The organism is Anaerococcus hydrogenalis DSM 7454, assembly GCF_000173355.1.
Classification (GTDB): domain Bacteria; phylum Bacillota; class Clostridia; order Tissierellales; family Peptoniphilaceae; genus Anaerococcus; species Anaerococcus hydrogenalis.
In genome coordinates this window covers 1-111,385 of record NZ_ABXA01000036.1, presented here as the reverse complement: position 1 = coordinate 111,385, position 111,385 = coordinate 1, and the positions used below count along the sequence as shown (strand labels likewise).

Genomic DNA, 111,385 nt, shown 5'->3' with positions numbered 1-111,385 from the left:
ATATATATATATATATATATATATATATATATATATATATATATATATNNNNTTTTTTTACTTTATTTTTATTATTTTTTTAATTAAAGAATCAGGAACTTGAGATAAAATTATAGCAATAAACATAAGAATTCCACCAAAAATTTCCCTATCAACTGGAACTTCTTTTAAAAATAAAAATCCAAAAAATGCAGCGAAAACTGCCTCAAGTGACAAGATTAAACTTGAAATTGTAGGATCTGTATCTTTTTGAGCAATAATTTGTAAAGTATAACCGAGTCCCGAAGAAAAAATTCCCAAATATAAGATTGCAAGGATTCCCTTTAAAATCAAATTTATATCTGGCTTTTCAAATAAAATCATTAAACAAAAGGATATAAAGCTTGCTATAAAAAATTGCAACATGGACATTTTTACACTATCGGACTTTGGTGAATAATAGTCTATAAATAAGATATGGAAGGCAAAAAATAAAGACCCTACAAAAATTAAAATATCTCCCTTATTTACAGAAAATCCATCTTCAACCTTAACTGTAAGCAAATAAAGTCCAATAAGGGCCAAAATTATAGAAATCCCTGTTTTTTTTGAAACTTTTTTCCCCATAAAAATTGCAAAAATTGGAACTATAACAACATAAAGGGAGGTTATAAATCCTGCCTTACCACTTGTTGTGTAATAAACTCCAATTTGTTGAAAACTAACTGCAATAGCCATTACTATACCTGTTGCTATAGCTCCCCTAATAGTTTCTGTTTTTGTATAGGCATCTATTTTTTTATTGCTTTTCTTTCTTCTAAAAATTAAATAAAAAAATAAAAAAATACCTGCAACTAGGTTTCTTAAAAAATTAAAGGTAAAGGGTGGTATGTAATCACTTCCTAATTTTTGAGCAATAAAAGCAAAGCCCCAAATAAAGGAAGTTAAAAATAAAAGCAATTCTCCTCTATGTTTGTTTTTCATATTTACTCCTATATTTATAAAATCTTTGCTTTATTATATCAAAAATTTGAATGTTTGTAATATTTTTTTAATAAAAATAATAAAAATTCCAACAAAATCGCTTGACTTTGATAATTAATTGCTTTTATTCGTTATATATATGCATTTTTTGTTTTTATAAAAGTAAAATAAAAAAACTCTAATAAAGATTTAATCCCTATTAGAGTTTTAATTTACAAATCAAACAAAGACATTTGATTTTCTTCTTGCAAATTATTTATTATGTCTAAATTCTTTAAAGAATTTAGGGCATTTTTATTTAATGAAGTTCTTTTTTTCAAATCTTCAATAGAAATAAATTTTGTTTTTTCCCTTTCTTCTACTATATCTTTTGCCATTGCTTCTGACACATCATCAACTGCAGAAAGGGGTGGTAAAATTTCCCCGTCTTCATCCAAAATAAATTTAACAGCCTCTGACTTATATAAGTCTGCTTTTTTTATTTTAATATCTCTTGCAGCCATCTCTTCAGCAACTTCCAACAAGGACCTAAGGTTTTTTTCCCTTTGAGTTGGTTTTTCTAATTGATTTATTTCATTTAAAGCATATTGGATTGACTTTAATCCTTTTACAATAACTGAATATTGAAAATCATTTAGTTTTGTTGAAAAATATGTTGCATAAAATGCTTTTGGATAATAAACCTTGTAATAGGCAATCCTATAGCTCATCAAACAATAAGCAACGGCATGGGCCTTTGGGAAAAGATATTTTATTTTAAGACATGAATCGATATACCAATCTGGAACCTTATTTTCTCTCATATAAGATAAAGTTTCTTCAGAAAGTTCTTTTCCCTTCCTAACTTTTTCCATTATTTGGAAAGATTTTTTCTTATCAAGTCCAAGATTAATAAGTGAATTCATAATATCATCACGGGTTGAAATTATTTGGTCAAAACCTGCAGTTTTTGACTTTACCAAATCTTGAGCATTATTTAACCACACATCAGTTCCGTGAGAAAGACCAGAAATTCTTGTCATTTCTGAAAATTTAGTTGGAAAAGTATCCTTTAGCATTCCCCTTACAAAAGATGTACCAAATTCAGGAATTCCCAAAGTTCCTATTTCATTATTTGAAAAATCATATTTTATATTTAAGGGTTTGGTTGAAGAGAAAATATTCATTACATTTTCATCATCCATTTGAAGTTTCAAAGGATCTGTATTTGTTAAATCTTGAAGACTTCTAATAATTGTAGGAACATCATGGCCCAATAAATCTAATTTTAAAATTACACCATGCATCATATTGTAGGTAAAATGAGTTGTTTTTATATCATCTTTTCCATCATCTGCTGGATATTGAACAGGGGAAAAATCATAAATTTCCTTATCATTTGGAACTATCATTAGTCCTCCAGGGTGTTGGCCAGTAGTTCTTTTTACATCAAAAAGTCCCCTTTGATATTTTCGAATTTGTGCATTACTTAATGTTAGCTCATTATCTTCCATATATTTTTTAATATAACCAAAAGCCGTATTGTCTTTTATAGTTCCAATAGTTCCTGCCCTAAAAACTTTTCCTTCACCAAACAATTCTTCAGTATATTTGTGAATTGTTGGTTGATATTCTCCAGCGAAATTTAAATCTATATCAGGTTCCTTATCTCCTTCAAAACCCAAGAAAACTTCGAAAGGAATATCATGACCATCCTTGTTCATCTCTGTCCCACATTTTGGACAAGTTTTATCTGGCAAATCTATTCCAGCTCCAATAGATCCATCAGTTATAAATTCTGAATGTTTACAATTAGGGCAAATATAATGAGGGGCTAGCGGATTTACTTCTGTAATATTTGCCATAGTTGCTGCAAAAGATGAACCCACAGAACCTCTTGATCCAACCAAGTATCCATCCCTATTTGATTTTTCTACAAGCTCTTTTGCAATTATATATAAGACAGCGTAACCATTTGAAATTATAGAATCAAGTTCCTTATCAAGTCTGGTTTTTACAAGCTCAGGAAGAGGATCTCCATAAATTGATATTGCCTTTTCATAAGTTGTATCTTTTAATCTTTTATCAGAGCCTTCAATTTTTGGTGGAAAAGTCTCATGAGGAATAGGCATAACACTTTCAATTTGATCAGAAATTTTTATGGTATTATCAATTACAACTTCCATTTTTGTTTTATCATCTAGATAATAAAATTCATCAAGCATTTCATTAGTTGTTTTTAAATAATAAAGGGGATTATTTTCCCTGTAATGGAAAAATTGTCCCTTGTGAAGAATATTTCTAAGAACATAATCCTTCTTTTCCATATATCTTACAGAACCTGTTGCCACAACCAATTTATCATGTTTTTTTCCAAGCTCAATGATTTTTTTATTTATTTCAATAATTTGCTCTTTATTTCTTATAGACCCATTTTCTAAATCATCTGCAAATACACCTAGTGCTTCTATTTGGAAAAAATCAAAAAATTCACAGATTTTATCTATTTTTTCTTCGGAATAGTCATCTCTTATGGCTTTAAATAAGAGCCCATCTTTGCCCCCTGATCCAATTATAAGGCCCTCTTTATTTTTTCTTACCAAGTCGAATGGTGTTTTGGCTTCCAAATTAAAATATTTCATTCTAGAATCTGAAATTATTTTATATAGATTTTTAAGGCCCTGATAATTTTTAGCAAAAATTATTGATGAGAAATTTTCGTGACGAGAAATAGGCCATTTTGTTTTTATAGAATTAATTTTTGCAAGACTTAAATCTTTATTTTTATCCTTAATTTTTTCAAATAATTTTATAAAGACTTTTGCAGTTGTCATAGCATCATCACTTGCCCTGTGATGGTTAAATGGTCCTACTGCCAATTTTTTTGCAAGTTTATCTAGAGAAAATCTTCCCATAGATGGAAAAACTGCCCTTGCCATTGGCAAGGTATCTAAATAAACAGGTTCAAATTGGTAGGATAAATTGTCACAAGCTTCTTTTATAAAACCAATATCAAAATCTGTATTTTGTCCTACAAAATAGGCATCTTTTGAAAACTCCAAAAATTTTGGCAAAATCTCATCAATTTTTGGCTTATCCATAACCATTTCATTTGTAATTCCAGTAAGCTCAACTACCTTTTCAGGAATCATTTTTTCAGGATTTACAAGTTCATTAAAAACTTCTGTAATTTCCCCATTTTCAACTTTAACAGCACCAATTTCTGTTATTTTATCAGAATATTTATAAAGTCCTGTTGTTTCCAAATCAAAAACAATAAATCTTTGATCTTTTAAATCACTTATGTCATTTATTTTTTATTGTAATTATTGGTTAAAATTCTTAAATTTTTATCAACTAACAAAAGCTCAGCACCTGCTAGCATTTTTATATCATTTTTTCCAAGTTTATCATACATATCAGGAAGGGCTTGAAGAGTTTCTGTATCTGTAATTCCACAAGCTGTATGACCCCAAGATTTTAATCTTTTTGAAAGCTCATCCATATCAACAAAGCCATCAAGGTTGGTCATTTTTGTATGAATTTCAAGCTCTACTCTTTTTTTTGGATATGTGTCAAGTCTCTCTTTTTTCTCACATTCTTCCATAGAATTTACTGTAAATACATCTTCGTGAGAGTAACCATCATAATTTAAAACACCTTGGACTTTTACAGCCATATTTTCTTTTAAATTATCAAGCTTTTCCTTATTTCTTGGTTGAACAAACATCTTACAAGCTATGGCATCTGTCCCATCTTCAAGGTCAAAGGAATAGATAAAATTCCCTCTTTTTGATTCAAAAATATCTATTCCAAAAATTTCACCCTTTAGGGATAAATTCATTCCCTTTTTATCATAAATCTCTTCAATTTTAAATTCATCAGCTTTTATATTTCTTCCATATTTTAAAATTTCTGATGGATCCTTCTCTTTTTTTTCTGATTCTTTTTTGTTATTTCTAGCATTTTGAATCATATTTTCAAGTTCTAGTTTTTTTAAATCTCTAAGACTTGATGGCTTGTCATCTTTTGTATTCTCGTCTTTTTTATTTTCAATATTTGGCAGATCAAAAATATCTTTGTTTTCTTTATTTTCTTTAGCTTTATCTTTTTTTTCATCTACAATTTCTTCTACTTGGTCTTCATATCCTGTTTCATAAAAATCTGGAAGAGGTTGATTTTCATAAAATTCTTCAATTGGATTTGCCTTTTCTTCTTTTTCTATTATATCTTCGTATTTTAAAGCTAAATTTACATAGGAAAAATATTTTTCTAATTTTTCTTCAATTCCTTTATCTTTTTTTCCTGCAATTATTAATTTTAATTTATTTAATTTTTTTGAATATATAGCATTTTTTATATAGTAATCTTTGTCTGTATCTATGAGTGATTTTAGACTAATTTTCATTTTTCTCATCTTTCAAAATTTCTTCAATTAGACTGTCTACTATTTCTTCTTGTTTTACCTTTTTAATAGTAATGCCTTTTTTAAATAAAAATCCGTACCCTTTGGCACAAGCAATTCCATAATCTGCTTCTTTTGCTTCACCTGGTCCATTGACAGGACAACCCATTATAGCTACTTTTAAATTTAAATTTAATTCATCAAGTCTATCACTTGCTTCATTTACAATTTCATCTAAATTTACGCTTGTTCTTGAACAAGTTGGACATGAAACCAAATCAATTCCATCACGTCTAAGTCCCAAAGATTTTAAAATAGTTTTTCCAGCTTTTACTTCTTGTACTGGATCTCCTGTTATTGAAACCCTTATTGTATCTCCAATTCCATCTTTTAAAAGTGATCCCATTCCTATTGATGATTTTACCAAGGCTTGATAAAGAGGTCCTGCTTCTGTAACTCCCAAATGGAGTGGATAATCGCAAAGAGATGAAATTTTTCTATTTACATCAATCATTGTATTTACATCTGATGATTTAATTGAAATAACAATGTCGTAAAAGTCTAAATCTTCTAAAACTTTTACTTCTTCAAGGGCAGAATAAACTAGGCTATCTACATTTACTCCATGATATTTTTCAATCATATCCTTATGAACAGATCCTGAGTTTACTCCAATTCTTATAGGAATATTTTTCTCCTTACATTTTTCAACTAAAATCTTAACCTTATCAGCCCCACCAATATTTCCTGGATTTATTCTTAAACAATCACAGCCATTTTCAACTGCAGCTATGGCAAGCTTATAATCAAATTGTATGTCTGCTACAAAAGGAAGATTCGTTCTTTTTTTATTTCAGAAATTGCTCTTGCATCTTCAAGAGAGTTTATGGCAGATCTTGAAATATCACAGCCTGCCTTTTCAAAATCGTTGATTTGTTTTACAACTTCTTCAATGTTTTTTGTTTCTTTTGTTGTCATTGATTGGATAGAAATAGGAGATCCTCCTCCTATGGCTACATCTCCTACATATACTTTTCTAGTTTTTTTCAATTTTTACTCCTTAAAATAAATTAATTAAATCTTTAATTGTAACTAAAAGGATTAATCCCAATAAGAGAATAAATCCTCCAATTGTAAATTTCTCTTCAATTTTTTTATTCACTCTTTTTTTAGTAATCATTTCAAATAATGATGTGAAAATCTTTGAACCATCAAGGGCAGGTATTGGAAGTAGGTTGAAAAATCCTAAATTTACACTAATATAGCCCAAAAAGAAAATCAGGTTCATAATTCCAAGATTTGCTTGCCTTCCCATTTCTTTTACAACGCCAACAGGTCCTGAAAGGGCTGAAAAACCTAACTGACCTGTAAATAAACTTTTTAAAACAAGGACCATCATAGAAATCATAGAGCCTACTTGTTTTATTCCAATCACAATTGCTTCAAAAAATCCTACTTTTTGATTTTTTGGAATAAAACCAAGTATAGGCCTTTTTCCTTCAAATTTTACCCTCACATTTTTTTCAACTTCCTTATTATTTCTTTTAACCGTAAGGGAAATTTCATCGTTTTTATTGTGATTTTTATAAAAATCTTCCAAATTTTTTGAAATATCTGAAAATTCTTTTATCTCCTTATTATTAATTTTTAAAATTTCATCATTAACCTTAAATCCTTGACTCTTAATTGGTGAATTTTCAGTAAATTCTCCAACTATCTTTGATGGTTTTCCTGTATTAAATGAAACCAAAGAAAATAAGAGACCTGCAAAAATTAAATTTGTCAAAGGTCCTGCAAGAATTGTTAAAAATCTTTTGTAAGCAGGTGCCTTGTCAAATGATCTTTCATCATCACTTTCATTATCCTCGCCTTCCATAGCACAATATCCACCAATAGGAAATAAATTTATAGAGTACAAGGTTTCACCCTTTTGTTTTGAAAAAATTTTAGGACCCATACCTATGGCAAATTCATTTACCTTTATTCCACTTTTTTTTGCAACAATAAAATGTCCAAATTCATGAATTAAAATCAAAAATAAGAACATTACTATCGATATAATAACTGACTTCATCTTTCTCCTTTATATAATTGTAAATAAAAACATACAAGGACTAATAAATAATATTGAATCAAACCTATCCAAAATTCCTCCGTGTCCAGGAATTAAGTCCCCATAGTCTTTAATACCACATTTTCTTTTAATAAATGATGCAACCAAATCTCCAGTTTCTGATAAAATAGCAGAAACTACAGTGAAAATTATTACCATAATAATATTTTTATCAAGACCTGAAAAGTTTACATAAATTAAATTCAATAAAACTGCACCACAAACTCCCCCAACAAATCCTTCTATGGTTTTATTAGGAGAAATTTCTTCCAAAGATTTTATCTTGTGTTTGCCAATGCTAACTCCTGTAAGATAGGCAAAAGTATCTGATCCCCATGCTATAATATAAAGCATATATAAATATCTCTTATCAACAATCATTACAGCATTTGACATAAAAATTGAAATATAAGTTATGACAAATAACAAGGCAAAAAAGTCTTGCATTTGAAATTTCTTATTAAAGATCATAAATACAAAAATTGAAATCATTATAGTAACAATTCCAATAATAAATATTTTATCCTCACCAAAATATGCATTAAACATCAAAAAGGCATTTACAACAAGGGCAAATCTTTTTGGAACATTGTAGGAAATATTTCTTAAGGCCCTAATTAGCTCAATACAAGCAATACTTGAAAAGATTGTAAAACCAATAGCAAAACTTGGTCTTCCAAAATAAGTAATTAATATTAGGACAATTAAAATAAGACTTCCACCAAATAATCTTTTAGCTAGGTTCATTTAATCCACCATACCTTCTATCTCTTCCATAAAAAGAGTCAACAGCCTTATCCAAATCTTTTTTGGAAAAATCAGGCCATAAAACATCAGTAAAATAATATTCCGTATAAGCCATTTGATAAATCAAAAAATTAGAAATTCTAAGATCTCCTCCTGTTCTAATTAAAAGATCTGGATCTGGCATATTTTTAGTATAAAGATAGTTTGAAATATCATCTTCATCAATTTTTTCAAAATCTATTCCATCTTTTGCCATATCCTTAAAAGCTTTTACAATTTCACTACGGCCACCATAATTTATGGCCATATTCAAAACAAGTTGGTCATTGTTTTTTGTTAGTTCACAAACATCAAGACAAGCCCTCATTGTTTTTTCTGGAAGTTTTGATATATCTCCAATTATATTTAATTTTACTTCATTTTCCATAAGTAATTTTGTCTTATCTTTTATAAATTTTGCCAATAATTTCATCAAATAATTGACTTCAATCTTGGGTCTTTTCCAATTTTCTGTAGAAAATGCATAAAGAGTTAAATATTTTATACCTTTTTCCTTTGCATAAAGGGCAATATCAACTACATTTTCAGAACCTTCTTTATGGCCCATAGATCTTGGCATATTTTTATTTTTTGCCCACCTACCATTTCCATCAAGAATAATAGCAAGGTGGTTTAATTCTTTTTCTTTCATAAGCCTTCCTTCTAAAATAATCTCTATAAGATTATACCACAAGTAAAGATATTGAAATAAAAAAGCTATCTGCAAATATTTTTACTTTTTGTATATATTTTTCCCAAATGCTATAATTTAAGTATGAAAATTAAAGCAAATAAAGAAATAAGACTTGATAAATATTTATCTGATATTTTTGAAGAAATTCCTAGAGAAAAAATAAAAGATTTTATCAAGGAAAAAAAAATAAAAGTAAATAATAAAAAAATAAAACCTTCCTATAAATTAATTTTGGAAGATGAAATTGAAATTTCAGATGACTTATTTGAAAGGGCAAAAATTGAAGCTGAAAAAATGGATTTAAAAATTGTTTATGAAAATAAAGACTATGCAATTATTGATAAGGATGAAAATGTAATTGTCCATCCTGCAGGATCAATAGTAAGTGGGACTTTGGTAAATGGACTTTTATATCATTTTGGCTACAATAATTTATCCCATATAGGAGGCGATGACAGACCAGGCATTGTCCACAGGCTTGATAAGGATACAACAGGCCTTATGGTAATTGCAAAAAGTAATTCATCTTACAAATTTTTAAAAAATCTTTTTGAAACAAGAAAAATTGACAAGGAATATTTGGCAATTTGTAATGGAATTTTCAAAAAAAAATCTGGAGAAATTCATACCTTTATGGATAGAGATCCAAATAATCGCAGAAAAATGGCAGTGAGAAATAGTGGAAGGGATGCTATAAGTAAATATGAAGTTTTAAGTGAAAATGATGGTTATTCCCTTGTAAAAATAAAAATTCTTACAGGAAGAACTCACCAAATAAGAGTCCACATGACCCATATTAACCATCCCCTTCTCGGAGATCCAGTTTATGGAAATGTAAAACATAAATTTAATCTTGACCACCAACTACTTCATTGTCACAAATTGGGATTTACCGATAAAGATGGAGTTTATAGAGAATTTGAAGCTGATGTTCATGAAGATTTTAAAAAATATCAAAAAGTTTTAGGATTAGGAGAATAAAATGTATTCAAAAACAAATACAGTCACTCTTTTGGGCCTTGATGGAAAGGCAATCGAAGTTGAATCTGATATAACATCAGGGATGCCAGCATTTAATATAGTTGGCCTTCCCGATTCAGCTATAAAAGAATCCAAAGATAGGATTAGGGTTGCCCTAATTAATTCTGGTTTTAAATTTCCCCAAGGAAGAATTACCATAAATTTATCCCCTGCTGATATAAAAAAAGAAGGAACCCAGCTTGATTTACCAATTGCTATTTCTCTTTTAAAAAGTATGGGAGTGATTGAAAATTCAAAAGATGATTTTATTTTTATAGGAGAACTATCGCTAGATGGAAGAATTGTCCCTATAAAAGGTGCCCTTGCCATGGTAATTTCTATGAGAGAAAAGGGCTTTAAAAATTTTATAATTTCAGATTCTAATAAGGATGAATGTGCCATAATTAAAGATTGTAATATTTTTCCATTTATAAATTTGGAAGAATTAGTTTCATTTCTTAATGAAAATACAAAAAAATCTCCTTATAAAATAAAATTATCAAATATAAGCGAAAATATTACATATCCTTATGATTTTTCTGACATAAAGGGTCAAGATTCCTTAAAAAGAGCCCTACAAATTGCAGCAGCCGGTGGTCATAACTTATTAATGATTGGTCCACCAGGAAGTGGAAAAACTTTTTCAGCCAAACATTTGCCTTCAATCCTACCCGATATGGATTTTGAAGAAAAAGTTGAAGTTACAAAAATTTATTCAGTAATGGGACTACTTGAAAGCGGAAAATTAATAAATAATAGACCTTTCAGGTCTCCTCACCATTCAGCAAGTGAAGTTTCTTTGATTGGAGGAGGAGCAAATATTCCAAAGGCAGGAGAGATTACCCTTGCCCACAAGGGAGTTTTGTTTTTAGATGAATTTCCAGAATTTTCTAAAAAAACTATAGAAGCTTTGAGAGAGCCCTTGGAAAATAAGGAGATAAATATTTCAAGGTCAATGGCTAGCATAAAATATCCAGCAGATTTTATTCTTATTGCTGCAATGAATCCTTGTCCTTGCGGAAATTATGGAAATCCTTTGAAGGAATGTACCTGCTCTCAAAATGAAATTAGGAGGTATTTATCAAAATTATCTTCTCCAATTTTAGATAGGATTGATATTCACATAGAAATAAAACCTGTAAAGTATAAAGATTTGGATGATAATATAAAAACAAAATCATCAAAAGAAATGAAAGATGAGGTTCAAAGAGCAAGAGAAATTCAAAATAAAAGATATGAAGATGAAGAAATTTCTACCAATGGAGCCTTATCGACAAGGCTTATGAAAAAATATATAAAACTTGATAAAAATGTAAAGGCTCTTGGGCAAAAAGCTTTTGATAAATATAACTTTTCTGTAAGATCTTACAATAAAATTATAAAAATGAGTAGAACAATTGCAGACCTTGAAAATAGTGAAAATATAGAGCCTAAACATTTATTAGAGGCTATAAGATATAGGTCTTTGGATGATAAATATTGGAGTGTGTGATGGATAATAATTTGATAAATTCCAACATTGACTTATATATTAATAATCTTGTTACAAAAGCTCTAACTTTAAACGCTAGTGACATCCACCTTGAGCCTATGGATAAAAATTTTTCAAGAATCAGATTTAGAATTGACGGAAAACTTAGAAATATCACCGAGATGGATTATCCTTCTTATATTAAACTTTTGACAAGGATAAAATTATCTTCAAAACTTGATATATCAGAAAAAAGAAGACCCCAAGATGGATATTTAAAATTAGAAAAATTTCCTCATATAGATTTTAGAATATCAACTTTAAATACAGTTGTTGGTGAAAAATTAGTTTTAAGGATTCTTTCTATAGAAAATTTTAAAAAATCTCAAAATTTATTGGGTTTTTCTGATAGGTCAAAGGAGATTTTACAAAAAGCTATTAAAAATAAATCAGGCATGATAATTTTTTCAGGCCCAACAGGTTCTGGAAAATCTACTTCGCTTTATTCTCTATTAAATAAATTAAACGATGAAAAAAGTAATATTATTAGTATTGAAGATCCTGTAGAGATAAATATCTTGGGCATAAATCAAATATCAGTCAATGAAAAAATTGGTCTAAGTTTTCAAAATGCTCTAAGGTCAATTTTAAGACAAGACCCAGATATTATTATGCTTGGAGAAATTAGAGATGATGAAACTGCAAAAATGGCAGTGAGAGCTGCTATAACTGGACATTTGGTTTTAACAACCCTTCATACCAATAATAGTTTTGCCTCTATAAATAGACTTCGTGATTTGTCAGTTGAAGATTATCTTATAAAACAAGCTGTAAATACTCTTGCAAGTCAAAGACTTGTTAGAAAACTTTGCTCATGTAAGAAGAAAAGAAAAATTTCAAACAAAGAATATAATTTTATAAAAAATTATTTTGATATAGATAAAGAAACTTATATTTATAAGCCATCCTCTTGTGATAAATGTCACGATGGATATTTAGGAAGGGAGGCAGTTGAAGAGATAGTAGATTTTGATGAGGATTACAAGGAGCTTTTTTTTGACAATAAAAATTTTAGCAAAAATGATTTGGACTTATTAAATAAGAAAAAGAATTTTAAATCTATGACTTATAATGGGATAAAAAAAGTTCTAGAGGGAGTTACAAGTTTAGAGGAAGTTTTAGATTCAATTTATTATTTTAATTAGAAATCATAAAGAACAAAAACCCAAATTTATAAGGTCAACTTTTAAAAATAGTATTAAATATAGCAAATAAAATTATTAGTTGAAATTAAATAAAAATAAATGAAAGATCCTTTGTGCAAGTTTAATATTTGTACAAATTTTTATTTTACTAATGTATGCTTGTTTTAACTTATTTGTTTGGATTTTCTGCTTCAATGTTAAAGGATAAAAGATGTTTGATTACAAAAAAAGATTAATAAAAAAAGATGATGCAAAGGAATTAAAAAAATCTTCATTCTTCACTTAAAAATTCTCTTTACAGAGACTACTTTCATATTAGTCCCTTAACTGGACTTTTAAATGATCCTAATGGACTTTTTTTTAAGGATAATAAATTTCATATTTTTTACCAATGGTATCCTTTTAAAGGCTTTCATGGCCTAAAACATTGGTATGAAGTTCAAAGTTCTAATTTAATAAATTTTAAAAATCTAGGTCTTACTATAAAACCAGATAAAGTTTATAAAAACAATGGTGCTTATTCTGGATCAGCCTTTGTAGAAAATGATGATGTTTATATAGTTTATAGTGGAAATCAAAAAGATGAAAATGAAAATAGGATTCCAAACACAGTTTTAGGAAAATACGAGAATGGAAAAATTATTGATGAAAAATTAATAATTTCTCCAAATAAAAATTATAAAGAAGATCAAAGAGACCCTAGAATTTTTAAGAAAAATGAATTCTATTATTTAACACTTGGTGCAAGAGATAAAAAAGACCATGGTTGTCTTTTAATTTATAGGTCAAAAAATATAGATAAAGATTGGGAATTTTTTGGAGAGCTTGAGATTAAGGATTTTGATAACAAGGCTTATATGTGGGAATGTCCAGATATTTTAAAGGTTGACGGAAAAGATGTATTATTATTTTCTCCCCAAGGAATGAAAGCTTGTGGAGATTTTTTCAATAATATTTACCAAAATGGATATATCATTGGAAGGCTAGATATTGAAAATAAAATATTCTATCCTGAAAGTGAATTTATAGAACTTGATAGGGGTTTTGACTTTTATGCAGCTCAAAGCTTTAGCAATACGGAAAAATCTTATTTAATCGGCTGGATTGGGCTTCCTGATACAATTTATCCAAATGACAAGGAATTTTCTGGAAATCTTTCTCTAGTACGTGAGCTTAAAATAAAATACAATAAACTTTTTATAAATCCTGTAAAAAATATAGATGATTTAAGGTTAGAAAAAATTGAATTTAATGAAATATTAAAAAATATTGAACCTTTAGAAATTTCTCTTGATAATATAGAAAATTCTTTACAAATAAAGGTCTATTCCCAAGAAAAAAATGGTGGATTTATTATTTCTTATGACAAAAATAAAAAAGAATTTAAAATAGATAGGTCAAAATTAGAAAATAAAATTTCTCAAGATTTTGGCTTTGAAAGAAAAATTTCTAATGTAGATTTAAAATCTATGAAAATTTACGTAGACAAGTCTACAATTGAAATTTTTATAAACCAAGGAGAATATGCCCTCACTTCAAAAGTTTTTCCAAAAAATAATGAAAAAGACCTATACATAGAAGGTCTTTCAAAGGAAAATACACAAATTTATACATTAAAAAAATCCTATATAGATAATTTTTCTCCGATTTTTTATACTTTTAATCTTTTATTCCCATTGTAAACTTCATCTATAATGCAAGATCCTAAGCAAACTTCCCCGTCATAAAATACTGCAGCTTGACCTGGGGTTACAGCTTTTGTTTTATCATAAGTAATTTCTACTTTTCCATCATCTAAAATTTTTACATGAGAATTTATATCTTTTTGCCTATATCTAAATTTACATGTACAATCAAATTCTTTTTTTAGTCCTTTAGCTGAAATTGAAGACAAATTTGATCCTATTAGCCTATTTGAAAATAATTTTTCATTATTTTTTCCTTGGCAAACAATTAGTTCGTTTTTTTCTAAATCTTTACCACAAACAAACCAAGCTTCACCTTCTCCACCAATACCAAGTCCTCTTCTTTGACCAATTGTATGATACATTAGCCCATAGTGTTTTCCCATAACATTTCCATCAGTATCAACTATATTTCCCTCTTTTGCTGGAAGATAGTTAGACAAAAATTCATTGAAATTTCTTTCACCAATAAAACAAATCCCTGTTGAATCTTTTTTATCAGCTGTTGCCAAATTATTTTCTTTGGCAATTTTTCTTACTTCTTTTTTATCAAGATTTCCTACTGGAAATAAAACATCTTTTATTTGATCTTGGGATAATTGGGAAAGAAAATATGTTTGGTCCTTGTTTGAATCTATCCCTCTAAGCATTTTAGTTTCACCATCTTCCCTATCAACTCTTGCATAATGACCTGTTGCAAGATAGTCTGCGCCTAAATCTTTTGCATAATCCAAAAAAGCCTTAAATTTTATTTCCTTGTTGCACATTATATCAGGATTTGGAGTTCTCCCCTTTTTATATTCATCAAGAAAATATGAAAATACCCTATCATAATATTCTTTTTCAAAATTTATTGAATAATATGGAATTCCTATTTGGTTACAAACTTTTACTGCATCTTCATAATCAACTTCTGCAGTACAAACACCATTTTCATCTTCCTCATCCCAGTTTTTCATAAAAATTCCACTAACATCATAGCCTTCTTCTTTTAATAAAAGGGCGGCAACAGATGAATCAACTCCACCACTTACACCTACTATAACTTTAATATCTTTCTTATCTTTCTTTTCCATCTATTCCCCTTAATTTTTTAAAACTTCAAATGTATAATCAATATCTTTTTTTGTATTAGTAAAACCAAAAGAAAATCTTACAGAATGTCTCGCCCTGTCCTCATCATACATATTTTTTATAACATTACTTGCCTCAACGCTTCCTGCCCTACAAGCAGATCCTACAGAAATGCAAATTCCATTCATATCTAAATATGTAAGAAGAAGTTCATTTTTAACTTTTGGAAAATATAAATTTAATATATGGTCAGTTGAATTTTCCAAACTTCCATTTATTTCATATAAGAAATTTGATTCTTTTAATTTTTCTACAAAATAAGATTTTAATTCTTTAATTTTTTCTCTTTCACTATATGCTTTTGGGAAGGCTTTTGCCATAGAATAGGCCCCCATTGTAAAGGAAGTTCCAGCTCGCCTATCTTTTTCTTGCTCCCCACCTTTTATAAAGGGTTCTATTTTTTTATTGCAATAAAGAACACCAAAAGAATTTATCCCACCAATTTTATGGCCTGAAAGGGAAAGTGAATTGCAATGAAGTTTTTCTACATCAATATCAATATGAGAATAGGCTTGAACGCAATCTACATGAAAAAATACATCCTTGTCTTTTAAAAATTCACCAATCTCATAGACAGGCTCGATTGCTCCTATTTCATTATTTACAAACATCAAAGAAACCAATTTTACCTCATCTGTAAGTTTTTCTTTCAATTCATCAAGAGAAAAAAATCCATCCTTATCAACACTAAGAAAAATTGTCTTATCCTTATTTACAGTATTTAAAATAGAATCATGTTCTATTTTTGAAGTAATAACAAGATCATCCTTAAAATTTGACAAAATTGTATTATTTGCCTCGCTTGCAGATGCTGTAAAAATTATATTGTCTGGCTTTGCATTAATAGATTTTGCAATTTCTACCCTAGAATCTTCCAAAACTTTTTTGCCATACCTTCCCAAGGCATGTAAAGAATCAGGATTTCCATCAAAATTTTCCATATTATCAAAAATATCTTTTAAAATTTCTTTTCTTTTTATGGATGTAGCTGCATAATCAAAATATATCATAAAACTTCCTTACAATTTATAAAAGACCTAAAAATTTAGGTCTTAGTCGTCAAATTCTTCTTTTAAAACTTCTTTTAAAACTTCTGCTTCTTCCTTAGTAAAAGTAATTCCCTTACTCATTCTAGTATGATCTTCATTCCAATCTCTCAAGTCATATTTTGGTTCTCTTTCATTCCAAGAAACAAGGTTTAATTCCTTTGTCCATCCCTTGGCATTTGTTGAAAGAACACCTAAATTTTCTATTATATCAAATTTAATCGCCATAAAAACTCCTAACTATAATAATTTCTTGGCAAAGAACTAAGCAAAACATTCTCAATTTCACTAGTTGCCAACTCCATTTTTCTAATCCTTCTTTTTATTCTACCCTTTTGTTTTATAATTTCTTCGTCATCAAGATTTTTAATATCATCCAAACTTTTCAAAAGATTTTTAATTTTAATATCATCAGTTTTATAAGATAAGCTCAAATCATTGAACCTATCAATTTTTTCTATAAAATCATAAGGATTATGGTCCATCAATGAAATATAAGAATCCATAAAAATCCTATTAAGCTTATTTTTATCATTATAAATTTGGCTTAAATTTTCATATCCTGTTAAATAAAAATTCAATTCAAACTCAGCCTTAATTAAACGAATTTTTAAATCCATTAAATTTTTTTGATTTTTAGTTAAATTTTTTTCATCAATAAGTCCCATATTATCCTCTCCTTTGAGTATAATATCATAGAATAATTTACTCTACAAGGATTGTATTATAAAGTTTTAAAAAATCAATTTTATCATTTTGAATTTATTTATTTGAATTTTTTTCAAAAAAATTTCTCTATGCAATCATATTAATCGATTTTTGGATTGTAGTAAGCATAGAGAAATTTTTAAATCTTATTTTATTTTTATATTAAATTAGAATTTAAATATCTTTTTTATTTTCTTTTTTACTTTTAAATAAAGCAAATGTCGAAAAGTTTAACAAAGTCAAAACTGCACCAAGTGAAGGTACTCCTGTTTTTACATTATTTGAATATTTTTTTATAATAACAGGATTATTTTTTTGATTTAAACTTTCTGATTTATTTTCAGTAGGATTTTTCTTTTTATCCTTTATTTCTGATTTCTTATCTTTTTCATTATTTTGTGTATCTTCTTCTTTGTTTAAGCCTTTATTTTTATCTGGCTCACTAGGTTTTTGATCTTTTGTTGGATCTTTTTTTCCTGATTTTTCTTCTGGATCTTTTTCACCTGGCTCTTCTGAGCCTGGTTTTTCTTCTGGGTCTTTTTCTCCTTGTTCTTCTGAGCCTGGTTTTTCTTCTGGGTCTTTTTCACCTTGTTCTTCTGAGCCTGGTTTTTCTTCTGGGTCTTTTTCTCCTGGTTCTTCAGTTCCTTGAATTTTTGCTTTTTTATCGTTTAAATCATTAATTTGTTTTTTAATATCATTAACTTTTTCAATGCTAGTATTAATTTCTTCTTTTAAATCATTAATTTCAGAATTTGTTTTTGCTATATTTACAGCTAATTGTCCTCTTTCATGAGTAGTGGCTCCTAATTCATTAGTTGCTTGTTCTAAATTAGTAGTTGCTTCTTGCAATTTTTCTTGTAATTTTGCCATTTTTTCTTGTGAAGCTTTTAATTGTTCAGCCAGAGCATTAACTAAAGCAGAATTATCTCCACTAATAGCCTTTTTAGATAGAGCTTCATACTCGTTCTTTAATTGAGCATCAGTTTCTTTAAATGATTTAAGTTGTTCTAATAATTCTTCTGGAGTCATAATATTTTCAACTACTGATAAGCCCATTAATTCAGCATCTTCTGGATCAGCAAAAGCGCCCCAACCCTTGCCCATGAATGCATTATTTAATATATTATTGTATTTACCAGCAAAATCTCCCATTTTATTTCTCAATTCTGCGGAAGATTTAGCAAATGCCATACCTTGATTATAGTAATCTGCAGAATTCATTAAATTTTGAAAATGTCCATAATCATTAATATTTAAATGTTTATTTAATTCTTTTTTATGAGCTTTAACAAATTCATAAACCTCTTTATTTGTTTTTAATTTTGCATTAGGGTCAATTTTTTTAGCTGCATTTATTACCTTATCTTTTTCATTATAAAACCATAGATAAAAACTATCAGAAGTAATACCTTCAGATATGTCAGATTTCTTAAAACCATCTGCGGCGTCTGACCATGCTAAATTCTCAAGTCCAGCAAATATTTGTTTATAATGTGTGTTTACTCTTCTGTCTCCTTCAACTTTAAGGCCAGCTAAAAATTGCATATAGTGAGAAGTATTTAATTTTGGAAGTCCAGCTTTTTCTCTATCTTTATTTACTTGAACTAAAGTTTCGGCTGCTGTAATCATATTATCAATACCAAAGGCTGAATATTCTTCATCTAATTCAGTTGCCATTTCTAATTGTGATTGTTTTTTACCATTTTGATCTGTAAATCCAGAATCTTTTTCGCTTGCATTTTTAATTTCATTTTTAGTAGCTTCATCACCATTTTTTTCAAAAAATCTTAAGCCAGATTTTTTCTCTTCTTTATAATCTTTTTCTAATTCTTTTAACCTAGCCTTATCTTGTTCAGTGAATTTAGAAACATCATTTTTAGCTTTTTCATATTTAGCTTTTAATTCTTCATATTCTTTATTAGCTTTTTCTATATCTTTTTCAGTTGCATTTTTATCACTAACAATTTCTTGTCTTTTAGTATCAAGTTCATTCATTTTAGTAGTTGCATTTTGCAATTTTTCTTCTAAAATTTTATTATTTTCTTCTTTTAATTTAACCTCAGTTTTATCTTCTTCAATTTTATTTTCTAAATTATTTTTTTCTTCAGTTAAATCATTAACTTTATTGTCAATTTCTGTAATTTGTTCTTCTTTTGTTTTTGTATTATTAATTTCTGTATTAGTTTCATTTACTGCGTTTTCAGTTTCTTTTGCCATATTAGCAAAATCATGCTTTTTAGTATTTAAATTATTTTTAATTGGTTCGACAATAGGTGCATTTTTTATGTTATCACCTTTAAGTCCTAAATTATCTTCTTCAGCATGTGATGAAGATGGCAATATAAGTGAGCAAACAGCTATAGCCAATATTAAAGATTTATTTACCTTCATTTTATTATTTTCCATTTCAACCTCCATGTTACTTATATTAATGTTAAGTATATCAAATATTGTTAAATAAAAAATAGTATTATAATACTTAAATAAATTAAGTTATAATACTATTTAATAAATTAAGTTATAATACTATTTTTTTACTATATTTTAATAATTTTTTATTTAACTAGGTTTGGTTTATCTAATAAATTGATATGGCAATAACCATTTGGATTTTTTTCTAAATAATCTTGATGGTAATCTTCTGCTTTTACGAAATTTTCTAATTTTTCTACCTTTATTTGTATTTTTCTATCTTCATTTTTTTGTTTTTGATCTAAAAATTTTCTAGAAAATTCCAAATCTTTTTTATCATTTGAGAATATCCCACTTCTATATTGACTTCCCACATCATTTCCTTGTTTGTTTATTGAAAATGGGTCGATAATATAGTAAAAATATTCTAAAATTCTTTTTAAAGATTCTTCTTTTCCATCATATTTTATCTCTACAGTTTCTGCGTGATTTGTTTTATATAAATTTTCATAGGATGTATCTTTTGTATTTCCGTTTGCATATCCAACAAGGGTCGATTCTACTCCCTCTATATCTTTAAAATATGCTTCTACTCCCCAAAAACATCCTCCTGCTAGGTATATTTTTTTCATTTTTTCTTTTTTCTCCAATCATATCTTTTACTTGGTTTTCTAAATTTAAACTTTCTTAATGATTTTGATAAGGCTGATGCTAGTAATATTCCAAATGAGATTGCTGATGCAACAGCCAAGGTGTCAAATAAGTTTATAAAGGCTAAAGATTTTTTACCATCTACAAAGTAATACAAAGTATTATATATTCCCTTTCCTGGTACGAGATTTATTATTCCAGGTACTATAAATAAAATGGCTGGCATGTGGCATTTTCTTGCAAAAATTTCTCCCATAATTCCTGTTATATAGGCTCCTGCCAAGGCCTTTAAGAAAACTCCTCCTCCTAATATATCTCCAACAATTTGATATATAAGAAATCCTATCGCTCCTGCAAGAGAAGATAATTTTATAGAACTTTTTGGGCAAGAAAATAACATAGCAAAGCCAAGAGCTGAAATATATGAAAATATAAATCCTAATAGTAAGTGCATATATCCTCCTTATAAAAAAGTCATAGGTACAGCAACGCCAATTGCAAGGGCTAAGGAAATAAATAAAGACATAGTAAGACCAACAAGCCCACTAGTTGCATCTCCACTCATCAAATCTCTTATAGAATTTGTCAAAATAAATCCTGGTACATAGGGCATCATTGATGAAATTATTACATTAGCCATATTAAAACCACCAACAAATTTTCCAATAATTATAGTCAAAAATGATACCATTATTCCAGCTACAAAATTTTCTATGAAATATCCAAACATTTTTTCTTCTACCCTTCTAAATATAAGAAAAGTTAAAAAAGAAACTATAAGGGTTATGGGTAAATCTAAAAAAATCGGTGCTTTGGGATTTACCAAAATTGGAAAGGCAGTTGATGCAAGAACTGCACCAATTATTGTAACTTTAGGATCTATTTTTGTAGTTTTTCTAATCTTATCAAGCTCTATCAGAGCCTCATCTAAGGTCAATTCGTGATTACAAAATCTTCTTGAAAAAGAATTTACCCTATCTACAATTATTAAATTATTTCCCCTGTTTTTTACTCTTTTAACGTTGGCATAGGTTTTTCCATCAACATTAAAAGAATACATCATAGCATTGAAGGTGGCAAAAACATCTATGTCGCTAGCATTATAAATTGATCTAATGATTCTTTCTACAGTATCTTCAACCCTATAAATTTCAGCTCCGTTTTTTAACATCATGGCTCCTGCTCTTGATGTTATTTCTAATAATTTATTTATATCATCTTCGTTATACTTCATCAATAAATTCCTTTTTAAATACAAAAGTAACTTTCCAAAATTGAAGGAAAGTTACCTTAAGAAAAAATTTACATATTTTTATATTTATTTATATTTTCAGAAGATAGAAAGTCATAAGCATCATTTATTTTTTGAAATTTTTCTGTGGCATTTGGATCTGTACTTATGTCTGGGTGAAATTTTTTGGCAAGTTTTCTATAGGCAAGTTTTATCTCATATTGGTCACTTGTATAAGAAACTCCCAAAGTATCACAGGCTTTTTGATATTTTTCCTTAAAGCCAAGATCATTTACAAAACCACCATTTTGGTATCCTGTATTATATCCCCCATTAAAATTTCCTTGGTCAAAATCAAATCCTGAAAAATTAAATCCTTGAAAAAAATTCTTCAAATCTTTGATTCATTTCCTCTTGTCTTCTTTGTCTTTCTTCTTCAGCTTGTCTTCTTCTTTCTCTTTCTTGGTCTAGCCTATATTTTTTTTGCATAGTCTGATAAGTTATCATAGCCTTTACTTTGTCCAGATATCAAAGTATCTGCCTTATCATACATCCATTCTATCAAGGTGTAATTTCCATATCTTAATAAAGAAATAAATGATTTTCCTAAAAATGGAACTACAGCAATTATTAAAAATATAGTTAAAAGTCTTGGCGGTATTGCTATAAAAAATATTGGCAATACAAATATAAAAGAACATCCAACCAACATTATAACTTGGCTTAAACCTTCAAAGACTGTAACAATAGCATTTAAAATATTTATTAAAAAATTAAATATTGAATTTAATATGCTTGCCAGTCCGTGGATAAATTTTCCAAATATTTTTTTCACTTTTTTCTCCAATCTATGATGATTATACCCAAGTTATTTTTGTCTGTCTACTAACCAAAAAGCTCTTCATTATTAGAATTATATAGTTTATAATAAATTCCTTTTTTATCTAGTAATTCTTTGTGAGATCCTCTTTCTACAATTCCCTCATCTGTCAAAACTATAATTGAATCAGCATTAATAATTGTAGAAAGCCTGTGAGCAATAGTTAAAGTTGTTCTTCCTTTTGATAATTTTTCCAAAGAATCTTGGACAATAGCTTCACTTGTATTATCCAAAGAAGAAGTTGCCTCATCCAAAATTAATATTGGTGGATTTTTCAAAAATACCCTTGCTATAGAAATTCTTTGTTTTTGACCTCCAGAAAGTTTAACTCCTCTTTCTCCAATATAGGTATCAAAACCATTTGATAATTCCATAATAAAATCATAGGCTCCTGCAAGCTTACTTGCCCTTATTATTTCCTCATCACTGGCATCTTCCTTACCATACAAAATATTTTCCCTAATAGTTCCACCGAACAAATAAACATCTTGTTGGACAATACCAATATTATTTCTCAAAGAATTTAGGGTTAAATCATTAATGTCCTTATCGTCAATTAGAATTCTTCCCTTATTTGTTTCATAAAATCTAGGAATTAATTTTGTAACAGTAGTTTTTCCTGCTCCTGATGGACCAACAAGGGCTACATTTTCTCCAATATCAATATCAAAATTAATATCTTCCAAAATCCATGGATCTTCTTCTGCTTGGTCAGGATATTTAAAATAAGCATGGTCGAAGGAAATTTTTCCCTTAACATCTTTAAGCTCTCTGGCATCATTTTTATCAAAAATATCTGATTTCATATTAATTACTTCATTAAATCTCTCGATTCCTGTAATTCCTTTTTGATATTGGTCGGTAAATTCTACAAGCCTATTAACAGTTGCAATAATTGTATTTAAATATAAAACAAAGGCAACAAGATCTCCTGGGCTCATTATATTTTTTATTACAAAATTTCCACCCATAACTATCAAAATAGCATACATACTCCCTGCAAATAATTGGTTAATCATATTGTAGGACGCCATATTATAATATTTTACTTTTTTGATATCTACAAACTTATCATTACCCTTTTTAAATTTTCTTTTTCCAAATCTTCATTGGCAAATGATTTAACTACATCAATTCCCAAAAGAGAATCTTCTATACTTGCATTAATTTCACCAATTTGTCTTTTTTCACTTTTAACTGATCTTGAAAAAGCTCTTCTTTTAACTCTTGCAGCATATACCATTACAGGAATAATAATATATAAAACTAGGGTTAAAGGAACATTTATAGTCATCAAAACTACAAAAGAAATTGTAAGTTTTATAAAACCTATAAAAAATTCTTCCGGACAATGATGGGAAAATTCTGTAATGTCAAACAAATCTGTAGTCATCCTACTCATTAGTTGGCCAATTTTTGTTTCATTGAAAAATGCTGTTGACATTGTCAAAAAGTGTTTGAAAATATCACGTCTCATATCCTTTTCAATATGGGCTCCCATAATGTGGCCATAAGATTGCATAAAATATCTTCCTGCAACCTCAATTAATTTTGTTAAAGCATAAATTAAAGTTAGCTTTAAAATAATTGAATAAGTTAAGCTAGAGTTTGATGCATGATCTGTAAGTGTAGATAAAATAATTGGTAATATCAATTCACAAACAGTTGTTAAAAATGCAGAAAACAAATCAATAGCCAAAATATTTTTGTAATCCTTATAATAAGGAATAAATTTTTTAATTAATTCTTTATCAGAATAAGTTCTTTTTTCCATTTTTCCTCCTTTTCTCATACTATAGTATTTTACTATTAATTAAAACTTATTCACTTGATTTTTTATCTGTACTTGTTAAAATATTAATGTGGAAACAATTAGGAGGATATATGGCAAGAATAATTGAAAAAACAAATCTTAATGATTCAACCATTAAATTTGTTGTTAAATCTCCAGATATTGCAAAAAGAGCAAAGCCTGGTCAATTTATTATTTTAAGAATTGATGAAAAGGGCGAAAGAGTTCCTTTTACAATTTCTGAAACTGATGATGAAAACGTAACTATCATAGTGCAAATAGTTGGTGGAACAACTATTAGGATGAATGAATTAAAAGCAGGAGATGGATTTTTAGATTTTGTTGGTCCTTTGGGACAACCAACAGAACTTGACCAATATAAGGGAAAAAATGTTTGTGTAATTGGAGGAGGTCTAGGAACAGCTATTGCCTATCCTCAAGCAAAATATTTACATAAAATCGGAGCTCATACAGATGTAATAATGGGATTTAAAAATAAAGACATAATAATTCTTGAAGATGAATTAAAAAATTCTTCAGATAATTTATATATTACAACAGATGATGGATCTTATGGAAAACAAGGTTTTGTTACTGAAGTTTTAAAAGAAAATATTGAAAATGGAAAAAAATATGATCTTGTTTTAGCAATTGGTCCAATGATTATGATGAAAAATACTGCCCTTGTTACAAAAGAATATGACATACCTACTATAGTTTCTTTAAACTCAATTATGGTTGATGGAACAGGAATGTGTGGTTGTTGTAGGGTAACAGTAGGTGGTCAAATGAAATTTGCCTGTGTTGATGGCCCAGATTTCGATGCTTTTAAAGTGGATTTTGATGAGGCTATGAACAGGGGTAGAAATTATCAACAAGAAGAAAGAGAACATATTTGTAGACTAACAGGAGATATAAGAAATGGCAAAATTTAATTTAAGTAAAGAAAAGGTAGTTATGCCTGAACAAGATCCAAATGTTAGAAACAAAAATTTTAAAGAAGTAGCCTTAGGCTATGATTTAGAAATGGCTCAAGAAGAAGCCCTAAGATGTGTTCAATGTAAAAATAAACCTTGTATGGGAGGATGTCCTGTTTCTGTAAGAATTCCAGAATTTATTCACCAAGTTGTTGAAGGAGATTTGGATAAGGCTTACGAAATTATTTCATCAACAAATAACCTCCCTGCAATTTGTGGAAGAGTTTGTCCACAAGAAAGCCAATGTGAGGGAGTTTGTACAAGAGGAAGAAATGGCGAGCCTGTTGGAATAGGTCGTCTTGAAAGATTTGTTGCAGATTATCACATGAACAAATCCTATAATAAACCAGTTGAAGTTACAGGACAAAATAAAAAAGTTGCAGTTGTTGGATCTGGTCCTTCTGGACTTTCTTGCGCAGCTGATCTTGCAAAATTAGGCTATCAAGTAGTTATGTTTGAAGCTTTCCACACTGCTGGTGGAGTTTTGATGTATGGAATTCCAGAATTTAGGCTTCCAAAAACTTTGGTTCAAAAAGAATTAAAAAATGTAATTGGTCTTGGTGTAAAACTTCAAAGAAATACAATTATAGGAAGAACAAAATCAATTAACGAATTATTTGATGAGGGTTTTGAGGCAGTTTATGTTTCAACAGGTGCTGGTCTTCCAAAATTTTTGGGAATTGAAGGGGAAAATTTAAATGGAGTTTATTCTGCAAATGAATTTTTGACAAGAATGAACCTAATGAAGGCATACAAATTCCCAGAATATGATACTCCGGTACATATTGGTAAAAAAGTTTGTGTAGTTGGTGGCGGAAACGTGGCAATGGATGCTGCAAGATCTGCTAAAAGAATGGGTGCTGATGTAACTGTTGTTTATAGAAGAAGTTTTGAAGAAATGCCAGCAAGAGTTGAGGAAAGCCACCACGCAAAAGAAGAGGGAATTAACTTTATGAACCTCCATAATCCTGTTGAAATTGAAGGAGAAAATGGTTGGGTTAAAAAAGTTAAATTAGAAGTAATGGAATTAGGAGATGAAGATAAATCTGGAAGAAGACGTCCAATTCCTACTGGAAAATATGAAGAAGTTGATTTTGATTCTGTAATAGTTTCAATTGGTCAATCTCCTAACCCATTAATAAAACAAACAAATGATGATATTAATACTGAATCTTGGGGTGGAATTATAATTGATGATTCTACTATGACAAGTAAGGATGGAGTTTTTGCAGGAGGAGATGCAGTAAGTGGTGCTGCAACTGTTATTCTTGCTATGGGAGCTGGTAAAAAAGCTGCTAAAAATATTGATAAATATATAAAAAATAAGGCTAAATAGAAAAAATATATTGTACCAATCTAAAATTAGGTTGGTACATTTTTTTAATTTAATAAAAACTTTTAAAAAATAAATCCGATTCGAAGATTATTTTTAATCTATAAATCGGATTTTTTATTTTCTATTTGATTTTTTCAATTATTCTAGATGATGTTTCAAAATCATCGCTTGTTCCTGTTATTGCTTTGTTTTCTTTTGCTATTTTTGACATTTGATCTAGAATTTCACTAATCTCAGTTAAATCTCCAGATTTATTTGCAAGCTTATCTATTCCCTTTGTCTTATAATCACTTAGACCTTTTTTGAATTTTTCAAATGATGATACATATTGATCGCTTCCATTTTTTAATTGGCCTGTAGAATTACTTAATTTGTTTATTCCATTATCTAATTGTTTTAATCCATTTGCCATTGGATTTATTGCTGTTTCATTTATATTTGCAAGTTGTGAAAGGGATTTGGATCTTTCTTGGAATTGGTTTAATCCGCTAGAAAGAGAAGCTGAACCATTTAGTAATTCTCCTGAATTAGAGTCTAGTTGATTAATTGCACCAGAAAGTTTATTTACCCCTACTTGGTTTCTTTGGGCGCCTTCTTTTAATTTTTCAGATCCTGCCTTAATTTTACCAGTAGCATCATCTATCATTATTACTGATTCTTCTAATTTTTTAATATTACTATTTGATAAAGAAGAACTGATTTTTTTGCTAGCTTGTGAAAGCTTTGCTGATGATGTTTGGACTTTTTCTTTAGAATCATTTAATTTTGAACTTACTTGTCCTAGTCCACTATTTGCTTTATTAATTGATGAAGTTAATTCTTCTGATCCGCCTGCTAGTTGTCCAAGTCCTTCTTTTATAGAAAGATTTGCTTGGCTATTTACACTTAAGGATTGTGATTCTATGCTTAAGCCTTGTTTTATAGCATTTAAATTTTCAATTTCTGATGAAAGAGATCCATCTTCATTTTTTGCTTGTAAGTTTGCTATAACTTGGTCAATTGCACCTACTTGTGCATTTATATTTTGGGCACTAGAATCAAGACCTGGTAGATTTTGAGCACTTTGATTTAAATTATTTATTCCTTGACTTAAAGTTTTTGAAGATTCTTCAATTTTTATATATCCACCATTTATTTGATTAATGCTTTCTGCAAGTGGGCTAATTCCATTTGATAATTCATCAAGACCACTTGATAATTGTCCCATTGATTCAGTAAGAACGCTTAAATCATTATTATTTGAACTTTGCTTTAAGGTATTTCTTAATGAGCTTGTACCCTTATTTAATTTTTCAAGTGATGAATCAATTTCACTTGCACCATTGTTTAAACTTTCTGCTCCTTGGTTTAAAAGGGCCATATTTTTATTTATTTCTCCAACAGCTCCTGTATATTGATTTACTCCTGAGTATAATTTTGATCCACCATTATTTAGTTGATTTACAGCTGAGTTAATAGTTTGTATCTTTCCTGGCAAAGTTGAAAATCCATTTGCTAATTGGTCAAAGGAGCTAACAATTTTACTTGAACCTTGGGATAGCTTACCTGCTCCTTCATTTAATTTTCCTATTCCATCATTTAATTTTTTACTTCCTTGATCTAACTGATTTGAACCATCAACTAGTTTTGCTGCATTTTCTTCTAATTCATTTACACCATTTTTTAATTGGTCTAAAGAATCAAGTTTTCCTTCTTCTTGGAAGAATTCATTACTTATAAGAGCATATATTTCTGTTGGTTCGTAATCTGTAACATCCATTTCCATTTCAACTTTATCTTTGAAATTATCTAATTTATCCCCTTCAATAATTCCATCAAAATTTTCTCTTAGTCCTGGTGTTAAAACAGCTGCAATAATTTCATTTTTTCCATCTTTTACAAGTTTTCCACTATCTGTTGTAAGATTTTTCACCTTTTCTGAATTAAAATTAATTTCTGTAAGGGCAAGGTATGGTGAATATATTTCTCTTTCTTCTCCATTTATATTTGCCTTTGTTTTTGTATTATTAACAGCTTCAATTTTAATTTTTAAATGGCCAGACTTACCCTTTAATTTATCAAAGGTCATTTCTTTTCCATCTAAAAAATATTTTACATTAATGTCAACTGGTAAATCTTCTTTTGAGTCTCCTTGGTAATAAATATCCTTACTATCTTCATTCCAGTTAATATAGCCGTTTTCTAAATTTACCTTCTTATCTGTTTTTAAATTTTTAATATTCTTTAAACTTGTTTTATCTTTAATTTTTATATCATTATCAGAATTTATCCAAATGGAACCTGTCTTATCTTTTATTTTATTAGCTTCTTTTGTAACATATATTGTTTCATTTTTTCTTACACTTGAATCTTGTGCATAAGCAACATTTGTCATTAATAATGAACTTGCAAGAACTAGTGAGAAACCTTTCATTAATTTATTTTTCATATCTTCCTCCTAATTTAATCCCTTTGTTGTTTTCTTAATAAATGGAAATGCAATTTTTATAACAGCTGGAAGGAATAATATTATTGAAAGCATACTTATTATTGCCCCTCTTGCCAATAGCATACAAATTGTTGAAACTATTTCCATTTTTGAATATAATCCTACACCTACAGTTGCTGCCATAAATGATAAGGCAGATGTAACAATTGATTTAGATGTTTCCTTTACAGTCAATTTTAATGCCTCATCTACATCTTTGGTTTCTTTATATTCTACTAAAAATCTATCCATCATAAGAATTGAATAATCTATTGTTGAACCTAATTGAACTACTCCTATAATTATTGATGTTACGAATGGAATAGTTTGACCTAGATAAAATGGAATTCCCATATTTATTTGAATAGCAAGTTCGATTACAGAAATCAAAACTACTGGAATAGCAAATGACTTAAATACTACAGCAATAATTATAAAAACTATAATAATTGAAGCTATATTTACCATTTTAAAATCCCTATCTGATAAAACAGTTAAATCTTTTGTCAAAACTGCTTCTCCAGTTAAGTATCCATTTTTATCATGTTTTTTTACAATTTTATTTATCTTATCAACTTGTTTATTTACCTTATCAGATGCTGTTTGATATTTTGAATTTATCATAATCATTTGATAGCCGTTTTTGACAAAATTATCTTTTAATTTATCAGGTAAAACTGAATCTGGTATGGTCAAACCTGTTATTGAGTTTGCAGACAAAACATTATTTACTCCATCCACTTCTTTTATTTCATCTATAAGTGAACTTATATTATTTTTGCTCAAATCTTCATCTACTACTACAAAGTGAGTTGATGCCATATTAAAATCTTTTTTCATCTTATTTAAGGCAACTATTGAGTCTAAGTCTTGTGGCAAGGACCTATCGAGATTGTAATAAAGATTTGTATTTCTTGCCCCGTAAATTGCAGGTATAAATAAAATTAAAAAGGCAATAAATAATCCATTTTTATGATTTAATACAAAATTTGATGTTTTATCAAATGAAGGCAAAAATATTTTATGGTTAAATCTTGCAACCAATTTTTCTGCTATTAAAATCATTGGTGGTAAAACCACAACTGTAGAAATTAACCCCAACAAAACACCCTTACTCATTACAAGACCTATATCTTTTCCAAGTCCTAAACGCATTAGGATTAGTACAATAAAGCCTGCAAAAGTTGTAAATGATGATGCAAATATTGAGGATACAGTTTTTTGTATAGCTATATCCATGGCATCATTTTTATCTTCATTATTTTTCTTCTCTTCTACATATCTGTGATATAAGAATATAGAATAATCTGTAGTTACTGCCAATTGCAAAACAGCTGCAATAGCTTTTGTTATATAGGAAATTTCTCCTAAAAATAAATTTGTACCAAAATTATATAAAATTGCATAGCCAATATTTAAAATAAATAAAAATGGTATTATAGTAGATTCATTTGTAAGAGATAAGATTACAAGGGCCAAAACAACTGCCAATAAGACATAGATTGGTGTTTCTTGGTCAATTAAATCTTTTGTATCTTTTACAAGTGAACTAATTCCACTTAAAAATTTCTCTTTTGATTCTATTTTTTTAATATTTTCTATGGCTTTCATAGTCCTAAAAGATGAAGAACTTTCAGCAAATTTTACCATCAACAAGGTACAATCTTTAGAATAAAAAACATCTCTTATTTCATCTGGCAAAAATTCATTTGGAATACTATCGCCAAGAATTGATGTTTTTGAAATAACATCCTCTACCCCATCAATTTTTAAAATTTCATTTTTAAGTTTATCAGCATCATGATCATCACCTTTCAAAAGTAGCATGCCCGTGGCAGCATTTTTGAAATCTTTATCAAGAATTTCTTGTCCCTGGGTTGATTCTAAGTCAGCTGGTAAATATGACAAGATATCATAATTTACTCCCGTAGCCTTATATCCAAACCAAGAAGGTATTAATAATATAGTCATTATTAATAAAACAAGTCTGGGATGGTGAGAAATAAACTTGCTTATTCTTTTCATTACTTATCTCCTGTTCTATTAAAAATTTTTCTAATAATAGCAAATAAAACTGGTTTCATTTCATCAATTGATAAAACTGAATCCTTTAAAACAGCACTCTTACAAGTAGACATCATGATTTCTAGGGTGAGAGAAAGTATATAAAGTTTTTGAGATTCTGTGTGGCTTTCTAAAAATAAATTATCGTATTTATTTAAAATAAATTTCAAAGTCGAATCAGCTTCGCTAAGCCCATAATCATTTTCAATTTTTGTATAAAGTGTCCAGGTTATATTTTTACTTAAAAGATCTAGTTCAAAAGGATGGGCTATTAGATAATCAATTATGTAATCAACAAATGAAATATATCTTTCTATAGGATCTTTTTGTACACAAACTTTTTCAGCATTTAAAATAATTTCGGTTGCAATATTTAAAACCATTTTTTCTTTTAAATCCTTCTTGTCTGTATAATACAAATAAAATGTACCTAAACCGAATCCAGCCTCAGTCATAATATCCCTAATTGAAGTTTTATCAGCTCCCTTTTCTTTAAATATTTTTATAGCTGAATCCATAATTTTCTCTTCTTTATTTCCCACATCACTCATATAAAAAATTTCTCCTTATCCTACTTAAATACAAAATGAACACAGTTCATTTTTTGCTACATTTATATGATACAAGTTTTATGAACAATGTTCAACTATTTTTTTTATTTTTATTAATTTTATTTAGATTTCTCTATAGCCTCCTTTATTAAATCAACTCCTTGACCTATTTCATCACGGCTTAAATTTGCAAAGCCTAATATAAAATAATTTTCCTTTCCATTTTTTTTATAAAGAAATCTATTTAAATTAATTAATCTTAAAGATTTTTCCTTTAATAATTCATTGAATTTTACAATATCCACTGACTTATCAATTTTTATAAGTAAATGCAAAGAATCTATTCTTTCAGGAAAAGAAATTTCTTCAATTTCTTCTAATTTTTGAACTATAAAATTGAACTTTTTAAAATAAATATTTTTCATCCTATTTATATGTTTTTCAAATTCTCCACTTTTAATAAAATTCGCCAAGGCTTTTTGTACAAAAGTTGATACTGTATTTGATAGGCCCTTAAAATTTCTCTCGTATTTTTCTAACAAGGCATCTGGCAAAACCATATAAGATATTCTTAATGAAGGAGCTAATAATTTTGAAAAGTTTCCAAAATAAATTACATCAGAATTTTTATCCATGGCCTTTAGACTTTCTGTAGGATATCCCCTAAATTTAAATTCACTATCGTAATCATCTTCGATAATATACCTATCTTTAGAAAGAGAAGCCCAGTTTAATAATTCTATTCTTCTCTGAATCGACATAACTGTACCCATCGGAAATTGGTGAAAAGGGGTCACAAAAAGACAAAGTGCATTCAAATCAGCAAGTTTATCAATTTTTACTCCCTCATTATCAAGTTCTAAGGGGATGGGGTTTTTTAAATCATAAGTATAGAATTTATTTCCAAAGGCGTATCCAGGATTTTCAAATGCGAAAAGGGTTTGGTCTGTTAAAAGATTTTTTATAATTGAAAATAAATGTTCGGTTGATGAAGAAATAATTATATTTCTTGAATTTGTTTTTATATTTCTTGAATTTTTCAAATAAATTTTTATAGCATTTCTTAAAGGTTCATATCCCTTATAAGATCCCTTATCCAAGATCTTTATGTCATTTTTATCAATGGATTCTCTCATATATTTTTGCATGATTTTATAGGGGAAATTTTCATAATCTACCCCACTTATTGAAAAATCATATTTAATTTCTTGACTGATATCTATTTTTTCTTCTATATTTTTCTTATCTAAAATTATCAAATCATCTATTTTCCTGCAATAAAACCCACTCTTATCCTTCACATAAATATAGCCTTCTTCTTCAAGCTTATAGTAAACTTTTTTTATTGTATTAATGGATACATTTATATCCTTGGATAAATTTCTGATTGATGGAAGTTTTTCCCCTTCTTTAATTTCACCTTTTATTATTTTATTTTTTATAATTTCATAAATCTTATCATATAAAAATTTTTTGTTTTTTGGTAAGTTTAAATACATCTGTACCCCTCATTTTTTTATTTTTTGTTACTTTTATTAGTTACAGTTTAGCATATAATTAAATCAAAAGAAATATTAAGGAGTAAAAAAATGCCAGATAAAGATATAAATTTAAAATTTGAAAAAAAGGTTATCATGGATGTTATGAACGTTGAGCAAGCTAAAATTGCTGAGGCTGCTGGTGCAAGTGCAGTTATGGCTCTTGAAAGAGTTCCTGCAGATATTAGGGCTGCTGGTGGTGTTTCTAGAATGAGCGATCCTAAGATGATTGAAGAGATTATGAAAGCTGTTAAAATTCCTGTAATGGCAAAGGTAAGAATTGGTCATTTTGTTGAAGCACAAATTCTTGAATCCTTAGGCGTTGATTATATTGACGAATCTGAGGTTTTAACAGTTGCTGATGATTTTAACCATATTGATAAAAAGAAATTTAAAACTCCATTTGTTTGTGGAGCAAGAAATATTTCTGAAGCTTTGAGAAGAATTTCTGAAGGTGCTTCTATGATTAGGACAAAGGGTGAAGCTGGAACTGGAAATGTTGTTCAAGCTGTAAGACATATGAGAGAAATTAACAGGGAAATCCAAAGAATTTCTGTTTTAACTGATGATGAAATTTTTTCTTATGCAAAAGATTTGGCAGTTGATGTTGATCTTTTAAAATATGTTAGAGATAATAAAAAACTTCCTGTTGCAAATCTTTCTGCAGGCGGAGTTGCAACTCCTGCTGATGCTGCTTTGATGATGCAACTTGGAGCTTATGGTGTATTTGTTGGAAGTGGAATATTTAAATCAGGAAATCCTGAAAAAAGAGCAAATGCAATAGTAAAAGCCGTAGCAAATTATGACAATCCAGATGTGATTCTTGAAGTTTCAAAAGATCTTGGAGAGGCTATGGTTGGAATCAACGAAGACGAAATTAAAGAAATTTTTGAAAATAGGTAAAAATAAAAATCAAACAATTGCCCCATATAAAAAATTCTGCAAATTAATTTGCAGAATTTTTCTTTATACTCTTTTTAATAAATCTTTTAACCATTTTTCATCTTCAGGATCTGATGAATACCTTTTTTTAAGGTCAATCGATTTTATAGCCTTCATATCCTCATCATCAAGTGAAAAATCAAAAATATTTATATTTTCCTTTATTCTTTCTGGATTGGTTGATTTTGGAATTGGCATTGTTCCTCTTTCAACATGCCAACGCAAAACTATTTGGGCAGGAGTTTTATTATATTTATTAGCAAGTTTTTTTATTACAAATTCTTCCAGTAACTCACTTCTACCCCTAGCAATTGGTGACCAAGCTTGGTGGATTATATTATTTTCTTTTAAAAATTTTACAGTATCGTCATTTTGAAAATGTGGACTTGATTCTAATTGGTCGATTGCAGGTTTTTCTCCAATTTCTAAAAGTTTTTTTAGTTGAGAAAGTTCAAAATTTGAAACTCCAATTGTTTTTACTATCCCTTGTCTTTTATAATCTTCAAAAACTTTCCAAGACTTATCAAAATCCTTTCCAAACCAGTGAAGTAAAACTACATCTAAATAATCTGTTTGTAATTTTTCTAAAGACTCATCCAATGATTTCTTTGTTTTATCATAGCCAAAATCACTTGGCCAAACTTTTGTAGCAAGTTGATACTGGTCTCTTTTTTTACCAGAATTTTTAAGCTCAGCTCCAATCATATCTTCATTTTCATAAAGTTTTGCTGTATCTATATATTCATAACCATTTTCTAAGGCTGCTTCTATGGTTTTTGCAATATCTTCTCTATTTGTTATTTTATAAGTCCCAAGTCCTAGGACTGGAATTTTATTGCCATCATTTAATTTAAAATATTTCATACCTACCTCCTGTTTTATTTTTCTACCCCTAAATTTATGTTATAATCATCCTATGAAAACTGTATTAATAACAGGCTCATCAAGAGGAATTGGTGAGGCCATAGCAAAAAAATTAAATAAATCCTATAATTTGGTTTTAACCTATAATAAAAATAAGGATAAGGCTTTAAATTTATTAGGTGACTTAAGAAAAGAAAATCCAAATGTAATTGCTGTTAAATGTGATGTAAAAAATGAAGAAGATGTCAATAATTTATTTGACCTTGCTGAAAAAAAATTTTTCTCATGTAGATATTTTGATAAATAACGCAGGAATTTCATATTTTGGTCTTCTTCAAGATATGGATTTTTCTTCTTGGAATGAGATCATAAATACAAATTTATCATCAATATTTCTAACTTCAAAAAGAGCAATTCCAAATATGCTAAGTCAAAAATCTGGTGTAATAATAAATATGTCATCTATTTGGGGAAACTTTGGATCAAGTTTTGAAGTTGCCTATTCTGCGAGTAAGGGGGGAATTAATTCTTTTACAAAAGCCCTTTCAAAAGAGCTCTTACCATCAAATATTAGGGTAAATGCAATTTCTCCTGGAATTGTAGATACAGATATGACCAAACTTGATTTAACTGAAGATGACAAAAAATCCTTAAAAGAAGACTTAATTGAAAAAAGATTTGCAAAATCCGAAGAAATTGCAAATCTTGTTGAGTTTTTAATATCTGATAAGGGATCTTATATTACAGGATCAATTTTTGATATTAATGGTGGTTTTTATTAACTTGTTCAAATTCTTTAAAATTGTACCAATAAATATATGATTTTGAAACTTTTTTTCCAAGGGCTTCTTCTATGGAGTCCTTGTAAATTTCTAATTGTTTATCGTAAAATCCTTCTCTCTTATATGAATCTGTTTTAAAATCCATTAAAATTATATGATCTTCAAATTCAAACATTATATCAATCTGACCATTAACATAAAAATTGTCGATTTTTCTTAAAAATGACTCCTCTTTTCTTATAAGAGGCGATTTTTCTCTTATGTCCTTAATTAGATTTGAATTAAAAAATCCCAAAATATTTTCAAAATTTAAGTAGGATATATATTCTTTTTTATTTTTCTTAAATCAATAAGCTTATCAATTTCTATTTTCAAGGAATCTAAATCATATTCTTTAAATTCAAGCTCTTGAAAAATTTTATGGATAAGAGTACCTTTTTGTGTTGGTGAAAGACTTATTTGATCAAAATTTGGTCTTCTAAAATCATGGGAAATTTCCACATCATCAAAGCTAGATTTTTCGTAGCCATTATTTGATAAATCATAATTTTTAGCAATTTCTGTTACAGATTTTTTTAATGATTTATTTGTATTTTCCAAATTTTCATAAGAATAAGAAAAAATTTCTTTAATGTTTTTATAAATTTTCTCATCATAATTTTTTCCATCAATCATATCTTTTACATCAGTAAAATTAAGTTCTGAGTTTAGCTTAAATTCCTCAATGTAATCAATTTTTACAGCCCCATTTCTAAAATTATCAGTCTTATAATCCAAATCTATAAAATCAGCCATAATTTTATCCTCTAAGAGGATTTTTAAAATCCAATCCATATAGGAAGATAAATCGAGTATTGAATCTGAGCTAATAATTTTATCAAGGCCTTTTTCATTTAAATCTTTTTGACCTATAATTGATAATTTTCTTTCTGCACGGGTTAGGGCAACATATAGGACTCTCATCTCTTCTTTTTTATCATTTAAATTTAATTTTTCTAAGATTAAATCTCTTTTTATTGATGAAATTTTTATTTTATTATCCCAATCAGAAATATTTATTCCTATTCCCAAATCCTTATCCAAAAGCATATCCTTACTTTTACCTCTGGTATTAAATCCTTTTGAAGCTTCTGGCAAAATTACCGCCTTAAATTCCAAACCCTTTGACTTGTGGATAGTCATAATCCTTACCAAATCTTCTTCATCAGATAAATTTCTTGATGCTTTTAGATTATCCTTTTTTTGATTTTTCAAATTATCTATATAAGTTAAAAATCCAAACAAGGAATTTTCATTATTTTTATCATAATCATCCATAAGTTCTATAAAAGCTTCAATATTTTGAACTCTTTCATATCCCCTATCCCTAGCTTTTAAAAAATCATAGTATCCAGATTTTTCAAAAATAATATTTGCAAAATCATACATATTAGAAAAATTTAAAATATAAGAAAAATCTGCAAAATTTGTATTAAAATCTGAAATTTTTTGACTTAATTCATCATCAAAATTTTCTTCATAAAGTGAAAATTTTTCATAAAAGAATTTTTTGTCAGAAGAAAGGCTTATTAATGAAAGTTCATCTTCAGAAAAATCAAAAATTTCACTTCTTAAGACAGAAAGTAAGGTAAAATCATCTTTTGGATTTGCTATATATTTTAAAATATTTATGAAAAAATTAACTTCTACAGTTTCAAAAGAAATTTTTGAAATATCAGATGAGAAAGGAATGCCTGCCTTTTTTAATTCATTTTCTATTAAATATGCCTTTGAAGATGACCTTAATAAAATCGCTATGTCTTTATAAGACATACCTGAATTTATTAAATCATCAATTTCTTTTATTAAATATTCTTCTTCATTAATACTTGCATTTAAAGCCTTAATCGAAACTTTGGGATATTTTTCATCAAATTCAAAATGATAATTTAGCCTATGATTATCGTCCTTATAGGCAATATCAGAATTTTTTTTAGTCATTAGCCTATCAAAAATATAGTTATTAAAATCAATCAAATCCTTGTCAGTCCTAAAATTTTTAGATAAATTTATCCTTACAGAGTCCGAATCTTTTTCATAAGATTCTAATTTTTCCAAAAATAGTTCAGGTCTAGCATTTCTAAAGCCGTAGATTGATTGTTTTACATCTCCTACAAAAAATAAATTATTTTTATTTTTTAGCTTATCAACTATATAGTTTTGTATATCATTGGAATCTTGATATTCATCGAAGAAAATATATTTAAATTGTTTTTGCAATTTTTCCACTAAGTCGTCATTTTCTAATAATTTTATAAATTCATGTTCCATATCAGAAAAATCCAAATAATTTTCTTCTCTTTTTTTGTTCTTATAAATTTTTTCAAATTCAAAAACCAAATTTTTAAGCTCAGCTAAAACCTCTTCTTCTTTTGGATCAAAAAATGCCTTTGTTATGGAATCTGTATTTACAACTATATTTTTCAATTCAATAAATTGGTCCTTGTAATAGTTTCTTTTTGTTTTTACAAATAAATCTTCATTAGGATCATCCTTATTTTTATTAAATCTTGTTTTTGCTTTAAGATTATAGTCAAATTTTTCAAGACTATCGTCCCACTCATCTTCTGTTACATATTTTTTTAGATTATAAAAATAAGAAAGGTCCTCATCCATCATTTGGATAAATTCTTTACGCATTGACTTTTCTTCTATAAATATTTTCAATTCTTCAGCGTTTTTTATTATATCATCTACTTTTTTCTCAATAATTTTTTTAAATTCAGAAAAATCGAATTTATTACTTGTGTGATATTTTATCCAATTTTCAGGGTCTACTTGGCTTTTTGAAAAATCATATAAGTCCAAAACAATTTCTTTTGCATCCTTATCATCTTTCTCCTTGGCAAAATTATGCAAAAAATCAATAAATTCTTGGTCATTTTTTTCATATTCATTTTCAAAAAGTTCATCTATGGCATCTTTTCTAAGTAGGGCTTGCTTAGAATCAGCAGCAATTTTAAAAGATGGCGAAAGATTATCAGACAAATAAAAATTTTCCCTAAGCATATCAGCGCAAAAAGAGTGGAGAGTTTTTATAAAGGCATCATTTATAGCTTTTATTTGTTTTTTAACAAAAGAACTATCAATTTTTTCATCATCCAAAAGCTCAGATAATTTTTCCCTAATCCTATCTTTCATTTCAACAGAAGCCTTGTTAGTAAAGGTTACAATTATCATATTTTTTATAGGGATTTTTTCCTCAATCATCAAAGATACTACCCTATCTACCAAAACCCTAGTTTTTCCACTACCTGCTGCTGCAGAAACTATTATATTTTTATTTCTAATTTCAATTGCTTTTTTCTGATCATCAGTTGGCTTAAATTTACTCATCTGATAGCTCCTTTTTTATCTTAGCTAAGGAAATATCTTTATTTATATCCCTAAATTTATCTTGATCGATTGTATAATCAAATTTACAAATTGATTTAAATTCACAATTTTTACATTCATAAGTATTTTGATTTTCTCTTAGAGGATTTAATTTTATATTTCCATCTTTAATTTGGCATATATAATTTGAAATTAATTTTTTTATAAATTTTTCCAAAATTTCTTCCTCTTCCGGTGTAAATATATTTACCTTGCCTCTAGATATTTTAAAAATATCAGATTTTTTCCCATCAAAATCTTCATCCAAAAGCTTTAAAACTTCCTCATTAATTTTTATAATAAGGCCATTCATTTTTGTCTTTTTATTATAAATATCAAGAATTGTTTTTTTCGTAACAGGATCATCAATTTTTTGAACCTCATCTTTAAGGGGCAAATAAAAACTTGCTACTGGTGAGAGATTTTCTGATTTTTTTTTCTTTAACTGAAAGCATATATACAAAAAGTTGAAGTTGAATTCCATTAAAAACGTATTTAATATTTATTTCAGTACTGCCCGTCTTATAATCAATAATTCTTACAAAATCTTCAAACCTATCTATCCTGTCAATTCTTCCTTCTAAATAATTATGATCATCAACATAAACTTCAGGATATTTTTGACCCTTACCATATTTTTCCTCAACTCCATCAATTTGAAATTTTCCCTTTTTATTTGGTCTAAAACTTTCTTTGTAGATTTTTGTGTAGATCCATAAACATTTGATAAGATAAACTTGTTTTTATTATCATTTGCTCTCACTTTTTCTAAAGAACTTTCAATAGCTTTTTCAAAATTTTCTTTTACTAGACTTTCTAGTTTCTTATCATCAAGATTTTCAATGTCTATTCCCCTTAAATCTTTTGAAATATTTTCCATATTATAGTGGACAATATTTCCAATTTCCATCATATCTACATCCAAATTTTTACTTTTTTTTGCCCTTAATCCATAATTGATAAAGTATTTGTAAGGGCACCTTGCATATGACTCTATTTCTGAAACAGAAAACCTATTTTTATTGTAAAGCTTTTTAGAAATTTCCTTATCTAGTGGATTTTTTTGGTTAGAGTAGGTAAATCCTTTTATAAATAAATCATAGGAAGAATTTTTGGAAATATTAAATTCATAATTTTTTGAAAAATCTTTTTTAAATTGAAGATAAGCTTTTACAAATTCTTTTTCTATCTCGCTTACCTTCTCCTTTTCTTTAATATCCCACAAAATTTGGTAAGCCTTCATATCCAAAAGATCTTTTGAATATTTTACAAGATCAAATTTTCCTGTTGAAATTTTTTGATAACTTATATTTGGAAAAATATTTATAATATCAGAAATGCTTGTAGATTTATTCATAGGATCATTATTTTTATTTATTAGAGAATATGAGAAAATAATTTTTTGTGATGAGGTAAACATCCTTAAAATATTTAAAAGAATCTTATCATTCTTTTTTGCCTTATAAATTTTAAGGTCAAAGCCTTCTTTTTCTAGGGAAGTTTTTTCGTTTTCTGAAATTAACATATCAGAATTATTATTTTCTGGAAAATAAATATCGGTCATCCCTACAAAAATTTTTATCTTCCTATCATTTATCCTATCTCTTGAAAAATCTCCAATTAAAACTTGGTCAATTGCTGGTGGAATCAAACCAATAGTAGTCGCCTCACATGCCTTTTGAATTAATTTATAAATTTTTCTAAGATTGGCCTTGCCATCTTTCATTATCGATACAATTTGTTCAAGAATTGTTATAAATTTATCCCAAATTTGCTTATTTTCTTCATAAATTTCAATTTTATTGTCTTTTATATATTCTTGGTAATGGTTAAAGCCGGATTTTATCCTTTCATTATCGATAAGATTAAAAATCTTCTTTACAATATCACTTGCACTTATATTTTTATTTGATATTTCATAAAGGTCATTTGTCAAATCTAAAATAATTTTTCGAATTGAATTAACCTTAGCTAATTCTTCTTTTTTTTCTTCTTTTATCTCACCCTTATAAAAATTTTCATCTAGAGTAAAATATTTATCATCAAAAATCATTGACCCCTTAATTTTTCTGGTATTCATATAATTTTGAAAAACCAAAACTCTTTCTAGGGAATTTTCTCCAAAATCTATTAAATCTGACCTAATAAAGGCCTCAAGGTCAGTTTTTCTAAAATTAAAAACTACTAGCCTAATTAAAGAAAGCCAAGTTTTTACAACATGGTTGTCAGACATTTTTTGCGACTTATCTATAAAAATAGGGATATTCATTCTAGAAAAAATTCTTCTAATCAAATTTTCATACTCATCTTCATTTGCCATAACAAGTGAAATATCAGAATATGAATATCCTTTCCTAATTAATTTTTCTATCATCAAGGCCATATTTTCAATTTCATTAGTAGATGAAATTGATTCAACAATTTTTATATTAGAAGTCTTATCCCAAAACTTTTCTGGATTATATTTTTCAAAATTTTCATAAAGATGGTTAATATCTAAAATATCAGATTTTTTTTCTACATTTATTATTTGAATTTTATCCAAACTTTTTATACTTTCAACAAATCTCATAGATTGGTCAAAAATTTCCATGTCATTTGAAAAGTGATTTTGGTAATATTTTGAATCAAGAGAAATTGATACAGTAATTTTTGCGCCTATTTTTATAAGCTCTCTTATAAAATCTAATTTTAAATCTGATAATAGGTCAAATTTATCAAAGTAAAAATTTACATTTTTCAAAAAATCACAATATTTAATATTATCCTTGATAATACTAAGTTCATCCTCGCTATCAATATAAGAATTTTCTAATTTTTTTACATAAGAATCATAAATTATTTTTATTTCTTTAAATTTAAGCTTGGTCATGGTATCAAGATTTTCATTATTTTCTATTTGATCAAAAAAATCATGGTCAAAATAATATTCTTTTATATTTGATATAAAATCTGAAAGACTAGTAACAAAATCTATATCTGATGCCTTATTGGAAAATAATTTCAATTTATCATCAACTTCATCTAAAACACTTGTTAGTAAAATTGCCTTAGATACTTGATTTAAATTTTCATGTTTTTTTAAAGATAATCTTTGTGAGATATAGGAAATTAATGATGAAAAAGATAAAACTTTTGCATCCATTACAGACTTATATTTTATAGAATCAATAAAATCCATATCACTTTCCAGGGTATATTGCTCAGGAACTATTAAAAAAGATTGTTCCTTTTTTTTTAATTTTTCTTCTATATCCTTATAAATATAGAGGGAATTTTCCTCAGGAAATTTACTCATTATAACTTTTATCATACAACCACCTTCAAACTTGAGCCTTCCGTTTTTGAATATTTAACTTCAATTTTTGCATCAATTGCATTTTTCAATTCTTTTACGTGAGAAATTAAGCCGATAAATTTATTATCATAGGATAATTTTTCTATGGTCCTAATTGCTTTTTCTAAATAATCATCTGATAAGGACCCAAAACCTTCATCAATAAAAAGTGTGTCTATTTTTATGCCTCCATTTTCTCCACTTATTTCATCTGAAAGACCGAGGGCAAGGGCCAAAGATGCGATAAAAGTTTCTCCTCCAGAAAGTGAAGCTTCACTTCTAATTTTTCCAGTATTATAATCCAAAATTTCTATATCCAGACCATTGTTTTTTCTCTTATCACTTGTTTCTTTTTTTCTTAACATTTTAAATTGCCCATCACTCATATCCTTTAACCTAAGATTTGCATAAGTTAAAATTTTATTAAAATAATAAGAAAGAACAAAAGTCTCAAAATTAATTTTTTCCCTTCCAGAAACTTTAGATAAGGATCCATCACAAACTTTGGCAAGTTTATATAAAATTTCATCATCATTTTTTGACTTATCCAAAGAAATTTTTATCTTATTAATTTCTTTTTTACTTTCAGATAATTTTTCTATTTTTAATCTTATTGAAAATAAAAAATCATTTGTTTTTTCAATTTTTTTCTTTAAATTTTCTATATCTTCTTTTATTCTATCAGTTTGGTAGTACTCAATATTTTCATATTCCCTTAGACCTTCTATTCTTATAGAGATATTATTTAATTTTTCAAAATATAAGTCTATTTTTTCTTTTTGACTTATCAAATCATTTAAAAGATTTAAATATTTTAAAAATTCATCCATATTTTTGAAATTTTCATTTACTTTTTCATCAAAAATTTGGCTTTCTTTTAAGATTTTTTCCTTAGAAATTTTCAAATCAGACTCATAGTTTAAAATTAAAGAAGAGGATGATGACCTTTTATTTTCCAAATCTTTAATCTCATCGCTTAAAAATTTTATTCTTTTTTCTTCTTTACTTACATAGAGTCTATCTTTTTCTAAGCTTTTTTCAATTTCATTTTTATCAAAAACATCAAGTTCTTCTTTTTTACCTTATATTTATTTTGAAGATCACTTATGTCATCTAGATTTTGAAACTTATCGAGCTTATTTTTTAAATCTTTTAACTTATCTTCAATTAAATTTGCATTTTTATCAAGATTTTCCTTATTTTCTTTTTCTCATCATATACGGCAAGGTTTTTTTTGTATAAATTTCTAAGATCTTGATAAGATTTTTTATATTCATTTAAACTTTCTTCATAAACTTTAGGATCTTTTAACTTATTATCAATTGAATTTTTTAAATCAGATTTTTTTTCATTTAAATATTTAAGCTTAATCTTTAAATCCACGAAATCTTGCCTTATTTTTTCTAAATCAAAATCTCCTACTTCTAAAAATTCTACTTTTTTATCATAAATAGACCCACATATAGGGCAAATTCCATTTTTTTCTAAATCTTTTCTAAATTCATTAATTAGGATAGATTTTTTGGATTCTTCTGCTAATTTTAATTTCCCTCCTATATTTTTAAAATCAGCCTCTGCTTTTAAAAGTTCTTTTTCTAATTTTTCTAGGTCTTTTATTTTCTTATCATTTTCCAAAGATTTTTCAAAAAGACTTTGGTAATCCCTAAGCTCATCTTTTATTTTGTGCCCTTGATCATTTATTTTTTCAAGGTCTTTTGAAATATCAAGAAGTTTATCTGATAAGGCTCTTATATGATCACTTATTTGGTTCTTTTCTTCTAAAAGCACATCTATTTGATCCTTGTATTTTTTAGAAAGTTCTATATTTTGTATATTTTTTTTCCAATTCATTTTTTATAGAAAGAAGTTCATTGAATTTTTTCATTATTTGATCATTTTTTACTATATTTTCTTTTTTTGATCAATTATATTTTCTATTTCTTCAATATTTCCTAATTTTTCCCTAGATTCTAATAAATTTTTATCAATAATTTTAAGTTTATCTTTTTCATCATAATATTTTTTCTCTAAATCATTATAATTTTTCTTATTATCACTTAAATTTTCATAGTAGGGCTTAATTAGGATAGCCTTTTGTGAAAAATCTAATTCATTTTTTAAATTTTCATAGTAATCTTTTTTACTTAAAATTTCTTGTCTTTCTAAGTTTAAAGTCTCAAATAATCTTATTTGTTCATTTTCTTTTTCATAAAAACTTAGCTTTAAATTTTTATCATCTAAGATTTTTGATAAGGAATTTTTTTCTTTCTTCTTTTCATCAAATTTTTTTTCTAAATCATTAGATAAGTCTTCTATCACTTTTTCAATTTTAGAAAAATCCTTTAATTCAATTATTTCATCATCAATATTTTCATCCAATAAGTCATTTTTCTTAACTTCTGTTTTTAATTTATTTGCAATAAATTCTAATTTTTTCTTAGAATCCTTGCTGGCATCCTTTAATTTTTCTTCAATGTCTTTATAAATATAAGATGAAAAAATTTTAGATAAAAGAGTAGCCTTATCATCAGAGCTTGATTTTAAAAATTTTGAAAACTCACCTTGAGCTAAAATCATAACCCTATTTAATTGGTCAAAATTTAGACCTATCAAATCAATTATCTTCTTATCAGTTTTTTGTGGCCCATCAGATATTAAAATTTCTTTATCTTTTTCATACTTATAAAATTCAACACTATGGCCTACCTGCACATTGGCTCTTGTTTTTTTGGCCCTTTGTTTTGGAATTCTTTTTACCCTATATTTTTTACCATCAAGTTCAAAACTAAAATCCACATATGTAGGTGGGTCATTGACATTTAGAAAATCACTTCTTAGATCATCAATATTAAAAGCATGTCTTTGAACCTCACCAAAAAGAGCAAAACTTATAGCATCAAAAATTGAAGTTTTCCCACTGCCTGTATCTCCAGAAATTATAAAAATTTTGGAACTATATAGTTTTGTAAAATCTATAAAAGTTTTATTTTTATAGGTCATAAAGCCATACATTTCAAGACTTACTGGTTTCATTGAATCACCTTTTTAAAAATTTCATTATCTTTTTCACTCATATTCTCATCCATTTTAAATTTATAAAATTTTTGGAAAATTTCCATAGTAGATAAACTTTCAAGATCAATTTCTATATCATCATAACCTTCCAAATCAATGGTGTTTTTATATCTTATAGAGACAGCATGGGGAAATTTGATTTTTAATTTCGCCATGGGTGAATCTATGGGTTGATCATCCTTTAAAATAAATTCTATATATTCATTCGAATTTTCCATTTTTAAGATATTTTCAAAATAATCTTCAATTTGACAAAAATCATTTAAAGGCCTTATCTCTATTTCTTTTATAGAAATATTATCTTTTAAATCCACTACAGTCACTGACTTTTTTTGCCTTACTTCTGAAAATGAATACTTCATGAAAGTTCCACAATACCTAATTTTTTCATCAATTACAAAATGTTTTCTGTGAAGGTGGCCAAGAGCTACATAGTCAAAATTTTCAAATAAATTTGCATCCATAGCATCATTTCCCCCAATTGTTAGAGGCTTTTCCCCCTCAATTTCCTCATCTTCAAATGCCTTTTCATTTGCATAACAATGACTTATTAAAACATTCCTATCATTATAATCTATATCTTTAAGTAGAATCCTATATAAATCTGTAAAATTTTCTATATTTGGATCAATTTCATTTTTTGCCCTGGCTAAGGAAATGTAAGGAATCGGATAAAAATTAACCAGTCCAAATTCATCTTCAAGAGTTAAAGATTTATCAAAAGAACTTCCAAAAATATAATAAGAATTTTTTTCAAAAAAGCTTTTTGAGATTTCAAGCCTTTTTCCTGAATCATGGTTTCCAGAAATTGCTATAATTTTTTTCTTCAAATCAAAAATAATCTTATCAACAAAGTCAGAGTATACTTTCATAGACTCGCTATTTGGAATAGAGGTATCAAAAATATCACCAGCTATAATAACTATATCAATTTTTTCATTTTTTATAATATCTAAAATTTGGTCAAGACAATATTTTTGATCTTCAAGAAGTGAATATGATCCTATATTTTTTCCTATGTGGAGGTCTGATAAGTGTAATAATTTCATCAAGACTTCCTCACAAAAACAAATTCATCTTCAGTTGAATTATAAGGATCATAAATATAATCGCAAAGGATTATTTTTTTAATTTCTTCTGGGTCTTTGATTTTTTTGTTTATCAAATATTTAAGCATTCTCCCACGCATTTGCTTAGTATAGGAAACAATTGACCTTATTTTTCCATTCCTATCTTCCTTAAATGTTAAGGTTAATAATTTTTGATCTTTTTTTAAATATTTTTTTAATAGTTTTGCATATTCAGCACTTGCCAAATTTATAATAAAATCTTCATCCTCAAAGGCTTTTTCATAAATTTTATCAGCCCAAAATCCAGGCATATCAATTCCTTTTGAATCCATATATAACCTATAATCAGATATACCTGTAAAAGGCTTACAAAGACCATAAAGGGCAGAAATTATATAAACATGGTCATTTAAATAAGCCAAATCATTAAAATCTTCCTTTTTAAATTGTTTAAAAACAAGCCCATCATAAGAGAAAATTGCAGGGTTTTTTAAATTATTAAAATCAAAATCTTTGTAATCATAATAGGCCTTAATTGCTAAATCATCATTACAAAAAAACATATTTGCTAAATCATTTATAGAAAAACTCCTAAGTTTTTCAACCAAGTCTTTTGTTTCTTCTTCAAATAAAAGTCCTTCTGTTTTTTCATTTTCAAAATGTTTAAACCTTTTTGCAGGTGAAATTATTATTTTCATATCAAACCTTTCTATTTTAATTCTTAATTAATTATATCATAGAAAATTTTCACAAAAAAAAGACAGGCGAACCTATCTTTTTAAAATTTTTTGAATTATTAATGAAATTATCATCCCAATAACAGCAATAACTACTATAGCACCACCTGGTTTTATTCCCAGATAAAAACTTGCGCTAATTCCTGCCATCATATAAATTATTGCGATAATAATGGATTTTATAAAAGTTTCTCTATAAGATTTTGAAATTAAAAGGGAACTTGCCACAGGTAGGACCATAAGAGATGAAATCATCAAAGCCCCAACAGTTTTTGTAGAAATTCCAATTGTAACAGCTGTCAAAAATGTAAAAATATTTGAAACTAATTTTGAATTAATTCCTGCCAAATTTGCCATTAATGGAGAAATTGAATTATATAGGAGAGGATAGTAAAGATAAAGGCTAAAAAATAAGACAAAAACAAAAATCACACTTACTACAATAAGGTCAGTTTTTGTAACACTAGTAATTGAACCAAATAAAAATGATTCAAAACTTGTTCCACCAGGGGTAAAATCTGACATAATAGCAGCTAGTCCAATTCCTAGACTCATTATTATAGCTGTAGCCATATCTCCAAAATTTTTGAATTTTTTTCTAATTATTTCTATAGCAAATCCTGCAATAATACAAATAATTATTGATGAAAAAACAGGATTTATTCCTATAATAAGTCCAAGAGCCACCCCAGAAAGAGCTGTGTGTGATAGGGCATCTCCTATCATAGATGTTCTCCTATTTACCATAACAATTCCAATCATAGGAATTATTATAGAAAGCATAAGCCCTACCAAAAGAGCCCTTTGCATAAATTCATAACTAAGCATCTACTATCCTTCCATTTTTTATCCTAATCTGACTTTTAGAAAATTCTCTTACAATATCCATCTCATGAGAAATCATTAAAATTGAAATTTTATGTTCATCATTTAAGTGGGCTAGAAGTTTAAGAAAGTCTCTTTTCGAATTTTCATCAACACCAACGGTAGGCTCATCTAAAATAAGAAGATCAGGATCGTTGACCATTGCCCTTGCAATCATAACTTTTTGAGCTTGGCCTCCCGAAAGTTGATTAAAAGGAATATTTAAAAGATTTTCTATATTTAAAATTTCAAAAGTATCATAAACTTTTTTATAACATTTTTTTGTTGGCCTATTAAAAATATTAAATTTTTTATACAAATTTAAAACAACAAATTCTTTTCCAGTTACTGGAAAGGCTACTTTGTTTGCATCATTAACTTGGGGTACATATCCGATTTTAGAAAAATCATCAAATTCTTCAATGTCTTTGCCAAATAATTTTATTTGTCCTGATTTTTTCTTCAAATCTTTTAAAATTAATTTTATAAGGGTAGACTTTCCAGAGCCATTTTCGCCCTGGATTGTCAAAAAATCTCCCCTATTTAAATCAAAACTTATATTTTTTAATATATTATCCTTGCCGTAAGAAAAGACTAAGTCTTTAACTTCTATATCCTTCATCTATTTTAAACTACTTTCCATTAATTCTAAGTTTTCTTTTATCATTTCTTGATAAGTTTTATTAGCTTTCAAATCGTCATCACTTGCATATTCTATAGTATTTATAGCCTTTGCGTCAAGTGATAATTCATTTGCTAAGGTCTTAACATTTTTATCAGAACCACCTTTTTCATAGAAAAGTGCTGAAATTTTTTCTTTTTTAACATAGTCAATGGAATCTTTCATTGTTTTTGCATCAGTTTCACTTGTTGAAGTTATTGAAGTAAGTGGAATTTGGGTTAAACCGTAATCACGAGCAAGGTATGAAAATGCTTCATGATCTACTAAGAATTTTTTATTTTCTTTATTTTTTAATTTTTCTCCATAAGTTTTATCAATTTCTTCAAGTTCTTTTTTAATTTTTCAAAATTTCCCATGTAATAATCTTTATTTTCTGGGTCTATTTCTGAAAGTTTGTCAGCAATATTTTTTGCTTGAATAATTCCATTTTTTGGACTTAACCAAATATGTGGATCATACATACCATGGTGGTGGTGATGGTGGTGATGTCCTTCTTCTTCATCTTCATGGTCATGATCATGGTGATCAGCATCTTCGTGATCATGGTGGTCAGAGTCTTCACTATCTTCCATGCTTTCATGGTCATGGTCGTCTTTGTCTTCGTGGTCGTGATGATCACTATCTTTATCTTCTTGTGAGCCTTCATGATCATGATGGTCACCATCTTCGTGGTCATGATCTTCTTCATCCTCAGTTTTTATTAAATCAATTCCCTTAGATGTATCAACCATTTCTACTTTTGAGGCATCTTCAACCTTATCTTTCCAAGATTCAAGACCTGCTCCATTTAAAAATAAAACCTTAGCATCAGATAATTTTGCCATATCTTTTGCTGATGGTTCAAAATCATGAACTTCTGTATTTAAATTTGTAAAAGATTCTACATTAAATTTATCTCCAGCTATTTGTTTAGTTAGATTATAAATTGGATAAAAAGAAGCATATATAGTTTCTTTTGTAGATTTTTCACTTTGATTTGTTTCATTTGAACTGTTTGAATCATTTGAGCTGTTTGTTTGGTTATTTTTTGCACATCCTGTTACAAAAAGACCCAAAACTAAAGCTATCGCTAAAAATTTCTTTTTCATTTTTTCCTCCTTATTGCGAATCATTTGCAAGAAGTATTATATAACTGTTTTATTTTTTGTCAATATGATATTATAAATAAAGAGGTGAATTTTTTGAAAGCAGCTGATTTATTAAGAAGTAAAAATATTAGAGTAACTGAAAAAAGAAGGATTATTTTAGAAAAAATAATAGAAAATAAAGATCCCATTTCTGCAGAGGAAATTTTAGAAAAATTAAAAGATGATAAGATAAACCTAGATCTTTCTACAATTTATAGGAATTTAAATACCTTAGAAGAAGTTGATCTTCTTTTAAAAAATACAAACCTTGATGGTATTTCTTATTTTCAATTAAATACAAATGACCACAAACATTTTATAACTTGCATGTCTTGTAATAAAAAATTTATTTTAGAAAATTGCCCAATTCATGAAGTTGAAGAAAAAATTGAAAAAGAAACAGGTTTTATTATTAAGGGACACAGTTTTGAATTTACAGGAATCTGTCCTGACTGTCAAAAAAAACATAAAATATAAAAAAGTTGATAAAGGATTCCTTTATCAACTTTTTATTTTAAACTCTTTTATTAAATTTTTCTTTATCAAATGAACCTACAGAATTTGCAACTATCATTGTTCCAGATGCATCTCCTGTTGTATTTATTGCAGTTCTTGCCATATCTAAAATTCTATCTATTCCCATTATCATGGCAATTCCTTCTACTGGAAGACCAACTGATGATAAGACCATTGATAAGGTTACAAGACCTACTGAAGGAATTCCTGCTGTTCCGACTGATGCTATTGTTGCTGTTAAGATTACAGTTATATAATCGTTTAAAGTTAAATCTATTCCATAAGCATTTGATATAAATACTACAGCAACTCCTTGCATTATTGCTGTTCCGTCCATATTTATTGTAGATCCCAAAGGAATTGTAAATGAAGAAATTTTCTTATCAACTCCAATTTCTTCTAAGGTTTGAATATTTAAGGGAACTGTTGCATTTGATGATGCTGTTGAAAATGCAAAAGTCATAACTGGGAAATATTTTTTCAAAAATGAAAATGGATTTACCCTTACAAAAAGTGTTAACAAAAGCATATAAACTATTAAAAGTTGGAAGGCAAGTCCCAATACAACCGAAAGCATATAGGAAAGCATTGATAAAATTACATCATAACCTAAACTAGAAAATGTTCTTGCTATTAAGAAAAATACACCAATTGGGGCAAGTTTCATAACAGCCATTGTCATACTCATCATCAAATCGTTCATTTCTGTAATTATATTTCCTAAAGTTTCTAGCCTATCTTCCATTGATGCAATTAAAAGTCCAACTATAACTGCAAAAATTATTATTTGTAACATATCTCCCTTTGCCAAGGCCTCGATTGGGTTTGTTGGAATCATGTTTAATAAGGTATCTTTTATCGAAGTTTTTTCTCCTGTATCCATATTAAATTCATTTGATCCCAATTTCATATTCATTCCCTTACCAGGACTAACAATAGAAGCTATAGATAATGCGACTATTATTGCAAGAGAAGTTGTTAATAAATAAAAAGCTACTATTCGAACTCCAACTTTTCCCAAAGTTTTTGTATCTCCCATATTTCTACAACCATCTGCGATTGAAAAAAATACAAGTGGAACTACAAGCATTTGCATAGCCCTTATAAACATTTGTCCTAGTATATAAAAAATTCCATCAATAACAATATCATCTTTTATATGACTTTGTGGTATAAAATAATGCATTACAATCCCAAGGACCATTCCCAAAATTAAGGCTATAAATATTTTGGATGTTAGTCCTCTTTTTCTTTGAGATTTAGCAGTCATAACCATACTCCCTTCTCAGATAGTCCTTTAGTGCATCTTCCCAAGTTGAAAAAGTGTTTTTCCCCAAAAGATCTAAATAATAATTATCTATTCCCCTAAATGCTGGTTCAAAATCTATCCTATCAGAATCTCTTACTTCTTCTATTCTTGCATCAAGTTTTGTTAAGTCTACAATTTTTTGTGCAAAGGCTCTAAAAGAACAGGTTCCTTCACAGGATGCATGATAAACACCATAGGCATTTGTATCCATAATAGAAATTAAAAATTTTGAAAGTTCATAAGCTGAAGTTGGTGAGCCATATCTTGATTTTGGTACTTTTATGAGTCCATTTTTACCTTGGTCTATAATTGATTCAACCAAATTATTTTCCTTAGAATAAAGCCTTGATACCCTTACAATAAAATATCTATCAGCAAAATCTTTTACAAATTCTTCTGCCAAAAATTTACTTTTGCCATAAACAGAGTTTGGATTTGCCTTATCAATTTCCTTGTATGGATGGATAGTTTGACCATCAAAAACATCTGCTGTAGATAATTGAACAAGTTTTGCCCTTACCCTATTAGATGCTATGGCAATATTTTTTGCTCCTAAAGCATTTAATAAATATGCCTTATCAGGATCATTTTCACATTTTAGTCTATCAGTAATTCCTGAGCAATTTATAATTATTTTTGGCCTATTCCTATCTACAAATAAATTTACTTCTTCTTGATTTGTAATATCAACTTCTTCCTTATCTGTAGCTATTATTTCAGCTTCCAAAGGATCTAAATATCTTACAAGAGTCGATCCAAGTCTACCATGGGCTCCTGTAATCCAAATTGTGTTAATTCTCATAAATTTTCCTTTCTATAATGTTAAAAAAAATAATAATATGTATTATTATAACATATTGCAAATTATTTTTCATTTTTATTTGCACAATATCTAGCTCTCATACGAAATAAATAAAAAAAGCTAGTAAAACTAGCTAATTTAATCCTATATCTTTTCTATAATACTTATTTTCATATTCTATTTTTTCACAGTCTTTGTAGGCAATTTTTCTTGCAGTCTCTAAATCTTTTCCACAAGCATTAATGGTTAAAACTCTTCCTCCATCTGTCAAAATTTTTCCATCCTTTATCTTTGTACCATTGTGAAAAATTAGAGAATCTTTTACCTGATCAAATCCCTTTATTTCTTTTTCTTTTTCATATTTTAGAGGATAGCCTTCAGAAACTAAAATTACACAAAGAGAAAAGTCATCTGACCATTTTATATCTTCTTTTTTTAAGGTATTATCAAGAGTTTTTTCTATTATTTCTACAAGATCACTTTCAAGTCTTGGCATGAGAGTTTCTGTTTCTGGATCTCCAAATCTTACATTAAATTCTAATACCTTAGGCAAGTCCTTATCTATCATAAATCCAATAAATAAAATTCCATTATAGGAAAATTTCGAATCATTAAATCCATCTTCTATTTGTTTTAAAATCTTTTCTATATTTTCCTCTGTTTTTTTAGAAAATTTACTTGGGGAGTATGTTCCAACGCCACCTGTATTTGGTCCCTTATTTCCAGCATAAATTTGCTTGTGATCCTTACAAGTCTCTAGTGGGAATAGTTTGTTATTTGATACTAAACATAAGAGTGAAGCTTCTTCTCCCTTTAAAAATTCTTCTATTACTACTGTTTTTCCCTCATCACCAAATATTTTTTTTACAAAAATATCATCTAGAGTTTCAAGGGCCTTTTTTTCATCTTCGCAAATTATAACCCCTTTTCCAAGGCAAAGTCCATCTGCCTTTATTACTAAAGGATAGGAAAATTCTTTTAGGGATTTTTTAGCTTTGTTAAAGTCATCAAAAGACTTATATTTTGCAGTTGGAATTTCATACTTTTCTAGGAAATTTTTGGTGAATTTTTTTGATTTTTCAAATCTAGCACATTCTTTATTTGGACCAAAAATTCTAAGATTATTTTTTTCAAACTCATCTACAATCCCCATACATAAAGGATCTTCAGGTCCTACTATGGTAAGGTCAATTTTTTCTTTTTTAGAAAAATCTACTAAAGCCTTTATATCTGTAGGTTCAATGTCTATGTTTTTACAAAAACTATTAGTTCCTGCATTTCCCTTTGCCATAAATATTTGATCAACTTTTTTTTGATTTTGATATCTTCCATGCCAAAGCGTGTTCTCTTCCACCATTTCCAATTATTAAAACTTTCATCAAAGACTCCTATTTTTTACGAAAACCTTATTATCTTTTATGTAAAACAAATCATCACAATAATCTCTTACAGATTTTTTTAAAATTTCATGTTCTTTTTCCAATACATTTTTTGCAATTTCATCAATTGTGTCATCTTGGTCAATTTTTACAATTTCTTGATAAATTATAGGACCAGCATCAGCATCTTTTGTTACAAAGTGAGTAGTTGCTCCTGTAAATTTCACACCTTTTTCAAAAACTTTTTCATGAACCCTTCTTCCATAAAATCCCATCCCACAAAATGAAGGTATGAGGGATGGGTGGATATTAATAATTTTTGATTCATATTGGTCAATTATTGATTGAGGTAAAATTTTTAGATATCCTGCAAGAACTACAAGGTCAATATTTTCTTTTTTTAATGTATTAAGTAGTAAATCATTGTCTGTACAAACCATAGTTTTTATAGAGGATTTTTTGGCTCTTTCAAGTCCGTATGCATCATGTTTATTAGAAATCACTATGGAAATTTGGCCATTTATTTCTTTTTTCTCACAAGAGTTTATTATGGCTTGGAGGTTAGTTCCAGATCCTGATATTAATATGGCAATATTTTTAAAATTTGAGGTCGAGTTTTTCATCATTTTCTACAACTTCTCCAAGGTCTAAAAGTTCATTTTCATCAATAATTTTTCTTACATCTTCTTCGTATTTTTTATCAACAGCAAATACTAGGCCAACGCCCATGTTGAAAGTTTCATACATATCTTTTTTGTTAAGATTTCCCCACTTTTGTAAAAATGAAAATATTTTTGGAGCTTCTACATTTGTAAGGTCAATTTTTGCACAAAGTCCATCAGGAATCATTCTTGGTATGTTTTCATAAAATCCTCCACCAGTTATATGGCTTAGGCCATTTATTTTAATTTTATCAAGTAAGGCTAAAACTTCTTTCACATAAATTTTTGTAGGTTTTAAAAGTTCTTCACCAAGACTTGTTTCTAGTCCATCAATTTTTTGATCTAAGGATAATTTTTCCTTTTCAAAGATGATTTTTCTTACAAGAGAATATCCATTTGAATGGATACCTGAAGATCTTAGGCCAAAAATATGGTCTCCTTTTTTTATTTTTTCACCGGTAATTATTTTTTCCCTATCAACTATTCCTACACAAAATCCTGCAAGATCATAGTCATTTTCCTTATAAAGTCCTGGCATTTCTGCAGTTTCTCCACCAATTAAAGAAGATTTTGCTTGAAGACATCCGTCAGCAACACCTTTTACAATTTTTTCCATTTTTTCTGGAATAAGTTTACCACAGGCAATATAGTCGAGGAAAAATAAGGGTCTTGCTCCTTGGCACAAAATATCATTTACACACATTGCAACACAATCAATTCCAATTGTATCGTGCTTATCCATCATTTGTGCAAGCATTACTTTTGTTCCAACCCCATCTGTTCCTGAAACTAAAACTGGATTTTTAACATCTAAATTTTCAAGGCTAAATAATCCTGAAAATCCTCCAATTTTACTTAAAACATTTTTTGATTGTGTTTTTTCTACAATACTTTTAATTAATTCAACTTCTTTTTGGCCATTTTCTACATCAACACCAGCATCTTTATAATTTATTGACATTTTATTTCCTTTCTAAAGGGTTAAACCCATCAAAACAATTTTCATAATATGTTTTGTTTCCACAAGCTTCTCTTAATCCTTCTAGGGAAATAAATCCCAAAGAATCTGCTCCAATAATCTTTCTTACTTCTTCTACACTTCTGTTATAACTTATCAAATGTTCCTTATCGGCAACATCAAAGGTATAATTTTCTTCTTTTATAACTTGAGGAGATGCTATTCTAATATGAACTTCTTTAGCTCCCGATTCTCTTAAAATTTCTATTACTCTTTTTACAGTATTTCCTCTTACTATAGAATCATCCACTAAAACAACTCTCTTTCCTTCTAAAAGATGTTTGATAGGATTTAGCTTTATCCTAATTCCTTTTTGCCTAGTAGAATCTGTTGGAAGAATAAAAGTCCTATTTATATACCTATTTCTAACTATTGCCCTTTCATATTTTATATTTGATGCACGAGAAAATCCTACTGCAGAAATAAGTCCACTATCTGGACTGCCTACAACAATGTCAGCATCTACTGGATGTTCCTTAAATAAAATTTCTCCCATCCTTATCCTTGCATCATAAACACTAACTCCATTTATGTATGAATCTGGTCTTGCTGTGTAAACAAAATCAAAAATACATGGAGAATTTGAAATTTCTTTTGAAAAATATGATTTTTCTCCGTCATAATCTACAATATAAATTTCTCCAGGCTTAAGTTCATGGCAAATTTGTCCACCTATTGATTCAATTGCACATGATTCGCTTGCAACTATATAATTATCATCATTTTTTCCTACACAAAGGTTTTTGATTCCATAATGGTCTCTAACAGCAATCATCCTTTTACCACTAACAATCAAAAGAGCATATACCCCATTTAACTTATTAACATATTCAATAATTTCGTCTTCATTTTTAGAATTTAAATTATTGACAATTTCTTCTGGAGAATTTTCATCAAAAAATTTACCATCAATTGCTATTAAATTTTTGTGGTTAGAATTTTTCGGATAAAACATCCAAGGCATTGGTAAAAGTGACCTATCATCTTCAGCAAACATATATTTTGCATGAGCTAGTCCAACATTTCCTGCAAGAGTTGATATATTATCAAGACCGATATTATTAGCAATTTCACCCTTGCCTCTTATTTCTGATAATCTTTCATGAGAAAGAAGAGATATTCCCATAGCCTCCTGTCCCCTATGTTGGATAGCATAGAGGGCAGAATAAAGGTCTGGGAAAATATTTTTATATTTCTTTTTTGAAAATATTCCTACAATTCCACTCATTATTTATTTGCCTTATATTCATATTCAGAATTATCTATAGTTTCTTTCATCTTAACTCTCATATCTTTTAATTTTTCTCTTAGTAAATCATATTTTACTGAAAGAATTTCAGCAGCTAAGATTGCAGCATTTTCTCCACCACCAATTGCAACTGTAGCAACAGGAACTCCACTTGGCATTTCAACTGTAGAAAGTAGGGCCTCAATTCCTCCAAGATGGGATGATTTTGCAGGAATTCCTATTACAGGTCTTGTTGTTAAAGCTGCTATTACTCCTGATAAATGAGCTGCCTTTCCAGCAATTCCTATATAAACTTCACTTTCATCTTCGCTTTCTTTTACATATTTTTCTAAACTTTTCAAAGCTCTGTGGGCAGAAATTACCTTAACTTCATAATCAATACCAAATTCCATCAATTTAGAAACAACCTTATCAGCAATTGGGCTATCAGACAGTGATCCCATAATTATAGAAACTTTCATGTAAACTCCTTATTAAAGTCCTAAATATTTTGATAATTCCAATGGCTCAATATATTTTCCATCTTTATAAGCTCTCATATTTCCACCAGAAACTTCATCGATCAAAACAACCTCACCAGTTGAAGCAAGCCTTCCCCATTCAAATTTAATATCATATAGATCAAGACCATATTCAGCCAAAATATCTTTTACAAGTTTTGCAACCTTCTTATTTTCTTTAATTATTTCTTTGTATTCATCGTGAGATAAGATATTTAATTCAACTAATCCATCTTCTGTGATTAGTGGATCTTCACGATCATCATCTTTTAAAGTAATTTCAGAATAGGCATCAAGATCTTGACCTTCTGTTGCATAAAGTCCATATCTTCTCATGAAAGATCCAACAGCTTTAAATCTTGTAATAACTTCTAGACCCTTTCCAAAAACACTACATTTTTCAATTTCCATAAGGTTTTTGTCAAGGTCTGCTCCAAGATAATGAGTTTTTACACCAGCTTCATTTATTTTTTCAAAGAAAAATTTAGAAACTTTTAGACATTCAGCACCAGCACCTTCTTTTTCACCAGCAACTTGGTTTCCACCAGTATCAAAAACTCCGTCAGTTCCTGTCATTGTGTCCTTAAATAGACAATAATATTTACCATTTTCTTCAACCAAATTTTTTGTCTTACCTTCGTAGATTGTATTCATTTTTTTCTCCTTAAAAAATTTAACAAAAAATAAGCCCAGAAGGACAGGCTACGAAACCTATCCTCCTGGGCTTTTATCCCTCTGGTGTAATACTTAAAAAAATATCCGTACCGCTCGGTCTTGAAAAATTCAGATCCCTAGGTACACTTTCGCCCATTTTCAATGAGCCATATTCTTCGTTCAAGTTCATAATACCAAGGCAAAATTTAATTGTCAAGAAAGTTTTTTGATAAAAAATTTTTTTATTATTAATAACTTGTAAAATATGGTATTTGAGATAAGATAATTAATAAGAAAAAAGAAAGGATTTAAAATGATTAAAAAGAAAAGCTTTATAAAAAGTATTCTTATAGGAATTCTTTTAATAACCACTATTTTATTTGGAGCAAAGTATTTTTCATCAAAGAATGAAAATAAAATCGACAATAAACTAATCCAAAACAGGATTGAAAGTGCAAAAGAGCTCACAACATTAAAATATTCCTACACAAATATGGGACAATTTGAAAATTCAAATAAGTTTTACGGCTATGACCTTCCCTTTACCCAAAAGAAATTTATAGTTTCTTACGATGGTGTGATTTCATACGGAGTCGACCTTGATAAAATGGATGTAAAAGTTTCTGGTAAAAATATAGATATAAAACTTCCAAAATCAAAGGTTTTATCCCACGAAATTTATGAAGATTCCCTTAAAATTTTCGACCAAAAAACATCAATTTTCAATCCAATCAAAATTGAAGACTATAATGATTTTGCAAAAAAACAAAAAAAATCTATAGAAAAAAAAGCTATTGAAAAGGGAATATTAGAAAAAGCTGATAAAAAATGTGAAAAAGCTATAAAAGATATTATAAATATCGACAATAGCCTAGAAGATTATACAATAAATATTCAATTTAAATAAGGGAAATTCCCTTATTTTTTTATCTAATATTAATTTATGAGAGGTAATAAAATGAAAATATATTTAGGTTGTGATTTATTCACAGAAGGACAAAGATGGCAAGCATTAGAAATTCAAAAAGCCTTGGAAAAAGAATTTTCTGATATAGAAATTTATAATCCTGCACAAAATCTAGAAATAAACGATAAATCAGCAGGATTTACAACAAATTATGATATTCTTTTAGCTGATTACGAAAGACTTAAAAACTCTGATATCCTAATAGGATTAATGGATACAAAAGATTTGGGACTTGCTGCAGAAATGGGAATAGCCTTTGAAAGAGGAGTACAAATTTTTCAACTATATACAGATATTAGACTAGGTGGAAATGACAAAGAAGACAAATTTGATCCAATGAAAAAAGACATTTTCCAAAATGATTTCTTATATATAAACAAACTAGTAACAGGACTTTCCTACGTTGACAAAAACGGAAATAAATTTAAAAAACCAAGAATTTATAAAAGAAAAGAAGATTTGATAGAAGATTTGATTTTGTATATAAAAGAAAATAAATAAAAAATAAGGCTTGTTGTAAAGTGAAATGATTTTCACAAAACAACAAGCCTTTTTGGCACGCCAAAGAGGATTCTGAAATTATAATTATTACAATATTATATATAGTTTTATAGTCGTGTAAATGTGGAATATAAAATATTAAATAAGCTATTAAATTCTATTAAAACTTATCTAACGTAACAATTGGCGTAATAATATAAAAAACGTAACAATCATATTTAAATACTATTCATTTAAAAATAACTTCAAATAATTATATAGAATCAAGCACAAAAAAGCTAGTAAAAAAATACTAGCTTTTCTTATTTTGTATTCAATTCATTTACAATTTCTATGATTATTATAAATTTTGTTAAATTTAGCTCTTGCTTAATAACAACTCCATATACTCTAAAAAATAATAAAGTGAGCTTTGTTCTGATTTAATAAAATTTTCGTTATATACTCCCTTTTTAAATTCTTTTTTTTCATAATATAGTTTTTTGTTCTTAAAATATTTTTTTCCATTATAAAAAGAACCTTCATTTTGTGTTATAAACTTAAAAACTCCATTTCCTTTTTTGTAGTGTAAACCAGTCAACTCATTTATATTTTTATTAATAGAAGCAGCTACCCAATTTTCAAAGTTATTGTAAGTCAAAAAAATATTATTTTTAATATTTATCTTCTCTAAAGTTTTTATCAAACTTTTTAACTTTTTCTTTTCATTTTGTACGCTAGTACATCTATCTAAATCCATTATAAACAAAGCAATATTAATAACTTGTGAATTCTTTTTAAGATAATTTTCTGCACCTTGATAGCTACCACCTTTAAGTGTGTGAAAGTTTACATTATTCGTTAAAAGCTTAAATTCTTTTAATAAATTCTTTATATAGTATTCCTCTGTTTCTCCCTCGCATATGATCAATATTTTTTCTGTTGTTTTTAAATTTCGTTTTTTCGGTCTTCTATTCATTTGTATCAAAAGAACCTTTCATATACAATTCATTTATACCTTTTTTCCCACTCCTAAAGTCATATTCTTCTAAAGAATGTAGAACTGTAGATAAATCAGAATTCTTATATACAAAATACATCTGAGAAGATTTAAACATATCTAAATTTAATAAAGTTAAATTGTGAGTAGAAATAATAATTTGTCCAGTAGTATTATTTTCCGAATTTATAAACGAATTAAATAAATTTATCAACGCTTTTGAACCTATGGAAGAATCTAATTCATCAATAAATATAGATTTTCCATCATACATCTTTAATATATTTGGTAGTAATCCTATTATTTTTTTTATTCCTAAAGATTCTGAAAGTAGATTAAATTGATCCTTATTTTTCCTGATCAGAATCATTTCAAACCCACGCCCTTTTTTATCATCTATTATTCTTTCATCAAATTTAAAATCTATAATAGTATTATCTAATGACTGTAGTATAGATATTACAATATTTTTCAATTTCTCTATTTCATTTTTCACTTCTTCAGAAAAAAGATCTACAGGGAACCATTTCATTTCTTTGTTTACAAATGATTCTGCAACTACCTTTATATTATCTATAGATTTAAAGAAAGAATCTATAGGAACGTCTAAAATATCTTTCAACTTTAATAATAAAGTATTTGATGAAGATTTAGAAAATAGTTTCTCTAAAACTTCAATTTCTTTTTTGTCTGTTGGTAAATCATTAACTCTTAACTTATTATTAAAAAATGTATAAATTTCATTGTCATTCTTAACCAACTTTTCTTTAACTATATATCCATCCTTATTAAAAGAAATATAGTACTTATATATATCTTCATTATCATCTAGTAGTGAGATTCCAAATGAAATCTCATTAGAATGCTTATTAAAAATATCTTTATCAATTTCACCTAAACCATTTTTTATTATACTTTTCATCTTCTCAAGTGCATAAAACCAATTTGTTTTACCAGATGCATTATCTCCAAATAATAATAAAGACTTCATTGGTCTACACTTTCTATGTGTATGAAAGTTGTCATTGTATTTTGTATTTGTTATGCGTGATCCCTTAAATGGTGTAAAATAAACTGTTTGTTCATTTTTAAATGAAAGAAATCCACTTACTGAAAATTCTAAAATCATTCTACACCTCCTTCTTACTTTTATTTAATTATATCATAATTAAAAAGATAATCAATAAATATGTTTATCTTTAATTATAAAATTTTATGTAGAATAAAAAAGACCACCAGCCAAAAGCCAGTGGCCAATGCAGAAATTTTTGATAAACACAATACATAGTCTATCTATCAATTATATTGTACTTTTTTTAAAACCTAATCCAAGGTGTTGTATCTCCAGAAAGTCTCCTACAAGCAACATATCTCCTTTGACCAGAATTTGCTCCAATGTAGGAAATCCATCTGTAACCATCACCTTCCCAGACTTGATCATAATGTATTGGTTCATTTTTTTCATAACAAGCTACAACAGGTGAGCTTAGTGATGGGCCTGTTCTTACATTACATTCTGTTAAAGTTATTCCCGTCCATTTTTCATACTTAATAAGTTTTCCTTTTTTATTAGATCCTTTAACTTCTGGCCAAACTTGATTCCCATTTTTATTATAAACTTTATAATTATATTTTTTGGCCAAACTTTTTGCACTTTCTAAGTTCTTGAAAGCCCCCTTTTGACTTTTAGAATCGCTCCAAGATTTTCTAACCCTATACAAATCTGCCACAGTTTTTGCTGTATAATTTCCACCCTTTAGTCTTTTGTTTACCTCATTTGCAATATAGGAAAACTTGCTGCCTAAGTATGGACCAGGGCAAGTTGTTTGTGCATACCATTCATGTTTTTGTAATACTCCATCCTTCCATCCTGTATAAGTACAAGGATAAATATTATTTCTTTTACATATATCTGTTACCAAATCGATTAACCTATTTAATACAAAATCTGATACTGGCCAATTGCCACCGTATTGGCTGTTAGATGTTTCTATTGTTACTGCACGATTGTCGCACCAGGCTGAAGATGTTGTCCATGCCCTGTTTGCTTCATCTACAACTAAAACAATTTTTCCATCTGATCCAACTCCATAATTGCAAGAAGCTTGCCTAGATGTAGATTTAAAAACACTACCAATTCCAGCAGCTGTCAAAACTCCTGCCGTATGGTGAATAGCTATTTTTGTGATAGAATGTTTTCTTGTTCCGCTATGGTTAGGACTGTAATCTGTTCTATTTACTAAGCTTGAATTACTCATTTTTATCTCCTTTTTGATTAGTTACTTCGTCTTCAATATTTTGGTTTATATAAGAGTTAAGATCTCCATAAGCTTTATCTAAAATTTCTCTAGATTCTTTATCTAGAATTTTATTAATTTTGTTTTTGTTTTATTCCAAGCTTCTTCTTGTTGGTCTCTATCAAATTTCCCTTCTTTTTTAAGATCTCCAACAAACTCTTGATTGGTGGCTGATACGCATTTTGTAATTATATCTAATAGCTTGTAGCTTGCGTCTCTAAATTTTATATTTTCTATTTTTGCTATTTTCTCTTTGCTTAGGTTACTTAAATATACAAATACATTTGTCAAAACTAATATTCCTACACTTACTAAAATTTTTATTAAAATATCATTCATTTTTTACTCCTTGTGAAGTTCCTTGTGAAATTGTATCGGCTATTTTCCAACACTTCATCCACATTGTGTTATATGATCTGTTTATTAGTGTGTACTAAAAAAGGACTAGATTTTACCTAGTCCTAAGCACTTTTATCAATGTCATCTGCTATATCATCTATTTTATTATTCAAAACAGTAACGTCTTTTTGTATCTGATTTACCCCTTGCTTAATCTCAGCAAGGGAAGCCCCGGAGGAAGAGTTATGCACCTCTAATTTTTCTCCCAAACACCTTACTTCCCCTTTATTTGTTTCAATAGATTGGGTTACTTTTTCAGTTAAATTTAGGATCTTATCGTTATTTTCTTTTTGTAATTTTCTGTCTTCTGCTCTTTCGCTTCTTTTTATGCTAGTATCTTCCATATACACCTTAAGAAAAATCGCCGCTATTACTACCAGAGGACCATTTTTTATTAATGCACTTGCTATCATAGTCCATTCCATACTATCACCTACTTTAAATAACTTTTATAAAATTCGATTGTGAAACTTTATATACTTCAAAACCAACATTACCAAAAATGATGACTCCTCCATATAAATTTTGATATTTATGAATAAAACATACAGATTCATTTCCATTAAGAATTGCTCTGATTGTTAATTGATCGTTGCCAAAAGAATCCCAATGCTGTTTAATAACACCAATATGATCACCATTTTTAACAGTATCATCTTTTCTGTATATATATTTAATATCTTTCAAATCCCCCACGCCATTGTTGTTAATAAAATCCTCTAATTTTTTTTATATTTTCATTTTGTTCTACTATTTGATCTGATAATTTTTCTCCAAATATCAATCTACTTAAACGCATAACTTCCTCCTAATCAGAAACTTCGCTAATAACATTATGATTTTCTAGCACATTAAATTTAAAATTCAAGTTCATCAAATTTGATATTTGATTTTGTAAATTAGAAAATTGATTTGCACTTTCTTTGCTTTCAAACTTAGTAGCATTTTCAATATTATCAGTCCAATAGATATTTCCATTATATCTATCAAATTGTGCCAACATTTCTGATTCATCTTGTTTTCTCACGACAATATAATTAGTAATATCTTTTATAAATTTACTTTCCATCTTTGCCTCCTTCACTTTCCACATTTTCTTGATTAATTATAGGATTTAAAAAAGCGACATTCCTGATTGATATTTCAAATTCATCCAGGTCTGCCACTTCAATTTTTTCTATATTTACTTCTGTTTTTTCATTTAATAATTCAGCAACTTCATCATCATTTGAGTCTTTTATTATTTTGTTACATATAATTATTACATCTTCTAGTGAACGCAGTATCTTGCTTAATTTAAAAGCTGTCTTAACCGATACTTTTTGATCTATAATTTCACTTATAGCACTATGAATACCATATATTTCATTATTTGTAAGTTTCATTTAATCTCCTTATCTTACAGAATTGTTCCATGCATCTATCATTTCATTTAAACTATTTCTTGTATCTCTTAAATCATTTCTAACTTTGTCTAAATCTTTTTCTGTAGCTAGTTTATTGGAAGTTCCAAAACTTGTGTGATATATTCCATTCCATGCAACACTTAATCCATCTCCACTAGAGTCTGATATTTCTACTCCCTTCTTAGAATTAACATTTGTAGTTTTTATTTTAAAATCATTATTAAAATATATACTATTATTAATAAAAATGTCTTTTGTAAAATATGTTTCATATTGAAATTGAATCGGGTAATACGACTTAGATAATTTCCTACTCTTATTGTACTTATCTAGGATTAGATAACTATGATAGTTTTCTTCCTCATCATCGTAACCCAATGAAATATTATTTTCGCTTGCTTTGTGAAGTATTTTAATTGTAAATCGACCATTATCCAAATATGAATTTGAGAAAGCTCCCAATCTTTTATCATCCGGTCCATAAAAGGTATAACCACCTTTATCTAATATTGCTCTTAAAGAATCTTTATAATAAAAAAGCAAAGATGCATGCAAAATAGAAAGTTTTGAATTTGATGTTCTAAAATGAAATGTTCCTGAATCAAGATTCCATAATCCATTTTTACCAGAAATGGTTCCAGATTTTATTGCATTAGCATTCAAGTTTTTAACAGTAATATATCTAGCATCAAGTGTTCCACCTTTGATTTTGCTTGCAGATAAAGTACCAGTTACAATTTTATTCGCATCTAAATTAACTACATTTATTTTCTTAGCATCTAAAGTTTTTCCTACAGCCCAATCAAAAGTTACATTTTTTAAAAGAGCATCTGTAATTGCAGCAGTTGATATATGAGCTGTCTTTATTAAACCATTTTCAATATAAGTTCCTTTAGATGTTATGTTTAATATTGACTTATTGGTGTCATCACTAGCCTTTATTAGGACATTTCCTGCTTGAGTATTTATTTCTCCTAATAAATCCCCTTTTTTAACACTTATATCTATTTGATTTTTCAATATATTCAATTGACCAGTAAAATTATTTCTTATATCTGAAACTTCTAGGTTCATAGAATCTGTTAATAGCTTAAATTTTGTTCCAATATTTTTATTGTAATCTATCATACTCAATTGAATTTTATCTATATCTTGGTATATCTGAGAAATATTTCCATCATTATCGGATGAAACCCTCATCCAATCATCCCATGAAAATTTCTCACCTTTCTGCTTAGCTTTAACACATATCCAAGTACCAGAATCAGAAAGTTCTTCTAAAAATATTTCATCATTCTCATATATTACATCATAATCTTCATTTGCAAGTTTATAATTACTTTTAAACCATACACATCCTAATTTATAAGGTGGAACTGGTGTATTATTTATTAAATTTGCAAATTCAGTAATATTTTCTGGTAAATTTCTAAGAGTTGTAGAGTGTTCATTTATCATATGTCTTATTGTTGAAATAGAAGTATTTCCAGTTTTACCTTCTAAATCAGCTATAACTCTATTATTTCCATCTACCGTTTCTGTTAATACATTTAGCTTTACATCTTGGCCGTTTATTTTTTTATTCAAAGAAGATATGTTGTTATTTACTGTTGATATGCTAGAATTAACATATTCAGTTGTACTATATCCTCTATCATTTAAATCGTTAGTTTTTACATATTCAGATAATTGTTTAGAAACTTTCCCAGCTTCTTTTTCTGCAACAGTTATAGCATATTTTTGAATTTCATTTGTCTTAGAATAATCCAAAAGTATATCTGATATTTTTTTATCTGTTTTTATTTGCTCTGTATACATTAATTTTTCAACATCACTATTTTTAGCATAATCTACAAGACCGTTCTTTAATTCTAACAATCCTTTTTCTGCTAAATTAGCTTGCTGTTCAATTAAGCTTGTATTATCTGTTGCAATTCTCTTCCAATCGTTCCAAGAAAATTTTTCACCTTTTTTCCTAGCTTTTATACATATGAAAAGTCCAGGATTTGCAAATTCATCCAATGTAATCCTATCATCATTAGACAATAAATCATATCCTTGGTCTATTTCTTTGGAAGGAGTGTAGTGTATCTTATACCATTTTTGTTTCAATTTATATGGTGGTGTTGGTGCTTTATCATAAAAATCAGCAGATATTTGTCCCATAATAGAACTTATATCATTTTCCAAATTACCTATGCTTTCTTGAGCTTCATTTAATTTCGATAAAGATTGTGATAAATCTCCAAGACTTTCTATATCAATCTTAATGCCTTCAAGTGATTTTTCTGCTTGGTCAGCCTTTTCTTCTGCCTTTTTTATAAGGTTTGAATTTTCATTCATTTTTTCTCTGAATTCTTTAAAAAGTCTTTCAGAAATCCTCTCAGTCCACTCCCCATTTTTATAAAAAAGCATATCTACAGAACCATCTGTATTTTCTCTATACCACATATCACCATTGCTTGGATTATTTGGTTTACTAGCTCCTGTATAAACTGTAGTCTTACCATCAGATGACTCCATCTGATAGTTTAATTGTTCATATACATTATTAAATTCTTTTTTCGTATTTTTTATTTCTTTTTGAAAAGAATCAGTGAATTTTTTTGTAACACTACCAAAGGTAAGCTTTATATCCTTACCTTCTCTAACAATCTTTTTTATTCTAGAATATGACCTATATCCTATTTCATCATCTATAGTTGGAACTTCATATCCTATTTTAGCTTCTATATCTAAATCTATGGCATCAACCACATACTCAGCTCTTGGTTGAGAAACTATATCTAACTCTTCTTGAGCTAATTTCTTAAGCTCGTGTGGATCAGTTATATCTTCTAACGTTAAAAAACCAAATAAGGGTAATTTATTTTTCTTATCACCTATTCCATATATTTTTGTAGCCACCTTGTTTTCAATATAGGGTATACCATCATTTATATCTTCTATCCCTATCCTTCTTCCATAGCCGCCACTTTCTTTTTCCTCACCTTTTCCAAAAGGAATAATAGCAGTTATTATAGGCTCAGATAAAATTTTCCTTTTAAATTTTACTATATTTTTACCAAACTCAAGCCTACCCTTACTCCTACCATCTCTTTGATAAATGAGGATTTTTCTTTCAGTAATTTTAGATCCTGAAAACCTATATTCAGTTATCCATTCACTCCTATAAGTTTCAACAATTTCTGAAAAAGCTTCAAGAGCTGAAATATGATAAAAACTATTTTTAGAAGATTGATTAGAGTTATATCCATTTATAAGTTGAAACTTCCACCTGGTATCTTTTAATATAGAACTTAAAGCCTTATCTATACCTCCCTGAGGTCTTAAATCCATTATTGGTATAGCTTGTAATTCAATCAAAGAATCTTGGCAAAAATAAGAATTTTCAGTAAAATGATACCTTGAATATTCTGTATCAATTATTACAAATTCATAAGCTATATTATCAATTAATGCTACTACCCTATATCCCTTTTCATACTTTTTTTCACTTTCAAACTCTAATGTTCTTAATTTACCAATTTCTTCTGTAAATTTAGGTTCAATATCTAGGCTATCAATTTGTGTTTCATCCCTATTATAAATATAAATCATAAAGATAACACCTCTCTATATTCTATACTTCCACTAGCATTTTCTGTAACAATAATATTGCTACCTAATTCTAAATTAAAAAAAATCACTGTCAATATTTATAGCTAAGTGTTCTCCTAATTGTTTTACAGTTTTATCTGATAAATTTATTGATATATTTCTTTGTACCAAAGCATTTTCTATACTAATACTCTTATCCTTATAGTGTATTTTTGGATTTGTTGTAGTTGGTATTAAATTAATAATAGCTACATCCGTTTCTTCTACACCTTTTAGATAAAACGATTCTCCTAATTTTTTTGTAATCTTTTTACTAAACCACTTACCATATATATTGTTTAAAGTTATGGTGGCACTTCCTTGATACATCTTACTAATCTCTACATCTTCTAAAATCCCATAAAAATATCTATTATCTAATTCTATCCATGAAGGACTATCAGATTTTATTTCAGTTAGAATTTTATTTTCCAAATCTTCTTGTAAATTAAGATAATCTTGACATCGATTCTTCAAAACTAAACTTATTTTTATTAGTTTATTAGTTCTTGAAGTTCCAAAAAATGATGGATAATTATCAGCTCTTTCTTTATATAAGTTCACAATACTAAAAGGGCTGTATTCTACTTGAGATACTATCGCCCAATCATCAATGCGTTTATTATTTATAATAAGTTCATGCACCTAAAATACCTCCCTTTGTTTTCTTTTATACAATTCATTATCAAAATAAGGGGCTAGCTCTTTAGAAATTTTCGTTCCATCTATATAGAAATTAGGATCTTTATTTACTATAATCATAAGTATTTCTATTATCTTATTTAATAATTCTGTATCTTTTCCCGTATTCCAATCAATCATTTCTTGTAATTTAGAAATAGGAGTTACAGCTTCAGGACCTTTTTCACCGACTCCTTTTAATCCATCAACTGTATTAAAAATTGTAGGTTTATCAAATATCCCACCTTTTGCATACCAGTCTACCCCAATAGTTGGCACTCCCTGTTCAAGCCATTTTAATGGATTCATGCTTCCATCTATATAAAAATGTGGCATTGGTAAATGTGGCCAATTAAAACTAAAATTAAACATACTTTTTATTCTGTCTATAGCGTTTCTTACAGCATCTGCAGCTGAATTTATTGGAGTCATTATTGCAGTTTCAATTCCATTCCATATATGTGAAACTATCGATTTTACAAGATTAAATCCACCTTGAATAATATTCTTTATTGTATTTATTCTACCATCTACAATTGCCTTAATTGCATTCCATACACCACTTATTATATTTTTAATTCCATTCCAAACACTTGACCAGTCACCCTTTATAGCACCAGTTACAACTTGTAATATGCCTCTAACAACCTTCATTACACTTTTTATAATCTCTGACATAGTATTAAAGGCTATTTTTACAATATTCATAATGTTTTGACCAAAACTATTCCATAAGAAAGAAATTGTATTTACAAATTGATTAAATATTACTTTGACTAATTCAAATACCGAACTTATTATCTCCGAAATATAAGGCCAATTTTCTTTAACCCAATCTACAACATAATTAAATGCTGGTAAAAGAATTTCCTTAAATACATTTGATATAACATCTATAACTATTTTTACAGCTTCAAAAACACTTTCTATAACCTGACTAATTTGTGGCCAATTTTCTATAACAAAATCTACTATGCTTTTAAAAACGGGCAATAAATAATCTTTAAAAATATTAATAAATATGGTCACAGCTTCATTTATAACATTAAACACAACAGTCATAACAGACTGTATTAATGGCATATTAGAAAGTACCCAATCCAGAAACGACTGAAATAAAGGCATTACAGATACACCTATTTTAGCAACAATAGCTCCCAAACTTCTCTTAGCATTATCAAGTGTATCAGTAAACTTAACTGATGCATCTACAGCATCATCAGATAAAACAAGTCCCATATCTTCAGCTTGCTTTTTCAATTCCTCTACTGACTCAGCAGAACCATTTAATAAAGGCATAAGTTCAGAACCAGACCTACCAAGAAGTTCGTTGGCCAAAGCTGCCTTTTCAGCACCATCAGGCATACCTTGTAAAGCCTTAACAGTTATTTCAAAAGCCTCTTCAGGACTAGCATTCTTTAAATCATCAACAGATAATCCAATTCTTGAAAAAGCCTCAACAGCAGTTTGACTACCTTGTTTGGCATCATCAAGATTTTTATTCATTTTCTTCATACCACCTTGAAGAGATTCAATAGACATACCATTTTGTGAAAGAATATAGTCCCATTGTTGAAACCCCTTACGGCTCATTCCTATTTTTTGAGAAAGTTTATCTATCCTATCGCCTGTATCGGCAGCGTTTTTAGTAACCCCAAATAAGGCTGTCCCACCTGCAGCAGCTCCAGCAGTAATAGCAGCTCCCCATTTGGCAGCTGTCTTTATTCCCTTACCTAGACCCTGACCTAACTTTCCAGCAAGAGAGCCAGTTTTACTAATAGATTCGTTCGCTTTTTTATTGTCTACCATAATAGAACCAAATAATTTAAACAGTTCCATACTATCCCCCTTGCACCTTGTTTAAGATTTCTTTAACATCAACCATTATTTCATCTACACTTTTAATAGATCCTACACTTGGATTATCAGCGATTATTTTTGCTTTAAATTCCTCAAAACTTATAGAAGATTGATATGGTATCCATCTTCTAAAAATCTTATCATCTCTGATTCTTTCTACCATAACTCTAAGAATTATTTCTGATTCTAAATAATCCAAATTAAAAAAATACTCAATATTTGAGTATTCGTGTAAAATTAAATCTATTATTTTGTAGTAGTCTTCACTATATTTGATAGAGCTGATAAAAAATTTGAAAACCCCTCATCTTCTTTTAGCTTTTCAAGATAAGTATACACATTATTCAAATCTAAATTTAGGAAATCTTCTTTAGATATATTTTCATCTTCTAATAAATTCGACATAAAATCAGCTAGATCATCTTGAACCATATTATAATTTTCTACTAACTTTAAAAATAAGGAAGCTCCTACTGAATCAATATCATTTATGTTAGTATCTTTATCTACTCTAAGATTTAATTTCTTAACTATTTTAGAAGCTTTCCCTAGGTCTTTAAATTTTAAATTTCTCATTAAATAACCTCCTCTAATTTAGGATAATATATAGCAAATGGAACTTCTTTACTTTTCATATCAAAATGACCTACAAATTCCATTTCTATAACAAGCTCTCCCTTATCCTCAAAAGATAATTCCAACCCCTTTGTATTTAAGGCATTATAAACTTGAATTATAACAGGTTCATCACTACCAGAAATAGTACCAACCCAAGTTATATTATCTAAATAGTCCTTATCACTTATACACATTTTGCCTGTAACTTTCTTATAATTTTGAGGATTACTCTCTAAGCTTTCAACTTCTGAAGCCACTCCCAAAGATAAGGCCAAATTATTAGGGGTTACTTCTGCAACATTAGCACCGATAGTAACTTCCCATGACTCTAGAATTTTAGTTCCTTTCAAAGCTCCCCTCATTCCATCAAGTTCTATTTCTCTAAAAGTTGGTATAGCCTTGAAACTTCCTCCCCCTTTTGTAGCCCCAATTAATTTATTTTCTTTTATAGCACTATCAAAAGTATCTGATTTTATATCATAATTTTTAAAAAAAGCACCAGCGTCAAACACTAAGTGCTTTGTTGTATTTGAGTTTAATCCATTAATAACTTTACAACTTCCCATTATTTCCCCTTTCTAGCTTGCAATTCAAAAGTGCAAGTCTTTCTTCTAAGCTTTTTATTAGTATCTTGTATATACGCTGTACTCAATAGATACATTACAAAATTAAGCTCATTATCTGTATATTTAAATTTATCTAACTTATCAATTAATCTTTCTGAAATATCATCTATATTTTTACTTGTCAAATTAAAATCCCATACATCAAAATCAATCTGCATAGTGTGAAGACCTTCTCTATAAATATCCATGCTTATTGTCGACACAATATGTGGGAATACTTTATTTTCAGGAATAACATCAAAAGCAAGCTCAGATATATCATCTACTTGCTCTTTAATCACTTCCTTTATCTTTCTTATCATTCTCCATCACCTTCATCCTCACCACTCGGTACACTTGGATTTTCTTTATTTAACTCAGTTATATATTGACCTTGAATATCGTTTATAGTTTTAATGTTTTTAGCTACAGTATTTCTTAAAAGTCCCAACCTAGGATAATTATATTCACCAAGTTCTTGTTGAGTCATCCAGTTATGATTCTTAAATCCAACTTGTAGATCTAATTCTCTTTTTCTAGCCCAATACTGTACAGATTTATTTGCATAAGTTTTTTTAAATTTATTTTTTCTAACTAGACTCATTCGGCCTTTAACATAGTAAGGTCTGTAGGCATCATCAATTGCATTAGCTGTTTCTTTTGTAATAAATTTACCAACATCCCTATTAGCAGCATGAATTAATTCTTCGATAGTAAATTTAACATGGTCTACATTGGATTCAAAAGTTACACCATTCTTTTTTGTAACTTTCATTTTCGCATTAGGCCTTACCATGTTCTAAGCCTCCTACACAATTTAATTCTATTTCATTTCCTATCCTCTGAGTATTAACAATCTTCCATTTTTTACCTTCATACAAGAGTTCTTCTTCATTGTTATAGTCATAATAATCCGATAATCTAAACCTTAATTGTTTTTCAAATCCTTCTGACATAGCTTGTAAAGTTTCATTTAAATATATCCTATCCATTCTAGCAAAGACTTCTCTTTGTTCCTGATGTTGAATAGTATCTCCATATTTATCAATAACTTCTTTTTTATTACCTAGTAAAATAATTATCTCACTATACATTTTTGCTATTCCTATAATCTTCACACAAACTTAAAGCATTTCTCAAACTCTCATAAGCATTCCTATACCTATCAGCTTGATTTTCAAAATTATATTGCCAGCGAAGGAATAGCTTTATAGATTTTTCCAATAACACATCAGATTTATTAACATCAATACCTACTCTTTTAAGATCTAGCTTACAAGCCTCTATATTATCTCGTATATCTTCATCTAATTTTGAATGAGAAATCCTCAAATCTTTTTTTATTTTCTCAAGGCTTAATTCTTCTTGCATAAATCCTCCTATTTTTTGGAAGGACCACTCTTTTTATTTGTGCTTTTTATTTGTTTAATTTCTTCAAAGAATTTTCTTCCAATTTCTTTCTCTCTTTTTTTCATTTCTTCAAATCTTTCAGGAGAAACATTTATTGTTTCTCCTTCATCAACATTTCTATCAAAATCTTTATCAAAATATTTTTCTAGAACTTTAACTTCTACCATAAAATTCTCCTTATATTGCAGGTTCAGCTGTTTCACTTATATTTATCAAAGCACCAGCATATATATTTTCCATAGCTCCACCAGCTAATAAATGACCAGCTATAGTGTAATCCCCAGTTTTTGCATCTCTTTCCCTTAATATTTCAAGAGGTGAGATTGTATTCCATAAAAATTGAGATGGATCTAAAATAAGAATTTCATTTTTGGCCAAAGCATCTTCTTGTTTAATTCCATTTCCTAATAGATTTCCCTTTATACCTTCTTGTAGATTAGTGATAAAGTTTACAGTTTGATTAGTATTTTCAAGTTTTGCAATAGAACCATAAATATCTGACCTATTGGCATATACATAGGTTGTACCAACTTCTTTCATGGAAGCTAGGGCATCTAATATCTTAGCTACTGTCAAGCCCTTATCAGCTTTTATAATATTTATTGAAGCTAATCCCTTACCCTTTCCATTAGTATTGTCAGTAGTATCTTTAATAGTACTAATTATTTTATCAGCCATAGCTTTTTCAATTCTTTTTCCTATTTCATTTACAATATAAGATTCAAAAGCATCAATAGCCATATTCATTAATTCGTAGGATACTTTTATATGTTTAGATATTTTTCCTCCAGAAATTAATACCTCTACAAATTCATTTTGCTCATCTTCATTTTGCTTACCTTCTGCAATTTCCTTGGCATCTCCAGCCTTTATTTCAATATGTCTAATCATTCTAAAAATTCCACCAGAATTTAATTTTTTAACATCACCAACAATTGGATGAGTTTCTCCAATCAAAGAATAGATTTTATTAGCAGTTTCTGTTGGTATTAAAACTTTTGAATTTTCTGTTGTATGTTGATATTCTCTTTTTTCAGCTGATGTTAATTCTTTTCCTTGTAAAGTTTTTAACCAAGCTGATCTATAAAGTTTTTCATTCATATTTCTATCCTCTTCCCCTTTATCAATTTTATTTTCATTAATGACAATTCCTTTTCTACCTTCAGCAATATCTTCTAGAAGTTTATTTCTTTTCGCATTTCTATCTTCTATATTCTTTTTCTTTTCTAATAAAGTTCTTTTTTCTTCAATTAATGAATTTGATTTTTCTTCAATCTCATCAACATCTGCATCATCTTTACTCAAATCTTCTTGTAAACTTGTTAATTCTGCTTTGATTTCATCTAATCTTTTTAATATTTCTTCTAAATTCATTTAAAACTCCTTTTCCAATTTAATCTTTAATTCTAATTTCCTTCTTTTTTCTTGCTCTTTAGATCTCTCCGTCTCAATTTCATCAATCACTCCGTCAACGAAATTTCTAGCATTTATTTCAGTATCGTTATTAGCTGGTATTCCAACAGCCGATACATCATAAACTTTACTAATATTTTCATGAACTATAGTTCTTGTCTTTTTATCAAAATAGTAGTCACCAGTTTTAAAAGACCAACTCATTTTAGTAATTAGACCACTTTTTATATCTTCATATAAACTTCTAGCTTGATCATTACTAGACAAATCAGCCTCTATAAACATACCTACATCATCAAAAGAAATTTTAAGAGTATTATTAGATGTTCTTGCAAATACCCTACCCTGATGGTCATAGAGCATAATTACATCAGATAAATCTGAGTCTTTAAAACATCCTTTCCTAAATTCCTCCAAAATTTCTCCATCTTGGTCTTCATAAAGTACATAAGGCTTATACTTCATTGCATATCCACGCACTAAAAAATCAGAGTTTGAATTTTCATTAACTCTGACTTCTAATGGGTTCATTATTCTAAATTGCCTATTATTTAATTTATCTTTTGGTATATTCTTACTCAAATTATCATCTCCATTCTTACAAATATATCATCTATTTAATCATCAGACTCCTCTAACTCATTATGTTCTATTTTATCCTCATCAAGTTTTTGAGTTTCTGAATATTCTTTTCTTATATAGTATTTATCACCTCCATCAACTGGAGCCATATTATATATTTCCCTACCTTGATTGTGAGTTAAGAACCCTCTATCAAATAATTGTGTTACAGTTTGCAATTTCTCTGTTGGTGATAAATATTGTAATCTATTAGCCGTTAAAATTATTTCATTTCCATTTGCTAACTCTCTTTCAGTAAAAGTCATATTAGTATGCACTTGACTAGCTTGAATGGCAAAAGGTTCAATCCTACCTTCATAATATGCTGCCCATTCTTGTGAATTAAAATTATTTTGTAAGATTTTATCGTTAGTACCAAAGTGAGTATAAACGCTATCTTTTATCTGTTGCATTTGCTTATCATCAATAGTAAAAGGTCTTGAAACAACTTGTTTAATCTCTCTATACTTATTATCAAAGATCATCATGCCAGTATCATTTCTTTCAAGATTCATTCTGGAAAATCTTTGCTTTTCCTTTTCCAAATCATCATCTCTAATAGTATTTGCTAATTGACCCATAAATCTAATAGAAGCACTATTTTTTATAGCCTCTCTTAAACCTTGTTCTTGGGTATGCATTAAGTCCAAGGTAGACTTTAATGTTTTATTACTATCTCCAAAAATCTCATCTTTAAATTGAAACTGGTTCATTACTCCCATTTCTGAAAGAGGTAAGGCTCTTTTCTTACCTAGAAAATAAAATACAATATAAAATTCCCCATTATATTCTGCTATCTTCCCATCATCAGCTAATATAGGATAGTATCCACTTATTTTTTGTGTAAGTTCATCTCTAATAGGAACAATCAAAACATTATTTGTTACCATAAATATTGTGGCCAATCTATATAAATACTTACCAGTTTGTAAAATCTCATTAGCATTAGTTTTTAATTTTCTTTTTAAAACAGGGTTAGCACTTCCCTTAACTTCCATATTCAATTTACTAACATGAGTTGCAAAAGAATGAATCACACTTCTAGTTAAGTCCATTTCATATATACTTCCTTCAAAAGAGGTAAAACTTGGAGTATAACCATTTATTAAGCTAAAATATTCATCCACTAACTTCTCAGTATTAACTTTTTTAGGTTTTAATAACTTGTCAAAAAATCCCACTATCCACCTCCTTATATGATATTTAAATAGTCATCAATATGTCTTTTATATGTTATATATGCATCCAATAAACTAGCAGTACCATCAATTCTTCTTAACTTAGAATATCCTTTCTTAGGTTGAATATTACCTTTATTATCTTGTTGAATAACCGTATTAGCCAAACACCATTTAAGAATAGGATTATTATTATAATTTATCCTTTTAGCTTTCAAATCGGCCTCTAACTCTTTCATGGGATTTGATAATACCTTGAAAACTTGTCTTACTTCTTCAACAGAATTCTCACCATATTCTTCCTTGGTTCTTTTCATCAAGATATCTGCACCCCAAATATCAAAACCAGTCCATAAGGGGATAAAATCATTATTATCCTTAGCAAAATCCCTAGCCCAATAAAATAAAAATTCTTGATCTATCTTATTACCAGGTACATACGTAACAAGTCCTCTTTTTCTCCACTTATCATAAGGAACTTTATCATCTATTATTTTTTTCTCAGCAACTTCTTCTGGTATAAAGTATTGCTGGTAAATGTATATTTGCTCATCTCCATATATCCTAAATAAAAAAGTCAAGCAAGTTAAATCGGTAGTACTAGATACATCCCAACCACCGATAGCATATCTAGGCTTTAACTTCTTTAAATCAAATGTTTTTTCGTTATTTATATCATCTAAGCTTAACCATGATTGTGAATCAGTTTCTCTTATATTACAATTTTTAGTTAAGAAAGATTTTAAATACATACTCTTATTGGCCTTAGTTCTTTCCCACTCATCTCTTAACGATTTTTCATTTCTTATGGTACCTAAACCAGGATTTGCTTTTATAAGCTTACTAAAATCTTTCCATTCTTCCTTTTTATCTAATTCATAAATAAAAAATATACTTCTATCATCTTTAAATCCTTCTTGAGTTAATACATTACTTCCCTCTTCATAAATTTGATCATATAAATCTTCTCTTATAGTTCCAGCAGTTGATGTTATTAATGATAATGGTTGATCACGATTATCCATACCACGATACATAATGTCATATAATTGGTAACCATTTTTCCATTGGTGAATCTCATCCATTACAACAAAGTGAACATTTAACCCATCTAAAGTATCACTGTCAGAGGCAACAGCTTTAAAACTACCATCATTAAATCCTGTGACCATATCATTAACCAAGGTCTTAACATATTTTCTCAACCAAACATCTTTTCTAACCATTTTTTTAGCCGTATCCCAAACTATTTTTGCTTGATCCTTTTTAGTAGCTACAGCATAACATTCAGGTCCACCTTCATTGTCAGCAATCAACATATATAATCCTATAGCACTAGCTAATAATGATTTTCCATTTTTCTTAGCTATTATTAATACAGCTCTTTTACATCTTCTAAGGTTAGTTTTTTTATATACTATTCCAAATATAGCTGCTATAAAAGCTTTCTCCCATAAATCCAAAACTACTAATTTACCAGCAGTTTTACCTTTTATGTTCCTACAAAAGTTTTCTACAAATTCTATAGCATGATTACTTTTTTTATAATTAAAATAGACATCACTTGTAATATCAGTAATGTCCCTAGCTAACCTATTTAGTTGTATATGAATCTTTTTATTTATCTTCTCTGGGTTTTTATTTGCCCATTCCCAATATTCTATCAATGGGTTATAGTTGTCATCATAACTTATCATCTTTTTTGTAAAAATTGACTTAGAGTATCTAGTTCATCAGTTTGAGGACTTATTTTGTTTATATAATCATCAAGTTGTTTAAGTGTAGAATTGTATCTTTGTATCATTGTGTTATATGATTTCAAGGCAGGATTTTCTCTGGTAATTGAATACTCACCTTGTGGCATTTCTGTTACTACACCATTAGCATTAACCTCTTTTTTCAAATCTTCAAGAGTAATTTTCATAAAGGCAAGCTCATTAACCATGTTCATTGCCATTCTCTTTTCTTCTGTATCTAAGTCTTTTATAAATTTTCTAAATTTATTAATCTCTTTTTTTATCCTTTTATCTTGTTCTAAGTTTGTCAAATTTAATCTCCTTTCTTAAAAAATTAGGGTGGGGGTTATGGCAAATCTCCTGTGCATTAAATGAATGTTGGGCGTCGCTCGATTTGATTGATTTATTTGTTTCTAGACAGGGGGAGGTTCTAAGTTTAGTTTTTATTTTTAGCATTCACTTATAATTGGGTTTCCATTGTCATCAAAAATTATTATTCGTCTATCCTTTGTGAAAGTTTTTTTATTGTGACATTCTATGCATAGTAACTGTATATTGTCATGGTTTAAGCTTATATTAGGATCATTAACATTTACTTCATCTAATTCAATTATATGGTCGCATATTACACCCGGACTTTCTTTACATATCTCACATAGTCCACCGTCTTCTAATATTCGTTTACTTATGTAGTACTCTCTACATGTCTTCCATGCCTTACTGTCATAGAACTTTTTATTTTGGTCCTTATACTTTTTCAAATGTTATCACCACTTCATTTAATAATTTATATTTAGATATAAAAAAGACGAGTCTAAACTCGCCTTACTTGTATATGTTTTTCTATATCTAACAATATAGACTTGTAGTCATTAATATTTATAAATATCTACTAGCGTATTCATAAGTTTTAAAAATAATTTATAAACAATTAATCAATAGATTCAAAAACCATAGTAGCTTGAATTCTATCTCCACCCATTAAACCTTTACTGCCACCATTAGAAGTAGAAATAGTATGTAGTATGTAGTCTGTAGCCTTTAGCAGCCTGTTCATTAATAACCTTCTCCAACTCTTTAAGATTTTTAGAACCAGTACCAACAAGCTTTTCCTTAAGAGAAACCTGTAAAACAACGTAATCTTTCATATAATCCTCCTATATTTTTATATAATAAATATATCAAAAAATATAAGACTATACAATAAAATAAAACTTAATAACTAACCATTTCATCCAGACTGCTATAACAAATTATGAATAGTATCAACAACAACCAGAAATATATAATAATTAAGGAGGATAGCAGTCTGGATCAAACATTTAGGCATAAAAAAAGACGAACCTAATCGTTCGCCTTTAAAATGTATACACTTTTAATCTTACAAATAGTATACCATAAAATAGGAAATTTGTCCCACTTTTTATAAATTTTCTCTTCTAAGCCTAATCCATTCTTCAACTTCAAGCAAATCTTCTTCATTTGCCCAGTCCCTTATATAAGCCTTACAACCCGATTTGTTCCTAGACTTCTTCTTAACATCAGGATTCTTAGCATCCCATTTTCTACTAGCTCTAAGTTGAGCATCACTTGTTTTCTTCTCAGTCATACTACCTCCTATAAAAACTTTTTAAATAAGATAATAATCAAGATAAAAAGTCCCCAACCAATAATTCCTTGTATTTTCTCTTTTCTTGTAGTTTTCTTACATTCAAAATTGATTTTCATAAAAATTATAATATAATGATTATACCAACCAAGAGCTAAGAGCTCTTAGTTAGTTTAATTTTTATTTTGAAGATTACAATGTTGAGGTCGATTTCAATTTCTGTAATCTTCAATTTTTTTATGCCTTTAATCATTATATTATTTCCTCCTTTCATACTTATATTATACTACCGACTTATATTATAGTCAACACCTTTTTGAAAAAAATCAAATAAAAAAGAGTGGCAAACCACTCTAATCTCAATCATTATAAAGATATTTATTAAAAAATTATTAATTCAAAAAATCAAAAACTTTATAAACAGACTTCTTTAATTTTTCAATATCTTCATAATCTAACTTATAAATCATATCTCCATAAACTCTATGTATTGAAACCTCTCTGATTTTGCTAACCATAGCGAAAGCTTTTTCTTTACTAGGATTTTCTTGATATTTATTACAATAAATAGTAAAACCACCCCTATACTTCTTACCTGATTTCTTGCTTGTAATAGGTACTGCAACAAAAGTTTTATGCTCTTTATTAAAATCAGTTATAGCTATGGCATAATGTTTACCAGATAACTCCCCACCAGTTGATTTATAAAAATTTACTAAATATACACCAAATTTTTCAATATCCATTCTATCCTCATAAAAAAATTAGGTATGCCACAAGAGCATACCTTCGGTTAGCCTTAACTAATAAGGCTCTTTCTCCTTTAAAACCGTATCCTTAACGTATAAGGCTTTTGGTACTTATATAATACCACTAATAATAGTAAAATACAACTTATAAGCTAGTTTCACCTAATCATTATAAAGACTTTTATAAATGCTCAACAAAGCAGTATCACTCTTTCTCCAAATCATATTCTTAGACAAATCATACTTTCTAGCAATTCCTCTGATAGTATCGTGCTTATCACTATACTTATCATAAACCCAAAGCCTAAAAACAATAGACTGAAGCATATTATCATTAAGCTTAGCAATAGCATTAGAAATTTCCTCACAATCAAGTAGAATTTTTCTTATCTCATCCTCCAAAAATTTAATTTCATCAAGAATAAGTATAATTTTCTCCTCTTGGCTAGTTCCACCACTAAAAGTAGGATCAGAATCCGACCACCCACAACGGAGAGCATCAAGCCTGTCCCTTTTTTCCACAATTTCAGCCCTGATATCATCAATTAATTTAAGATTTTTTCCATAATTCGAAAGCCTAACCTTTACAATCTCAATATTTTCCCTACGCTTCCTACTTTCCCTAATCTTTCTATAATTCATCACTTCTCCTTAAAACTTATAAATAACTACCTACCAGAAGACCCAAAACCCTTGACACCTCTATCAGTATTACAATCAATCTCCAAATCTTTTTCCAAATCAACCATACTTTCTTTCCTAAAAACAAGTTGGCCAATCCTATCGCCTTTTTTTATTTCATAATCATTACCAGTTAAATTAGTAATAGAAGCCTTAATTTCACCCCTATAAGAAGTATCAATAAGACCCAAATTGCAAATTAAACCCCTACTAGAATTACCAGACCTTGCCCTTAAATCAGCATAAAAACCATCATCTAACTCCAAGAAAACACCAGTAGAAATAGTAGCAGTTTCCATTGGCTCCAATATCCTATCTTCAATAGCTCTTACATCATAGCCAATATCTCCATCTTTTTTACTTAATATGTAAGGTGCCTTGTACTTAATCACTAAAAACCTCCTCAAAATTATCATCAATTTTAAACTCTAATAAACACAAAAAACAATCTATATCTAAATCTTTAAAACCAAAATCATCTCTTAAAACATTAATTATTATATCTAAGTCAAAATCTAATTTATTTAAACAAGAAGTATTATTCATCTATAAATTCCTCCAAATAAATTTCAACCCTTGGAGAATCTTTATCATATAGGACTCTAGATCCATCATGAGATTTTATAATTTTAGAATTATCATCTCCAATTACATGAGCTTCAACTAAAATATCACAAGTTGCCTCTAGTAAATTTACAAGATCAACTCTATGATTAGTAGGCATATAATATAAACATTTAAGATTAATAGGAGTGGATAATTGCAACTTATCTTTTTTCTTAACTTGATATAAACATATGTTTTGATAATTAATAAACTCTTTACTCGGTACAATCCACTTACGCTTTCCTCGACCTACAATTCTTTGATGATTTTTCTTAGTAATAGGCCTACCATGCCAAACAATCTTTCTAATTAAGTTCATTGTTTACCTCTTAAAGCACAATTTTTCAAATCTTTTAATAAATTCCTTAGTTTTCATTCTTCCACCTCCACAACTTCCACCTTATAACCATTTTGTCTTCTACCAAGCCTTTGATTTCTCATTTTAAAATAAATAGCCATCTCAGACTTGCCAGTTTCCTTCGCCAACTCCTCAATAGACCTACCGACAGCAATTGGCCACTCCAATTCATCAGCAGTAACCATAAAATACAATTTTTCCATAACTCACCTAAAAAGGAATATTATCATCCTGAATTTCCACAAAATCATCACTAAAATAATCATCAATGCTTGTAATATTATTATGAGAATCAGCCTTATCCTTATCTCCACTAGCCTTTGAATCCAAAAACCTAACCCTATCAGCTCTTACATCAGTTGTATAAACCATCTTTCCGTCCTTGTCCTTGTATGAACCAGTTTGAATTTTGCCAACTATAGCACATAAAGAGCCTTTTTGGAGATACTTAGAACAAATCTCTCCCATCTTGCCCCATACAACTATCCTTGGAAAATCTGCCGTAGGATAATTATTTGCCTCTGCCTCTTCTCTTTTTTCCTTGCTCATTTCCCTATCCACAGCAAGTACAAAAGAACAAACACCAATATTAGACCTTGTATACCTAAGCTCAGGATCCTTAACAAGCCTACCTACTAGAGTCAAATTGTTAATCATCTATTTCTCCCCATTCATAATTTTTTTCTAGCTCATCTTCAGCCTTATCGAATTTACCAAGACAAGTCATTGCCATAGATTCAATTGATGGTAAATTAACCAAATCATCTTTATCTCCAAATTTTTCCCTTGCCTTTTCCAAATAAGTATCAATACTAGCTTGAATAAATCCAATTTCTATAGGATCAAACTCTACACTAATAACCATATCTCTTACATTATTCACTTTCTTTTTCATCCATTGCCTCCACTTCTTTCAAACAAAGACCAATCTCCCTCAAATCAAACTGAAAATCTCCAAAAGAAATTATTGACGTTTCTTCATCTTGCCTTATACTTACATAAATCTTTTTAGGTCTACCAAAACCCATAAACAAATTCTTAAAAAACCTATTAGTCTTAATCCTTAACAAAATTACTCCTATCCTAAAAACCTATAAACAATAATTCCAACAAAAGCCAAAACTGACACTTGCCCAAATACTAATCCAAAATCAAATCTAGAAAAATCTAACTTTATTGTTCCAAATCTTTTAAAACCAAAATAGCAAAAATCACCTACAAGTATCATCAAATTTAAATATTTAATAATTACAGGCACTATAAGCCCTCCACAAAATCTTTAAACTCTCCAGAATATTCAATAGCATCAAATATTTCTTCTTCCCCATTCCTATTAATAATCTCCAAACGGGCAGACTTATCTTCAACATCAACCCTACAAACCCTAAAAAAAATCAGTATTCAAAAATATAGCCGATTCATTTTCATATTTAATCTTTAAAAACATTTCTTCCTCCTAATTAAAAAAATCCATTTGCCCATCATCAATCTTGCCAATTTTTATGCACTTATCAGAAAGCTCAATAACCATATTATCTGTATCACTAGCTCCCTTATCAGAAAAAGACTTTTTCAAGCTTGATTTCACATTAAAATCAATAACGGGCTTTACAAAAGTCCTTATCTCAAAATCATCACCTTCTCTTGGTATTTTTACTTCATCATTAATAGCAGATAAGGAGATTTTTATATTTATATCTCCAGAACCAAATTCCCCCTTTAAAATTTTTACCATCACTGCATTAAGATGACTATCACAAGTTGCAAGAAACTCCTCAAATAAATTTGGATTTAAAATACTAAATCTTTCCATCTTTTTCTCCTAACATAATCTCTTTCTAAGTTTCAAATATATAGACCACCCGGTAAAATCATTATAAGTAGCCACTATTCCATTATCTTTATCGGTAATCTTGTAACCCTTATATATTCTCTCCCACCTTTGGATATCATAAGGATCTAGTGCATACTCTATTAATTTTTTCCTGGAATACTTGTGGTCATTAGTTCTTATATATGGTCTTTCTAAATTTTTACTGCAAGACCACCTTCTCCTATAGGTACAATGCCTAGCCAAATAATTTGCCAAACCTAAAATACCTGTATTCACATCCTCTTGTATTCTTTTACTATTAGCATAACCAATAGTATCTCCAATCTTTTCTCCCTTTTTTCTTCTCCTTCTCCATAAATTTTCTATCTCATCTCTTCCCAAGGAACTTTTAATAAGTAAATGGTGATGAAACCTAATAGACTCATCTTTACTTTTCTTTTCAGAAGTAACCACTATATACTTAAATTCAGGATCTAATCCCAAGGTTTTTATTCTTCTTCTAATCCTTAGAAAAAAATTAGTCATCTCCTTATTAGCCTCATCATAAGACTTAGGTAAATATTTATCTTTATAGGTAAGAGTTAAAAATATATCCCCTTCTCCAAAATTTGATTCAGCAAGCCAAATAAATTTTCTTCTAGCATTTTTATCATTAAGCTTATCCTGTTTTGGTAGAGATACTTTTTTCTTTTTACTCCTCTTAGATTTTTTCTTATCAAGTTGATTTTCATTTAAAGAATATAGATCAACTTCCATATATTTTTTTCCACAAACTATTTTCTTTTCTCTAATAAAATTTCTCATATATATAATTCCTCACGAATGTCGCAAAAGATAATACCCATTACAAGCACCTAAAGGAAGTAGAAACTTCCTTGAAAAATAGGCAATCTCCCTTGCAAAAAGAAATTCCAGAGGTATATTATATATGGAGATATACACACTGGATGAGGTCAATCGACCTCATTCTTTTTTTGCACAAAATTTACAACTAATATTTAAATGAATTTTAAATAAATCTTTCAATATCACCCTTAAAGATTCCTCTTCTTTTTAGTTCACATAAAACTAAAAAGTGCATATCAAAACAATCTTCATTACAACCATTCTTTCTAGGATTAATACCAGAACCAACCCCATTGAAATACTCTCCAAGAGAAATAACATCCTCATCATCAACATTAATTAAATTTTTCATAAACATAACTTGATTTTCTATCTTCATAAATATTCTCCAACTCATAATTCTTTTATATTTTCTACATACATTTCTATAGTCTTATCAATTAATATCCTTAGATTTTTCAGCATTTTTCAAAAACCAAGCACCACCCCCATCTCGACCGAGTGAAACGAGTGGAGAGATCTCTTGCCTTTTCAAAAACTCAAAACGTAGTATAATAATCCTATAAATATATTTCTAAAAAGCCGATTGCCTTCGGCTTATTTTTATGCCAAAAATGCCATTAAAGAAGCTAGAAACATCATCACAACACCTGCAGTCTTAATAGTTTCATTAGGCCCACCAATTGCCAAAAGCATTAACATAGCCACAATAGAAACACCCAAAACCTTATCCCTCATTCTTTCCTTTTCTGGTTTAGCAGTAAATCTTACACAAGCATCATCAAGCTTTCTTCCATCTAACATTTCAAAAACTTCACTTCTTTTTCTAATTTTTCTAGTTTTCTTCTTTTCCATCTTTACATCTCCCTTTCTAATAAAAAATTCTTAATATCTTCCTTGCTATAATAAATATTCCTATCCGATAACCTATAACAAGGTAGTCCATCAATTCTCATTTGTGTAAGTGTGTCAGATCCAATTCCCAAATATTCATAGACTTCTTTTTGCTTTAAAAAATCCTTATTTCTTATACTTTTCTTGTCATTTGTAATTCCATCTTTTATATCTAGGCTGTACATATACAGATTTTTACATAATTCTTTAAGCTCCAAATTCTCTCTTTCAAGTCCAAGCACTTCTTTTACAATCCTGCTTGTTTCCATTTCTTACTCCTTTCTTTTTCTTTGACATTTTTTACAGAACCAATCTCCAATCTGCTATAATAAAACCAGAGAGGAGAAAATATTATGAATAATTCAATAAAAGTTAAAGTTTCCGAATTGTACGAAATAGTTAAACAACTAAAAGACGATAATATGGATACCGTAAATCTAACTATTTTAGGAGAAGATTTGGAAGATGAAGAATATGATGATGAAGATGCCTACCTATATGCACCTGCACTATCATTTCAAGCCTTTTCCAAATCATCTGAATTTGCTATTGACTACGACCCCATAGATTCAGTCGAATAACTTATATAGCTCTGGATTAACTAGAGCTATCTACTTTTTAATACAGAATACTCCCTACTATCCCTATTCAAAAATACAATATTAAATTTAATATCTTTCCCAGTTCTTTTTCTCAAAATTCTCTTAAAATTTATAAATTCCTTTTGAATATCAAATTCCTCTTCCGTACTTTCTACAAAAACATTACATTCTAAATCAATAATATTTGAATCAAATTTCATAAAACCTCCATTAAATCATTCATCATTCGATACCTGGCAAGACTTATTAGAACAAGCATCAAGTGAGTACTTGATTTCAAAATTCGAATTGTAATTTTCTAAATCATTGACAGCTTTTTTCAAACCCTTAAAATGAAAATCAATTCTGTCAATGATTCTTTTAATTTCATCAAGCTTTTCCTTAGCTCCATCAGTATCTACACAAATCTCATAATTAAGACTTTTAATATTTTTGTCCATTCCACCTCCTTTCTAATCCTCATACAATAACCACCAATCAATCCTATAAAATTCACCAAGTTTTTTTGCGTATCTTACAGGCAATTCTAGATTGCCCTTTTCATACAAATAATAAGTATTAATATGACAACCCAAAATTTTTGAAACCTTATTTTTGCTCAGTCCTTTTTTTCTCCTATAAAAGTTCAATCTACCACTTGTAGTATCTTTCAATTTTACCTCCACAATATCTTGTATATAATATTTTTTTAAGTATAATATAACCATTACAACAAAAAGGAGATATTATGCCAGTAAATATAGACTTAGATGTAAATAAATTAGCAGATGATACATTAAGCCCTGTAGCCAAAAGAATATCTGAAACCATAATTTCCCTCTGGGATTTAACTTTTGGTCGAATTGATAACGTTAATAAGAAGTATCAGCTTAAAAAAGATAAAGAACTAAAAGACTATAAAGAACAATTAGAAAATGAAATCAATCAAATTGATCCTGATAATCTTAAAGAACCAGATTTATCAATTATAGGTCCCGCATTAGAAAGTTCAAAATACTATTTTGAAGAAGAACAACTTCGTTCAATGTTTGCAAAATTAGTTGCCTCATCAATGGATAAATCTAAATCCTCAAAAGTAAGAACATCTTTCACAAACATTATTCAACAACTAAATAAAGTAGATGCACTAAACCTTTTGTCATTCGATTATAAGAGTAGAAAGCCAATTGCTAGAACCGAAATTGGATATAATTCTTATAAATTTATAAATGACAAAAGATACCAATATATTTTTTTCTCAAATAGAATAATAGAACCTATGTCAGATGTAATGTCTGCGTCGATTGATAATCTACAAAGACTAGGACTAGTTGAAGTTTCTTTTGATAGACACTTTTCAGATAATTCTATTTACAACAAATTCCAAGATTATGATTATATTTCTTCATATACCTCGGCATACCCAAAGTCTGGAGATGGAATCCTTAAAATTGAAAAAGGAGTAATATATCTAACAAACTTAGGCTCACAATTTATTGATATCTGTCTTTAAGATAATTTCTAACTACATCTAGAGTTAAATCTTTAATATCATTAAGAAATTCTTTATTATCCCTATCTAGCTTTTTTAAAAGTTTTAAATTATTTTTAACCACTAGATATGCTGAAAATGAGCTTATGATTAAAGAGATAATCAAACTTATCAAAATACATTCCATTCCCCCTCCTTTCTTTTTATCCATCTTTTTTTACACCAGCAAATTAAATCTCCATGACTTTATTTTTAAATAGTTTCTTATTGTGTAACTTCTTCAGCAAAAAAAATTTCCACAGGATTATCAATATCTAAATAATCAATTAATTTATAAATTTCATTAGAGTTTAAAATTCCTTTTTTTAATTTATTAGTCATGGTGTTATCACTTATATTTAGCATTCGTGCAATATCTTTTTGTGTTTTACCCTTTTCAACAAATATAGCTTTTAATTTTTTTACATTTATCAAAAATATCATCACCTCTCTTATTTGTTTCTTATTACGTAACATAATAATACCATCTAATAAGTATCGTGTCAAGATAAATTTGTAATCAATCATAAAATATTTGTATCTTGATACGAAATGTTATATAATCATATTAACAATCAATAAGGAGCAAGTATGAAGTTAGCTGATAGAATAAAATATAAGAGAAATCAATTAGGTAAAACTTTAGAAGAAGTTGGACAAAAGGTTGGAGTTACAAAAGCTACTATTCAACGATACGAAAATGGAAATATACAAAATATTCCATCAGATAAAATCGAATTATTAGCAGCAGCTTTAAATACAACACCAGCTTATTTAATGGGATGGGAAGACGATAAAGACAAGGAAAAAGATAAAATCGACCTATCAAATATACCAGGAGTAATACCAGTAAAAAAAATAATAAAAATTCCTATACTTGGGCATATCCAATGTGGTAAACCAGTAATGTCCGTAGAAAACTATGAAGGATATTTCACAGCAGACCCAGAAATGATAAACTCAGACTTTTGCCTTTATGCTGATGGAGATTCAATGATAGATGCAGGTATTCATGAAGGAGATTTAGTTTTTTTCAAACAAACACCACAAGTAGAAAACGGATCTATAGCGGCAGTTTTTATTGATGATACAACTACTTTAAAAAGATTCTACAAAAAAGAAAATCAGATAATACTTCAACCCGAAAATAAATCCTACTCTCCTATAATAATTAATTTAGATGAATCAACTAATATTAGAATACTTGGTGAAATGGTTGGAATGTATGTTAAGGGGAGTAAATAAACAAATATACAATCTCCAAGGGGATTTTATATAAATACATAAAAAAGAAAGGAGGTAATATGGTAGATTTTAAAAAAGAAGAATTTAAAGATGAGTTTATAGTATTCAAAAATGACACAATAGCAAGTCTGGAAAATTACATAAATAATTCACTAGATGAAAATCAAAAAAGATGTGCTTCTATAGTTTATTGGCTTAATGATTATATAAACTATTTAAGTTTTGAAAATAAATTCAGTGCAAATTATTTGCCAGTCTATAAATACGGAGCAGTTATAGATGTCAACCTTGGATTTAATGTTGGAGATGAATTCGGAGGCAAACATTATTGCGTAGTTTTAAATAAACACGATAACAAAAGAAATAAATTATTAACAATTGTTCCCCTATCATCATTAAAAAGTAATAAAACCATAAAAGATTTAAATAGATCCGAAATCTATTTAGGTACAACTTTACATGATTTATTAGACTTAAAATTTAAAACTGAAATAAATTTATATAATGAAATGCTTAAAGATTTAAAAGAGAAGGGAAATCAAGTAAAAAAAGAAATGAATTCTACTTCTGAAGATAAGGATATAGAGATTAAATCTGAATCATTCGGAGCATATCTGAAAAAAGTTAAAAAAACTACTAAAAAATTAAATTCTGGTATAAAAAAATCCAAAAATAGATTAAATAAAATAGAGCATTTAAAAGAAGGTAGTTATGCACGTTGTTCCCAAATAACTACAATCTCCAAAATGAGAATATTTGATCCAAAAAATAATAATGATGCATTAATAGATATACAACTACCTCAAGAAAATATGATGGACATAAGCAAAACTATTCAAAAACTATTTCTTGAAAAAATTTAAAAACTAATGTATACTATAAGCATGAGATGACCATTAGGGATCATCATTTTTAAAAAAGATGCGACACAAACGTAAGTGTCATAAAGCGGGGAACATTAGTTCTCCGCTTTTTTTTATACGAATAAAGACTCCCCCACCGATATTTCGTTAGGAGATATGGTGGAAATCATAAAATTCTAATTGACAATTTAGCCAATACGTACTATAGTAGTGATATATAGATGACTTAGTTGCGAGAGAAATCTCGAACTGCAAAGCCCTATCACTGTTATGGTGATAGGGCTTTTTGCTTTATAAGGAAATAGTAATTTATACAGTAATGCTTTAGAAAGGATTTAAATTTGAAAGATTTTGAAATAAAAAAATATTTATATATTGATGAAAATACAATAAACTCATATATTTCACAAATATATGAGGGTTTATTAACAGATATGAAACTAACAAAAGATTCTGCATCTACTATAGAAAATGAAAAATCAGAATCAATAACAGACAAGGGTGCCATATTAAAAGGTAGTTTGCATTTCATTTCTGCAGAAACATCTTTAAAGGATAAAACGGTATCAGATTCAATAAAAGAATCATTATCCAATTATAATAGCAAAAGTATAAGAAAAACATACGATGCTTATTTAAAAATAAATAAATTCTTGGATACAGTGAACATAAGTAGTAATCCAAATGAAAGTTCAAAAATAATTGAAATAAACGAAGATTTACAATTTATAAATTTTAATAAATTAAAAACTATACTTGAAGATAAATGTTTTATGGAAAATAGTGGGTTAAAGAAAAATAGAAAACAAAGAAGAAAAGATAAAAATAATAATAATAATGATGAGAATCTAACTATAGAGCAAATTATAGATATGCTTGATTTAATTTCAAAGTTACTTCCCACTGATACTATTTTTTATAATGATAATTACATAATCCCTATTATTGAAGAGAATTTACTATGTAAGCCAAAACAAATTTCTTATAATTTTAATAACGATATGACCGTAGTCGGCGAATTAATGGGGAGTATTGATACAATAAATAGCTTTGATTTAAAAAAAGGAGCATTAGCTGGAATTGAAACACAAATGAATGTAATAACAGCAGAAGTTTTTAAAAGTGCTTTAGGACTAGATATTAATAAAATATCAATTTTAAAACCTATAATTATCTATTCTAAAACTTCTGCTCAAACAAATCATCATTCTTTAGATGACTATTAAACTTTCTCTCAATTTTTTTTCTTTTGAGATTTATAACTCTCATCTAAAGACTTATACTCATAATCAATAGCTTTAGAATTATTAACTGATTTCATTAAATTTTTTTTAAATAGATTATAAACTTTTTTGTAAGACATAAAACAACACCTAACCTTTTTATCTTTATACCCATGTTCTAAAAAATATTCAATATTATAAGCCCTTTACCAAGGGCTTTATTTGTATCAAGAAAGGAGGAAAAAAATGAAAATAACAAGCTACAAAGACAAAGACGGACAAACTCTCTATAAATTTAACATCTACTTAGGCAAAGATCCTCTAACAGGAAAAGAAATAAGAACAAATAGACAAGGATTTATAAGCAAAAAACAAGCACAAATAGAATATGCCAAACTCAAAAAACAAGGGGTAAAATCCATTTGTAACATAACCCTAAACGAACTATTAAAAGATTGGCTGCCCCTATACGAACCTACAGTAAAATACACAACCTATACCAGAGTATATGGAGTATTCAAAAATCATATTCTTCCCTATTTAGGAAATAAAAAACTAGATAAAATAACAACACCAGTAATCCAAAAATTAATAAACAAAAAATCACAAGAAATAGCAGATTTTAAATTAATAAACATTTACCTAAATAGGCTATTCAAATTCGCCATAAACCAAGGCTACACAGATTACAACCCATGCTTAAACATAATCTATCCAACCATAAGAAAAGAACAAAAAGACATGAGCTTAGAATATTGGGACAAAGAAGAATTAAAAGAATTTCTCTACCACGCAAAAAAAGACCTAGATCAAATGTGGTACCTATTTTTTAAAATTGCAACATACGCAGGATTAAGAAAAGGAGAAATATTAGCCTTAACTTGGAATGATATAGACTTTAAAAACAAAACCCTAACAGTAAACAAATCCCTATCCGTAACAAGACAAAGCAAAAAAGCAATAACAAGTCCAAAAACAAAAAGCTCAATAAGAACAATATCCATAGATAAAACAACGATAAAAGAACTTTATAATTGGAAAATAGAACAATCAAAATTAAAACTCCAAAACATAAACCAATATATATTTACAACAAAACAATCAGAATTAATAAACCTAAACAGTCCAAGAAAAAGATTTGAAAGAGTAATAAAAAAACATGATCTAAGAAAAATAAGACTTCACTCACTAAGACACACCCACGCAAGCCTATGCTTCGAAGCAGGCATGACAATAAAAGACGTCCAACACAGATTAGGACACAGCACATCAAAAACAACAATGAATATTTATATCCACGTAACAAAAAGCCAAGAAGAAAAAAACGGACAAAAATTCGAAAAATTCATGCTAACGTAATACAAAACGTAACAAAACAAAAAAAGACAGCCTACAAACATTGTAAATAAGCTATCTTATAAAACTTGGCACGCCAAAGAGGAATTGAACCCCCATCTTAAGCTTCGGACACTTTTGTTTTACCATTAAACTATTGGCGCTTGATGGTTATATTGGAAAATTGTATCCTATTTAAAAATCTTAAATCCATAAGGGTGTTTCCAAGTCCCGAATCTATATATAATTGTGCATTTTTGTATTTAAATAATCCCTTATCATATTTTGGAAAATATCCCTCACCTGGTGCTAGCAAGGCCCCAATTATAGGAAACCTAACTTGTCCCCCGTGAGTATGGCCTGAAAATATTATATCCATACTATCATCTAGATTATCTCTTACATTTTTTGAATAATGACTTAAAATAATATTTAAATTTTCATCATTAGTCTTGTAATTTTTAAATGAATAATTATAATAAGAAAGTCCATAAATATAAATTTTTTCTTTTCTTATTTCTATATATTCTCCATCATTTTTTAAATATTTTATTCCCAATTTCTCAATTTCTTCTATAAATTCATCCAGCATTGGTCCTGCTTCTTCGTGATTTCCACTTATATAATATGTTTTTATTCGCAATTTTGAGAGCTCACTTAAAAAATTTATTGCCTTATTAAATTTTTTAACAACTCCATAATCGTTTATATCCCCAGTTAATATAATAAAATCAGGATTAAAGTTTAGAATTTTTTTCTTAAAATATCCCATATTTTTTAAGATATTTGAATGAAAATCACTTATTTGAGTAATTCTAATCTCATCTTTTATTTTCCTATTAACAATATCTACCCTTACTTCTTTTGCCCACTTACATTGGTAAAAAATATAGGACAAAAGAAGTAAGATTACTGTCAATATTATTAAAAAAATAGTCTTAATCATCTAATTTTTCTATTCTTTCCATGAAAATTTCAGAAGACATATCTGATGGTAGGAGGTAGCCTCTTCTTGGAGAAAATGATTTTTCACTCATAGCTGGTCCATCAACTGATACTGATCTTTTAAACTGACTTGATGTTAGTCTTTTATAAAATGATTTGAGCCATTTTTTAATAGTTTTACTATCATAATCATCTTTAAAGGCTGCCTGTGCTTTTTGATAAATTTCTTCTATTGAAGAATTTTCTAAAAATTCGTAGGTGAAAAAGTCAATAAGTTCGTAAGGTCCTATTATGTCTTCAGTTTTTTGGCTAATTTTATCTTCACTTTCGTTTTTAAGCTCTGGTGAAATTGGAGTTTTTAGTATATCATCTAAAACTTCTTTCAATTTTTCATTTTCAGTTTTTTCAACCAAATATCCCACAATATATCTCAATTCAGTTTTTGTTAAAGATGCATTTACTGCATAAGATGACATATGATCACCGTTATAGGTAGCAAAGCCTTGAGAAATTTCTGACTTATCACCTGTTCCAATGACTAGGGCATTTTCCATATTTCCCTTATCAAATAAAATTTGGGTTCTCTCTCTTGCTTGGGCATTTTCATAGGCTATATCTTGAATTTTTCCATCATGGCCTATATCTTTTAGGTGAATATTTACAGCATCTTTTATTACAATTTCATTTAATTTTATACCAAAGGCTTCTGCCAATTTATAAGCATTTGATTTTGTTCTTTTGCTAGTTCCAAAAGCTGGCATAGTATATAATAGTATATTTTCTTTTGGAAGATTCATTTTTTCAAAGGCCTTGACTATAAATAAAAGAGCCATTGTGGAATCAAGACCCCCGCTTAGACCCAAGATAACTTTTTTACAAGAAATAGCCTCCATTCTTTGAATCAAAGCATTCGATGCGATTTCAAAAGCATCTTCTACATATTTTTCTTTATCAGTTGAAATATATGGATATTTGTTAATTTGACCTAGATCAGATGCATTGTTTAAATGGAAGCCCTCAGTTGATATATTCCTATTTACTTCAAAAAATCCATTATAATCTGAAAGTTCATCCCTATTACTTTTTATAATTCTACCATTTTGAGCAATTATATTTAGACCTTCATAGACAAAGTCTGTTGAGCTTTCACCAAGGCCCGTACTTGAAAATAGGTAGGTCATATTTTGTGATAAAAATTTAATTTTATTCTCAATTTTTTCCCTAGAAGCAATATATCTTATTTTTGCACTTGGATTTAAAATAATATCAATATCATTATTAGACCTAGCACTTAAAGAATCAGGTATAATTTTATCCTCATTTTCTCCAACACTCAGGCTTATTTTTACCCCTTCAATTTCAAGAAATGACTTGTTATAAATTCTTATATATTCACCATTTACCCTAACAAAGTCATTTTCAGGAAGATCAAACATATATTTTTCGTGGTCTTTAAAATTATCCTTAAAAAATCCTCCACAGATTTCACCTTCTTTTAACAAAAAGACCATATCAATAATTCTATTTCCTTCTTTAATAGGAAGACCTACAGAAAATAAGGTATCTATATTTTCAGAGAATTTTTTCAAGTCAAATAAACTATCAAGACAAGAACTTAAAATATCATCATTCTTGTAACCATCATATAAGCTTGCACCAGTAAGGCAAAGCTCAGGTAAAAGCAAGATATTTACAAGTTCATCATTTGCTTTTTTTTACTACTTTTTTAATTTGTTCTCTATTATAAGATACATTTCCCACTTTGATTTTAAAATTATCAGCTCTTAATTTTAAATTTTTTTCATAATATCCCTCGAATTTCTAAACTTATAAATATTATTATAATAGTTTTACAAAAAAACTGCCACAAAAAATGTGGCAGTTTTATAATTTTTAAGATTATTTTTGATCTTTTGCTTTTTGAACTTCTTCTCTTCTTTTTTTCATTGATTCGAAGATTCCATCTACTAGAGCATCCATATCTGGTTCTTTTGCAGATTTTAGTGATGAAACTATATTTACTTGTTCTGGAAGAACATCTATTAATTTCATTTCTTCGTCTAAGAATTTTTCCATTTTTTCTCCAGCTGTAGGAGCCCAAGATCCATTATCCATTATAGAAATTGCTCTATTTTGTACGTTAAGAGCTGCCATATCATGGATAAAATCTTTCATTTTTGGATAAATTCCAAGGTTGTAGGTAACTGAAGCAAGAACTATATTTGAATACTTAAATGCATCTGCTATTAAATATGAAACGTCTGTGCTTGAAACATCTCTTAAAGAAATATTTGTCATTCCTTTTTCAGCAAGTTTTGAAGCTAGAGCTTGAGCTGCATATTCTGTATTTCCATACATTGAAGCATAAGCTATTAATACACCTTCTTCTTCTGGTTGGTAGCTTGACCATTTGTCATATTTATCTAAAATATATCCAAAGTCTTTTCTCCAAACAAGTCCGTGAAGTGGGCAGATATATTTAATATCAAGTCCTGCTGCTTTTTTAAGAACTGCTTGAACAAAGGTACCATATTTACCAACTATATTTGTATAGTATCTTCTTCCTTCATCTAACCAATCTCTATCCCAGTTTACTTCATCAGCAAAAAGTCTTCCGTCATTAGATTTAAATGATCCAAATGCATCTGCTGAGAATAAAACTTTGTCAGTTAAATCATAAGTCATTAAAACTTCTGGCCAGTGAACCATTGGTGCTTCTACGAATGTGTATTCGTGTTTACCAAATGAGATTGAATCTCCTTCTTTAACTTCTATATATCTATCATCTATGTGATATCCAAATTGTCTCATAAATAAGATAGCTTTTTCACTTGCAATTATTTTTACATTTGGATAATAATGTAGCATTAATTCAATTGCTGAGCAGTGATCTGGTTCCATGTGTTGGATAATCATATAATCAAGATCACGATCACCAAGAACTCTAGATACATTTAATATATATTCTCTTGTAATAGACCAGTCAACTGAATCTATCAAAACTGTTTTTTCATCCATCAAAAGGTATGAGTTGTATGAAACTCCGTCTATAGGAAAAATATTTTCGAATAGAGCAAGTCTTCTGTCATCTCCACCTACATAATATAAGTCATCTGTAACTTTTCTAACTGTATACATATATTCCTCCTACTACTTTCTATCTTCTGGTACATCCATTTTAATGAATTGATCTTTACCTTCTCCTGAAACTGGTGAAACCCAAGAATCTGGTAATTTATCGAATGGTGTTCCTGGTTCAATTCCGTTTTCTGGATCTCCTTCTTCTGGATTATATTCATATCCAGAACCTAAATCTACATAGATTGGATTTGTAGGAGCCATTTTTCTTGGTTTAGATCTTTTGATTTTTTTCATAGGTGGTGCTGGTTTCTTTTCTTCGCCATTATCTAATTCTTTAATCAATAATGGAAGAACTTCCATTGCATCTCCAACTATACCGTAGTCACAGTTATTAAAGATTGGCGCATTTTTAGAATTGTTAATTGCAACTATTGTAGATGCATTTTTAATTCCCTTTAAGTGTTGTCCTGCTCCAGATACACCTACACCAATGTAAAGATTTCCTTTAAATGTTTGTCCACTCATACCTACATATCTATTGATATCTACATATTTTAGTGTTTCTGCAACTGGTCTTGATGATGAAATAGCTGCTCCTGCTTGGTAAGCTAAATCTTCAATTAATTTCATATTTTCTTTATCACCTATACCACGACCTGCTACAACTATTCTTTCAGCATCTGGTATTGGTGTGTAAGGATCAATTCCTACAGTAAAGTCATATCCGTCCTTTTTAAGTGCTGCCACAAGCTTTTTAACTGCTTCCTTAGGATCTCCCTCATAGATTTCTCCTTTTCTGACTCCGGCAATGGGTCCAGATTTTTTCTTAGATCCAACAGTTTTAACTTTTGGTGCTCTACCAACAGTATGAGCTCCAACAACAACTCTCATTATTTCATTTGTACCTTCATAGATTTGTGTAATCTTAGAATCTCTGTAGAATCTTTCAACATCGATACCTTTGATAAATCCAGATCCACCGTACATTTGTAATGCTTCATTTGTAATTTTTGATGCAAGATCAGATGCAAATTGTTTAGCCATAGCTGCGTCTGCAGAATATCTTTCGTGATTTTCTTTCATTTCAGCAGCAGAATAAATCATAAGTCTTGCAGCTTTTAAATATGTTGCCATATCAGCAAGTTTAAATGTATTTGCTTGAAGATGAGCTATTGGCATACCAAATTGTTCTCTTTCCTTAGCATATGATAAAGCTGATTCATAAGCACCTTGAGCAATTCCTAGAGCTTGAGAAGCTATACCAATTCTACCACCGTCAAGAGTAGCCATAGCTATTTTAAATCCTTGACCTTCTTTTCCAAGTAAATTTTCTTTAGGAACTTTTACATTGTCAAAATGTAATTCAGCTGTACATGAAGATCTAATACCTAATTTATCGTAGTGATCAGAACATGTAAATCCTTCCATGCCTTTTTCAACAATAAATGCTGAAATACCATGAGTTCCAATTCCTGGAGTTGTTACTGCAAATACAACATATGTATCTGCCTTTGGTGCGTTTGTGATAAATATTTTTTTACCATTTAAAATATATCTCTCGCCATCCAAATCAAGTTCAGCTGTTGTTTCAGTTCCACCTGCATCAGATCCAGCGTTTTCTTCTGTAAGACCAAATGCACCTATTTTTTCACCCTTTGCTAAAGGAGTTAAATATTTTTTCTTTTGTTCTTCAGTACCAAAAGCAAAAATTGGCCAAGAACCTAAAGATGTATGTGCAGAACAAATTACTCCAACACCACCATCAACTCTTGATAATTCTTCAACTGTGATCGCATAGCTCATTACGTCTAAGCCTTGACCACCGTATTTCTTAGGATAAGGAATTCCTAAAAATCCTAATTCTCCCATTTCCTTTACTATTTCATCAGGAAATTCATTGTTTTGATCAAGTTCAAAAGCTATTGGTTTAACTTTTTCTTCAGCAAATTCTCTGACTTTTTTACGTAAAGCTTCATGCTCATCTGTTGTTTTAAAAAGCATATATTCCTCCTAAAAAAATATAATATCCATTTTTGTTTTACAATATAATTTTATATTGAAAATGTTTTTTTGTCAACACAATTTATTTTTATAAAGATTCGAAATAATGATAAAAATAAATTGAAATCCTTACAATTGTAAAACATTCATACTAAATATATATCCTAAATCGTTTTATCTAATCATTTTTTTAAAATTTTTTAATTTCTATTTTTTATAAAAATTAAAAAATTCTGAAAAAGTTTTCTAAATTAAATATTTAAATTTAAGGATATAGGGTTTATTTAATTTTCTATTTAATAAGGTATAATAATTTTAATAAAAATAATAATTTTGGAGGTTATATGCAATTTATAAAGAAAGTTTATGATAATATTTTTTGGGTTGGTGCCAACGATAGAGGTTTAAAAAGATTTGAAAATATGTTTACCCTACCTAATGGCGTAACTTACAACTCATATATTATTAAGGATGAAAAAAATATTTTAATGGATGGATCTGATTCTTCTGTAATTAGAACTTATCTTGATAATGTTGAAGCTGCTCTTGATGGAGAAGATTTAGACTATATCATCGTTCAACATATGGAACCTGATCATTGTGGATCTATTGATTTTATCCTTGATAAGTACCCTAATTGTAAATTTGTTGGAAATCAAAAAACCATTAAATTTTTCCACCAATTTTATCCAAATGATAAATTTGAAGAAGATAGGTTTGTTGAAATTAAAGACGGTGACGAATTAAATATTGGTAAAAGAAATTTAAAATTTGTCTTTGCACCTATGGTACACTGGCCAGAAGTATTTATGACATATGAAACAACAGAAGGTTTATTCTTCTCAGCAGATGCATTCGGATCTTTTGATGTACTTGAAGGTCATATTTCTGCAAAACATTATATCAAAAAACAATCTTGGGTAGATGAAAATAGAAGATATTATATAAATATAGTTGGAAAACAAGGAAGAATGGTTACAAACCTTCTTAAAAAAGTTTCTGGATTTGAAATTAATGCAATTTTCCCATTACACGGACCAGTTTATGATGATAAAGAATCTATTGGATTTATTCTTGATAAATATGATAAATGGGCAAATTTCAAACCAGAAAGTAAGGGTGTAGAAATTGTATTTTCTTCAATGTATGGAAATACAGAACTTGCTGCTGATATTTTGGCATCAAAACTTGATGAGCTCGGAGTTGAAAATATAAAATTATATGATGTTTCAGACACTGATTACTCATATATAATTGCTGATGCTCATAAATATTCTAACCAAGTATTTGTTGCAATGAACTATAATGCAGGCCTATATCACAAGATGGATGCTCTTTTAAGAGAATTAGTTGGAACAGGATATCAAAATAGACATGTATCTTTCATCCACAACTTCTCATGGGGTGGAAAATCTCTTGAACAAGCAAAAGAAATTCTTGAAAATGGAAAACACGAATATATAGGAGAAGATTTTATAATAAATTCTTCTATGAAAGATGATCAAGAAAAAACTTTAGAAGATTTAGCTAAGGCTATTAAAGAAGATTTAGATAAGTAAAAAAATATTTAAAAGATGCGAGATTTCGCATCTTTTTTTGTACAAAAAAAGAGCATATTTATATGCTCTTAATTTTTTCAGTCTTTTGGTTTATCTTCATCTGGAATATTTTTATTATCGAATGGGGATTTGTAGATTGATTCTTTGGCGAATTGTTTTACTGCTTTTCCTGTTTTTAATTCTGATATTAAAGTTCCAGGACCTCCTACACATCCTCCAACGCACGCCATTCCTTCTAATAATAGTCCGTCTTTTCTTCCTAGTTTTGCCATTTGGGCAAGTTTTACACAATCAGCAAGACCTTCTGCTTTTTCAATTTTTACATCTAAGTCTGGATTTATTTCTGCAATTCTTCTTTTTACAGCTTCTGCTACTCCACCACTTACTGCATAATTTCTTCCAGTTTCTGATGCATCTTGCCAATCTTCTTCAATTTTTATTTCTGCAGGATCTATATCTTTTGCCAAGAACATTCCCATTAGCTCTTCATATGTTATTACATAATCGATTGTTTCTGCAACTTCTGGTCTTCTTGCCTCAAGTTTTTTAGATATACATGGTCCTATAAAGGCTACTTGAGCATTTTCATCCATTTTTTTGATATGTTTTCCTGAATAAATCATTGGTGTTGATGATTCTGAAATCTTATCATTTATTTCTGGGAATTTTTTCTTTACCATTAATTTCCATGAATAACAACATGATGTTCCCATAAATGGAATTTTTTCTGGTACACTTTCTACGTATTCGTGAGCTTCGTTTAAGGTTGTAAGGTCTGCACCGAGTCCTACTTCTATTACATCTTTAAATCCTAATTTTTTTATTGCCTCTTTTATTTGAACAGGACTTGCCATTTGTCCAAATTGTCTTACAAATGATGGAGCAACTATGGCATAAACGTGTTCATTTGTGTTTAATGCTTTTGCTAATTGGTAAATTTCTGTTTTATCTGAAATTGCCCCAAATGGACAAGCTGTTATACATCTTCCACATGCTACGCATTTATCATCATCTATTTCTGCCCTGTTTAATTTATCACTTTTGATTGCTTTTACACCACAAGCTTCTGCGCATGGTCTTTTTGTGTGAGAAATTGCATTGTATGGACAAGCTTGAACGCATTTTCCACATTTTATACACTTATCTTGGTCAATTATCGATCCTTTTGAAGTGTAAGTAATTGCATTTTTTGGACAAACATTCACACATGGGTGGGCAATACATGCTCTACAAGTATTTGTAACTTCTACCCTATTTTCAGGACAAGCCTCGCAGGCAATTTTTATTACTGAAACGAGAGGTGGTTCATATTTTTTTATATCATAATCTTCATCATCAAGCCCATCGGTTATGGCACCTGTATTATCAGCTGTTCTTGCATGAAGTCCTACTCCCATTCTAAGTCTTTCACCCATTACAGCTCTTTCTCTAAAAATATTTTCTCTGTAGGATGCTTCTTCTCCTGGCAGTATTTCAAAAACTTCTGTTGCTATGTCATATATTGGCCTATTTTCAAAAGCAATTTTCGCTATATGTTCAAAGGCCATTCTTCTAATATTTAAAATATTTATGTATGTTTCTTTCATTATCTATTCTTCCCTTAATAAATTTTATTTGAACTTATCTTCAAATGCCTTATCTAATATGTACTCCATGATAACTTCTGTTTTTGCATTTGTAAATACTTTTCCATTTACTATTACTATTGGTGCATTTTTTTTGTTTTTTTTGCACTCATCGTTACAAGTTATCATTTCAATTTCTAGTTCAATATCTTGAACGTCCAACTCTCCCTTGTAGAGTCTATCATTAAATTCTTCTACAAAATCTGATAATCTATTAAATATTATATCAGATCCTAGCATAGTACATCTTGCTCCTGCACAAACTTCTATCTTCATATTTACTCCTTAAATTTTTTTAATAATTACTAATTATAATTATAACAAATAAAAACAAAAATTGGAATTACTTGCAAGGAATAGAAATTATAAAGCTTGTCCCATATCCAAATTTGCTTTCTACTTTTATATTATAGTTTAAGTAATCACAAATATGTTTTACGATTGATAGGCCAAGTCCCGTTGATTTCAAATTTCTTGTTCTTTGCTTATCAGCTACATAGAATCTTTCAAAAATTCTTGGCAAGTCTTCTTTTTTTATACCTATGCCCTTATCTTCAATTATTAGCCTTATAAATCTTTCATCTTTTTTATATTTTATTGTAATTTGACCATTTACCTTATTATATTTTATTGCATTTTCATAAATATTTGTGATAAGATCTGAAAATAATGATTCATGAGTTCTTATAAAAATATCATCAAGTTCATTTGATACTCTAATATTTTTCTTATCACTTATTCTTTTAAATCTTTGAATACTAGATTCCACAACATCTTTTATATTAATATTATTTCTTCCCTCTTCAAGATTTTCTTCGTCTAATTTAGAAAGTTTTAAAATATCATCAATAATATTTAAAAGTCTATTGCCTTCTTGATTAATAATTTGACCAAATTTTTGTATATCATCATTTTTTACAAGTCCACTTGCAATTAGTTCTGCATATCCATTGATGCTAGTAAGGGGTGATTTTAATTCATGAGTCACATTAGCTGTAAATTCCCTTCTCATAATTTCAGCTTTCTTATTTTTAGAATCATCTATAACTATGACAATATAAGATACTATCTCTTCATCAATTATTGGGTCTATAAAAAGTTTTATACTTATTTCATCAAGGTCTAAATTTAAACTTTTTCCTTTTTTAAAATTTTCATTTGTCTAATAGCTAATTTGTAACTGTTATCATCTACTAAATTATATAAATTTTTATTTTTATCTATTCCCAATAAATTTTTTGAAGCCTCATTTAAAATTTTTATATTACCATTTTTATCAAAATATATAAAACCTTCTTCCATCTTAGAAGTGATTTTTTCAATATTTAGTATTCTATCTTCTAGTTTAGAATTTTCTTCCATTAAAAGACTATTTGCATTTTTAAGATTTTCTATATATAATTTGGGATTTTCTTTAAAAGTATTAAATTCTTTTATATTATCCATCCTATCTTTAAAAGGATTTGTAAGACTTTCGTAAAATATTTTTGTAAAGAATAAGTTTATTAAAATCATAATTAAAATAGCTATTATTAAAAAATAAGAATTTTTCAAAATATATAGAAAAAAACTATCATTATAAAATTCTATTGCTAGTATTTTGTCTTTATATTTTTTCGCAAATACTTTCTTTTCTGATCCTTTTAGATTTTTTTTAAATTTTTTTACTAAATATTTATTATCAAATTCATAATTTTTAACAGAATTCTTATTAATTCCAGAATTATATAAGACTTTTCCATCTACACCTTTTAGTAAAATATCAAGCTTATAAGAATTTTTAAATTCCTCTAATTTATTTTTGTCAATATCTTCATAAGCAAGAAAGCTCAAGGAATTTTCTACAAATTCATCTTGAGCTTTTTTTGCCTTATTATATGAGAATAATGAAGATATTATAAAAATAATAAAAATAAATGAACCTGTGATAAAATTTATATTTTTATTAATTAATTTTTTCATATCTCTCCAAGTTTGTAACCTAAATTTCTAACAGTTTTAATGTTTTCTCCAGCTGATTTTAATTTATTTCTAAGACTTGCTATGTGGACATCTACAGTTCTTGTCTCTCCCTCATAATCATAGCCCCAAATTTTTAATAAAAAATCTTCTCTAGTAATTACATTACCAATATTTGCCATAAATAACAAGAGCATTTCAAATTCCTTAAAAGTTAAGTCAATTTTTTCACCATCTACTTTTACAGTTCTTTTTTGATGTTTATTTCTATACTTCCATAGTTTAAATGCTCCCTATCTTTTTTCTCACTTCTTCTTAAAACAGCCTTAACCCTAGAAATTAATTCTAAAATTGAAAATGGTTTTGTAATATAATCATCAGCTCCACTTTCAAGTCCCATTACCTTATCATATTCCCCATCTCTTGCAGTAAGCATTATTATGGGAATGGATGAAAATTCCCTAATTTCTTTTAATATTTCCAAGCCATCTTTTTCAGGTAACATTACATCAAGAATTAATAAATCCACGCTTTCTTTTCTTACCAACTCTACAATATCCAGACCATCTTCAAACCCTTTAACTTGATAATCTTTTTCTGATAAGGCATATAATACTAAATTTCTAATTGCCTTATCATCTTCTACAACATAAATCATAATCTTGTTGAATAATCTGCTATCTTAGCTAACCTGTCCCCAAGTCTTTCAAAATATTTATAGAAAAGTACTTTTTCTGATAATTCCATAGGTGTAATTAGGTCTGATTTAGTTAGTTTTACAAGATAGTGGATACAATCTTCAAATAATTTATTATTAATTTCATCATCTTCTATAGTTTTTAAGGCAAGTTCATTATTATTATCTTCAAAACTTTGAATTCCATTTAAATTCATATTCTTTTGATTTTTTATAAAAGTTTTTACAAAATCCTTCTCTTCAGCTCTTAAAGGAAATTCTAAAATAATTTCAGCAGCATGGGCTAAATGATTTGAAATTCTTTTGTAAGTTGAAGCAAGCTTTATTGACATTTGTAAAAATCTCAAGTCTCTTGCAACTGGTTGTTGCAAGGCCAAAAGATCATAGCAAAATCTTTCAATATCTGCTGCATATTTTCTAATATCATGATCAAGATCAATTATTTCTTCTAGGTTAATTTTTTGGTCATTTTCAAGATAAAGTTTAAACCTATCATAAGATAATTGAATCAAATCTGATATATTTTTTTCCATTTGTCTAATATTTTCTAAATCTTCTATATATCTTGTTCTCATATCAACCAAACCTTCCTGTTATATAATCTTCTGTTCTTTTATCTTTAGGGTCATTAAATATTTTTTTTGTCTCATCCATTTCAATAACTTCTCCAGTCAAGAAAAATGCTGTTTTATCAGAAATTCTTGCTGCTTGTTGCATATTGTGAGTAACTATTACTATAGTATATTTACCCCTTAAATCTTCTAATAATTCCTCAATTGATGCTGTTGAAATTGGATCTAGGGCACTTGTCGGTTCATCCATCAAAATAATTTCTGGATTTACAGAAAGAGCTCTTGCTATACAAATTCTTTGTTGTTGTCCACCAGAAAATGATAGGGCATTTCTGTCTAGTTTATCTTTTACCTCATCCCAAACACTTGCAGCTTTCAAAGATTTTTCTACTATTGCATCAAGTTCATCCTTATCTTTAATTCCATCAATTTTGGGTCCGTAGGTGATATTATCATACACAGATTTAGAAAAGGGATTTGGTGTTTGAAATACCATACCTACATTTCTTCTAAGACTAACTACATCAATATCTTTTTTATTTATATCTTTTCCATCAATTTCTATAAGACCTTTTATATGACAATCATCAACTAAATCATTCATCCTATTAAAACATTTTAAAGTTGTAGATTTTCCACAACCACTTGGTCCTATAAAGGCTGTGATTTCATTTTCTTTAATTTCCATATTAATTTTTTTTAGGGCATGAAAATCTCCATAAAATAAATCTAAGTCTTTTACATTTATTATAGTTTTTCTATTTTTATTTAAATCGGATTCATTATTTCCAAAAAAAGTTTTTATCCTTGTTTCATTATTTGTTAAATTACTATTTATATCCTTTGTTTTTTCCATTATTATCTCCTTATTTTATTAATGCTTTTGATATTCTTGCTGATACAAAGTTTAAAACTATTACAAAAATAAGTAATAGTACTGCAGTTGCATAAGCCTCATTCACATGAAATCCTTCAGTTGATAATACATACATATGAACTGCCATTGTTCTTGCAGAATCAAATAAGGATGAAGGTGTTTTGGCTACAGTTCCCATAGTATAAATCAAAGCAGCAGATTCTCCAACTATTCTTCCTGTTGACAAAAATATTCCTCCCAAAATTCCATTAATTGCTTCTGGAATTATTATTTTAAAAATTGTTTGAATTTTTGTAGCTCCTAGAGCTAAAGATGCATGAGCTTGAAGAGGATTTACATTCAAAATCGCCTCTTCTGTAGTTCTAATTATTGTAGGTAGAATCATTATAGCCACTGTCAAACATCCTGCTATTAATGAATATCCTAAATGTAGGGCATCAACAAAAAATAAATATCCAAACAAACCATAAACAATTGATGGAATTGATGAAAGAATCTCTGTTGCAAATCTTACAGATTTTATCAAAAGCTTATTTTTTGCATATTGGGATAAGTAAATTGCTGTAAATATTCCAATTGGCAGTGTTACAAGAAGGGTTATTATAATCGATAAAAATGTTGTAATAAGAGCTGGAATTATAGAAACATTTTGTGATGTATATTTAAGTTCAAATAGTGATAGAGAAATATTTGGTATACCATTAAATAAAATATAGGCGATTATTATTCCTCCCGCAGCAAATCCTAAAAGTGATAGGATATAAATTAATATTTTAAAAGAATTTTTCATCTTTCACCTCTACATTCTTGATTGATCTTTATCTCTGATAAAATTAAAAATTATATTTATCAAAAGAATAAATACAAATAGAACCATACCTGTTGCTATGAGTGATTCTCTGTGAAGACCTGACGCATAGCCCATCTCCAAAACTATATTTGTTGTGAGAGTTCTTACTCCATCAAGCAAAGACTCTGGCATTCTTGGTTGATTTCCAATAACCAAATACACAGCCATGGTCTCACCAATTGACCTACCAATTGCAAGAATTATTGATGAATAAATACCGCTTTTTGCATAAGGAACCATAACTTTTCTAATAGTTTCTTCTTTTGTTGCACCCAGTGCAAGGGAACCAGTATAGAAAACAGAAGGTACTTGCTCTAATGAATTTTTTGAAATATTTACCATAGTTGGAAGAATCATTATTGCTAATAAAATTGATGCAGTTAACATATTCATTCCTCCTGTTTTAAATGTTTTCGAAACAAATGGAACTAAAACCATCATTGCAAAAAATCCATAGATTATTGAAGGAATTGCTGCCATCAAATTTATAAGGCCATTCAAAAAATTATATGATTTTTTAGAATAATAGGCCAAATATATTGAAACAGCAAGACCGAAAGGAACTGCAATTAGGGCAGAAACTAAAGTTACTAAAATTGAACCTAGAATCATTGGCCCTATTCCAAAAAATGCTGGTTTTGCTGTAGGTGCCCATTTTGTTCCAGTAATAAATTTTAAAAGTCCATATTGATTAACAAAATTAATTCCTGATTTAAAAATAAAAAAAGTAATTAAAATTATTAAAATAATAGACATTATGGCAGAAATCAAAAATACAATTTCACCAAATTTTTCTTTTATTGATTTCATTTATCTTAACTCTCCTGTATTTGTAATCTCTCCTTTATAAATATCCCTAAGTTGTTTTAAACTTAAGTCATTAATTTCTTTATTATCCTTATTTACAATAATTGCAATTCCATCAATTGCAAAAACTTCAGATGAAAGATTTTTATCTTCTAATTTATTTGAAATCATAGCTATATCAACCACTCCATCTTTTACATTTTTAAGGCCTGTAAGAGATTCATTCGATAAAACTTCAACTTCAACATCTTTATTTAATTTTTCATAATTTTCTGCAAGTTTTTCGACTACTGAGCTAAGAGAAGATGACCCTGTTATAGTTAATTTTCCCTTTAGATTTTTTGACTTATATTCTTTTTCATTTGTAATAGCAAGAAGTCCATCTTCTTCAATTAGTTTTTTTGCACTTTTACTTTTTACATAAGTCAAAAAATCTTTTGACAAATCTGTTAATGTGTCTTTTTTGTAGGCAAGTCCAAAGGGTCTTTGCAATTTATAAGCTCCACTTTCAATACTATCTTTATTTGGACTAATTCCATCAATTTTTACAGCTTTTACACTATCATCCAAAGCTGTAAGAGATACATAAGCAATTGCAGTCTTATCTACTCCCACTGCTTTCAAAACTCCATTTGTAGAATTAATTACCATAGAATTATCTGTAGTCATATCTTCGTGGTTTCCTTTTTCATCTTCTTTTACCAATCCAACTTGTTCAACAAAACTTTTTCTAGTTCCTGACCCATCTTCCCTACTTGTAACTGTAAGGTCAAAATTTTTACCATCTATAACATTATTTTGATTTTTACCTGAACATGAGCTTAGCAAAATTAATGTCGATAGAAATAATAATAATTTTTTTACCATAAAAACTCCTTTGTTTCTTTCTCTACATAATAATATTAAATACATGTATCAAATAAATAAATCTTATGTAAAATATATGTAAAGTTTGTAAATAATAAAAATAAGCTCAAAGGAAGTTTTCCTCTAAGCTTATTTTAACAATTATTTGCTTAATTCAGATGTATTCTTAACTTTTCCTGAGAAGATTTCTTTTAATTGGTCTTTTGTTAAATCATTTATTTTTGTATCATCCTTATTAACTACAACTGCTATTCCATCTTTTGCTAATACTTCTACTTGAAGTTTTTCTTTTTCTTCATCTTTCAATTCTCTTGATGCCATAGCAATTTGACTTACATCTGAAATTGTAGATTCAATTCCTGATGATGATCCTGTTGATTGAATTTCTATATTTGCATCTGGATTTACATCCTTATATTTTTCTACAAGTTTTTCCATAAGTGGTGTAACTGATGTAGATCCTGCTATTGTTAAATTTCCCTTAACTTTTTTAGCCTTGTAGTCTTTTGCTTCAACTTTGATGTATCCTTCTTTGCTTACAATATCTTGGGCATCCTTACTTAAAACAAATGCCAAAAAGTCTTTTGCCAAATCATCAAGCTTATCTTCTTTAAAAGCAAGATTAAAAGGTCTTTGAAGTGTATAATCACCAGATTCTATATTTTCTTCAGTAGCTTCTTCCCCATCAACTTTTACTTTTTGTACATTATCATTTACAGATCCCAATGATACATAACCAATTGCTGACGGATCTTGTGATACAGTCTGCATTACTCCATTTGTAGAATTTTGTACAACTGCTTCATCAGTTGTCAAATCTTTCTTTTCTCCATCTTTTTCTTCTTCAAGGCCAACAAGTTCAATAAAAGCTCCCCTTGTTCCAGAACCATCTTCTCTTGAGACAACTGTTATATCAAAATCTTCTTGGTCAGACTTTGCTGTATCGCCATCTTTTTTCTCATTAGCTCTACTTGCACTTTCAGTTGGGTTTGATCCATTTGATCCATCATTTGCCTTATTATCCTTATTTCCACAAGCTGACAAAATCATAGACAAAGAAAGTGCAGCAACTATAATTTTTGAATTTTTAATTTTCATCATTTACTCCTTTAATATTTGTAACTTCATTATAAATAATAGAGCTTATTTATTTTAAAATGATTAGCAAATTGTAAAATTTATGTTAATTATCTTAATATCTTGTAATTTATCAGTAAAAACAATATAATTTAATAGTGAAAAATTTATTAAATAGGAGAGAATATGTACGATATAAAAATACCAGAAAATTATCAAAGTGATAAAAATTTGTATAAGACACAATTATTAATAAAAGAAATAAAGGATTTTTTCCAAATAAATTTATCTAATAATTTAAATTTGAAAAGAGTTACAGCACCTTTATTTGTAGAAAATTCTACTGGTCTTAATGATAACCTATCTGGTGTTGAAGAGCCTGTTAAATTTACTCTTCCAGAGGCAAACAACGCCAACATGGAAATTGTCCATTCACTTGCAAAATGGAAAAGATATGCCTTAAAAGAATATAATTTTGCCATGTATGAGGGCTTGTATACTGACATGAATGCTATTAGAAGATGTGAAGAGCCAGATAATACTCATTCATTCTATGTTGACCAATGGGATTGGGAAAAAATAATAAAAGATTCTGATAGAAATGTTGACTATCTTAAATCAACAGTTCTTACAATTTTTAATACCTTAAGAGCCTTAGATGAATATCTTTGTAAATTAATTCCAAAAAGAGTTAAGCTATTACCAAATGATATTAAATTTATGACAAGTCAAGAATTAATCGACGAATTTCCAGAATGTAAAGATAGCAAGGAAAGAGAAAAAGCAGCTTGCAAAAAATATAAGGCAGTATTTTTAATGCAAATTGGAAAAGTTTTATCAAATGGCAAGGTTCATGATATGAGAGCTCCTGACTATGACGATTGGAACTTAAATGGAGATATTTTAGTTTATAATCCAGTTTTAGATGACCAATTAGAATTATCATCAATGGGAATAAGAGTAGATGCAAAAACTTTAAAAGAACAATTAAAAATTGCTGATTGTGAAGAAAGATTAAAGTTTAAATATCATAATATGCTTATAAATAACAAACTTCCACAAACAGTAGGTGGTGGAATTGGTCAATCAAGACTTTGTATGTTCTTTTTACAAAAAGCTCATATAGGAGAAGTTCAAGTATCATATTGGCCAGATGAAATGAGAGAAGAATTAAAGAAAAAATCAGTAAATTTATTATAATTTCATATAAAAAAAGGACTTTAATAAGTCCTCAGAGCGTAGACAAAGTATGAAATTAGATAATATTTTATTTTGAAATAAAATAAAGCTAAGAACCATCTCGACTAAGTGAGTGAAACGAACGCATGGAGAGATCTCATGAGATTTCTCCGCTCGTTACACTCGGTCGAAATGGGAAAATTTTTAGTTTATCAACAGCCTGAAAGGACTTTAATAAGTCCTTTTTATTGGTCAAATTCTTTAATTTCTTCTATAAAAATTTCCCCATATTGTTTAATTTTTATCCCCAACGCCTTTTATTTTTAAAAAGTCCTTTTATTTTAGGCTTTAATCTTGCCATATCTATTCAAAGACGCATCAGAAAAAACTATAAATGGTGGTATATTTCTTTTTCTTGAAATATCTAACCTTAATTTTTTCAAATTATTAAACAAATCACTATCATAGGGCATATTTGAATTGAATTTATCAATTTTTTCTTTTGTTATTTTCTTCTTTTAAATTTCTTAATA

The 111,385-nt window shown here is 28.4% G+C and carries 117 protein-coding genes, 1 tRNA gene and 8 pseudogenes; 19 read left to right on the top strand and 107 right to left on the bottom strand.

Translation table 11 applies throughout. From position 1 onward, the window contains the following. Positions 1–57 precede the first annotated feature (57 nt). The 6 genes and pseudogenes from ANHYDRO_RS06510 to ANHYDRO_RS06480 all read right to left on the bottom strand — a co-directional run bounded on the left by ANHYDRO_RS06510 (position 58) and on the right by ANHYDRO_RS06480 (position 8,898). Entirely contained in the window at positions 58–963 is a 906-nt protein-coding gene (locus tag ANHYDRO_RS06510) for a DMT family transporter (protein ID WP_004814753.1), read from the bottom strand. 212 nt (positions 964–1,175) lie between these two features. After that, positions 1,176–5,359: pseudogene (locus tag ANHYDRO_RS06505) on the bottom strand (PolC-type DNA polymerase III). Further along, positions 5,340–6,397, bottom strand: a pseudogene (gene ispG / locus ANHYDRO_RS06495) (flavodoxin-dependent (E)-4-hydroxy-3-methylbut-2-enyl-diphosphate synthase). Before ispG ends, ANHYDRO_RS06505 begins: the two co-directional pseudogenes overlap by 20 nt. Before the next feature lie 10 nt (positions 6,398–6,407). Continuing rightward, complete coding sequence (locus tag ANHYDRO_RS06490; RefSeq protein ID WP_004814744.1) at positions 6,408–7,421, bottom strand: M50 family metallopeptidase; 1,014 nt, start codon at positions 7,419–7,421, stop codon at positions 6,408–6,410. Between the two features lie 9 nt (positions 7,422–7,430). Further along, positions 7,431–8,207: a phosphatidate cytidylyltransferase gene (locus ANHYDRO_RS06485; RefSeq protein ID WP_004814742.1), complete on the bottom strand. Its 777-nt coding sequence runs from the start codon at positions 8,205–8,207 to the stop codon at positions 7,431–7,433. Then, on the bottom strand, positions 8,194–8,898 hold the full coding sequence (locus tag ANHYDRO_RS06480; RefSeq protein WP_004817083.1) for an isoprenyl transferase: 705 nt from the start codon (positions 8,896–8,898) through the stop codon (positions 8,194–8,196). Before ANHYDRO_RS06480 ends, ANHYDRO_RS06485 begins: the two co-directional genes overlap by 14 nt. 123 nt (positions 8,899–9,021) lie before the next feature. Between ANHYDRO_RS06480 and ANHYDRO_RS06475 the strand changes: the two genes are divergently transcribed. The 4 genes and pseudogenes from ANHYDRO_RS06475 to ANHYDRO_RS09725 form a co-directional block, all read left to right on the top strand. Further along, positions 9,022–9,921: an RluA family pseudouridine synthase gene (locus ANHYDRO_RS06475; protein ID WP_004814738.1), complete on the top strand. Its 900-nt coding sequence runs from the start codon at positions 9,022–9,024 to the stop codon at positions 9,919–9,921. A gap of 1 nt (position 9,922) precedes the next feature. Then, complete coding sequence (locus tag ANHYDRO_RS06470; protein WP_004814736.1) at positions 9,923–11,452, top strand: YifB family Mg chelatase-like AAA ATPase; 1,530 nt, start codon at positions 9,923–9,925, stop codon at positions 11,450–11,452. Then, complete coding sequence (locus ANHYDRO_RS06465; protein WP_004814734.1) at positions 11,452–12,636, top strand: GspE/PulE family protein; 1,185 nt, start codon at positions 11,452–11,454, stop codon at positions 12,634–12,636. The genes ANHYDRO_RS06470 and ANHYDRO_RS06465 overlap by 1 nt, the downstream gene beginning before the upstream one ends. A gap of 281 nt (positions 12,637–12,917) precedes the next feature. Continuing rightward, positions 12,918–14,318, top strand: a pseudogene (locus ANHYDRO_RS09725) (sucrose-6-phosphate hydrolase); the annotation flags it as partial. Here the strand turns inward: ANHYDRO_RS09725 and mnmA are convergent. The 11 genes and pseudogenes from mnmA to ANHYDRO_RS06410 all read right to left on the bottom strand — a co-directional run bounded on the left by mnmA (position 14,288) and on the right by ANHYDRO_RS06410 (position 24,157). Further along, positions 14,288–15,397, bottom strand: a complete 1,110-nt coding sequence (gene mnmA / locus ANHYDRO_RS06455) for a tRNA 2-thiouridine(34) synthase MnmA (protein ID WP_004814730.1) — start codon at positions 15,395–15,397, stop codon at positions 14,288–14,290. The pseudogene ANHYDRO_RS09725 and the gene mnmA overlap by 31 nt on opposite strands. Before the next feature lie 9 nt (positions 15,398–15,406). Beyond that, positions 15,407–16,465, bottom strand: a complete 1,059-nt coding sequence (locus ANHYDRO_RS06450; RefSeq protein WP_004814728.1) for a cysteine desulfurase family protein — start codon at positions 16,463–16,465, stop codon at positions 15,407–15,409. Between the two features lie 42 nt (positions 16,466–16,507). Beyond that, entirely contained in the window at positions 16,508–16,729 is a 222-nt protein-coding gene (locus ANHYDRO_RS06445; protein ID WP_004814725.1) for a YdbC family protein, read from the bottom strand. Between the two features lie 8 nt (positions 16,730–16,737). After that, positions 16,738–17,169 carry a hypothetical protein gene (locus tag ANHYDRO_RS06440; protein ID WP_004814724.1) on the bottom strand — a complete coding sequence of 144 codons (432 nt, stop codon included), beginning with the start codon at positions 17,167–17,169 and terminating at the stop codon, positions 16,738–16,740. 214 nt (positions 17,170–17,383) lie between these two features. After that, positions 17,384–19,615: a hypothetical protein gene (locus tag ANHYDRO_RS06435; RefSeq protein WP_039914276.1), complete on the bottom strand. Its 2,232-nt coding sequence runs from the start codon at positions 19,613–19,615 to the stop codon at positions 17,384–17,386. Between the two features lie 149 nt (positions 19,616–19,764). Continuing rightward, complete coding sequence (msrA, locus tag ANHYDRO_RS06430; RefSeq protein ID WP_039914274.1) at positions 19,765–20,253, bottom strand: peptide-methionine (S)-S-oxide reductase MsrA; 489 nt, start codon at positions 20,251–20,253, stop codon at positions 19,765–19,767. Further along, positions 20,250–20,726 (bottom strand): threonine/serine exporter family protein, encoded by a 477-nt coding sequence (locus tag ANHYDRO_RS06425; protein ID WP_004814717.1) that lies wholly within the window; start codon positions 20,724–20,726, stop codon positions 20,250–20,252. The genes msrA and ANHYDRO_RS06425 overlap by 4 nt, the downstream gene beginning before the upstream one ends. Before the next feature lie 9 nt (positions 20,727–20,735). After that, positions 20,736–21,506: a threonine/serine exporter family protein gene (locus ANHYDRO_RS06420; protein WP_004814715.1), complete on the bottom strand. Its 771-nt coding sequence runs from the start codon at positions 21,504–21,506 to the stop codon at positions 20,736–20,738. A gap of 68 nt (positions 21,507–21,574) precedes the next feature. Beyond that, entirely contained in the window at positions 21,575–21,898 is a 324-nt protein-coding gene (locus tag ANHYDRO_RS10745; protein WP_004814713.1) for a J domain-containing protein, read from the bottom strand. Between the two features lie 77 nt (positions 21,899–21,975). Further along, entirely contained in the window at positions 21,976–22,338 is a 363-nt protein-coding gene (locus ANHYDRO_RS10740; protein WP_244261659.1) for a hypothetical protein, read from the bottom strand. A 50-nt stretch (positions 22,339–22,388) separates the two neighbouring features. Next, a pseudogene (locus tag ANHYDRO_RS06410) lies at positions 22,389–24,157 on the bottom strand (ABC transporter ATP-binding protein). Positions 24,158–24,267: 110 nt separating this feature from the next. On the opposite strand from ANHYDRO_RS06410, the gene ANHYDRO_RS06405 reads away from it, so the two are divergent. Further along, positions 24,268–25,110 (top strand): sulfide/dihydroorotate dehydrogenase-like FAD/NAD-binding protein, encoded by an 843-nt coding sequence (locus tag ANHYDRO_RS06405; RefSeq protein WP_039914272.1) that lies wholly within the window; start codon positions 24,268–24,270, stop codon positions 25,108–25,110. Then, positions 25,097–26,488 carry an NADPH-dependent glutamate synthase gene (gene gltA, locus ANHYDRO_RS06400; protein WP_004814700.1) on the top strand — a complete coding sequence of 464 codons (1,392 nt, stop codon included), beginning with the start codon at positions 25,097–25,099 and terminating at the stop codon, positions 26,486–26,488. The genes ANHYDRO_RS06405 and gltA overlap by 14 nt, the downstream gene beginning before the upstream one ends. Positions 26,489–26,609: 121 nt before the next feature. On the opposite strand, the gene ANHYDRO_RS06395 is transcribed toward gltA, so the two are convergent. The 4 genes from ANHYDRO_RS06395 to pdxR all read right to left on the bottom strand — a co-directional run bounded on the left by ANHYDRO_RS06395 (position 26,610) and on the right by pdxR (position 33,069). After that, complete coding sequence (locus ANHYDRO_RS06395; RefSeq protein ID WP_004814698.1) at positions 26,610–28,916, bottom strand: Mce/MlaD family protein; 2,307 nt, start codon at positions 28,914–28,916, stop codon at positions 26,610–26,612. Between the two features lie 9 nt (positions 28,917–28,925). Next, complete coding sequence (locus ANHYDRO_RS06390; RefSeq protein ID WP_004814696.1) at positions 28,926–30,980, bottom strand: efflux RND transporter permease subunit; 2,055 nt, start codon at positions 30,978–30,980, stop codon at positions 28,926–28,928. Further along, positions 30,980–31,570, bottom strand: coding sequence for a TetR/AcrR family transcriptional regulator (locus ANHYDRO_RS06385; RefSeq protein WP_004814694.1), 591 nt, complete (start codon positions 31,568–31,570; stop codon positions 30,980–30,982). The genes ANHYDRO_RS06390 and ANHYDRO_RS06385 overlap by 1 nt, the downstream gene beginning before the upstream one ends. Positions 31,571–31,689: 119 nt before the next feature. Further along, complete coding sequence (pdxR, locus tag ANHYDRO_RS06380; protein WP_004814692.1) at positions 31,690–33,069, bottom strand: MocR-like pyridoxine biosynthesis transcription factor PdxR; 1,380 nt, start codon at positions 33,067–33,069, stop codon at positions 31,690–31,692. 90 nt (positions 33,070–33,159) lie between these two features. Here pdxR and pdxS point away from each other — a divergent pair, with 90 nt between their 5' ends. Further along, on the top strand, positions 33,160–34,011 hold the full coding sequence (gene pdxS / locus ANHYDRO_RS06375; RefSeq protein WP_004814690.1) for a pyridoxal 5'-phosphate synthase lyase subunit PdxS: 852 nt from the start codon (positions 33,160–33,162) through the stop codon (positions 34,009–34,011). A gap of 63 nt (positions 34,012–34,074) precedes the next feature. Here pdxS and ANHYDRO_RS06370 read toward each other — a convergent pair whose 3' ends face one another. Beyond that, positions 34,075–34,914, bottom strand: coding sequence for an aldo/keto reductase (locus ANHYDRO_RS06370; protein WP_004814688.1), 840 nt, complete (start codon positions 34,912–34,914; stop codon positions 34,075–34,077). Between the two features lie 52 nt (positions 34,915–34,966). On the opposite strand from ANHYDRO_RS06370, the pseudogene ymfI reads away from it, so the two are divergent. Continuing rightward, positions 34,967–35,696, top strand: a pseudogene (gene ymfI, locus ANHYDRO_RS06365) (elongation factor P 5-aminopentanone reductase). Here the strand turns inward: ymfI and ANHYDRO_RS10730 are convergent. From ANHYDRO_RS10730 to ANHYDRO_RS06315, 13 genes and pseudogenes are all read right to left on the bottom strand, one after another. Then, positions 35,677–35,991 (bottom strand): hypothetical protein, encoded by a 315-nt coding sequence (locus ANHYDRO_RS10730; RefSeq protein ID WP_004814683.1) that lies wholly within the window; start codon positions 35,989–35,991, stop codon positions 35,677–35,679. The pseudogene ymfI and the gene ANHYDRO_RS10730 overlap by 20 nt on opposite strands. Before the next feature lie 14 nt (positions 35,992–36,005). Next, positions 36,006–39,071: a UvrD-helicase domain-containing protein gene (locus ANHYDRO_RS06355; protein WP_004814682.1), complete on the bottom strand. Its 3,066-nt coding sequence runs from the start codon at positions 39,069–39,071 to the stop codon at positions 36,006–36,008. Beyond that, entirely contained in the window at positions 39,064–39,573 is a 510-nt protein-coding gene (locus ANHYDRO_RS11205) for a PD-(D/E)XK nuclease family protein (protein WP_262359366.1), read from the bottom strand. Before ANHYDRO_RS11205 ends, ANHYDRO_RS06355 begins: the two co-directional genes overlap by 8 nt. Further along, the gene (locus tag ANHYDRO_RS11470; RefSeq protein ID WP_081449350.1) at positions 39,497–39,766 is read right to left on the bottom strand and encodes a PD-(D/E)XK nuclease family protein; all 270 of its coding nucleotides are present in this window, start codon (positions 39,764–39,766) and stop codon (positions 39,497–39,499) included. The genes ANHYDRO_RS11205 and ANHYDRO_RS11470 overlap by 77 nt, the downstream gene beginning before the upstream one ends. Then, a complete protein-coding gene (locus ANHYDRO_RS11350; protein WP_004814677.1) occupies positions 39,691–42,423 on the bottom strand; it encodes a PD-(D/E)XK nuclease family protein in 2,733 nt (910 codons plus the stop codon). Before ANHYDRO_RS11350 ends, ANHYDRO_RS11470 begins: the two co-directional genes overlap by 76 nt. Next, entirely contained in the window at positions 42,420–43,406 is a 987-nt protein-coding gene (locus ANHYDRO_RS10720) for an SbcC/MukB-like Walker B domain-containing protein (RefSeq protein ID WP_052588925.1), read from the bottom strand. Before ANHYDRO_RS10720 ends, ANHYDRO_RS11350 begins: the two co-directional genes overlap by 4 nt. Positions 43,407–43,614: 208 nt before the next feature. Beyond that, positions 43,615–44,298 carry a hypothetical protein gene (locus tag ANHYDRO_RS10715; protein ID WP_004814672.1) on the bottom strand — a complete coding sequence of 228 codons (684 nt, stop codon included), beginning with the start codon at positions 44,296–44,298 and terminating at the stop codon, positions 43,615–43,617. 51 nt (positions 44,299–44,349) lie between these two features. Next, the gene (locus ANHYDRO_RS10710; protein WP_004814670.1) at positions 44,350–45,480 is read right to left on the bottom strand and encodes an AAA family ATPase; all 1,131 of its coding nucleotides are present in this window, start codon (positions 45,478–45,480) and stop codon (positions 44,350–44,352) included. Then, on the bottom strand, positions 45,477–46,571 hold the full coding sequence (locus tag ANHYDRO_RS06335; protein ID WP_004814669.1) for an exonuclease SbcCD subunit D: 1,095 nt from the start codon (positions 46,569–46,571) through the stop codon (positions 45,477–45,479). Before ANHYDRO_RS06335 ends, ANHYDRO_RS10710 begins: the two co-directional genes overlap by 4 nt. Continuing rightward, positions 46,571–47,290: a YaaA family protein gene (locus ANHYDRO_RS06330; protein WP_004814667.1), complete on the bottom strand. Its 720-nt coding sequence runs from the start codon at positions 47,288–47,290 to the stop codon at positions 46,571–46,573. Before ANHYDRO_RS06330 ends, ANHYDRO_RS06335 begins: the two co-directional genes overlap by 1 nt. Before the next feature lie 72 nt (positions 47,291–47,362). Beyond that, complete coding sequence (locus tag ANHYDRO_RS06325; RefSeq protein ID WP_004814666.1) at positions 47,363–48,157, bottom strand: metal ABC transporter permease; 795 nt, start codon at positions 48,155–48,157, stop codon at positions 47,363–47,365. Further along, a complete protein-coding gene (locus ANHYDRO_RS06320) occupies positions 48,150–48,815 on the bottom strand; it encodes a metal ABC transporter ATP-binding protein (RefSeq protein ID WP_004814663.1) in 666 nt (221 codons plus the stop codon). The genes ANHYDRO_RS06325 and ANHYDRO_RS06320 overlap by 8 nt, the downstream gene beginning before the upstream one ends. After that, a pseudogene (locus ANHYDRO_RS06315) lies at positions 48,816–49,963 on the bottom strand (metal ABC transporter substrate-binding protein). 93 nt (positions 49,964–50,056) lie between these two features. Between ANHYDRO_RS06315 and ANHYDRO_RS06310 the strand changes: the two are divergent. Further along, on the top strand, positions 50,057–50,479 hold the full coding sequence (locus ANHYDRO_RS06310) for a Fur family transcriptional regulator (protein ID WP_039914266.1): 423 nt from the start codon (positions 50,057–50,059) through the stop codon (positions 50,477–50,479). A 37-nt stretch (positions 50,480–50,516) separates the two neighbouring features. On the opposite strand, the gene ANHYDRO_RS06305 is transcribed toward ANHYDRO_RS06310, so the two are convergent. From ANHYDRO_RS06305 to ANHYDRO_RS06270, 8 genes and pseudogenes are all read right to left on the bottom strand, one after another. Then, positions 50,517–51,788 (bottom strand): dicarboxylate/amino acid:cation symporter, encoded by a 1,272-nt coding sequence (locus ANHYDRO_RS06305; protein ID WP_004814656.1) that lies wholly within the window; start codon positions 51,786–51,788, stop codon positions 50,517–50,519. Then, positions 51,778–52,629, bottom strand: coding sequence for an SDR family oxidoreductase (locus ANHYDRO_RS06300; protein ID WP_004814653.1), 852 nt, complete (start codon positions 52,627–52,629; stop codon positions 51,778–51,780). Before ANHYDRO_RS06300 ends, ANHYDRO_RS06305 begins: the two co-directional genes overlap by 11 nt. Positions 52,630–52,762: 133 nt before the next feature. Beyond that, positions 52,763–54,008 (bottom strand): annotated as a pseudogene (purD, locus tag ANHYDRO_RS06295) (phosphoribosylamine--glycine ligase). Further along, the gene (purN, locus tag ANHYDRO_RS06290) at positions 54,008–54,634 is read right to left on the bottom strand and encodes a phosphoribosylglycinamide formyltransferase (RefSeq protein ID WP_004814650.1); all 627 of its coding nucleotides are present in this window, start codon (positions 54,632–54,634) and stop codon (positions 54,008–54,010) included. Before purN ends, purD begins: the two are co-directional and overlap by 1 nt. Next, positions 54,606–55,631, bottom strand: a complete 1,026-nt coding sequence (gene purM / locus ANHYDRO_RS06285) for a phosphoribosylformylglycinamidine cyclo-ligase (RefSeq protein WP_004814649.1) — start codon at positions 55,629–55,631, stop codon at positions 54,606–54,608. The genes purN and purM overlap by 29 nt, the downstream gene beginning before the upstream one ends. Position 55,632: 1 nt before the next feature. After that, positions 55,633–56,916 (bottom strand): amidophosphoribosyltransferase, encoded by a 1,284-nt coding sequence (locus ANHYDRO_RS06280; protein ID WP_004814647.1) that lies wholly within the window; start codon positions 56,914–56,916, stop codon positions 55,633–55,635. Then, the gene (purE, locus tag ANHYDRO_RS06275) at positions 56,916–57,398 is read right to left on the bottom strand and encodes a 5-(carboxyamino)imidazole ribonucleotide mutase (RefSeq protein ID WP_004814645.1); all 483 of its coding nucleotides are present in this window, start codon (positions 57,396–57,398) and stop codon (positions 56,916–56,918) included. The genes ANHYDRO_RS06280 and purE overlap by 1 nt, the downstream gene beginning before the upstream one ends. A gap of 12 nt (positions 57,399–57,410) precedes the next feature. Continuing rightward, entirely contained in the window at positions 57,411–58,091 is a 681-nt protein-coding gene (locus tag ANHYDRO_RS06270; protein WP_004814644.1) for a phosphoribosylaminoimidazolesuccinocarboxamide synthase, read from the bottom strand. A 313-nt stretch (positions 58,092–58,404) separates the two neighbouring features. On the opposite strand from ANHYDRO_RS06270, the gene ANHYDRO_RS06265 reads away from it, so the two are divergent. Further along, entirely contained in the window at positions 58,405–58,998 is a 594-nt protein-coding gene (locus tag ANHYDRO_RS06265; RefSeq protein ID WP_004814642.1) for a DUF4230 domain-containing protein, read from the top strand. Positions 58,999–59,049: 51 nt separating this feature from the next. Then, positions 59,050–59,559, top strand: a complete 510-nt coding sequence (locus ANHYDRO_RS06260) for a nucleoside 2-deoxyribosyltransferase (RefSeq protein WP_039914261.1) — start codon at positions 59,050–59,052, stop codon at positions 59,557–59,559. 358 nt (positions 59,560–59,917) lie between these two features. Here the strand turns inward: ANHYDRO_RS06260 and ANHYDRO_RS06255 are convergent, their stop codons facing one another. From ANHYDRO_RS06255 to ANHYDRO_RS06055, 42 genes are all read right to left on the bottom strand, one after another. Beyond that, on the bottom strand, positions 59,918–60,526 hold the full coding sequence (locus ANHYDRO_RS06255; protein WP_039914259.1) for a hypothetical protein: 609 nt from the start codon (positions 60,524–60,526) through the stop codon (positions 59,918–59,920). After that, positions 60,510–61,667 carry an AAA family ATPase gene (locus ANHYDRO_RS06250; RefSeq protein ID WP_004814637.1) on the bottom strand — a complete coding sequence of 386 codons (1,158 nt, stop codon included), beginning with the start codon at positions 61,665–61,667 and terminating at the stop codon, positions 60,510–60,512. Before ANHYDRO_RS06250 ends, ANHYDRO_RS06255 begins: the two co-directional genes overlap by 17 nt. Positions 61,668–61,854: 187 nt before the next feature. Continuing rightward, positions 61,855–62,796, bottom strand: coding sequence for an N-acetylmuramoyl-L-alanine amidase (locus ANHYDRO_RS06245; protein ID WP_004814636.1), 942 nt, complete (start codon positions 62,794–62,796; stop codon positions 61,855–61,857). Positions 62,797–62,898: 102 nt separating this feature from the next. Further along, a complete protein-coding gene (locus tag ANHYDRO_RS06240; RefSeq protein WP_004814634.1) occupies positions 62,899–63,174 on the bottom strand; it encodes a hypothetical protein in 276 nt (91 codons plus the stop codon). Positions 63,175–63,296: 122 nt separating this feature from the next. Next, positions 63,297–63,659 (bottom strand): hypothetical protein, encoded by a 363-nt coding sequence (locus ANHYDRO_RS06235; RefSeq protein ID WP_004814631.1) that lies wholly within the window; start codon positions 63,657–63,659, stop codon positions 63,297–63,299. Positions 63,660–63,672: 13 nt separating this feature from the next. Further along, positions 63,673–63,921: a hypothetical protein gene (locus ANHYDRO_RS06230; protein WP_039914255.1), complete on the bottom strand. Its 249-nt coding sequence runs from the start codon at positions 63,919–63,921 to the stop codon at positions 63,673–63,675. Between the two features lie 121 nt (positions 63,922–64,042). Continuing rightward, complete coding sequence (locus ANHYDRO_RS06225; RefSeq protein WP_004814627.1) at positions 64,043–64,303, bottom strand: hypothetical protein; 261 nt, start codon at positions 64,301–64,303, stop codon at positions 64,043–64,045. After that, positions 64,293–64,619, bottom strand: a complete 327-nt coding sequence (locus ANHYDRO_RS06220) for a hypothetical protein (protein WP_004814625.1) — start codon at positions 64,617–64,619, stop codon at positions 64,293–64,295. Before ANHYDRO_RS06220 ends, ANHYDRO_RS06225 begins: the two co-directional genes overlap by 11 nt. Positions 64,620–64,628: 9 nt before the next feature. Further along, positions 64,629–68,240, bottom strand: a complete 3,612-nt coding sequence (locus ANHYDRO_RS06215) for a phage tail spike protein (protein ID WP_004814623.1) — start codon at positions 68,238–68,240, stop codon at positions 64,629–64,631. 75 nt (positions 68,241–68,315) lie between these two features. Further along, the gene (locus ANHYDRO_RS06210; RefSeq protein ID WP_148315692.1) at positions 68,316–68,843 is read right to left on the bottom strand and encodes a hypothetical protein; all 528 of its coding nucleotides are present in this window, start codon (positions 68,841–68,843) and stop codon (positions 68,316–68,318) included. 81 nt (positions 68,844–68,924) lie between these two features. Next, on the bottom strand, positions 68,925–70,799 hold the full coding sequence (locus ANHYDRO_RS06205; RefSeq protein WP_004814620.1) for a phage tail protein: 1,875 nt from the start codon (positions 70,797–70,799) through the stop codon (positions 68,925–68,927). A gap of 1 nt (position 70,800) precedes the next feature. Continuing rightward, on the bottom strand, positions 70,801–71,019 hold the full coding sequence (locus ANHYDRO_RS06200; RefSeq protein WP_004814618.1) for a hypothetical protein: 219 nt from the start codon (positions 71,017–71,019) through the stop codon (positions 70,801–70,803). Between the two features lie 47 nt (positions 71,020–71,066). After that, complete coding sequence (locus tag ANHYDRO_RS06195; RefSeq protein ID WP_004814616.1) at positions 71,067–71,396, bottom strand: hypothetical protein; 330 nt, start codon at positions 71,394–71,396, stop codon at positions 71,067–71,069. Then, on the bottom strand, positions 71,396–72,004 hold the full coding sequence (locus ANHYDRO_RS06190) for a hypothetical protein (RefSeq protein ID WP_004814615.1): 609 nt from the start codon (positions 72,002–72,004) through the stop codon (positions 71,396–71,398). Before ANHYDRO_RS06190 ends, ANHYDRO_RS06195 begins: the two co-directional genes overlap by 1 nt. Next, positions 72,004–72,366 (bottom strand): hypothetical protein, encoded by a 363-nt coding sequence (locus tag ANHYDRO_RS06185; protein WP_004814612.1) that lies wholly within the window; start codon positions 72,364–72,366, stop codon positions 72,004–72,006. The genes ANHYDRO_RS06190 and ANHYDRO_RS06185 overlap by 1 nt, the downstream gene beginning before the upstream one ends. Then, complete coding sequence (locus tag ANHYDRO_RS06180) at positions 72,363–72,839, bottom strand: hypothetical protein (protein WP_004814611.1); 477 nt, start codon at positions 72,837–72,839, stop codon at positions 72,363–72,365. Before ANHYDRO_RS06180 ends, ANHYDRO_RS06185 begins: the two co-directional genes overlap by 4 nt. Further along, positions 72,826–73,137, bottom strand: a complete 312-nt coding sequence (locus ANHYDRO_RS06175) for a phage head closure protein (RefSeq protein ID WP_004814609.1) — start codon at positions 73,135–73,137, stop codon at positions 72,826–72,828. Before ANHYDRO_RS06175 ends, ANHYDRO_RS06180 begins: the two co-directional genes overlap by 14 nt. Then, on the bottom strand, positions 73,130–73,414 hold the full coding sequence (locus ANHYDRO_RS06170; RefSeq protein ID WP_004814608.1) for a phage head-tail connector protein: 285 nt from the start codon (positions 73,412–73,414) through the stop codon (positions 73,130–73,132). Before ANHYDRO_RS06170 ends, ANHYDRO_RS06175 begins: the two co-directional genes overlap by 8 nt. 8 nt (positions 73,415–73,422) lie before the next feature. Next, a complete protein-coding gene (locus ANHYDRO_RS06165) occupies positions 73,423–73,620 on the bottom strand; it encodes a hypothetical protein (protein ID WP_004814605.1) in 198 nt (65 codons plus the stop codon). A gap of 10 nt (positions 73,621–73,630) precedes the next feature. Continuing rightward, a complete protein-coding gene (locus tag ANHYDRO_RS06160) occupies positions 73,631–74,827 on the bottom strand; it encodes a phage major capsid protein (protein ID WP_004814604.1) in 1,197 nt (398 codons plus the stop codon). Next, positions 74,828–75,448: an HK97 family phage prohead protease gene (locus tag ANHYDRO_RS06155; protein WP_004814603.1), complete on the bottom strand. Its 621-nt coding sequence runs from the start codon at positions 75,446–75,448 to the stop codon at positions 74,828–74,830. A 35-nt stretch (positions 75,449–75,483) separates the two neighbouring features. After that, the gene (locus ANHYDRO_RS06150) at positions 75,484–76,668 is read right to left on the bottom strand and encodes a phage portal protein (protein WP_004814600.1); all 1,185 of its coding nucleotides are present in this window, start codon (positions 76,666–76,668) and stop codon (positions 75,484–75,486) included. Between the two features lie 11 nt (positions 76,669–76,679). Next, positions 76,680–78,362 (bottom strand): terminase large subunit, encoded by a 1,683-nt coding sequence (locus tag ANHYDRO_RS06145; protein ID WP_004814599.1) that lies wholly within the window; start codon positions 78,360–78,362, stop codon positions 76,680–76,682. Beyond that, positions 78,359–78,712, bottom strand: coding sequence for a hypothetical protein (locus ANHYDRO_RS06140; protein WP_004814596.1), 354 nt, complete (start codon positions 78,710–78,712; stop codon positions 78,359–78,361). The genes ANHYDRO_RS06145 and ANHYDRO_RS06140 overlap by 4 nt, the downstream gene beginning before the upstream one ends. A gap of 138 nt (positions 78,713–78,850) precedes the next feature. Beyond that, complete coding sequence (locus tag ANHYDRO_RS06135) at positions 78,851–79,162, bottom strand: HNH endonuclease (RefSeq protein WP_004814595.1); 312 nt, start codon at positions 79,160–79,162, stop codon at positions 78,851–78,853. A gap of 170 nt (positions 79,163–79,332) precedes the next feature. Next, the gene (locus ANHYDRO_RS11200) at positions 79,333–79,458 is read right to left on the bottom strand and encodes a hypothetical protein (RefSeq protein WP_004814593.1); all 126 of its coding nucleotides are present in this window, start codon (positions 79,456–79,458) and stop codon (positions 79,333–79,335) included. A gap of 366 nt (positions 79,459–79,824) precedes the next feature. After that, complete coding sequence (locus tag ANHYDRO_RS06125; protein ID WP_004814592.1) at positions 79,825–80,010, bottom strand: hypothetical protein; 186 nt, start codon at positions 80,008–80,010, stop codon at positions 79,825–79,827. Between the two features lie 392 nt (positions 80,011–80,402). After that, positions 80,403–80,756 (bottom strand): type II toxin-antitoxin system PemK/MazF family toxin, encoded by a 354-nt coding sequence (locus ANHYDRO_RS06120; protein ID WP_004814589.1) that lies wholly within the window; start codon positions 80,754–80,756, stop codon positions 80,403–80,405. Positions 80,757–80,921: 165 nt separating this feature from the next. Next, positions 80,922–81,401 (bottom strand): hypothetical protein, encoded by a 480-nt coding sequence (locus tag ANHYDRO_RS06115; RefSeq protein ID WP_004814587.1) that lies wholly within the window; start codon positions 81,399–81,401, stop codon positions 80,922–80,924. Between the two features lie 26 nt (positions 81,402–81,427). Continuing rightward, positions 81,428–81,832: a dUTP diphosphatase gene (locus tag ANHYDRO_RS06110; RefSeq protein WP_004814586.1), complete on the bottom strand. Its 405-nt coding sequence runs from the start codon at positions 81,830–81,832 to the stop codon at positions 81,428–81,430. Further along, positions 81,825–81,986, bottom strand: a complete 162-nt coding sequence (locus ANHYDRO_RS10055; protein WP_004814584.1) for a hypothetical protein — start codon at positions 81,984–81,986, stop codon at positions 81,825–81,827. Before ANHYDRO_RS10055 ends, ANHYDRO_RS06110 begins: the two co-directional genes overlap by 8 nt. Beyond that, positions 81,979–82,365 (bottom strand): RusA family crossover junction endodeoxyribonuclease, encoded by a 387-nt coding sequence (locus tag ANHYDRO_RS06105; protein WP_004814582.1) that lies wholly within the window; start codon positions 82,363–82,365, stop codon positions 81,979–81,981. The genes ANHYDRO_RS10055 and ANHYDRO_RS06105 overlap by 8 nt, the downstream gene beginning before the upstream one ends. A gap of 53 nt (positions 82,366–82,418) precedes the next feature. Continuing rightward, positions 82,419–82,607 (bottom strand): hypothetical protein, encoded by a 189-nt coding sequence (locus tag ANHYDRO_RS06100; protein WP_004814580.1) that lies wholly within the window; start codon positions 82,605–82,607, stop codon positions 82,419–82,421. A 7-nt stretch (positions 82,608–82,614) separates the two neighbouring features. Further along, on the bottom strand, positions 82,615–83,061 hold the full coding sequence (locus ANHYDRO_RS06095; RefSeq protein ID WP_004814578.1) for a single-stranded DNA-binding protein: 447 nt from the start codon (positions 83,059–83,061) through the stop codon (positions 82,615–82,617). Then, on the bottom strand, positions 83,054–83,299 hold the full coding sequence (locus ANHYDRO_RS06090) for a hypothetical protein (protein WP_004814575.1): 246 nt from the start codon (positions 83,297–83,299) through the stop codon (positions 83,054–83,056). The genes ANHYDRO_RS06095 and ANHYDRO_RS06090 overlap by 8 nt, the downstream gene beginning before the upstream one ends. After that, positions 83,280–83,474, bottom strand: a complete 195-nt coding sequence (locus tag ANHYDRO_RS06085) for a hypothetical protein (protein ID WP_039914246.1) — start codon at positions 83,472–83,474, stop codon at positions 83,280–83,282. The genes ANHYDRO_RS06090 and ANHYDRO_RS06085 overlap by 20 nt, the downstream gene beginning before the upstream one ends. A gap of 8 nt (positions 83,475–83,482) precedes the next feature. Next, entirely contained in the window at positions 83,483–83,662 is a 180-nt protein-coding gene (locus tag ANHYDRO_RS06080) for a hypothetical protein (RefSeq protein ID WP_039914244.1), read from the bottom strand. Positions 83,663–83,860: 198 nt separating this feature from the next. Beyond that, on the bottom strand, positions 83,861–84,217 hold the full coding sequence (locus tag ANHYDRO_RS06075) for a hypothetical protein (RefSeq protein ID WP_004814570.1): 357 nt from the start codon (positions 84,215–84,217) through the stop codon (positions 83,861–83,863). Positions 84,218–84,226: 9 nt separating this feature from the next. Beyond that, entirely contained in the window at positions 84,227–85,042 is an 816-nt protein-coding gene (locus tag ANHYDRO_RS06070) for a rolling circle replication-associated protein (protein WP_004814568.1), read from the bottom strand. Between the two features lie 205 nt (positions 85,043–85,247). Beyond that, entirely contained in the window at positions 85,248–85,463 is a 216-nt protein-coding gene (locus ANHYDRO_RS06065) for a hypothetical protein (protein ID WP_039914242.1), read from the bottom strand. 224 nt (positions 85,464–85,687) lie between these two features. Beyond that, positions 85,688–85,939: a hypothetical protein gene (locus ANHYDRO_RS06060; protein ID WP_004814563.1), complete on the bottom strand. Its 252-nt coding sequence runs from the start codon at positions 85,937–85,939 to the stop codon at positions 85,688–85,690. 2 nt (positions 85,940–85,941) lie between these two features. Continuing rightward, a complete protein-coding gene (locus ANHYDRO_RS06055) occupies positions 85,942–86,247 on the bottom strand; it encodes a MerR family transcriptional regulator (RefSeq protein WP_004814560.1) in 306 nt (101 codons plus the stop codon). 84 nt (positions 86,248–86,331) lie between these two features. Here ANHYDRO_RS06055 and ANHYDRO_RS06050 point away from each other — a divergent pair, with 84 nt between their 5' ends. Continuing rightward, positions 86,332–86,559, top strand: coding sequence for a hypothetical protein (locus tag ANHYDRO_RS06050; RefSeq protein ID WP_004814558.1), 228 nt, complete (start codon positions 86,332–86,334; stop codon positions 86,557–86,559). A 26-nt stretch (positions 86,560–86,585) separates the two neighbouring features. On the opposite strand, the gene ANHYDRO_RS06045 is transcribed toward ANHYDRO_RS06050, so the two are convergent. From ANHYDRO_RS06045 to ANHYDRO_RS06035, 3 genes are read right to left on the bottom strand one after another with little or no spacing between them, the layout of a single operon-like run. Beyond that, positions 86,586–86,780, bottom strand: a complete 195-nt coding sequence (locus tag ANHYDRO_RS06045) for a hypothetical protein (protein WP_004814556.1) — start codon at positions 86,778–86,780, stop codon at positions 86,586–86,588. Positions 86,781–86,795: 15 nt separating this feature from the next. Beyond that, entirely contained in the window at positions 86,796–87,020 is a 225-nt protein-coding gene (locus tag ANHYDRO_RS06040) for a hypothetical protein (RefSeq protein WP_004814554.1), read from the bottom strand. A gap of 12 nt (positions 87,021–87,032) precedes the next feature. Then, positions 87,033–87,233, bottom strand: coding sequence for a helix-turn-helix domain-containing protein (locus ANHYDRO_RS06035; RefSeq protein ID WP_039914238.1), 201 nt, complete (start codon positions 87,231–87,233; stop codon positions 87,033–87,035). A gap of 74 nt (positions 87,234–87,307) precedes the next feature. Here ANHYDRO_RS06035 and ANHYDRO_RS06030 point away from each other — a divergent pair, with 74 nt between their 5' ends. After that, entirely contained in the window at positions 87,308–88,072 is a 765-nt protein-coding gene (locus ANHYDRO_RS06030) for a DUF4393 domain-containing protein (protein ID WP_004814550.1), read from the top strand. Here ANHYDRO_RS06030 and ANHYDRO_RS06025 read toward each other — a convergent pair. Both ANHYDRO_RS06025 and ANHYDRO_RS06020 read right to left on the bottom strand, forming a co-directional pair. Then, positions 88,053–88,238 carry a hypothetical protein gene (locus ANHYDRO_RS06025; RefSeq protein WP_148315691.1) on the bottom strand — a complete coding sequence of 62 codons (186 nt, stop codon included), beginning with the start codon at positions 88,236–88,238 and terminating at the stop codon, positions 88,053–88,055. The two genes, ANHYDRO_RS06030 and ANHYDRO_RS06025, sit on opposite strands and share 20 nt — an antisense overlap. Positions 88,239–88,315: 77 nt before the next feature. Beyond that, positions 88,316–88,618, bottom strand: a complete 303-nt coding sequence (locus tag ANHYDRO_RS06020) for a helix-turn-helix domain-containing protein (protein ID WP_004814548.1) — start codon at positions 88,616–88,618, stop codon at positions 88,316–88,318. Positions 88,619–88,681: 63 nt separating this feature from the next. Here ANHYDRO_RS06020 and ANHYDRO_RS06015 point away from each other — a divergent pair, with 63 nt between their 5' ends. The 4 genes from ANHYDRO_RS06015 to ANHYDRO_RS06000 all read left to right on the top strand — a co-directional run bounded on the left by ANHYDRO_RS06015 (position 88,682) and on the right by ANHYDRO_RS06000 (position 92,780). Further along, a complete protein-coding gene (locus ANHYDRO_RS06015; RefSeq protein ID WP_004814546.1) occupies positions 88,682–89,335 on the top strand; it encodes a LexA family protein in 654 nt (217 codons plus the stop codon). 59 nt (positions 89,336–89,394) lie between these two features. Next, on the top strand, positions 89,395–90,198 hold the full coding sequence (locus ANHYDRO_RS06010) for a type II toxin-antitoxin system PemK/MazF family toxin (RefSeq protein WP_004814544.1): 804 nt from the start codon (positions 89,395–89,397) through the stop codon (positions 90,196–90,198). Positions 90,199–90,539: 341 nt separating this feature from the next. Then, positions 90,540–91,424, top strand: coding sequence for a DUF6414 family protein (locus tag ANHYDRO_RS06005; protein WP_004814542.1), 885 nt, complete (start codon positions 90,540–90,542; stop codon positions 91,422–91,424). 243 nt (positions 91,425–91,667) lie between these two features. Beyond that, complete coding sequence (locus ANHYDRO_RS06000; RefSeq protein WP_004814538.1) at positions 91,668–92,780, top strand: site-specific integrase; 1,113 nt, start codon at positions 91,668–91,670, stop codon at positions 92,778–92,780. 66 nt (positions 92,781–92,846) lie between these two features. On the opposite strand, the gene ANHYDRO_RS05995 is transcribed toward ANHYDRO_RS06000, so the two are convergent. The 5 genes from ANHYDRO_RS05995 to ANHYDRO_RS09705 all read right to left on the bottom strand — a co-directional run bounded on the left by ANHYDRO_RS05995 (position 92,847) and on the right by ANHYDRO_RS09705 (position 98,783). After that, a tRNA-Arg gene (locus tag ANHYDRO_RS05995) sits at positions 92,847–92,920 on the bottom strand. After that, the gene (locus ANHYDRO_RS09375) at positions 92,911–93,675 is read right to left on the bottom strand and encodes a metallophosphoesterase (RefSeq protein WP_244261657.1); all 765 of its coding nucleotides are present in this window, start codon (positions 93,673–93,675) and stop codon (positions 92,911–92,913) included. Before ANHYDRO_RS09375 ends, ANHYDRO_RS05995 begins: the two co-directional genes overlap by 10 nt. 19 nt (positions 93,676–93,694) lie before the next feature. Next, positions 93,695–95,386 carry an NAD(+) synthase gene (nadE, locus tag ANHYDRO_RS05990; RefSeq protein ID WP_004814537.1) on the bottom strand — a complete coding sequence of 564 codons (1,692 nt, stop codon included), beginning with the start codon at positions 95,384–95,386 and terminating at the stop codon, positions 93,695–93,697. A 214-nt stretch (positions 95,387–95,600) separates the two neighbouring features. Beyond that, the gene (locus ANHYDRO_RS05985; protein ID WP_004814536.1) at positions 95,601–96,839 is read right to left on the bottom strand and encodes an FprA family A-type flavoprotein; all 1,239 of its coding nucleotides are present in this window, start codon (positions 96,837–96,839) and stop codon (positions 95,601–95,603) included. 12 nt (positions 96,840–96,851) lie between these two features. Next, the gene (locus tag ANHYDRO_RS09705) at positions 96,852–98,783 is read right to left on the bottom strand and encodes an acyl-CoA dehydrogenase family protein (RefSeq protein WP_004814535.1); all 1,932 of its coding nucleotides are present in this window, start codon (positions 98,781–98,783) and stop codon (positions 96,852–96,854) included. 344 nt (positions 98,784–99,127) lie between these two features. Here ANHYDRO_RS09705 and ANHYDRO_RS05975 point away from each other — a divergent pair, with 344 nt between their 5' ends. Continuing rightward, positions 99,128–100,342, top strand: coding sequence for an FprA family A-type flavoprotein (locus ANHYDRO_RS05975; RefSeq protein ID WP_004814533.1), 1,215 nt, complete (start codon positions 99,128–99,130; stop codon positions 100,340–100,342). A 77-nt stretch (positions 100,343–100,419) separates the two neighbouring features. Here the strand turns inward: ANHYDRO_RS05975 and ANHYDRO_RS05970 are convergent, their stop codons facing one another. From ANHYDRO_RS05970 to ANHYDRO_RS05920, 11 genes and pseudogenes are all read right to left on the bottom strand, one after another. Further along, positions 100,420–101,928 (bottom strand): 4Fe-4S dicluster domain-containing protein, encoded by a 1,509-nt coding sequence (locus ANHYDRO_RS05970; RefSeq protein ID WP_004814530.1) that lies wholly within the window; start codon positions 101,926–101,928, stop codon positions 100,420–100,422. A gap of 24 nt (positions 101,929–101,952) precedes the next feature. After that, positions 101,953–102,243, bottom strand: coding sequence for a (2Fe-2S) ferredoxin domain-containing protein (locus ANHYDRO_RS05965; protein ID WP_004814528.1), 291 nt, complete (start codon positions 102,241–102,243; stop codon positions 101,953–101,955). Positions 102,244–102,310: 67 nt separating this feature from the next. Further along, a complete protein-coding gene (locus ANHYDRO_RS10705) occupies positions 102,311–102,979 on the bottom strand; it encodes a sensor histidine kinase (protein WP_004814526.1) in 669 nt (222 codons plus the stop codon). Between the two features lie 116 nt (positions 102,980–103,095). Continuing rightward, positions 103,096–103,929, bottom strand: coding sequence for a hypothetical protein (locus tag ANHYDRO_RS10700; RefSeq protein ID WP_004814524.1), 834 nt, complete (start codon positions 103,927–103,929; stop codon positions 103,096–103,098). Next, positions 103,926–104,584, bottom strand: a pseudogene (locus tag ANHYDRO_RS05950) (response regulator transcription factor). The gene ANHYDRO_RS10700 and the pseudogene ANHYDRO_RS05950 overlap by 4 nt, the downstream one beginning before the upstream one ends. Beyond that, the gene (locus ANHYDRO_RS05945) at positions 104,581–105,198 is read right to left on the bottom strand and encodes a phosphate signaling complex PhoU family protein (RefSeq protein ID WP_004814518.1); all 618 of its coding nucleotides are present in this window, start codon (positions 105,196–105,198) and stop codon (positions 104,581–104,583) included. Before ANHYDRO_RS05945 ends, ANHYDRO_RS05950 begins: the two are co-directional and overlap by 4 nt. Before the next feature lies 1 nt (position 105,199). Next, entirely contained in the window at positions 105,200–106,051 is an 852-nt protein-coding gene (gene pstB, locus ANHYDRO_RS05940; protein ID WP_004814516.1) for a phosphate ABC transporter ATP-binding protein PstB, read from the bottom strand. Positions 106,052–106,061: 10 nt separating this feature from the next. Then, complete coding sequence (gene pstA, locus ANHYDRO_RS05935; protein ID WP_004814514.1) at positions 106,062–106,862, bottom strand: phosphate ABC transporter permease PstA; 801 nt, start codon at positions 106,860–106,862, stop codon at positions 106,062–106,064. 9 nt (positions 106,863–106,871) lie between these two features. Beyond that, positions 106,872–107,732 (bottom strand): phosphate ABC transporter permease subunit PstC, encoded by an 861-nt coding sequence (gene pstC, locus ANHYDRO_RS05930; protein ID WP_004814513.1) that lies wholly within the window; start codon positions 107,730–107,732, stop codon positions 106,872–106,874. Continuing rightward, positions 107,733–108,596, bottom strand: a complete 864-nt coding sequence (locus tag ANHYDRO_RS05925; protein ID WP_039914235.1) for a substrate-binding domain-containing protein — start codon at positions 108,594–108,596, stop codon at positions 107,733–107,735. Between the two features lie 141 nt (positions 108,597–108,737). Then, positions 108,738–109,694, bottom strand: a complete 957-nt coding sequence (locus ANHYDRO_RS05920; RefSeq protein ID WP_039914233.1) for a substrate-binding domain-containing protein — start codon at positions 109,692–109,694, stop codon at positions 108,738–108,740. 165 nt (positions 109,695–109,859) lie between these two features. On the opposite strand from ANHYDRO_RS05920, the gene asnA reads away from it, so the two are divergent. After that, on the top strand, positions 109,860–110,873 hold the full coding sequence (asnA, locus tag ANHYDRO_RS05915) for an aspartate--ammonia ligase (RefSeq protein WP_004814507.1): 1,014 nt from the start codon (positions 109,860–109,862) through the stop codon (positions 110,871–110,873). A gap of 320 nt (positions 110,874–111,193) precedes the next feature. Here asnA and ANHYDRO_RS10695 read toward each other — a convergent pair whose 3' ends face one another. Continuing rightward, entirely contained in the window at positions 111,194–111,325 is a 132-nt protein-coding gene (locus tag ANHYDRO_RS10695) for an HRDC domain-containing protein (RefSeq protein ID WP_004814502.1), read from the bottom strand. Between the last annotated feature and the right edge of the window lie 60 nt (positions 111,326–111,385).

Bases quoted from the DNA above. Each gene is read 5' to 3' on its own strand.
- ANHYDRO_RS06010 (WP_004814544.1), top strand. From the start codon at position 89,395: ATGGTAGATTTTAAAAAAGAAGAATTTAAAGATGAGTTTATAGTATTC.
- ANHYDRO_RS06270 (WP_004814644.1), bottom strand. From the start codon at position 58,091: ATGAATACAATCTACGAAGGTAAGACAAAAAATTTGGTTGAAGAAAAT.
- pdxS (WP_004814690.1), top strand. From the start codon at position 33,160: ATGCCAGATAAAGATATAAATTTAAAATTTGAAAAAAAGGTTATCATG.
- ANHYDRO_RS06390 (WP_004814696.1), bottom strand. From the start codon at position 30,980: ATGAAAAGAATAAGCAAGTTTATTTCTCACCATCCCAGACTTGTTTTA.
- msrA (WP_039914274.1), bottom strand. From the start codon at position 20,253: ATGAAAAAAATATACCTAGCAGGAGGATGTTTTTGGGGAGTAGAAGCA.
- ANHYDRO_RS06105 (WP_004814582.1), bottom strand. From the start codon at position 82,365: ATGAACTTAATTAGAAAGATTGTTTGGCATGGTAGGCCTATTACTAAG.
- ANHYDRO_RS05925 (WP_039914235.1), bottom strand. From the start codon at position 108,596: ATGGTAAAAAAATTATTATTATTTCTATCGACATTAATTTTGCTAAGC.
- pstB (WP_004814516.1), bottom strand. From the start codon at position 106,051: ATGGAAAAAACAAAGGATATAAATAGTAATTTAACAAATAATGAAACA.
- pstA (WP_004814514.1), bottom strand. From the start codon at position 106,862: ATGAAAAATTCTTTTAAAATATTAATTTATATCCTATCACTTTTAGGA.
- ANHYDRO_RS06420 (WP_004814715.1), bottom strand. From the start codon at position 21,506: ATGAAGTATAACGAAGATGATATAAATAAATTATTAGAAATAACATCA.
- ANHYDRO_RS11350 (WP_004814677.1), bottom strand. From the start codon at position 42,423: ATGATAAAAGTTATAATGAGTAAATTTCCTGAGGAAAATTCCCTCTAT.
- ANHYDRO_RS06445 (WP_004814725.1), bottom strand. From the start codon at position 16,729: ATGGCGATTAAATTTGATATAATAGAAAATTTAGGTGTTCTTTCAACA.
- ANHYDRO_RS06450 (WP_004814728.1), bottom strand. From the start codon at position 16,465: ATGATATATTTTGATTATGCAGCTACATCCATAAAAAGAAAAGAAATT.
- ANHYDRO_RS06125 (WP_004814592.1), bottom strand. From the start codon at position 80,010: ATGACTGAGAAGAAAACAAGTGATGCTCAACTTAGAGCTAGTAGAAAA.
- ANHYDRO_RS06320 (WP_004814663.1), bottom strand. From the start codon at position 48,815: ATGAAGGATATAGAAGTTAAAGACTTAGTCTTTTCTTACGGCAAGGAT.
- ANHYDRO_RS06465 (WP_004814734.1), top strand. From the start codon at position 11,452: ATGGATAATAATTTGATAAATTCCAACATTGACTTATATATTAATAAT.
- ANHYDRO_RS06145 (WP_004814599.1), bottom strand. From the start codon at position 78,362: ATGATAAGTTATGATGACAACTATAACCCATTGATAGAATATTGGGAA.
- gltA (WP_004814700.1), top strand. From the start codon at position 25,097: ATGGCAAAATTTAATTTAAGTAAAGAAAAGGTAGTTATGCCTGAACAA.
- ANHYDRO_RS06090 (WP_004814575.1), bottom strand. From the start codon at position 83,299: ATGAAAAAGAAAGTGAATAATGTAAGAGATATGGTTATTAGTGTAGAG.
- ANHYDRO_RS05975 (WP_004814533.1), top strand. From the start codon at position 99,128: ATGCAATTTATAAAGAAAGTTTATGATAATATTTTTTGGGTTGGTGCC.
- ANHYDRO_RS06015 (WP_004814546.1), top strand. From the start codon at position 88,682: ATGAAGTTAGCTGATAGAATAAAATATAAGAGAAATCAATTAGGTAAA.
- ANHYDRO_RS06075 (WP_004814570.1), bottom strand. From the start codon at position 84,217: ATGGAAAGATTTAGTATTTTAAATCCAAATTTATTTGAGGAGTTTCTT.
- pstC (WP_004814513.1), bottom strand. From the start codon at position 107,732: ATGAAATCAATAAAAGAAAAATTTGGTGAAATTGTATTTTTGATTTCT.
- asnA (WP_004814507.1), top strand. From the start codon at position 109,860: ATGTACGATATAAAAATACCAGAAAATTATCAAAGTGATAAAAATTTG.
- ANHYDRO_RS06180 (WP_004814611.1), bottom strand. From the start codon at position 72,839: ATGGTAAGGCCTAATGCGAAAATGAAAGTTACAAAAAAGAATGGTGTA.
- ANHYDRO_RS06485 (WP_004814742.1), bottom strand. From the start codon at position 8,207: ATGAACCTAGCTAAAAGATTATTTGGTGGAAGTCTTATTTTAATTGTC.
- ANHYDRO_RS06060 (WP_004814563.1), bottom strand. From the start codon at position 85,939: ATGGAAAAGAAGAAAACTAGAAAAATTAGAAAAAGAAGTGAAGTTTTT.
- ANHYDRO_RS06330 (WP_004814667.1), bottom strand. From the start codon at position 47,290: ATGAAAATAATAATTTCACCTGCAAAAAGGTTTAAACATTTTGAAAAT.
- ANHYDRO_RS06405 (WP_039914272.1), top strand. From the start codon at position 24,268: ATGGCAAGAATAATTGAAAAAACAAATCTTAATGATTCAACCATTAAA.
- ANHYDRO_RS05985 (WP_004814536.1), bottom strand. From the start codon at position 96,839: ATGTATACAGTTAGAAAAGTTACAGATGACTTATATTATGTAGGTGGA.
- ANHYDRO_RS06250 (WP_004814637.1), bottom strand. From the start codon at position 61,667: ATGATTTTAGAATTTTCAGTAAGTGGATTTCTTTCATTTAAAAATGAA.
- ANHYDRO_RS05970 (WP_004814530.1), bottom strand. From the start codon at position 101,928: ATGAAAGAAACATACATAAATATTTTAAATATTAGAAGAATGGCCTTT.
- ANHYDRO_RS06265 (WP_004814642.1), top strand. From the start codon at position 58,405: ATGATTAAAAAGAAAAGCTTTATAAAAAGTATTCTTATAGGAATTCTT.
- ANHYDRO_RS06305 (WP_004814656.1), bottom strand. From the start codon at position 51,788: ATGACTGCTAAATCTCAAAGAAAAAGAGGACTAACATCCAAAATATTT.
- ANHYDRO_RS06335 (WP_004814669.1), bottom strand. From the start codon at position 46,571: ATGAAATTATTACACTTATCAGACCTCCACATAGGAAAAAATATAGGA.
- ANHYDRO_RS06175 (WP_004814609.1), bottom strand. From the start codon at position 73,137: ATGTATAGTGAGATAATTATTTTACTAGGTAATAAAAAAGAAGTTATT.
- ANHYDRO_RS06205 (WP_004814620.1), bottom strand. From the start codon at position 70,799: ATGGAACTGTTTAAATTATTTGGTTCTATTATGGTAGACAATAAAAAA.
- ANHYDRO_RS06170 (WP_004814608.1), bottom strand. From the start codon at position 73,414: ATGCAAGAAGAATTAAGCCTTGAGAAAATAAAAAAAGATTTGAGGATT.
- ANHYDRO_RS10055 (WP_004814584.1), bottom strand. From the start codon at position 81,986: ATGAATAATACTTCTTGTTTAAATAAATTAGATTTTGACTTAGATATA.
- ANHYDRO_RS06160 (WP_004814604.1), bottom strand. From the start codon at position 74,827: ATGAATTTAGAAGAAATATTAAAAAGATTAGATGAAATCAAAGCAGAA.
- ANHYDRO_RS06510 (WP_004814753.1), bottom strand. From the start codon at position 963: ATGAAAAACAAACATAGAGGAGAATTGCTTTTATTTTTAACTTCCTTT.
- ANHYDRO_RS06470 (WP_004814736.1), top strand. From the start codon at position 9,923: ATGTATTCAAAAACAAATACAGTCACTCTTTTGGGCCTTGATGGAAAG.
- ANHYDRO_RS09705 (WP_004814535.1), bottom strand. From the start codon at position 98,783: ATGCTTTTTAAAACAACAGATGAGCATGAAGCTTTACGTAAAAAAGTC.
- purM (WP_004814649.1), bottom strand. From the start codon at position 55,631: ATGTCAATAAATTATAAAGATGCTGGTGTTGATGTAGAAAATGGCCAA.
- ANHYDRO_RS06030 (WP_004814550.1), top strand. From the start codon at position 87,308: ATGCCAGTAAATATAGACTTAGATGTAAATAAATTAGCAGATGATACA.
- ANHYDRO_RS11200 (WP_004814593.1), bottom strand. From the start codon at position 79,458: ATGAACAGGCTGCTAAAGGCTACAGACTACATACTACATACTATTTCT.
- ANHYDRO_RS06185 (WP_004814612.1), bottom strand. From the start codon at position 72,366: ATGATAAGAAAGATAAAGGAAGTGATTAAAGAGCAAGTAGATGATATA.
- ANHYDRO_RS06050 (WP_004814558.1), top strand. From the start codon at position 86,332: ATGAATAATTCAATAAAAGTTAAAGTTTCCGAATTGTACGAAATAGTT.
- ANHYDRO_RS06425 (WP_004814717.1), bottom strand. From the start codon at position 20,726: ATGCACTTACTATTAGGATTTATATTTTCATATATTTCAGCTCTTGGC.
- ANHYDRO_RS06370 (WP_004814688.1), bottom strand. From the start codon at position 34,914: ATGAAATATTTTAAATTAAATGATGGCAATAAAATTCCAGTCCTAGGA.
- ANHYDRO_RS06480 (WP_004817083.1), bottom strand. From the start codon at position 8,898: ATGAAAGAAAAAGAATTAAACCACCTTGCTATTATTCTTGATGGAAAT.
- ANHYDRO_RS06115 (WP_004814587.1), bottom strand. From the start codon at position 81,401: ATGAATTATAGAAAGATTAGGGAAAGTAGGAAGCGTAGGGAAAATATT.
- ANHYDRO_RS06120 (WP_004814589.1), bottom strand. From the start codon at position 80,756: ATGGATATTGAAAAATTTGGTGTATATTTAGTAAATTTTTATAAATCA.
- ANHYDRO_RS06235 (WP_004814631.1), bottom strand. From the start codon at position 63,659: ATGGAATGGACTATGATAGCAAGTGCATTAATAAAAAATGGTCCTCTG.
- ANHYDRO_RS06055 (WP_004814560.1), bottom strand. From the start codon at position 86,247: ATGGAAACAAGCAGGATTGTAAAAGAAGTGCTTGGACTTGAAAGAGAG.
- ANHYDRO_RS06395 (WP_004814698.1), bottom strand. From the start codon at position 28,916: ATGAAAAATAAATTAATGAAAGGTTTCTCACTAGTTCTTGCAAGTTCA.
- ANHYDRO_RS10700 (WP_004814524.1), bottom strand. From the start codon at position 103,929: ATGAAAAAATTAATTAATAAAAATATAAATTTTATCACAGGTTCATTT.
- ANHYDRO_RS10715 (WP_004814672.1), bottom strand. From the start codon at position 44,298: ATGAATTGGAAAAAAAATATACAAAATATAGAACTTTCTAAAAAATAC.
- ANHYDRO_RS06095 (WP_004814578.1), bottom strand. From the start codon at position 83,061: ATGATTAACAATTTGACTCTAGTAGGTAGGCTTGTTAAGGATCCTGAG.
- ANHYDRO_RS06215 (WP_004814623.1), bottom strand. From the start codon at position 68,240: ATGATTTATATTTATAATAGGGATGAAACACAAATTGATAGCCTAGAT.
- ANHYDRO_RS06100 (WP_004814580.1), bottom strand. From the start codon at position 82,607: ATGGAAAAATTGTATTTTATGGTTACTGCTGATGAATTGGAGTGGCCA.
- purE (WP_004814645.1), bottom strand. From the start codon at position 57,398: ATGAAAGTTTCTATAATTATGGGATCACTGTCTGATAGCCCAATTGCT.
- ANHYDRO_RS06325 (WP_004814666.1), bottom strand. From the start codon at position 48,157: ATGCTTAGTTATGAATTTATGCAAAGGGCTCTTTTGGTAGGGCTTATG.
- ANHYDRO_RS06020 (WP_004814548.1), bottom strand. From the start codon at position 88,618: ATGATTGATTACAAATTTATCTTGACACGATACTTATTAGATGGTATT.
- ANHYDRO_RS05965 (WP_004814528.1), bottom strand. From the start codon at position 102,243: ATGAAGATAGAAGTTTGTGCAGGAGCAAGATGTACTATGCTAGGATCT.
- ANHYDRO_RS06245 (WP_004814636.1), bottom strand. From the start codon at position 62,796: ATGAGTAATTCAAGCTTAGTAAATAGAACAGATTACAGTCCTAACCAT.
- ANHYDRO_RS06070 (WP_004814568.1), bottom strand. From the start codon at position 85,042: ATGAGAAATTTTATTAGAGAAAAGAAAATAGTTTGTGGAAAAAAATAT.
- ANHYDRO_RS06045 (WP_004814556.1), bottom strand. From the start codon at position 86,780: ATGAAATTTGATTCAAATATTATTGATTTAGAATGTAATGTTTTTGTA.
- ANHYDRO_RS06040 (WP_004814554.1), bottom strand. From the start codon at position 87,020: ATGGACAAAAATATTAAAAGTCTTAATTATGAGATTTGTGTAGATACT.
- ANHYDRO_RS06240 (WP_004814634.1), bottom strand. From the start codon at position 63,174: ATGAATGATATTTTAATAAAAATTTTAGTAAGTGTAGGAATATTAGTT.
- ANHYDRO_RS10705 (WP_004814526.1), bottom strand. From the start codon at position 102,979: ATGAGAAGGGAATTTACAGCTAATGTGACTCATGAATTAAAATCACCC.
- ANHYDRO_RS06220 (WP_004814625.1), bottom strand. From the start codon at position 64,619: ATGAAACTTACAAATAATGAAATATATGGTATTCATAGTGCTATAAGT.
- ANHYDRO_RS05945 (WP_004814518.1), bottom strand. From the start codon at position 105,198: ATGAGAACAAGATATATAGAAGATTTAGAAAATATTAGACAAATGGAA.
- ANHYDRO_RS06435 (WP_039914276.1), bottom strand. From the start codon at position 19,615: ATGGAAAATAATAAAATGAAGGTAAATAAATCTTTAATATTGGCTATA.
- purN (WP_004814650.1), bottom strand. From the start codon at position 54,634: ATGATGAAAAACTCGACCTCAAATTTTAAAAATATTGCCATATTAATA.
- ANHYDRO_RS06300 (WP_004814653.1), bottom strand. From the start codon at position 52,629: ATGAGAATTAACACAATTTGGATTACAGGAGCCCATGGTAGACTTGGA.
- ANHYDRO_RS06475 (WP_004814738.1), top strand. From the start codon at position 9,022: ATGAAAATTAAAGCAAATAAAGAAATAAGACTTGATAAATATTTATCT.
- ANHYDRO_RS10695 (WP_004814502.1), bottom strand. From the start codon at position 111,325: ATGCCCTATGATAGTGATTTGTTTAATAATTTGAAAAAATTAAGGTTA.
- ANHYDRO_RS06385 (WP_004814694.1), bottom strand. From the start codon at position 31,570: ATGAGTGATGTGGGAAATAAAGAAGAGAAAATTATGGATTCAGCTATA.
- ANHYDRO_RS10710 (WP_004814670.1), bottom strand. From the start codon at position 45,480: ATGAAACCAGTAAGTCTTGAAATGTATGGCTTTATGACCTATAAAAAT.
- ANHYDRO_RS06025 (WP_148315691.1), bottom strand. From the start codon at position 88,238: ATGGAATGTATTTTGATAAGTTTGATTATCTCTTTAATCATAAGCTCA.
- ANHYDRO_RS06440 (WP_004814724.1), bottom strand. From the start codon at position 17,169: ATGGGACTTATTGATGAAAAAAATTTAACTAAAAATCAAAAAAATTTA.
- ANHYDRO_RS05920 (WP_039914233.1), bottom strand. From the start codon at position 109,694: ATGAAAATTAAAAATTCAAAAATTATAGTTGCTGCACTTTCTTTGTCT.
- ANHYDRO_RS06355 (WP_004814682.1), bottom strand. From the start codon at position 39,071: ATGAGTAAATTTAAGCCAACTGATGATCAGAAAAAAGCAATTGAAATT.
- ANHYDRO_RS06000 (WP_004814538.1), top strand. From the start codon at position 91,668: ATGAAAATAACAAGCTACAAAGACAAAGACGGACAAACTCTCTATAAA.
- ANHYDRO_RS06225 (WP_004814627.1), bottom strand. From the start codon at position 64,303: ATGGAAAGTAAATTTATAAAAGATATTACTAATTATATTGTCGTGAGA.
- mnmA (WP_004814730.1), bottom strand. From the start codon at position 15,397: ATGGAAAAGAAAGATAAGAAAGATATTAAAGTTATAGTAGGTGTAAGT.
- ANHYDRO_RS06190 (WP_004814615.1), bottom strand. From the start codon at position 72,004: ATGGGAAGTTGTAAAGTTATTAATGGATTAAACTCAAATACAACAAAG.
- ANHYDRO_RS06490 (WP_004814744.1), bottom strand. From the start codon at position 7,421: ATGAAGTCAGTTATTATATCGATAGTAATGTTCTTATTTTTGATTTTA.
- ANHYDRO_RS06195 (WP_004814616.1), bottom strand. From the start codon at position 71,396: ATGAGAAATTTAAAATTTAAAGACCTAGGGAAAGCTTCTAAAATAGTT.
- pdxR (WP_004814692.1), bottom strand. From the start codon at position 33,069: ATGTATTTAAACTTACCAAAAAACAAAAAATTTTTATATGATAAGATT.
- ANHYDRO_RS06260 (WP_039914261.1), top strand. From the start codon at position 59,050: ATGAAAATATATTTAGGTTGTGATTTATTCACAGAAGGACAAAGATGG.
- ANHYDRO_RS06065 (WP_039914242.1), bottom strand. From the start codon at position 85,463: ATGAAGATAGAAAATCAAGTTATGTTTATGAAAAATTTAATTAATGTT.
- ANHYDRO_RS06280 (WP_004814647.1), bottom strand. From the start codon at position 56,916: ATGAGTGGAATTGTAGGAATATTTTCAAAAAAGAAATATAAAAATATT.
- ANHYDRO_RS06165 (WP_004814605.1), bottom strand. From the start codon at position 73,620: ATGGTAGAAGTTAAAGTTCTAGAAAAATATTTTGATAAAGATTTTGAT.